The organism is Gemmobacter lanyuensis, assembly GCF_014652355.1.
Classification (GTDB): domain Bacteria; phylum Pseudomonadota; class Alphaproteobacteria; order Rhodobacterales; family Rhodobacteraceae; genus Gemmobacter; species Gemmobacter lanyuensis.
Map to the genome: position 1 here is coordinate 1 of NZ_BMYQ01000015.1, position 97,939 is coordinate 97,939.

Consider the following 97,939-nt stretch of genomic DNA (forward strand, 5'->3'; position numbering starts at 1 on the left):
CTGAAACGCCGACACCCGAAAAACCAAAAAACAGGGAATAACTGTCGAAGTCCGGATACAAATGTTTTTGATGATTCACAACTGTAAAATGCAGATGTAAATTTGGATTTGCATTTGTATTAGGTTAAGGTGAGTCGACGGCAGCAACCGGCCCTGTGGAGATGTGACATGACGATGGGTACCACCGAGGAAAGCGAAGCCTTCCTCACCGAGGTTTGCTGGCATTACTACGTGAACGAACTTACCCAGTCCGAGGTGGCGCGGGCGATGGGGGTCACACGGCTGCGGGTGAACCGGGCGCTGCAAGAGGCGCGGGCGGCGGGCATCGTGCGGGTCGAGATCACCTCACCCTTCCTGGCCCGGATCGAAATGCAGGAAGAGCTGCGCCAGAAGCTGAACCTGGATGAGGTGATCTGCGCCCCGGCCAATCCCGAGGCGCATGATTACCATATGCCCGCGGGCGCAGCGCTGGCCGCCTGGCTTGAACCCGGCCTGCGTGAGGGGCGCTGGCGGTCCATCGGCGTGTCCTGGGGGATGACGCTGAAAAACGCCTTCCTGCGGCTGCCCCGCATGACCTTGCCGGGGGTTGAGATCGTGTCGATGATCGGCGGCACCTCGCAGGGGGGCAGCTTCAACTCGTTCGGGATCGCCTCGGGGTTCGCGGACAAGCTGGGAGCCAGCTATTCGCTGTTCTCGGCGCCGATCTATCTTTCGCCTGGCACCGACAAGGCGGGGTTCCTGTCCGAGGGGGTCTTCAAGACGCATCTCAGGAAGCTGGAAAAACTGGATCTGGCGGTGCTGGTGGTCGGCGATGTGACCGACAAGTCCTTTCTGGTGTCGATGGGGCTGCCTTCGGGGATCACGGCTGACGACCTGCGCGCGGCTGGGGCGGTGGGTGACGTGCTGGGCCATTTCCTGACCGTCGACGGGGTCGAGGTCGATCATCCCATCAACCGCTGTGCGATCGGGCTTGATCTGGATTCGCTGTCGCAGGTGCCTCAATGCGTGCTGGCCGCCGCCGGGGCGCATAAGGTAGAGGCGATCATTGCCAGCTGTCGGCGTGGCGTGGTGGACACGCTGATCACCGACGACGTCACGGGCCATTTGATCCTGGATAAGCTGGGATGATCCGGCTGGTCATTTTCGATTTCGACGGCGTCATTGCCGACAGCGAATCCATCGCGCTGGAGGAGCTGGGTCGGATTTTGGCCGAACACGGACTGCTGATGGACCAGCCCACGCTGATGGACCGGTTCCTGGGTGCCTCGCTTGCCTCAATCGTCGCGGTGCTGCAGGCAGAAACCGGTCAAGTGGTGGGTGACGCGTTCCGCCGCACATGGCACGATCGGCTTTTTGCCCGCTACCGTCGCGAATTGCTGCCGGTGCCGGGGATCGTCGGGCTGCTTGATGCGCTGGATGCCGCAGGGATCGACTATTGTATCGCATCGGGCAGTTCGCCCGGTCGTTTGGCCTTGGCACTGGATTGTCTCGGCCTTGCGGCGCGCTTTGCCAGGCGAGCCTTCAGCGCCGAGGAAGTGCCCATGGGCAAGCCCGCACCGGACCTGATGTTCCATGCCGCAGCCCGACGTGGCGTGCCGCCTGCGGACTGCCTTGTGGTCGAAGATGCGGTGGCGGGCGTCCGTGCGGCGCGTGCGGCGGGCATGCGCGTGATCGGCTTTCTGGGGGGCAGCCATCTGGCGCAGTCGCAAGACCGACAGGGACGCGCGTTGATTGCCCATGGCGCCGAGGCGCTGGTCCTTTCGCATGCCGCGCTGGCCCTGAGGATCGGCCTGAGCGAGAGCGGCCAGAAAAAACTTAGCTGATCGGCAAAGTTTTCCTTGCCCGGCATCTCGGCCCGCGTATAGTTAGCTGTATGGCTAAGCATGAGCCCGATCTTTCGCTGATCTTTCACGCGCTCTCCGATCCGACGCGGCGCATGATGCTGGCGCGTCTGGCCCAGGGGCCGGCGCCTGTGACGGAACTTGCCGCGCCGACCGGCCTGCGCCTGCCCACCGTGCTGCGCCATCTTGCGGTGCTGGAAGAGGCGGGTCTGATCTCGACGGCAAAGGACGGTCGTGTCCGATCCTGCGTCATTATCCCCGAGGCATTGGCCCCGGTTCAGACATGGCTCGATGCGCAGCGTCACATTTGGGAGGTGCGCCTCGACCGCTTTGACGATTATGTCATGACCCTGATGAAGGAACGCGCCAATGATGACCCTTGATCTCGATCCTGAAACCGACCTGAGCTTTACCCGCCTGCTTGCCGTCCCGCGGGCGCTGGTCTGGGAATGCTGGACCCGTCCCGAACATATCCCGCATTTCTTTATCCCCGCGCCGAACAAGGTGACGGCGGTTGATCTGGACCTGCGGGTCGGTGGGCGCTTCAATACGGTCTTTGACGTGGACGGGCAGCAGATGGACAACCGCGGCGTCTACCTTGAGGTCGTGTCGCAGGAACGGCTTGTCTTTACCGATGCCTATACCGAGGGCTGGAAACCCGTGCCCGAGCCTTTCATGACGGCCATCCTTCTGCTGTCGGATGCGCCCGAAGGCGGTACCACCTATACTGCCATCGCCCGTCACCGGACCCCCGAGACGCGCAAGGCCCATGCCGACATGGGATTTTTTGAGGGTTGGGGTACGGTCGCAACCCAGCTTGAAAGCTATGCCAAGGGCTTGATCCGATGACCGCGTTTGCCACGCTGACCTTTGACCGCCAGATTGCGGCCCCGCCCGAAACGGTCTGGCAGGTCTGGACTGCGCCGGCCGCCCGTGCGGTCTGGGCCGCGCCCACAGCCGATACAGCTGTCGAGGTGCTGGAGACCGATCCCCGCCGGGGTGGCCGCGAAATCTCGCTCTGTCATGCGCCGGGGGGTGAAACCTATCGTTGCGAGGTGACATGGCTGGATCTGCAACCCGCCTTGCGCAGCAGCTGCGCCGAGGTGGTGTCGAGCGAGGGCCAGACCCTGTCCACCGCCCTTGTGACGGCAGAGCTGGCGCCCGCGCCAGCGGGCACCGACCTGCGGGTGACGGTGCAGCTTGCCTCGGTCGGTCAGGACATGCAGGCGGGCTATCGTGAGGGGTTCGAAGCAGGAGTGACAGGCTTGGCACAGGTTGCCGAGCGCAGCATGGTGATCCAGCGCCGCATCCGGGCACCGCGCCATCTGGTCTGGGGGGCCTGGGTCAATTCGGAACGGTTGCCGCAATGGTGGGGACCGGACGGGTTTTCCTGCCGGACAACGCGGATCGACCTGCGCAGCGGGGGCGAATGGGTTTTTGACATGATCGCACCCGATGGGACGGTCTTTCCCAATCACCACCGCTACTCCGAAATCTCTCCGCAGGATCGGATCTGTTATACCCTGCATTGGGGAGAGAACGGCCCCAAACATGCCGATGCCTGGGCGAGTTTCGAAGATACCGAGGACGGAACGCTTGTAACCCTCGGGATGGTGTTTTCGACTGCCGGGGAATACGCCGAGGCGCGGGGCTTTGGCGCGGTCGAGCTTGGCCTGCAGACGCTTGGCAAACTGGCGCGCGCCGCCGGGGCCGACTGAGCGGTCAGTTCAAAAGGTCGCGGCCGCGATCCTGCAGGGCCTGCGCCATCAGGGCATGCAGCCAGGCCGCGACCGACGACACCTGCGACAGCGGGCGCGGATGATCGAGCGCCAGCTGCAGCGCCGCTTCGACAAGGCGGTCGGCGGCATTGGCATCGGCCATCATCAGGCGGGCGGAAAGGCGCAGCCAGGGCAGCATCGCCTCGATCGTCAATTCGGCGCGGCCCAGTTCCTGCAGCACGACTTCCAGCGTCTCATTCCCCGCCACCGGTTTTTCCAGCCGATGCACATCAGCAAAGCGCAGGGGGATCTGTGACAGGTCCAGCGCGGAATAGAAGACGAACGGGACCCGCGACCGGCGCAGCTGATCGGCAAGATCGAAAACCTGCTCGCCCCGAAGATCGAGGCCCAGGATCGCCAGATCGGCCCCCGGTGCCTGCCGTTCGGCGGCCGCCAATGTCAGGCACGGACCCAGCACGATGGCCCTAGCGCTTCGGAAATGTTCTGCAAGCTGCTGCGCCGACAGAAGGTTGTCTTCGGCGATGAGAATACGCCGGCCAGCCAGTTGCTGCATCCGTCGTTCCTTTCCGTTCAAAGGGCGGGGCGCGGTCAACCTGCGGCCCCCGGTGAAGCAAATATCTTTGGGCAGATGGTGACGCTGGCAATATGGGCCGGTGGGGGTGAAACCACAACCTTTGGGTGATCCGGGCGGCTGGTTTCCGCGTATATGCGCTCTTCGTTTTCTGCGCCTGCGCTGTGGCGATGCTGCGGGAACAAAATGGCCGGTGGGCGATTACCTCTTTGTCGCAAAGGAGGCATCGCATGCAATCGCAGACTTCCCCTACCTTCTGTGTTCTACTCGCCGGTGGCCAAGGGTCGAGGTTGCATGAGCTGACCGCGATGGATTGCAAGCCGGCTGTTCCCTTTGCCGGGGCCCGGCTGGTGGATTTCACCATGGCCAATGCGGCGCGGTCGGGGCTTCGGCAGATGCTGGTCGCCCTACAGTATCGCCCCCAGCTTTTGGCCCGCCATCTGCGGGCGGTCTGGGGGCCGCAATTCCCCGCAGGGCTGGCGCTGTACGACGGGATGTCGGTGCAGCCGGGGGGCTATCGGGGCACTGCCGATGCCGTGCGGGCGCATCTGCCCGATCTGACCGCCAGCGGCGCGGATGAGGTTCTCGTCCTATCGGCTGATCATGTCTATCAGATGGATTACCGCGCCATGCTGCATCGCCACCGCGAAAGCGGCGCAAAGCTGACGGTCGCGGTGGATGAAATCCCCTTGGCGCAGGCCGGGCGTTTCGGCGTTTTGACCGCGGATGCGGCAGGGCGTGTCACGGCCTTTGACGAAAAGCCGCGCCATCCCCAGCCCATTGCCGACCGCCCCACCCATGCGCTGGTCAGCATGGGGATCTATGTGATCGACCGGCTCTGGCTGAGTGACCTGCTCCGTCGTACCGACATGGATGACTTCGGTCAGGACGTCCTGCCCGAGGCGGTGGCGCAGGGGGTGGTGCAGGTTCATCGCACCGGGGCCGACTTTTACTGGCGCGATGTGGGCACGCTGGACAGTTACCGACTGGCCCAGCTGGATTTTCTTGCGACCGGAACACCGCCCCTTCTTGTGCCCGCCTCTGCACATCTGCCGGGGCGCGAGGTGCGCCGTGCGGCCGGGCAGGGGAATGTCCTTTTGCCCGGGGCGCATCTGGGGCGGCGGGCACGGGTGCGTCAGACCATTCTGGCGCCCGGCGCGATGATCCCCGACGGGATGGTCATCGGTGAGGATCCCGACGAAGACCGCCGCTGGTTCCGTGTGACTCCTGGTGGAACAGTGCTGGTCACGCAGTCCATGTTGGCCCGGCGACGCGCCGAACAGCAGCGGCCCTGCCAGCTGCCTTTCTATCCGTTGTCCACGGCGCAAACGCAGGGAAGCTGAAATGGATGGCACCCATCTGCCCCGCAGCTTTGATCGGGCGCGCAGTTCCAACCATACCATCGGCGCAGAATACGACGGGGAGGGCACGAATTTCGCGCTCTTCTCCGATCATGCCGAACGGGTGGAGCTGGTGCTTTTTGATGACAGCGGCACCCATCAGACCTTTTCCGCCGATCTGCCGGATATGGCGGGCGGCATCTGGCATGGCTATCTGCGGGGAGTCGGGCCCGGAACGCGATACGGCTATCGCGTCCATGGTCCTTGGGCGCCGGAAGAGGGCCACCGCTTCAACCCGGCCAAGCTGCTGCTTGATCCCAATGCCCGCGAAATCAGCGGCGATCTGATCTGGGACGATGCTCTGTTCGGATATGTCATCGGGCAGGATGATCTGACGCGCGATGCCCGGGACAGTGCACCCTTCATGCCGAAATCGGTGGTCAGTGATCCGACCTTCGACTGGGAGGCCGACCGCGCCCTGTGCCACCCCTGGGAACAGACCGTGATCTACGAGGCGCATCTGCGCGGCCTGACCATGCTTCACCCCGATGTGCCCGAGGCTGCGCGCGGCACCTTTTCCGGACTGGGGTCCGATGCGGTGATTGCCCATCTGAAAGACCTTGGGGTCACGACGGTCGAGCTTTTGCCGGTTCATGCCTTTGTGCAGGATCGCCATCTGCTGCAAAAGGGGCTGCGGAATTATTGGGGCTATAATACGCTTTCCTTCTTTGCCCCGCATGCGGCCTATCTGAGAACGGGTCAGGTGCGCGAGATGAAGGCTGCGATCAAGCGGCTGCATGCTGCCGGAATCGAGGTGATCCTCGATGTGGTCTACAACCACACCGCCGAGGGCAATGAACAGGGGCCGACCCTATCGTTCCGGGGGATCGACAATGCCTCATACTATATGCTGATGCCGGAGCGGCGCTATTGCTATGATCCGACGGGCACGGGAAACGGCCTTGATCTTGCACATCCGATGGTCATGCGGATGGTGCTTGATAGTCTGCGTTACTGGGTGCAGGCCATGCATGTCGACGGATTCCGCTTTGATCTGGCCTCGACCCTCGGGCGGGGGCCGACAGGGTTCGACCAGCGCGCGGCCTTCTTCGCAACCGTCCTGCAAGACCCGGTGCTGAGCCGCGTCAAACTGATCGCGGAACCCTGGGATATCGGCACCGGCGGGTATCAGCTTGGGGGCTTTCCCTGGCCGTTCCGCGAATGGAACGACAAGTGCCGTGATGATCTGCGCAAGTTCTGGCGCGGGGACCAGGGCATGGTGCCCCGCCTGTCGCAGCGGCTGGCGGGGTCGCCGGTCCAATTCGACCATTCCCACCGCCCCGCGACCAGTTCCGTGAATTTCATCGCCGCCCATGACGGGTTCACCCTGTGGGATCTGCTGTCTTATGACGCGCCCCGCAATGCGGCCAATGGTGAAGATGGTGCCGATGGTCACGGGGCGAATTACTCCGACAGCATGGGGGTCGAAGGCGAAACCGACGATGCGGATCTGACTGCGCGTCGGCTGCGTCGGGCCAAGGCCATGCTGGCAACGCTGGTGCTGTCACAGGGGGTACCGATGGTGCAGGCAGGCGATGAATTCGGCCGCAGTCAGGATGGCAACAACAATGCCTACTGCCAGGATAACGACATCAGTTGGCTGCATTGGGACAGGATGCGCCATGAGCTTGTCGCCGCGCTGCGGGATCTGCTGGCCTTCCGGGCCGGGGCAGGCGAAAGCCTGGCGCATCCGCGCTTTGGCCGCGATGATGACGAAGGTCGCCCCAAGCTCCGCTGGCTTCATCCCAGAGGCGAGGGCATGTCCGAGGCCGACTGGCAGGACGAGGCGCTGCATCTTTTGGGGCTGGAGCTTGATCACCCGCAGCGCGGCCGCATCCTGATGCTGTTCAATGCGGCCGGCGATGCCGAATTTGCCCTGCCTGCGGGCGACTGGCAGCATGTGATCGACACGGCGGCCGATCCCGTGTCCTGTGATGCCACCTTTGCAGGAACCCTGTTCCTGCCGCGGCAAAGCGTTCAGGTCTTGCTGTCCCGGCTCTGATTGCGGTGGACAAACGGAAAGGGCGCATCCCGCAAGGGATGCGCCCTTTGCCTTACCTATCGGTCAGACGCGGTAGCTGAAGCCGGAATAAAACCGCCCCTGATCGCGGTGCCGCCCGCCCCGCACGGCGCCCGCGGTACTGGCCGCTGCCGCCGCAAGCGCCGCTGCCGTCAGGATGAACGCCGTAAGTATTGTGCCGATCCGCGCCGTTTCTGCCGCATCGCGGGCCTTCACCTCGGCCTCTTCGGCCTTGCGCTGCATGTCGCTGCGCAGGCTCTGGGCGGCGGTGATCGCTTCATTCGCGCGGGTTTCGGCCTCGGGCCTCGACAGACCGGTCAGTCGGCTGGTGGCGGCGACCAGCCACAGGCGGTCGGGTTCGGTGATCTGTCCTGTGGCTGCGGTCCGCGCAAGAATGGCTGCGCTTTGCCGGGCAAGCTCGCGCCGGTCGGTAGTCGCTGCAGGTTCGGTCGTGGGTGGCGTGTCTTGGGCCAGATCCGGGCGCAAAAGCTGATCGCTGATCCAGTCAATCGCCGCTTCGCCATCGTCGCCGTCCAGGGTGGCCGCTGCGCCCTGTGCCGCCGCGCCCAGTGCATTGCCCGCGGCCTCGACCACGCCGCTTGCCGCCCCGCCGACCGCCTGACCGGCCGTGGTGGCCGCAGTGCCCAGGGCCCCGGCAGCCATCCAGGCGGTGACAAGAATGCCCAGCCCCCAGACAACAAGGCCATTCACCCCGTCGCGGGCCATGATCTCGTCCGTCGAGGCGGTGTCACCCCGGCGGCGCATCCGTCCGGCGACATATCCGCCCACCAGATAGCTGGCCATGGTGCTGATCACCAGCCAGAGCCCCGTCAGGATGACACCCACATCGAACGATCCTTCCCCACGTTCGGCGGAAATGGCCGACAGCCCCAGCGCCGCACCAAAGGGCACGGCAAGACTTGCAAGCGCGGTTGCGATGACAGCCCCTGCCAGAATGGCCGCCCAATCCACGTAAGGGGCGGTTTGCGCCGAACCCGGCACGATTGTTTTGGTCACTGTTTCGCTGCGTTCCATCTGTCTTGCTCCTCAGCGGATGCCAAGGAAGGACAGAAGCGCAAGCACGACCACGACAAGGCCGACCAGATAAATGATGCTGTGCATGACGATCCTCCGGATATTGAAAGGGCCATGCTTCAGGGCACGACCACCCGGTTCAAACCGTGGTAACGCGGAATTGTTCCGGTGGAACAGATTGTTCCTTTCTGGGTTCAGGTCATTTGCGCGCCGGGGACGGCCCGGTCTGCGCACGCCCCCTTTCAGACAGGAACGACCATGGCCCGCATCGGTTATCATGCCTCGCAGGAACAGTTTTCGCCCCGCGATCTGCTTGAACTTCTTTGCCTGGCAGAGGAGGCAGGTTTTGAGGCCGCCAAATCTTCGGACCATTTTCATCCCTGGTCTGCGGCGCAGGGCCAGTCGGGCTTTGCCTGGAGCTGGATGGGCGCCGCATTGCAGGCCTGTCGTCTGCCCATGGGGCTGATCACCGCACCGGGCTGGCGCTATCACCCGGCCCTTGTGGCACAGGCCGCCGCCACGCTGGCCCAGATGTTTCCCGGACGTTTCTGGCTTGCGCTTGGCAGCGGCGAGGCGATCAACGAGGCCATCCTTGGCCGCTATTGGCCTGACAAGCCCGAACGCAATGCCCGGCTGCGGGAATGTGTCGCCATCATCCGCGCCCTGCTGGCCGGTGAGGAAGTGACCCACCGTGGCCGCGTCACCGTGGTCGAGGCGCGGCTCTGGACACTGCCGGACCAGCCGGTTCCGCTTTTTGGGGCTGCCGTGACGCCTGAAACGGCGGCCGAAGTCGGGGCTTGGGCGGACGGTTTGCTGACCGTGGGCGGGACGCCCGATCAGGTGGCCGCGGTGGTCGATGCCTTCCGGGAGGCGGGGGGGGCGGGCAAGCCCGTCCATATCCAGCACGCCCTGTCATGGGACCAGACAGAAGCCGCTGCCCTGTCGCAGGCCCGCGACCAATGGGCCCCTGTTCTGGCAGGGGGCGAGGTGAACTGGGACCTGCGCCGCCCGGCCGATTTCGATCGGCTGGGCGCATTGGTCAGCGACGATCACCTGCGCATGGCGCTTGCGATTTCCGCTGATCCGGGCTGGCACGCCGCACGGATCGCCGCATTGGCCGAAATCGGGGATGTCGTCCACCTGCATTGCGTCGGCCGCAATCAGCGGGCCTTTCTGGAGGTCTTCGGCCGCGCTGTCCTGCCGGATCTTCGGCTCCCGGCCTAGGGGCGGGGCCAGTCAGCCAGCACCTCGGCCGTGGTGGCCAGCTCGATCTGCGTGTCGAAGCGCCGGGCATAGAGCATCATCAACGCATCATGCGTTTCATCCGACGCGCTGCATAGCGCATCGCTGACAAGGATCACCCGAAAGCCGCGATCCACGGCGCCAAGGACCGTGGCCAGCACGCATTGATCTGTCTCTCCCCCGCTGACGATCAGGGTATCGACCCGGCCGCGTCCGATCATTCGATCCAGATCGGGCGCGAACCAGGGAGAGTAGACCATCTTGTCCACGATCCGCGCCGGGGGCACGAACGCATCAAGCGGCGGCGCGAGGTTCAGCGCCGCATCCGGCAGATGGCTGCGGGTGACCCGCTCCCACTTGCGGTAATAGCGCTGCCAGCTGCCCGGCAGGTCGCTGGCGGTCAGGGGCGGAATGAAGCGGGTAAAGATGGTCCGTGCCGGATCATGGCCCACAAGGGCCGTGACCGCGGGCAGGATCCGCTGGAACCAGGCCATGGACCAGGTGTATCCGGGGCCGAACAGGCGCTGCATGTCGACACAGAGATGCAGGCAGTCCGGACCCGGCGGGCCATGGCGCAGGCCGTGCAGCATCATCGGGCGTCAGCTTTTGATCACAAGGGTCCGGGTCCATTGCCGCAGCTTGCGGCAGGCCCGCAGAAAATCGCCCGCATTGGTGCCGTCGAGCGGGATCATCCCGTCATCGGCCCCAGTCTGAATGCCCTGCGACACCAGCAGAGGTGTGGCCCCCGGTGTAAAGCCCATGATCTTGCAATGGGCGAAAGCGTCGCTCACGAAATCGCGGGCGGGCAGACTTTTGGCCAGCATCGCCGCGCCATCGGCATCCAGCAGCAGCGCCACCGCATCAAAGAGAACCGACGGCGCGCCGTCGATCATGTGATGGGCCGGGATCATGGTCCCATCCGCCGCCCGCGCCCCGCCGACTTTGGGGGCGATGATTTCCACGACCGCGCCTTCCGCCTGAAATGTGGCCTGCAGATCGTGCAGGAGGGCCGTTTCGATCCCGTCGCAGACCAGCACGCCCAGCTTGCGCCCGGCAAAGTTCATCGGCCCATTGGCCAGAATGCTCAGCGCGGGCGACAGCGGCAGATCCTGTGCGGGCAGGGCGGCATCGGCCGGATGTGGCATGCTGTCGATGCCCAGCTTTTCTGCCACCATTTCGGCCATGGCACGGTCGATCTGCATCAGATGGGCCACCATCCTGATCCGGATCATGGGCATTTCGCATTTCGACAGCTCGAAGGTGAGGGCGTCGATGATATGGCGCTGTTCGATTGGCGTCTGGCTGCGGTAGAACTGTCGGGCCTGACTGTAGTGGTCGGCAAAGCTTTCGGGGCGCAGGCGTTGCTTCGGCCCGGTCGGCTCGGTCGCGTGGCTGCGGTGACCGCGCCTCGGGTCTTCGCGCGGGCCACGGCCCCAGGAATTGGGCTGGTAATTCACCCGACCCCGCGGGTTGTGCATCGCCATGTGGCCATCCTGCTGGAAATGCGCGAAGGGGCATTTCGGCGCATTGATGGGCAGATGCGTGAAATTGGGGCTGCCCAACCGTTTGAGCTGTGTGTCGAGATAGGAAAAGTTGCGCCCCTGCAGCAGCGGATCATCGGAAAAATCGATGCCGGGCGGCACATTCTGCGTCATGAAGGCGATCTGTTCGGTTTCCGCGAAAAAGTTGTCCGGCATCCGGTCCAGCACCATCCGCCCCACCGGGAGGGGGGGTAAGATCTCTTCCGGGATGAGCTTCGTGGGGTCCAGAACGTCGAAATCGAAGCTGTCGGCAAAGTCCTGATCAAAAAGCTGCATCTGCAGTTCCCATTCGGGGAAATTCCCGCTCTGGATTGCCGACCAAAGATCGCGGCGGTGGAAATCGGGGTCTGCGCCATTGATCTTGACGGCCTCATTCCACAGGACCGATTGCAGGCCCAGCTTGGGTTTCCACAGGAATTTCACGAAGGTCGACCGATCTTCGGCATCCACCAGCCGGAACGTGTGAACCCCGAAACCTTCCATGAAGCGGAAGGATCGCGGAATGGCTCGGTCGGACATGATCCACATGATCATATGCATCGATTCCGGCGTCAGCGAGATGAAATCCCAGAAATTGTCATGTGCCGATTGCGCCTGCGGGAAGGCGCGGTCGGGTTCAGGCTTTACCGCATGGACCATGTCGGGAAACTTGATCGCATCCTGGATAAAGAAAACCGGAATATTGTTGCCGACCAGATCCCAGTTTCCTTCACGCGTGTAAAATTTGACCGCAAAGCCCCGCACATCCCGCGCCAGATCAAATGAGCCTTTGGACCCCGCGACCGTTGAAAAGCGCACAAAGACCGGGGTGATTTCGCCCGACCGTTGGAAGATGTCCGCGCGGGTCAGATGCGAAAGGTTCTGGTACGTCTCAAAATAGCCATGCGCACCATAGCCGCGGGCATGGACCACCCGTTCAGGGATGCGTTCGTGGTCAAAGTGAAAAAGCTTTTCGCGAAAATGGAAATCCTCGATTAGCGCCGGGCCGCGGGCACCAACCTTCAGGCTGTTCTGGTCGTCGGCGACCGGGGTGCCCTGCGCCGTGGTCAGAACGTCCTGATCGGTGGCGGTCTGGTGCCATTCGCCCCCGGCCCCGCGCGTAAGTGTCTGGTCGTGGACCCGGGCCTCTTGCGACGTTGGCGTCAGCCGTCCGACCTCGGGGGCGGGGGGAATGCTGCCCGGCTGCTTGGTGTTGGTATCGGGGCGGTGATCCGGATCAATGCGGTGGCGCCCTGCCGGGTCGATCTGCTGCTGGCGCTGGTCGATCACACGGGGGGCCACTTGGCGCAGGTTCTCGGGGCTTTCAGTGTTGCTTGCATCGCTGTCACGTTCATATGCCATTTGCAGATCCGCCTTATGCTGGGGCCATCGGCGATGCCCGCCGGACTGCGGCCCTGTTCGCTCAACAGGATGCCAGCGCCGGGGACGGCGCTGGCAGGAACCCCCGGGCTGGGCCCGGCTTCGGGTCAGTTCTCGGCCGGGCTGGTTGCGGTGCCGAGGGTCGAGGGATCCTCGGCCGCATAGGTGGGAAGTGCCTCGAGCTGTTCGCGCGTCCAGGGCAGGTAAACCCGGGTTTCGCTGTCGCTGCGATAGATCTGCAGGTCGGCAATCGGCACGGCCACGCGGTGTTCGCCCATACCCAGGAAACCGCCGATATCAAGAACGGCATGGGTCGCGTTTCCGGCCGTTTCGGTGGTCGCCCCTTCGGTGACGCCCGTGGTGCCGGCGGTCATATCGGTTGACGTGCCAGCGGTTCCATCGGTGGTCGTGGTGGTATCGGCCCCCGGGACCGGGTCGCCCGCGCTATCGGTGCCGGTCGTGCCGGTCGCATCAGGGGTCTGGGCGGTGCTGTCGGTATCCATCGTGCCGGTGGCATTGTCGGTGCCGGTCGTTGCCGTGCCCTCTTGTGTCAGGGTGCCGTCGGCCGGGGCATCACCCGCAGTGCCGGTTGCCGTGTCGGTCGCAGTGCCGGTCGAGGTGTCCGACATGCTGCCTGTCGTCGCATCTGCGCCCGTTGCCGCGGGGGCGCTGCCGCCCGATACAGCCTTGTCGAGTACAAGGTCATGGACCGTGCCGATGGCATCCCCTGCGGTGTCATAGATGGTTGCACCCAGCAGGTCTTCGGCGGTCAGCGCCATGTCCTGCCGCTCAAACCCCTCGGGGGCGGTGATGGTCGGCGCGGTGGTCCCGTCCATGGTTGTGGTGCCCGTTTCCGCGGTTCCAGTTTCCGAGGTCCCGGTCTCGCTCGTCTGTGCAATCGCACCGGCCACGCCCAGTCCGGTGGCAAGAATGGTGGTCAAAAGCAAGTTTTTCATGACTTTGATCTCCGTTTCAGTGTCGTCTGTGGTGGCGACAAGGGATTTCCAAAAGCTGCCCCTAGCCCACCGCGCAGATCCTGCGGTGGAGGGGCCAGAATGGCGGCCAGATTTCAGGAAGCGTCGAGGGCCCCGGCCGCCTGACCCGAATGCCCCGGTCAGCGACCGGCGGGCAGATCGGCCGCATCGCGCGCAAGGAAGGCCCGCGTCGTTTCATCCATATGGTCGAACAGCCAGTCGGCCATGTTCTGTTCCTCGACCATGCTTTTCTCGAACAGGCTGACGGCGTCGGCATCACCCAGTTGGCGCGCCGTGGCGATCAGCACCTTGTAGGCGATGATCTCCATATGTTCGAAAGTGTAGCTGGCCATGCCACCCTTCACGACTTCGTCCTCGGCAAACATGCCGCTCAGGGCCTGGCCCGTGGCGGCCATCTTGCCCATCGCATCCATCACCATCGAGGTTCCGGCCGCGCGGCTGTCCAGAAGCCCGCGCAGCACCGCCGCCTGTTCCTGCGTTTCCGCGATATGCTGTTCGATGCGCGCGCTGAGGTCGGGATAATGCTCAAGCCGCGAAAGCATCCCTTTCATCATCGTAAGCGCTTGTTCCTCCATGGCATGGGCATCGCGCAGCCAAGCGATGTAGTGATTGCGGAGTTCGTCCATTGACTGTTCCTTCGGGCAAGCATCGCGCGGGGCGACAAGAAAGACGGGAAGCGGAGGGCAGGGGCGCAAAGCGCCGCTGCCCCCTTTTGCCCCCTCACCGGCGGCGGTTTTCCCAGCCGCGGCGCGAGGCCTCGGAATGACCTTCCGAGTCCCCGAACCAGCCGCCTTGGCCATGGTCGCGGCCATAATCATCGTCACGACCGCGCCCGCGCGACGACCGGCGGTCATCGTCCTCATACCGGCTGGACGACCGGCTACCCGACCCGCGATCATCGTCACGGCGGTTTTCCCAACCGCGGCGCGAGGCTTCGGAATGGCCTTCCGGATCGCCGAACCATCCGCCTTGACCATGATCGCGGCTATAATCGTCGCCCCGCCCGCGCGACGACCGGCGGTCATCATCGTCATAGCGGCTGGACGAACGCCCACCGGACCCGCGGTCATCCTCGCGGCGGTGTTCCCAGCCCCGGCGCGAAGCCTCGGAATGGCCTTCATAATCGCCGAACCATCCGCCTTGACCATGATCGCGGCTATAATCGTCGCCCCGCCCGCGCGACGACCGGCGGTCATCGTCATCGTAGCGGCCCATCGAACGGCTGCCGCGCCCGCGGTCTTCGTCCTCATAGCGCCCGCGCTGATCGCGGTCGTCATATCCCCCGCGGCCCGAGCGTCCGCGCCCGCCGCTGTCCTCATCGCTCATGAAGCGGCCGCGCGAATCCCGTTCGCGGTCGTTGCTGCCCGAGCTGCCACCGGACCGGCTGCTGCCGCGACGATCATCATCGCTGACAAAGCGACCGCGCGAGTCGCGTTCGGGCATGTCATTGTATCTGGGCATGTTTTCCTCCTCAGGAAATGGCGGTCTCAGAGGCGCCCGGGCCGAATGCCGGGGCCTTGCGGGTGGACCCTCTGGGCCCCGATGCGGGGCCAGGATCAGGGGTCCGTATGGGCATGCCGTCTGGGGCATGTGGTCGTTTCAACAGGCGGCGGGCGGGGATGTTCCGGGCTTTCTGCCGCATTTGCGACCGGTCGGCGGAAACTGCCGTGCGGTGGGCCTCAGCAGTCGTTGCCCTTGTCGATCCGGCCGGGGTGCTGGCGGTCTTCGCACATGGCGCTATCCGGGTTGCGCCCCCGTGGAATGGCGGGGCTGTCGGTCCCCTGGGCCGTGGCATGGCGCGCCACCTCGGCGGGGGTGACGCGCCGTTCTTCGCGCGTCGGCCCCGGTGCGGTTGGCCCGCGTTCGGCATCCTGTTCGGCGCGGCTGGTTGCTTCCCAGGCGCGGCTTCCGAAAAACCCCTCCTCGGCAGCGCCCTGCACATTTTCGGGGGGCTGCGGGTTTCCCTTGCGAAACTCGGCCGGTGTGTGGGGCGATCCTTCGTGATCGTCCTGCGCGTTCTGGCGCGGGGTCGACAGGGGGGCGCGTTTCTCGGCGGCGGGTTTGGGTTCGTTGGGCATGATGGCCTCCTGGGACATGGCTTTCAGCATCCAATCCGCCGATGGGGGGGAATGTTCCGCGCCAAGCGCGCTAGCGGGAACATTCGCCGCCGACGCGGCGTTTCCCCGGGTCCTTCCCAAAACCAGAGGTTGCCATGGAAACGGTCGTGCCCTTTGATCTGCAGCGCATGGTGCTGGGCGATCAGCCCCCCCTGTTTCTGGCCGAGATCCTGTTCCGAATTGCCGTGATCTGGCCCTGGACGATGCTCTTGTTGCGCTGGATCGGGGGGCGCAGCATCTCGCAGCTGTCGCTGGTCGAATTTTTGCTGGTCATCGCGCTGGGATCGGCGGTGGGGGACAGCCTGTTCTATCCGGACGTTCCTCTTGTGCATGCGATGCTGGTGATTTTCGTGATCATTGCCATCGACAAGCTGGTTGATCAGGCGATCCGCCTGTTCCGTCCGGCCAAGGGCATTTTTGATGGCCAGCCGGTCGAGGTGCTGCGCGACGGTGTCATCCACATGTCTGCGCGCGGCACACGCCAGATCGGCAATCTGGAGTTGATGGAACTTTTGCGGTTGAAAGGGGTCGAAAACCTTGGATCGGTCCGATGTGCCTATATGGAAACTTCGGGCGCGCTGTCGGTTTTTGCTGCTGATCCACCGCAGCCCGGCCTTCGCATCGTGCCGCCGGTCGAATGCGTGCCGGCCGATTGCAGCCCGGATCAGGCCCGTTGCTGTGTCAATTGCGGGCAAATGGATGACGCCGCGTCCCACTGTCCGAATTGCGGCACGGACGGTTGGGCCCCCGCGATCGCAGCCCCCAAATACCGCTGATACAAAGCCCTGCTGGCAGGAACATTCCGCCCCGCGACCGGGTTCATCCCGGTCAGAGGCAATGGATTGGATGTCGACATGATTCCCTGGCTTCGTGTGTTCCTGGTCGCGATCTGGGTCGCGTCCATCGCGGGCGCAGCCCTGATTTTCGGTCTGGCGATGGGGTTTTATTCCAGCACGACCTTTTTCTGGTCTGGGGTGGCAGGTCTGGTCATCGGCTTGCCCGCAGCCCTTGCTAACTGGGTATGGCTGCGCCCGCGTCGGGCCGGTCAGGCAGGTTGGAATGGTGGTCTGTTCCGCTGGTTGCGTGATCATTCCTATTGGCGCCGCGCCTGACGCCAAGATGCCCTAAAAAGCGATGCCATAAAAAAGGCCAGCCCCGCGGCTGGCCTTTTCCGATGTCCGCAGAGGCCGTGCCCTCTGGGCACGGCCTCTCGTCCTCACATCGGCGGCGGGGTCCGCAGGCGCGCCTGACGTTCGGTCAGCGCATCGTCATAGCGCCAGCCATCGCTTTCAAAGCGGCTACGCAGGTCGCCGAACCCGACCGACGCCACCTGATCAAGCGTCGCCGTAACCGTTGGGCGCAGCTCTTCGGGAAAGCGCACCGTCAGGGCCACATTGCCACGCCGCATAGCTTCGTCAAAGACCGGCGCATCTTCATCGCTGATGCCAAGGTCGGTCAGTGCCCCGATGGTGCCGCCAACCACGGCGCCCCCGACCGCCCCGACCGCCGTCGCAGCCAGCCAGCCCGCTGCGACCAGCGGGCCGATCCCCGGAATGGCGATCATGCCCAGACCCGCCAGAAGCCCGGCGCCGCCGCCAGCGACAGCCCCGACCCCGGCCCCGGTCGCCGCGCCGGATGTTTCGGCGTCGGTCGCATCCATCGTCGAATCGTAGGTGTCGTAATGGGAGCGGAGGCGTTCATCCCCCAGCATCCCCACCTCGATGCGCGGGTTGTTCAACGCCTGGAGCGCCGACCGCGCCCGAGCGGCTGCGGTAAAGTCTTCATATACGCGTGTGATGACAGCCATGTTCTGTTCCATCCTCAGTTCGTTGCGGGGGTGGTGACGACGTTGCCCTTGTAGTCGATGGCAACCGAGACGGCTTTGCCACCAACCATGCCGGTGCCGCGCCAGATGCCCTGGTCATCCTTGGTCAGCGCCGAAACATCCGTGACATTCCAGGCAATTGCGCGTTCCTGCGCCTGTTCTTCGGTGAAGCTGTTCGCCCCTTCGAAGGGCGCCCCGGCTTCAGGCGTGTCCTCGGCCCAGGCCGGGGCGTTGCAGAGCTGCAGGAACTGGTCACGATCCAGTCCGTCAGACCCGGCGGCGACCCCGTCCACCGAGGCGCGGGCATGGTCACGCGGGGATTCCGCCTCGCTCAGATAGCCGTTGGCATCGGCATCCAGCGTGGTGAATTCACCTTCGCAATCGGGGGCCGTGCCCGCCATTGTTGTGCTGTCTGCGGTCGCGGCATCCGGGGCTGCGGGCAGGGTGCTGTCTTGCGCCAAGACCGCGGAAGGGGCGGCCAGTGTCGCCAGAAGCAGGTAAGCCAAGCTCTTGTTCGGCATGTGTAATCTCCTGAACAGAAGGGGATGGGACGGCGGGTTCAACTGGCGTGCCGCGCAAATGTTCCGCTGCGGATGCATTGCCACGCGGCTTTTGGGGCGGGAACATTGCGGCCCAAGGTCGGTTTGACGGTCTGATCGCGGCATGGAGCTGCGGTCACCCGCAACGACAAGGAGAGTGTCATGGCGAACAGATCGGATGACCGGAACGAATATCCGCAGGGCCGCTGGTCATCGCGCCGCGGCGACGAGCCGCGCATGTCGGACCGTTACCGCGAGGACGATGACGAGCGCGACTATCGCTTCGGGGACCGTGGCCGCGACGAGCGGCGCATGTGGGATCAGGACGAAGATCGCGGTCGCGATTGGCAGAGCCGGGAAGGCCAAAGCCGTGACGGCCAAGGTGGCGACCGGCAGAACCGCGGCTGGCAGGGTGGCAGCCGTGAAATGGGCGATATGCGCCGTCGCGAATGGGACCCCGGCAATTACGGCGGTCTTGATCGCGAGCGTGGCCCCGGCCAGTCGGGAGGCGGTTCCTATGGGTATGGCATGTCGGGCGGCTTGCGTGGCAGCCAGTCGGCGGGGTCGTCTTATGGCGGTTGGGATGCTGATCCCTGGTCATCGGGCGGTCGCTTTGCGGGCGGGATGGGGCAGGGCGCAGGTTTGCAGCCGCAGCGCGAAGCCGGACCCCACCGCGGCAAGGGGCCAAAGGGCTATACCCGGTCGGATGACCGCATCCGCGAAGATGTGAGCGACCGTCTCAGCGACGACGACATGATCGACGCTTCCGAAATTTCCATCGAGGTTTCGGGCGGCGAGGTATCGCTGGAAGGTACGGTTTCCTCGCGGGAAGCCCGCCGGGCTGCGGAGGACTGTGTCGAACGCTGCTCGGGTGTGACCCATGTGCAGAACAATCTGCGGGTCCGCGATTCTGCGGGGACAGGCAGCACCGGCCAGTCGGGCCAGAACACTGCCCAGAAAGCCCGGACCAAAGAAAACTGAACGGTCGGCCGGGCTGCCCGCGCGGCCCGGCCCCACCCAATCACGCGAAAGAGGCTATGTTCCCGGGCGCTTGTCGCGTAAGATCGGATCTGTGACTTACAGATCTGGACCAAAGCGCATGAACAACTCGGTCATTCCTTTTCCCGAGGAACCCTCAGACCGAGCTTCGGAGGAGGAGGCCCGCCTTCGAGCGGCCGCGCAGGCCCTGCTGGATGCCGTGGCCGCAGAACCCGTCCCCGACCGCCTGCGCCACCTTGCGGCAGAGCTGGGTCGCGCGCTCGAGGAACAGCGGCGCGCGCAAACCGCGCCGAAGCCGACAGATGACGTCCCGGGCAGCGACAACTCGCCCATAGGGTGAAAAACCGGGAACCGTTTTTCTGCCCCACCGTTTTGTTTTGCAAACTTCGGCACCAGGGGGAGGGAGACCGGGCATGTCCACGGCGCATGAGAGTGACCCACAGCAACCTGCCAATACCACCGACGAACTGATCGAGATGATCCCCGCGCTGCGCATATATGCGCGCAATCTGATGCGGGGGACGGATGAGGTGGATGACCTTGTCCAGGAAACCTTGATGAAGGCTTTGGCAAATGTCTCGAGCTTTCAGCCGGGAACCAATTTGCGGGCCTGGCTTTTCACCATCATGCGGAATTCTTTCCTGACCCGCGTCGTCAAGCGCACGCGCGAACCCGTGGGCAATGCCGATTGCGTGTCGGGGACTCTCGTCTCTTTTCCCAAGCACGACGCCCATATCGCGGGCAACCGGGTCATGGCCGCAATCGAGCGTCTGCCCCCCCAATACCGCGAGGCGCTGATCCTCGTGTTTCTGATGGGGGAAAGCTATCAGGATGTGGCCGAGATCTGCGGCTGCGCCATCGGCACCGTAAAAAGCCGTATCAACCGGGCCCGCCATATGGTGATCGAGGATCTGGGTGCGACCCGCTTAGACGACCTCATCGCCGCAAACTACTGACGTAACTGCCGCAGGGGAACAAAGCGCGCGCCCGACGGTTTGCCTGTCATGCAACCAGAAGGATGATCCGATGTTCCGTTTCCTGAAGGCCCCTTGCGTGGCCTTTTCCCTATGTGCCGCTGGCGTCGCCACGGCCCAGGACAGCCCCGCCGCCCAAGCCAGCTTCCTTGACCTCAAGGGCCAGCCAATCGGGACGGCGAAAGTTGACAGCACCCAGGGCGGCGTTCTGATCGCGCTGGAGGTGACGGGCCTTCCCGCCAGCAGCTGGGTTGCTTTTCACGTCCATGAAAGCGGAACCTGCGATCCTGCCGCGCATTACGAAACCGCGGGTGGCCACTTCAACCCGTCCGGCACGGAACATGGTTTCCGCTCCACCACAGGTCCCCATGCCGGGGACATGCCGAATATCTGGGTAGATGCCGAAGGCCGGGCCAAGGCGGAGCTCTTCAATCCTTTCGTGGTCCTGACAGAGGGCGAGACCCTGATCCGCGGTCGGGCGCTGATGATCCACGCCGGGGCAGATGATCACGTGACCCAACCCAGTGGCGGTGCCGGGGACCGTCTGGCCTGCGCTGTGATCGAATGAGGCATGCGGCGCGATGTCCGATGTCACCCCGCCGTCGACATTACCAATTGGAGCAAGCTGATGCAGCACGATGACGACACTGTCCGCCTGCGGGCCTATGAAATCTGGGAACAGAGCGGTCGCCCCCACGGTCTGCATGAACACCACTGGTTGCAGGCCCAGTCCGAGCTTGTCGGGCTGATCCCGCCGACGCCGATGCTGCCCGACGTGATCCGCCCGCCCCTTGCCGCCGCGCGGCGGCGGACGCGGGCGAGCCTTTGATCAGACCGTGGCTGCACCCGGCCCCACAAGCTGGCCCTGCATGGCCAGCTTGTGCAATCGGGCGGCCTGGGTGTCTTCGACGGCATTGTCCCGCACCCACATGGCCAATTCGCCTAGCGAATTTTCGATCGGATGTTCGACGGTAAAGCCCAGATCACGTGCCGCCGCATCGGGCATGCCGACCAGATGCCGCGCCGCGCCCGTTTCGGTGACGCCGAGCGGGCGGGGATCGAGGTCATAGCGGAACGCGGCTGTAGTGATCAGCCGGGCGACCTCGTCGCTGCGCAGACCGCGCCCCGAGGCGATATTCAGGATCTGGGTCGGCGTCGTTTGATGTTCCACCGCCAGGCGAAGCGCCCGCGCCGCATCGCGCACATGCAGCCAGTCGCGGATCTGACCGCCATCTTCCGCCACGCTGGGGGGGCTGCCGGCGGCGACTTCGGCCATCATGCGTCCAATTGCGCCGGGCAGGGGGTGTGCGCTTTCATGGGGCGGGCCGAACAGCGCCCCCATCCGCAGAATGCGGATCTGCCGCCCCGGCGCCGAGGCCCAGTCCCGCACCATCGCCTCACGTGCGAGGGCGACTTGCCCGCGCCGTCCCGTCGGATCGGGGGCTGTGCTTTCGGGGGTGGGCAGGGGCAGCAGCGGCTGGCCGTCCTGCCCGGTCACCTCCCAGCGGCCCGCCTCCAGATCGGCGGCGCGACGGCGAGGCACCAGCATCCGGCCCGCGCCATCGGCATAAAGCCCTTCACCATAAACCTCGAGCGTGGATTCCAGCACGAGCCGGGCCGTCCCTGCCTCTGCCATGGCAGCCAGAAGTCGCGGGGTCAGAGGATCGGGCCGGTCGGGGCACAGCAGATGCACCACCACCTCGACCTCGGCCAGAACCGTCGTCAGCACGGCGGGGTCTTCCATCAGCCCCGGCACCAGCACCGCTGCCGCGGGCAGATAATCGGGGCGGTTTGGGGTGTCCTGTTCTTCGATCAGCACGCGATGGCCCATCAGCAGCAAGCTGTCGGCCAGATGTCGCCCCAGAAAGCCGCACCCTGCGGTCACAAACACGCCTGTCATGGAAAAGCTCCTTCTGTTGCGGAAAGAGGCGGGCCGGATGATCCGACCCGCCCCCAGGCCGGATCAGGCTGTTTGCAGCGCGTCACGATTAACCTGGCTGTCGGCAATCTCGGTCAGCATGACATCGGTCGCCTCCTCTTCTGACAGCGTGTTCTGAAGAATGGTGGCGGCCTCTTTCTGCCCGAGAAGCGCGGCCCAGTTCCGCAAGGTGCCGTAACGGGCGATCTCGTAATGCTCTACCGCCTGTGCGGCCGCCAGTAGACCCGCATCCAGCGCGGCCGAACCCTTGAAGGATTCCATCACCTCCTCGCCCTCTTCCACAATCCCGTCGATCGCCGGGCAGGTCTTGCCCCGGGCCGGGCGACCGATCAGGTCAAAGACCTGCTGCAGTCGTTCGACATGGATCTCGGTTTCATCCCGGTGACGCTCAAAGGCCGCCCGAAGATCGGGCGATTGTGCGCCGCGCGCCATTTTCGGTAAGGCTTTCAAGATCTTGCGTTCGGCGTAGTAAACATCCCGCAGCATGTCGAGAAACAGGTCTTCCAGCGTTTTCGTTTTCATGGCGTCACTCCGTGATATGTGATGTGCAGGTGCAACCACGGGCAGCGCCGTTTGTTTCCAGGCTGGTCAAGTTCGCGGTCCATTCGCCGTCAATGGCCCGCGGAACAAGCCTGACCCCTGCAGGTTCTTCTTCCGACCAGATCGGAGAAATACCCATGACACATTCAAATCCTGCGACCCAAGGGGCGACAATCATTGCGAATGCCCCCGGACATGATGATATTCCCGGAGCCGCCCGGCCCAGAACCTACCCGGAACCGCCGTTTCCGGAACAGCAGCAGGAATTGCCGGGAAGTTTCCTCAAGATGGATCCCCGACCAGATCACGGGGAAGAGGCCTGGCGCGGCGCTGGCCGCCTTGAGGGGATGGTGGCGCTTGTCACCGGAGGCGATAGCGGGATCGGCCGGGCCGTTGCCATCGCCTATGCGCGCGAGGGGGCGGATGTGGCGATTGCCTATCTGAATGAATCTGACGATGCCGAAGATACCGCGCGCCTGATCAAGGAGTCCGGTCGCCGCTGTCTGCGTCTGGCCGGCGACATCGCCGATGCCGACCTCTGCCGTCAGGTGGTCGCCCGGGTGGTCGAACATTTTGGGCGGATCGACATTCTGGTCAACAATGCCGCGCATCAGGCAAGCTTTGACACCCTGTCCGAGATCCCTGACGAAGAATGGCAGCGCACATTCGCAGTCAACATCCATGCCATGTTCTATCTGGTCAAGGTAGCTGTGCCGCATATGGGGCGGGGGGCCGCCATCATCAACACGGCATCCATCAATGCCGATATGCCGAACCCGCGCCTTCTGGCCTATGCCACCACCAAGGGGGCGATCCAGAATTTCACCGGCGGGCTGGCGCAGATGCTGGCTGAAAAGGGCATCCGGGTGAATTGCGTGGCACCCGGTCCTGTCTGGACCCCGCTGATCCCGGCAAGCATGCCGCCGCATGAGGTGGCAAATTTTGGCAAAAGCTATCCGATGAAGCGCCCCGCGCAGCCGGTAGAGCTCGCCTCGGCCTATGTGATGCTGGCCGAGCCGATGTCGAGCTATATTTCTGGCGCCACGCTTGCCGTGACCGGGGGAAAGCCGCTTCTCTAACCGGCCATGCCCGCAGCTGACGGGAACAAGTCGGGCGGTGCGGAGTTACATCGGATGACCCCAGACAAAGGAAATACCGATGTCCTCCCCCCGCACCAATCTAGAGCGCGAGAAACGGCGTCATATCGGACCCTTGATCGGCACCGCCGTGGTGACGATCTTTGCCGTCCTGCTGATCATCTACTGGCTGTTCGAAGAGGTCCAGGAGTCCGACCCCGCCGCCCCGATCGGCGAACAGGACATGCCCGTCTCCCCGCTGCCGCCCGACACGACAAGCCCCGCTCAGGCGACTGAGCCCGGACAGCAAACCGCCCCGATTGCCCCGCAACCGCAACCCCAAGGCACCCCCGGCGCGCCGTGATCGCTAGTGTTGTCAACAAGTTGGAATGTCGCTTTATCTGCAAAGTAGAAGTGTCGCTGGGGCTGCGCAGAGCGGTACTGGGCAGGGCGGAGACCTCCGACATCGCAGACCTGCCCGGTCCTGCGGGCAGGTTCATTCAGCGGCATGTCGCGTCCCTGCTGCCGCCTCGGCAGCACGACGGTCCGCACGTTTCTCAGCCCAGCCCTTGGGACCTGGAGGCTTGCGGCCGGTGGGGGTGTATTTGGTCCTCTGCTTGCCGATCTTCACCTCGTCCATCGCGAGGCGGGTATCCTGTATCTCCTTGGCGAGGGCCAGGGCTTCCCACAGCCGCTTGTTCTCGGGATCGCCGCATGGGTCACGTGCTGCTGGTCAGGGTCGAAGACCTTGTAGGGCAGGGAATAACCCCTCCAGCGCACGTCAAAGCGGCCATCCGGCCAGGCATAGGTGTCGACATATTTGCCCACCAGGCCGCGCGAGACCTCGGTCTCCTCCAGCATGATCCGCTTCCTTTCATGGGAAAACGTCAATTGCTAGCCGACATCGCGTTCGTCGCGCCAACACAGAATGCCGTTCAGCCGGTCCGGGCTTTCGGTCACCGCGCGGTGGAGGTTGTCAGGGCGGGCAGGGGTTCTTGCAAATTGCTGGTTGTGGCGCTGGGTACACCCCGGCAGCCAAGCATTCCCTGCCACCATGCCAGTCACGTCATCAAGCCGCATCTCCTTGACAAGACGGTCTTGCAGGGTGCGGTTCTTCCGCTCGACCCACCCCTTGGCCTGGCTCGAATTTAAACAGGGAATCTCGATATTTAGCTCCAAAAGCGCACGACCGAACTGCGTGGTGCCGTGACCTGTCCGCGCCTCGGACTTCGCGACACGGAACACCGAATGCTTGTCGGAAGGGAAGGCAACAGGTTTGCCATGAGCCCGCAGATAACCCGCCATTGTATCGACCCAGCGGAATCTGCGCAGGTTAAGCCGCTAATGCGAATGCCTCAGCGGGGGTTTTCATGTCCAGCGCCTGATGCGGGCGTCGGTTGTTGTAGAAGCTGATCCAGTCGCCGATGGCTCGCGTCGCGTGCTGGATGCTGTCGAAGCGCTGGCGATGGATGCACTGTTCTTTCAGTGTCCGGATCACACGCTCGACCATGCCATTCTGCTGCGGGCAATGCGGCGTGATGAACTCTTGTTCAGGCCGTAGCTTCGGACCAGCGCGGTGTAGCGGTGGCTGGTGAAGAGTGAGCCAACGCGGCGCCACCGGTCCGAGCCCGATGGCGAACGCCGTTGTCGGACCTCAGAAGGAACTCGCGCGTGACCTTTCCCAAGGTGCCGAACCGGCTGATCAGCGCATGCTCCAATGCGCTGGCGGGTTTGACCGTCGGTTGAGACGCGGCTTTCTCCTGCTCTTTCTTGATGTAGGCCAGCACGGCGCTGAGATGCTTGTTCTCCGTGATCGCTGCGTGGGTGACACGCTGTTGGTTCGGATCGAAGATGCTGCAGGGCAGGGCAACGCCTTTGGCACGCACCTGGATCAGCCCATCTCGCATCTCGTAGACATCGACGTATTTGCCGACCAAGCCGCGCGTCAGCTCGTTGACCTCCAGCCGGATGCGCTTGCGGTCATACTTCAGCGTCAAATCTTTGGTGACATAGCGTTTGTCGCGGAGACAAAAGACTTCTGTGAGGCGATCCGGCTCAATGTTCAGAGCGCGGTGCAGATTGTCAGGCTTGGCGGGTGCCTTTGTGAACTTCGCGTTATAGCGTTCAACGAAGCCCAGCAGGAATGCGCTGCCGTCTTCCATGTTGGTGATACCCGCAATGCGCAGCTCCTTGACCAACCTGTCCTGCAACGTCCGTTCGCGCGTTCGACCCGACCTTTGGCTTGGGATGAATTGGCACAGATGATCTCGATGTTCAGTTCAGCCAGGGCACGCCCGAATTGCGTCATCCCCGTCATGTGTTCATTGGGATTCGGATTGCGGAAGACACTGTGCTTATCGCTGTAAAATGCGACCGGACGATCGTGCTTAAGCAGATAGCTCTCCAAGGCTTCAAAGTAGCTGAACGTGTTCTCAGACGTCACGAACCGCAGTTCCATCAACGTGCTGGTCGCGTCGTCGATGAAGACGAGCAGGGTGCAGGGATCCCCCCGATCCTCGAACCATCGACGATCAGAACCGTCGATCTGGATCAATTCGCCGAAGCACTCCCGGCGTAGTCTGGGCTGATGGAATGTGCGTCGTTGTTTGCGGGATAACCAAATCCCATCCTCGACCATCCACTTGCGAACAGTCTCACGCGAAACCTTCAACCCGTGATGTTCAGCCAGCATCTCAGCAGCCAAAGTCGGCCCGAAATCTGCGTAATCCTCTTTGATGAGGTTCAGCGCATAGTCGCGCTTAGCTTTGTGGATACGGTTGTTCGGAGGTTTGCCGCGCGCCTTGTGCCGGATCGCTGATGCGCCGTCCCGACGATACCGCTGCAACAGACGGAAAATTTGACGACGCGTCAGGTCCAACATGCTCGCCGCATTGTCGATGCTCAGCCGACTATCCTCGACCTGCGCCACAACCTCCACACGGTTCAGCTCGCGCTCGCTCATAATCACCCATCCCATGTCTGCTCACCCTCAATGATTTTTGAGGGCAGAGTGACATTCCTGAATTGCTCACGGGTGACATTTTAGCTTTGCCGCTACACACAGCAAAAACGGAGAATGATAATTATGTAACCTTAATCCACCCCCGCACCGTCGACGATCATCATCGGGCAGCCGCGGGAGCAGTTTTCGACGCGGGTGTCGAGGCCGTAGAGTTGGCGGATCAGTTGGGGCGTCAGCACTTCGAGTGTGGGCCCGACGGCGCGGATGCGGCCTTCGGCCACGGCGATGGTGGTGGTGCAGTTCCGCATGACCTGATTGAGGTCATGGAGCGCGAGCACCGCCACGGCGCCGGTTTCGGCGACATAGCGGCGCAGCTCCTCCAGCACCTCATACTGCCGATAGAGATCGAGCGCCGAGGTCGGTTCATCCATCAGCAGCACCTTGGGCCGCGACACGAGGGTCTGTGCGATGGAGACCAGCTGCCGCTGCCCGCCCGAAAGCTCGGACAGCTGGCGGTTGGCGAGGTTCCCGATCCGCAGCCGTGCGAGGGTGGCATCCACCGCCGCAAGCTCGGGCGCCGAGAGCCGCCAGCCCCCGCGGCCCTGTTTCAGGGCGAGGATGATCGATTCATAGACGCTGAGCGCCGCAGTCATGCCGGTGTCCTGCGGCATGTAGCGCAAATCGCCGGGCGTAGCGCCCTGGAGGCGGACGTCGCCCGCCCCGGCCAGCTGACCCGCGATCCGGCGGAACAGCGTGGATTTGCCCGCCGCATTGGGGCCGATCAGGGCGGTCAGTCGGCCTCCCGGAACAACCGGGGTGGTTGCATCCTGATAGATGATCTTGCGGCCATAGCGGGCCTCGACCCCTGTCAGTTGAAGCGTCACCATGCCCGTCTCCCGTGGGTGAAAATGAGGGTGGCGAAGAACGGCACCCCGACCAATGCCGTAATGATCCCGATGGGCAGCACCGCGCCCGGCAGGATGGCCTTCGACAGCACCGACGTGGCCGACAGGATCAGCGCCCCGGCGAGGATTGATCCGGGCAGAAAGAAGCGCTGATCCTCACCCAGAAGCAACCGGGCGATATGGGGGCCGACGATGCCGATGAAGCCGATTGTCCCCACGAAGGACACCGGCACCGCCGCGAGCAGCGCCACCAGAAGCAACGTTTCAAGCCGAAGGCGGCGGACCGGCACGCCCATGGCCGCCGCGCGGGTTTCGCCCAGGCGGATTGCGGTCAGCGCCCAAGCCCTGCGCGCAAAAAGCGGCGTGCAGATGAGAAGGACGGCCGCCGTGACGGCAACTTTGGTCCAGTTTGCCTTGGTCAGGCTGCCCATGGTCCAGAAGACTACCGCGGCCAGTGCCTGTTCCGACGCGAAGTATTGCAGCAGGGCCAGCAAGGCGTTGAACGTAAAGACCAGTGCGATGCCCAGAAGCACGATGGTTTCCACCGTGACCCCCCGCATGCCCGACAGGAAGAAGATCAGCAGCGCCGCCCCCATCGCCATGACAAAGGCGTTGACCGGCACCATCAGCGCCAGCGCGGCAGGAAAGAGCGCGACGCCCAGCACCATCGCCAGCGCCGCCCCGAAGCTTGCCGCGGCAGAGAGGCCAAGGGTAAAAGGGCTGGCCAGCGGATTGGCAAGGATCGTCTGCATCTGCGCCCCGGCAAGCGACAGGCAGCCCCCCACGGTCACGGCCATCAGCGCCATGGGCAAGCGGATGTCCCATATCACCACCTGCATCTGCATCGGCGCCACTTTCGGCAAAAGCAGCGTCCGCGCCACATCGGCCAGCGGATAACGCGCCGGGCCAAGCGACACATCGACCGCCACCGACAGGCACAAAAGCAGCGTCAGCCCCAGCACCACCACCAGCCGCCGCGCGACAAGGCGGTGATAGGGGTGCGGGGCAGCTTGGACCGGGATCTCGGCCGGGTCGGTGAGGCTGGTCATGGCGCGGCTTTCCAGTAAGGGGACATGCGGGCCGGGGGCAGAACACCCCCGGCCCCGTCAATCAGTTCAGCGACACCCAGTAGCCGGGGCGATACTCCACCGGCAGGAAACGGGCATGCAGCTCTTTCAGCGTGGCTTCGGGGTCGAGATCGGCAAACAGATCCGGATGCAGCCATTTGGCGATCTGCTGCACCGCAACAAAGCTGTAGGGATTGTTGTAGAACTGGTGCCAGATTGCGTGGACGTTCCCGGTTTCGACGGCCTTCACCCCGGTGAAGGCGGGTCGTTTCATCAGACCGCCAAGCTTTTCGCGCGCGGCGGCCATATCGGCGCCGGGCGCCACACCCACCCAGGTGCCACCGGGGACATAGGCCTCCCAGTTGCCGCCGGTGACGATGATGGTGTCGGGGTTCGAGGCGATGATCTGTTCACCGTTCACCGTGCCGAAGGTGCCGGGGATGAAGGGGGTCGCCATATTGGCGCCGCCTGCAACCTCGACCATCTGGCCGAAATTCGCTGCGCCAAAGGACATGCAGCAATCTTCGGTATAGCCGCCCGCCCGTTCGACAAAGACCAACGGGCGTTTCAGATCGGTCTGGGCGGCGATCACGCGGGTGACCTTGGCCATCTCCTGCTGGAAGAAGGCGTTGAATTCGGCGGCGCGTGCCTCTTCGCCGTAAAGCTGTCCGATGATCTCCATCGAGCGGGCGTTGTGTTCAAAGGGGTTTTCGCGGAAATCGACATAGACGATCGGGATGCCCACCTTGGCGAGCTTTTCCTCATAGCCCGCCTCATCCGTGGCGGCCTTGGCCTCAAGGTTCAGGATCATCACATCGGGTTTCAGTGAAACCGCCTGTTCGATGTCGAACGTGCCTTCCTTGAACCCGCCAAAGGTGGGCAGCGCGTTCATCTGCGGGAACTTTTCGGCATAGGCGGCATAGCTGTCGGGGTCAGCCTGTTTGAAGTCATCCCGCCAGCCCACGACGCGGGCAAACGGGTTTTCGGTGTCCAGCACCGCCGTGAAGAAGGCCTGCCGTCCCTCACCCAGAATGACGCGCTGCACCGGGGTTTCGACGGCGACCTCGCGGCCGGTGATGTCGGTGATGGTGACCTTGTCGGCGAGCGCGGGGCTGGCTGCGAGAACGCCAAGCGCAGCAGCGCCCAGCAGGGAACGGACGGGGTTCATCGGGACCTCTCAGATAGAACGGGATGAGGGGTAGGTTGGCCGATAAAATTTGTCAACAATAGAATCTGACTTGTTTTGTCAGATTTATTCACCTACCCCAACGGGGCCAATTGCTGCCCTGCGGATGCCCAGCCATGACCCAGATCCAAAGCCTTCGAACGAACCGCGACCTGCGCGATGATATCCGTGAGTATTGGTCTGACCGGGCCGCAGGGTTTGATTTGGACCCGGGTCACAAGATTGCCGACGGCGCCGAACGGCAGGCGTGGGCCGCGCTATTGCGCCGCCATCTGGGCCCGGCTGGGGAGCGGCAGCTTTTGGACCTCGCCTCGGGCACGGGGGAAATTTCTCTGCTTTGCCATGAACTTGGGTTCAAGGTCACCGGGTTGGACTGGGCCGAGCCGATGTTGGACCACGCCCGCGCCAAGGCCCGGGCGGCGGGGGCAGACTGCACCTTTCTGCAGGCCGATGCCGAACGGACCATGCTGCCGGGCGGCAGTCAGGATGTGATCGTGACGCGGCATCTGGTCTGGACGCTGGTCGATCCGGCCGCGGCCTTTGCCGAATGGGCGCGCGTTCTGGCGTCGGGCGGGCAGATCCTGATCGTCGATGGCGACTTCGTGTCGCGCGGCTGGCTGGGGCGGGTTCTGGCCCGTTGGATTGGCGGTTCACATGCCCGTCAAAGCAGTGAAATGGCACAGCGCCATGCCGAAATCCTCGCGCGGGTGCATTTCTCGAACGGTGCGCGGGCCGAGGCGGTGGCCGCCTTGCTGGCGGCGGCCGGGTTTGTCGATCTCCGCATCGATACGGGCTTTGGCGCCATCCACCGCGCACAGGCGCGCGCTTTCGGCTGGCGCAAATCGCTTCTGCGCCGCAGTGTACACCGCTACGCGATCAGCGCGCGGAAACCCTGATCCGGGGGCTGATCGTCCAACGTCAGCTGCAGAAAGGCCAGATCCAGCCAGCGGCCGAATTTGGTGCCGACCTGGCGCAGGTGGCCCACCTGTTCAAAGCCCAGCGTCTCGTGCAGCCGGATCGAGGCGCCGTTGCTGGCATCGACCGCCGCAACCATCACATGCTTGCCCGCCGCACGGGCGCGGGAGATCAGCGCCTGCATCAGCGCGCGGCCAAGCCCTGCCCCGCGCTGATCGGCCCGAACATAAACCGAATGTTCAACCGTGTGTCGAAACCCCTCAAAGGGCCGCCAATCCCCAAAAGAGGCATAGCCCAGCAACTGCCCCTCTTCGGAAACCGCGACAAGGACCGGGAACCCGGCCCTTTGCCGCGCGGCAAGCCAGTCGCTGCGGTTGGCCCGGTCGGCCTGGGTGTCGTTCCAGATCGCGGTCGTGTTCAGCACCGCATCGTTGTAGATCGCCGTGATCGCCTCGATGTCGGCTTCGGTTGCGTCGCGGATCTGCATCTGGCTTCAGCCCTGCTGGCGCTTGCGTCGCACGGGCGCCGCCGCATCCGGGTAGCGCCGGGCGAGTTGTTCGGGAAATTCGGTTGCAAGCCACCCGCTGAGCTTGTCGAGCATCCGGCGGAATTCGGACCGCTCGCCCTCAGTCAGCGCCGACAGGATCAGCGCCTCCATCTCAAGGCTCAGCGGATCGGCCTTGGAACGCAGCGCGACCCCCGCCTCGGTCACGAACAGGCGGAAATGGCGGGCGTCATCCTCGTCAATCTCGCGCCGCACAAGCTTGGCCTTGATCAGCCGGGACAGGATGCGCGAAGTCGCCGAGCGTTCGAATTTCGTCTGCTTGGCAAGGCTCGTGAAAGTGACACCGGGCTGATCGTCGATCAGTCGCAGGACGCGCAGGTCATGCACGTTCAGGCCAAAGCGCAATTCGAACAGCCGTGCAGGCGGCCTGACGGCATCCTCGGCAATCGAGGCAAGTTGATAGGTGAAACTCTGGCGCAGCATGGTGCCCTCACTTTCCATGCAACCTATCCTCTGTCGCTCGTTTGCGGAACTCCTACTTTCAATGAGAAATAGTTGCAATATAAAATTACTTGCGACAGACTGCATCAAAGTTCCCCGCCCGCCCCGGCCCGTGCAGAAAAAGGCAGCACCGACATGAAGCTTGTCCCGGAAATCCAATCCTATGCGGCAGATTTGACGGCGATTCGTCGTGACCTGCACGCCCATCCCGAAATCGGATTTGAAGAACACCGCACCGCCGACCGGGTCGCGGAACTGCTGGAAAGCTGGGGCGTCACCGTCCATCGTGCCATCGGCACGACCGGGGTGGTCGGGGTGATCAACGGCGTCAAACCGGGCCGCACCATCGGTCTGCGGGCGGATATGGATGCCCTGCCGATGACCGAGGCAACAGGCGCCGCCCATGCATCGACCCGGCCGGGGGTGTTTCATGGCTGCGGGCACGATGGACATACGACCATGCTGCTGGGGGCGGCGCGCTACCTGGCCCAGCAGCCCCGGCTCGCGGGTCGCGTTGTGCTGATCTTCCAGCCGGCAGAAGAGGGACTGGGCGGCGCCGCGCGCATGATTGAAGAGGGCCTGTTCGACCGCTTCCCCTGCGACGAAATCTATGCCCTGCACAACTGGCCCAATGCCCCGCTCGGCCAGATCAGCCTGAAACCCGGTGTGGCCATGGCCGCCGCCGACAGTTTCGATGTGGTGATTTCGGGGCGTGGCGCACATGGGGCGCAACCGCAGAATGCTGTCGACCCGGTGGTGGTGGCCGCAGCCCTGACCCAGGCGCTGCAGACCATTGTCAGCCGCAACGTCGATCCGCTGCGCGCGGCCATTCTGTCGGTGACGCAGATCCATGCGGGATCGGCCTATAACGTCATTCCCGATACCGCCCGGCTGAGCGGTACCATCCGGACCTTTGCCGCTGAAACCCGCAATCTGGTGCTGCAACAGTTGGAGGCGCTGTCCACAGGCATTGCATCGGCCTTCGGCGCCGCGGCCAGCGTTCAGATCGACCCCCGCTTTTCCGTTTTGCACAATAGTCCCGCCGAAACGCTTGCCGCGTTGGAGATTGCGCGCGATCTGGTCGGGCCGGATCTGACGGTGGTGGACGCAGATCCACAAAGCGGATCAGAGGATTTTGCCGAGATGCTGGCCCATGTGCCGGGGGCCTATCTGCTGGTGGGTCAGGGCACCGGCCCTGCGCTGCACAATCCGGCCTATGACTTCAATGACGACATCCTCCCGATCGGAGCCTCGCTTCTGGCACGTCTGGCCGAGGTTCGGGGCGCCGCGCAGCTGTGGTGCCGACGGGCCGGCTAAGACCGCCGCCGCATCAGGGCGGGCCGCGCCACGAGCAAAAGCACCGTCGCCGCCAGATAGGCGACGGGTGCTGCCGTCACCACTTTCACCCCGATCAGGTGGTGCAGCGCCGCCAAAAGCACTGCCGGATAGGTCAGCCAGTGCAGCTGACGCCAGCGCAGCGCACCGAGCCGCCGCAGTGACATATTGTTCGAGGTCAGTGCCAGCGGCAGCAGCAACAAAAGCGCCGCCATGCCGATCATCACGAAAGGGCGCTTGGACAGATCCGCAAGGATCTGATCCCAGCGCAGCGCAAGGTCGAGCAGCAACCAGACCAGAAAATGCGCAGCGGCAAAGAAAAAGGCGGTCAACCCGATGGCGCGTCGATACCGTAGCAAGTTCAGCCCGATGGTCTTTCGCAGCACCGAGATGGTCAGCCCTGCAATCAACATCTGTAGCGCCAGCGTGCCGCTGTCCGCCGTCAAACGGTCAACCGGGTCGGGGCCGAGTTGCCCTGTCACCGCCAGCCAGAACCGCCAGGCCGCATAGGCCGCGGCGATGGCATAGATCGGCCAGGCTGGCACCCGCCGCAGCACGCTGTTCAGACGATCCATGCCCGGCATCAATAATTTTGCCGCAGGTCCATCCCTGCGTATAGCCCGGCAACCTCGGTCTCATAGCCATTGAACGGCAGCGTATCCTGCCGCCCGCCGAACAGGCCGGACCCGACGACCCGCTCGCTTGCCTGTGACCAGCGGGGGTGATCCACCGCAGGGTTCACATTGGCGTAGAACCCGTATTCTTCCGGCGCCATCTGGTTCCAGGTCGTGGGCGGCTGATCCGCAGTCAGGGTGATGCGGACGATGGATTTGATCGACTTGAAGCCATATTTCCACGGCACGACCAGCCGCAGTGGTGCGCCGTTCTGGGGTGGCAGGCTTTCGCCATAAAGGCCCGTCGCCAGCAGGGTCAGCGGGTGCTGGGCCTCATCCAGACGCAAGCCTTCACGATAGGGCCAGTCAAGGATCGGGCTCGCCTGCCCCGGCATCTCTTCGGGGCGATACAGTGTTTCAAAGGCCACGTAGCGCGCACCCTTGGCAATGCCCACCTTTTCAAGCACGGCGGCCAGCGGCACCCCGTTCCAGGGCACGACCATGGCCCAGGCCTCGACGCAACGGAAGCGGTAGATGCGTTCTTCAACCGTCAGCCCGGTAAGAAGATCGGCCAAAGCATAGGTGCCGGGACGTTCCACCAGACCGCCAACCTCGACGCTCCAGGGCGACAGTGTCAAGGATCCGGCATTGCGGGCGGGATCTTCCTTGTCGGTGCCGAATTCATAGAAATTGTTGTAACTCGTGACAGCATCTTTCGGTGTGGGGGTCAGATCGGCAGCCGCTCGTGCGGGGGAAAACCCCGCCAGACCCAGACCCGCCCCTGCGCCCGCGGCCGCAAGAAAGCGCCGGCGGTTCAGAAACAGATCTTTCGGTGTCACATCCCAGTGGCCCAAGGTCATCTGCACATCCCCTCTCGAAAAATCCCCGCCCGAAAATCCGCGCGGGGACATGGTTTGGCCGGGGACGCCTGCCCCCGGCCGTTTGTATATCAGGACGCAGGCAGAAGGACGGTATCGATCACGTGAATGACACCGTTCGATTGCTTCACATCTGCGATAGTGACGGTCGCCACATTGCCCTGACCATCCTTGATCTGGATCTTGTCGCCATCCTTCATCGCGGTGAATTCGCAGCCGCCCACGGTCTTGACCGGGTGGGCGCCCTTGTCGTCATCGATCATCTTGCTGATCGCATCCGACATCGCATTGGCTGCGACGACGTGGCAGGTCAGGATCTTGGTCAGCTGATCCTTGTTTTCGGGCTTCAGCAGGGTATCAACGGTGCCGGCCGGCAGTTTCGCGAAGGCGTCATTGGTCGGGGCAAAGACGGTGAAGGGGCCGGCGCCCTGAAGCGTTTCCACCAAGCCCGCAGCCTGAACGGCGGCAACCAGCGTGGTGTGATCTTTGGAATTCACGGCGTTTTCGACGATGTTTTTCGTGTCATACATCGGCGCGCCGCCGACCATCGGGTTTTCGGCCAGGGCCGAAGTCGCGGTCAGAGCAAGAATGGCGGTGGCGATACGGATCGATTTCATCGTTTTCTCCCTAAAACGCGGCGGGGCCATCCCCGCCGTCGCTGAGAGTTACGAAGGCTTTTTCAGGCAAGTTTCAGGCTCACGGCCTCGTGATCACTTTGTGTCAGAGCGTGATCTCGGCCGCAGCAACCACCGGGCCGGTCGGCACACCGCCCGGCCCGCCACCTTCGGGTTCCAGGGTGACCGCCAGCGTCCACCCCTTTGGCAGGGCCGGATATTCCACGCTCAGGCCCTGATCTCCGATCAGGCCGAGCGAGACAGGCTTGGCTTCGGGCGCGATGATCCACAGCTCATGGCTGCGGCCTGCGGGCGGCGGGGCGCCTGCGATGCGGCCCACATGCAGCTGGGCACCATCATATTGCGCCTCAAAGCGTAGCGCATCGGTTTCGGCCCCCAGCACGGCCACGACAGTGGCCTGCGGCGCGAAAAGCGGCGGCAGGAACAGCGCGGCCGCCAGAACCGCGGCGGCAAGCCCCAGCCCGCCAAGCCAGAGCCGCAGGCCAAACCCTGCGCGCGGCGGCGCGGGGAAGAGCCGGGCCTCGATCCGGTCCAGCATGTCCGGCGGCGGCGCGGCCTCGGGGAAGTCAGCGTTCAAATCGGCCAGACGGGTTTCCCAATCGCGCACCAGACCCTGCAGGGTCGGATCGCCCGCAAGGCGTTTGGCAAAGGCCAGCCGTTCAGCATGGGGCAAAGTGCCCAGCACATATTCCGCGGCGAGGGTGTCATCGATGCTCATGTCGGCTGTCCGTCCATGCAGCTGCGGAGCGCCTGCAGCCCACGCCGCAGCCAGGTCCGCATCGTGTTCAGGGGCACGGCGTGGCGGTCGGCCAGATCCGCATAGCTCAGCCCGTCAAGATAGGCGCCGCGCAGGGCTTTGGCCCGGTCGGGTTCCAGCGTGCCAAAACATTCGGCAATGCGGCGCGCCTCGCCCAGGGCCACCAGCCGCGATTCCGCGCGGGGACCGGGGTCGGCGACAGCATCGAAATGATCGTCACTGTCAGCCTGGGTTTCTTCGGGACGTGCGCGCAGACGGTCGATGGCGAGATTGCGCGCCACCGTGATGATCCAGGTCATACCCCGGCCCCGGGCGGCATCAAAGCGATGCGCCCGCAACCAGATGCGCGTATAGACCTCTTGCAAGGCATCCTCCGCTTCCGCCCGTTCCCTCAACAAACGGAGGAGAACACCCATGAGTTTCGCACTCGTGGAGGAATATAACGCACGGAAGGCGGCCCGATCCTGCGCCGCGCAGCGGTGCAGAAGATCGGCGATCGGGTCATCCATCTGAAAATGCACAGGTTTTGGGGCCAGATCGGCCGGTGGACGGGCAAGCAGTATCTTACGTTACATGCCCGATATACCTTTGACCAGCCCCGCCCCCCCTCAGCGCTTGCGCGGCATGGGCCAGGTGTCGGCTACCTTGTATCCGCCCGGCCAAGGGTCCGAGGGGTCAAGCATGTGCTGATGCGTCCCCGTCACCCAGGCGCGGCCACTGATCTGCGGGCGGATGGCCGGCAGATCCCCCACGGTGGTGGTGCCAAGGATCTGGCCATGGAATTCCGATCCGATGATCGACACGCCGGTGAAGCGGTCCCCCACCGCCATTTCGCCCCGCGCATGCAGCAATGCCATCCGCGCCGACACCGCCGTGCCGGTCGGCGAGCGGTCAAGCTTGCCGGGCTGGATCGACACCACCGATTTCGCGCGCAGCCCTGCCGCATCGCGCTGCCAAGCACCCGCGAAAAGGCAGAAGGAATGGTGACGCCAATCCGGCCGGTCGGGGTGGTGAAAGCCAAGCTGCGCGTTGGCGGCATTGGTGATCTGCACGCCCAGCACCGCCAGATCACGCGCCTCATCGGTTTCCAGCGCAAGGCCAAGCGCCGGAGCATCGACCACGACAAAGCTGTCACCACCAAAGGCGGTATCCACGGTCAGGGTGCCCAGACCCTCCACCTCAAGCGGGACAGACATCTTGCCCGCGAAGGAGGGCAGGTTTTCCACCGTGATCCGTTCGGCCTTGCCATTGGCGCAATCAGCGCGGACGCGGACCAACCCCCCCGGGGCCTCCAGCAGCATTTCTGTCACCGGCTCTTGCATGGGGATGATCCCGGTATCGAGCAGCACGGTCGAGACGCAGATCGAGTTCGACCCCGACATTGGCGGGGTGTCCTCGGGCTCCATGATGATCCAAGCGGCCTGCGCCTCGGGGTGCTTTGGCGGCACCAGCAGGTTCACATGGCGAAAGACGCCGCCGCGGGGTTCGTTCAGCACAAAGTTCCGCAGCGTCTGATCCTGGGCGATCCAGCTGCGCTGATCCCAGATCGTGGCGCCGGGGGGCGGGGCGACGCCGCCCACGATGACATCGCCCACCTCGCCCTCGGCGTGGCAGGACACCACATGAATCACCTTCGTGCTGCGCATCTTGGCCTCGTTTGCAATTAGCTGCGTTATCGTCTATCGTATACGATATATTATCAAGATCAACCCGCGATTTGATTTCACAGGGGCGCTCGGCTATGCCCGCGGCCTGGATCGCCAGCACGAGGAGAGGCGCCATGTCCCTTGCCTTCACGGACGCCCCTGATCTGGGGGCCGCGCCCACCGCTTCGGATGTGATTGCCCGGCATATTCGCGCGGCGATCATGTCGGGGGCGCTGGATGAAGGCGCACCGATCCGACAGGACGACGTGGCCAAACAGTTCAATGTCAGCAAGATCCCCGTGCGCGAGGCGCTGAAACAGCTTGAAGCCGAAGGTTTCGTGACCTTTCAGCGCAACAAGGGCGTGGTGGTGGCAAGCCTAACCGGGCCCGAGATTGCCGAGATTTTCGAGGTCCGCGCCATTCTGGAATCCAATGCCCTGCGGCGGGCCGTGCCGCTTTTGACCGAGGCAAGCCTAGCCCGCGCAGCGGCGGCCTGTACGGCTTTCGGGCAGGAAACCGACGTGTCGAAATGGGCCGCATTGAACTGGACGTTTCATTCCAGTCTTTATGCCGACGCGGGCCGCCCCTACCTGCTGCGGATGATCCGGTCGGTCAATGACCGGGTCGAGCGGTATTTGCGGGTGCAACTGACGGTCTCGGGCGGGCACGCGCTGGCCGACCGGGAACATCAGGCGATCCTGGCCGCCTGTCAGCGCCGCGATGCCGAGGCGGCGGCGCAACTGGTTTACGACCATATCATGCAGGCCTGCACTTCGCTGCACAGCCACCTGCCCGGCAGTGAGCGCCCCTAAGCAAAAGGCCCCCCGAAACCGGGGGGCCTTCGGTTTTGGATCACCCGGCCAGCAGGGCCGCGTTGCCGCCCGCTGCAGTCGTATCCACGCAGAGGTGGCGTTCATGCGCCACATGGGCCACGTCGGGCTGGGCGGTGATCAGCTGGACAATCTCGCCCTCGCGCGCCGCAAGGGCCTGGGCATAGGCGCGCGCAGCCTCGGCATCGCCCCACCACAGCGCGGCGGAAATCCCGGCCAGACCGGTCAGCGCCTGCGGCGAAACCTCGCCCCCGACCACCACGGCCTGCCCGCCAAGTGCCGTAACGGCCTTGGCCTGCGCCTCGGCCAGCGCGGCACCGGGGCCCAAGCACAGGACCGGCGGACGCGAGAAGAGCGACAGGCGGTTCAGCTCGCCCGTCGGGCCGGGCATGTGGCGTTCGCTGATCCGGGTCGAGGGTTTGGCCGCAGCCTCGGCCGCAATCGCCGCCAGATCAGCCTTCGCCGCCCAAAGCCCGTTGGCCGCAGGTGCCGCCGCCGGTTTGAAGAAGCGCGTCAGGTAGTTCGGACCACCCGCCTTCGGACCCGTGCCCGACAGCCCTTCGCCGCCGAAGGGCTGGCTGCCCACGACCGCGCCGATCTGGTTGCGGTTCACATAGATATTGCCGACATGGATCGCCTCGGACACTTCCTGCACGCGGGCATCGATCCGGGTGTGCAGACCGAAGGTCAGGCCAAAGCCTTTGGCGTTGATCGCCTCGACCACGCGGCCCAGATCTTCGCCGCGGAAGGTCGCGACATGCAGCACCGGGCCAAAAATTTCGCGGTCCAGATCCTCGATCCCGTTCACCTTCAGCATGGTGGGCGGAATGAAGGTGCCCTGCGCGGGCACGGCCAGCTGATGCAGGATGCGGCTGCGGTTCTGGGCGATGTAATCCGCGATCCCGGTCTGGGCGCGGGTGTCGATCACCGGGCCGACGTCGGTGGTCAGGAACCACGGATCGCCCACCACCAGCTCATTCATCGCGCCCTTGATCATCTCGATCACATGGGGGGCGATGTCTTCCTGCACATAGAGGCAGCGCAGCGCCGAGCAGCGCTGACCCGCCGACCGGAAGGACGAGGCCACGATATCGCGCACCGCCTGTTCCGGCAGGGCGGTGGAATCGACGATCATCGCGTTCAGACCGCCGGTTTCCGCAATCAGCGGCGTGCCGGGGGCGAGGTTCGTCGCCATGTTGCGCGCGATGGTCTGGGCCGTCGCGGTCGAGCCGGTAAAGACCATGCCCGCAATCCGCGCGTCCGAGGCCAGCGCCGTCCCCACGACCGACCCACGACCGGGCAGCAGCTGCAGCGCCGACTTCGGCACGCCGGCCTCATGCAGCAGGCGCACGCCGATGGTGGCGATCATGGGCGTCGGTTCCGCCGGCTTGGCGATGACGGCATTCCCCGCCATCAGTGCCGCCGCGATCTGGCCCGAGAAGATGGCCAGCGGGAAGTTCCAAGGGCTGATCGCGCCAAAGATGCCGCGGGGGGCGCCGCTGGCGAATTCGCCCTCGGTCGCGTAATAGCGTAGGAAATCAACGGCTTCACGCAGTTCGCCCACAGCGTCGGGCAGGGATTTCCCGGCTTCGCGCGCAAGGGTTGCAAAGATCGCGCCGAAGTTCTCTTCGTAAAGATCCGCGGCGCGGCGCAGCACGGCGGCCCGTTCGGCCGGGGGGGCATCCCAGACATGTGCGTCTTCGATGGCGCGCGTCACGGTGGCGGCGTCGACGTGGATCACCTCACCGATCTTTTCGCCCGTGGCGGGGTTGGTGATCGGCTGCATCTCGCCGGTGGCGGGGCGCACGGTCAGAGCCTCGGCCACGACATGGGCCGAAGTGCGCGCCGCTTCGATCCGGGCCAGCGTGCCCTCATCGCTCAGGTCAAAGCCGACCGAGTTGCGACGACCCGCGCCGAACAGATCGGCCGGGGCCACCAGCGAGGCCGGAGCCTTGGCCGTGGCCAGCGCGGTGAAGGGGTCGCGGGCCACATCCTCGGGCGAGATCGATTCATCGACGATCTGATGCACGAAGGACGAATTCGCGCCGTTTTCCAGCAGACGACGCACCAGATAGGCCAGCAGGTCGCGGTGCGCACCGACGGGTGCATAAATGCGGCAGCGGCCCTTGGTTTCCGCCAGGGCGATGTCATGCAGGCGTTCGCCCATGCCGTGCAGGCGCTGGAATTCAAAGGCAATGCCGCCCGCCATTTCCAGAATGGCCGCCACGGTCTGAGCGTTGTGGGTGGCAAATTGCGGATAGATCCGGTCGGCATACCCGATGAGCTTTTTCGCATTGGCGATATAGCTCACGTCCGTGGCGGTCTTGGTGGTGAAGAGCGGGAAGCCCGGCAGGCTTTCGACCTGCGCGCGCTTGATTTCGCTGTCCCAATAGGCGCCCTTCACCAGACGGACCATGATCTTGCGATCCAGCCGCTTGGCGGTTGCATAAAGCCAGTCGATGATGCCGCCCGCGCGCTTGCCATAGGCCTGCACGACGATGCCGAACCCGTCCCAACCCGCCAGCGACGGGTCGGCCAGAACTGCCTCGATCACCTTCATCGACAGGACCAGACGGTCCTGCTCCTCGGCGTCGATGTTCATGCCCATGCCCGCGGCCTTGGCGGCCTGGGCAAGCTTCAGCACGACCGGCACCAGCTCGGCCATGACGCGGGCCTCTTGCGCAACTTCGTAGCGGGGGTGCAGCGCCGAAAGCTTGATCGAAATCCCGGGGTTGGTTTCGACCGAACCCTTGGTGCAGGCGCGGGCAATCGCGCTGATCGCATTGGCATATTCGCGGGCATAGCGCGCCGCGTCGGCGGTGGTCATCGCCGCCTCGCCAAGCATGTCATAGCTGTAGGTGAAGCCCTGTGCCTCGCGCTTTTGCGCGCGGTCAAGGGCGGCGTCGATTGTCTGGCCCAGCACGAACTGGCGGCCCATCTCTTTCATCGCGCGGCCCACGGCGGTGCGGATCACCGGCTCACCCAGACGCTTGACCAGACCGCGCAGCGTGCCGGCGATGCCGGGTTGGTCGGCGTCCAGCACCTTGCCCGTCAGCATCAGCGCCCAGGTCGAGGCGTTCACAAGGCTCGACGACGCCTCGCCAAGGTGCTTGCCCCAGTCAGAGGGCGCGATCTTGTCTTCGATCAGCGCATCGATGGTCAGCTTGTCGGGCACGCGCAGCATGGCTTCAGCCAGACACATCAGGGCCACGCCCTCACGGGTCGAAAGACCGTATTCCGACAGGAAATGTTCCATCAGCGTGGGCTTGGCCTCGCCGCGGATGCGGCGCACCAGATCGGCACCCTTGGCCGAAATCCGGGCGCGCAGCTCGTCGCTCAGCGCGGCCTCGGCGACCAGACGCTCCAGCAGCGCGGACTCGGATTGGAATTTGGCGTTCAGGTCGAATGCGGTCAGATCGTGGGCAGCCATGGGAACCTCCTGCGGGTGACCCTGAATAGCCGATTGCCGATGGACGATGCGACCAATCGGGGGCATTATCGTAGGCGAAACGACTATTTCCGGGGCGAAAACTTTACAGATGGTCAATCCTGACGATCCGATCAACCGCAAGATCCTGGCCGAGCTGGTCGCCAATGCCCGCATCCCCATGAGCGAGCTTGCCGAACGTGTGGGCCTGTCCAAGACGCCGGTGGCCCAAAGGGTCCGCCAGATGGAGGAGATCGGCCTCATCACCGGCTATCGCGCGATCCTGTCGCCGCTGAAACTGGGCCTCACCCATGTCACCTATGTCGAGGTGAAGATGAGCGATACCCGCCAGTCGGCGCTGGACCGCTTCAACGCCGGGGTCCGGCTGATCCATGAAGTTGAGGAATGCTACATGATTGCCGGGGGGTTTGACTACCTGCTGAAAGTGCGGTCGCGCGACATGGTCCATTTCCGCCAGATCATGGCCGAAAGGATTTCGGCCCTGCCGTTTATCCACGCGACAAGCAGCTATGTCTCGATGGAGGCGGTGGTCGAACAGAACTGGCTACTCGACCCTTCGAGCTGACCGCCCTGATCAGCCCATGGCCGATAGGCGCTCGGTGATGCGGTCGCGCAGGCGCCGATATTCATCCGCCGTGGCCAAGGCACTGACCAGCACCTCCGAGGGCACGGCGCCGGGGTCTTCCTGACCGTCGCGCGGAATAGAGCGATCCTCCAGCCAGCCCAGCAGGGCCGCGCGCAGATCGGGTGCCGACAGACGGATGATCTCTGCCAGAAGGGCGCGATGGGCCAGCAGGCGGGCCTCTTGTGCTGGATCATAGGCCGAGCGTTGTTCCATGACAGTCCCTTTCCTGATGTGCGCGGCAGCTTGCCGGGCCCGCCCAGCATAACGCCGAACTGCCCGGCAGGTTCATGAAAACCTGCCGTCGCCCAGCGTTTCGGCATGGCTTTTGCAGATCCCGCTGCGCGAGAAATCTGCGCGTTGAGGGGGTCGGAATGGATATTGCAACACTGATCGGTCTGGCAGGTGCGGTCCTGATGATCATCGGGTCGATGGTCTATGCCGGCGGTGTGATGCCGTTTGTCGATGTGCCCTCGGTCATCATCGTGTTCGGCGGAACCCTGTTCGTCGTGATGGCCATGAAGCCGATGCCGGTTTTTATCGGGCACTTCCGGGCCATGATGAAAGCCTTTCGTCCCGATACCTTCGACACGGCCGCGCTGATCGACCTGATGGTGGAGCTGTCGAACATCGCCCGCAAGGACGGGATCATGGCGCTGGAAGGCAAGGCGACCTCGGACCCGTTTCTGGAAAAGGGGCTGCAGCTGCTGGTTGATGGCGTTGACGAGCAAAAGATGGTCAAGCAGCTGAAATATGAAATCAAGGCGCTGAAGGCCCGGCATGAGGCCTATCAGGGGGCAATCAAGGCCTGGATCGACATCGGCCCCGCCATGGGTATGGTCGGCACGCTGATCGGCCTTGTGCTGATGTTGGGGAACATGTCCGATCCGAAATCCATCGGCCCGGCGATGGCCGTGGCGCTTTTGACCACGCTTTACGGGGCGCTGATCGCCAATGTCATTTTCGGCCCGATCCTGAACAAGCTTGAGGGCTTTTCCAGCGACGAGGTCACCTGGCGCGAACTGGTGATCGAAGGCCTGCGCGGCATTGCGCGCGGGGAATCCCCCCGCGCGATCGAGGATCAGCTGATCTGCGCGCTTGAAATGAAGGAACAGCAGAAACGCAAGGCCGCGTAAGGGGGGATGTCCACATGGCAAAGGCAAAAGTCGTTCCCTTTCAGCCCCCCGTCCCTGACGATGACGACGACGATCACGAATGCCCGAAATGCCCCCCCGTGGGGGCGCCGGCCTGGCTTGCGACCTTCGCGGATATCGCCACAAACCTGATGGCGTTCTTCGTGCTGATCCTTGGCTTCGCCCAGTTCGACGAACCTTCGTTCCAGAAAATGGCGGGGGCAATGCGCGAGCGCTTTGGTGTGCAGGTGGTACCGGGATCATCGGGCGAGTCGGTCATCGACCTGCAACCCAGCCCGACAACCGAAGAGGGCACGGAACCCGGCTCCACCCCCGAGGAGGAGAGCGGGAAGGCGGATGGCCAGACCACCGCCGAGGCCGTGGCGAAGGCGCTCGGCGCTGCGCTGGAAAACGGCAAGATCGAGGTCCAGTCCGGCGAGAACCGGGTCGTCGTCAACCTGCCCAAGGCGGCGGGGCCAGAGGCCGCCGACGCCCTCGCCCAAGCCCTTGCCAAAGCTGCCCGGACCAAAGCGGAACCCGAGCCGCTGCCAGAGCCTGAAACGGCCCCCCATCAGGCCACCAATCCCGAAACCGCAGGTCAGGGCGAAGACAAGGGCCAAAAGACACAGATGGCCGGCAATGATCAGCCGGTTGATGGCGATGGCGGTAAGGCCACGCGGGGCCAATCCGGATCGACCGCCGGGGTGGACGCGGGGGGGGATGGCGCGGGTCGCGCCATGGCCGTGCGCGCCGAGGTGGACAGCCTGAAGCTTCAGCACCGCCTGCAGCCGGAAATCGGTGAGGGGTTGGTCAAGGTCGAACAGCGCGACGGCAAAATCTTCCTCACCGTGGGGGCGGGCGGCTCTTTTGCCTCGGGATCGGCCGATCTGACAGAAGAGGCGCGCGCGATCATGGCAGAAATCGCAGAGATGACCGAATTTCCCGGCCGGACCATCACGATCACGGGACATACCGACAATGTGCCGATCTCGGGTGGTCGCTATGAGGACAACGTGGCACTGGCGGCGGCGCGGGCGTCCAGTGTCATGCGTGAACTGATTGCAAGCGGAACCGTGGACCCGTCCAAGGTTTCGGCAATCAGCAAGGGTGAATTCGCTCCGGTGGCCGATAATGAGACCGCCGAAGGCCGTGCACAGAACCGCAGGATCGAAATCGAAATCAACTATGCCGAATGAGGCGGGCGCCGCGCGCTCAGGACGGGATGCGGCGGCGCCCCGGTCAGCGCGGGGCGCAAGGCCACCAGAAACGCGATCCAGCCACCGCCCCAGACCCAGCTGGCAGCCAGCGGCATCGCCATCAACCGCAACAGGGCCGCAAGGCAGATCAGCCCGACAGCCGACCGCAGCATCCCGCGCGGCCGGAGGCCCAGGGGCGTCCGCGCCATCGCGGCACGGCCCGCCAATGCCAGCACCATGGTCCCCATGCCCCCCACCGACAGCGCATGGATCGCAACCGACGGTGCCAATCCGAGATCGACCAGCGAAAGGCCCACCAGCACCAGCCCTCCTCCGTGCCACAGCCAGCCGAGACGCAGCATGGTCAGTGCCGGGCGATCCCAGTGTTGCAGGGGCAGCCAGAATGCAAGGCGCAGCACTTGCACGCCCCCGACCGTCACCAGCAGCGCCGCCGCAATCGGCAAGGCGGTCCCCCGCAGTGCCACGGCGGTCAGAATGCCCGCAGGCGGGACAAGGTTCCAGATCCGCGACCGGGAGACGCGCCCCCCGGCGGCAAACAAAAACCCAGGCACCGCGGCGCCACCAATCAACGCAATCAGCGCCGTGACCACCAAGACCTGCCCGGCGGGATCCAGCAGAAAGGGCAGCGCCCCAAGCCCCCAGGGGGCAAGAGCGATCACGCGCCGCCCCGCCGCCATCGGCCCCCGCAAGGCCAGTCCAAGCCCCGCACAAAAGACCAGATGCACGAAACGCGCCGCCCCGTCGGGCAGCGCAAAGGCCGCAACACCGGCGGCACCTCCCAGGAAGGCAAGCAACGGCAACCGGGCGCCACACAAAGGCGGGCGCCCGGTCCAATGCGGTGCCGCAGTCAGCAGATATCCAGCCGCGGCAAACCCGACCCAGACCTGCAGAAACGCACGGGCATGCAGGCCGACCGGATCATCCGTAGCACCCGGAAACGCCCAAGGCAGCGCCCCGGCCACCGCAGCGATCCCTGCGAGAAGGAAGAACGGCCGGAAGGGTGCCTGCCACAGATCGGTCATGCGACCGGGGCGAAGGCCGGGAAAAGCACATCGTTTTCCAGAATCATATGTTCCTTGAGGTCGGAGACGAGCTTTTCGATCCCTGCATAAAGCCCGCGCCACGATCCGCAGGCCCCGGCGGGCGGGGTGAAATCACGGGTCAACAGGCGCAGCTTTTCGGTCAGCGCCTCGGCCTCGGCATGGTCCTGACGCATCACCGCGATGGGCTGGGCGATCATCGGATGCCCGCCCTGGCGCATCAGCGGAAACAGCACCTGTTCCTCTTTCGCCATATGCTGTTCCAGATCGGTGGCCAGCGCGGTCAGCAGATCGGTCACGCCAAGGGGGGCCTCATCCTGATCGCCATGCACGGTTTCCACCTTGCGGGCGAGCGGCAGAAGCGCCGCCAGATCGGCGCGATGTTCGGCGTGATAGCGTTGAAGGATATGGTCAATCAAAGCCAGAGGCGATTTGGCGGGATCATGGGCCATGGTCTTGTCCTTTCGGTGGGGTCCAGGGAGTGGCCTGCGCCGGGGCAAGGCGCAGCAGATCGACGGCACGGGCGGCGATCTGGTCTGCGGCCTCGGCTAGGGTGGCAGGGCAGAGGTAAAAGGCAGGCACCGGCGGCAGGATGATGGCGCCGCATTCGGTGGCGGCGGTCATGTTCCGCAGATGGGCAAGGGTTAGCGGCGCCTCGCGCGCCAGCAGGATCAGCGGCCTGCGTTCCTTCAGCTGCACACCCGCAGCGCGGGTCAGCAGATTATCATCCAGCCCGTGCGCGATGGCGGCAAGGCTCCGCATCGAACAGGGGGCCACAATCATGCCCGCCACCGCGAAAGACCCCGAGGCGATCTGCGCCCCCAGATCCTGCGGATCATGCAGGCGATGGGCCAACCCGATCAGCTCGGGCGCGGCGTCGGGGCCAAGTTCAAGCTCCAGCGTGCGGCGCGCCATCGGCGACAGGACCAGATGCAGCTCGGCCCCCAACCGCCGCAGATGTCGCGCGGCGGCAAGCGCGAGCATCGCGCCAGAGGCCCCCGATACGCCCAGAACCACCCGCATCATGCCCCCCATCCCGCGGCGCGCAACACCGCTTCGGCACGGGCCGCATGGGCGGGGTCCGGGCGGATGATCTCGGCCCAGCCCCGGCCGGTCTCGGCCCCGATCTTGGTCGTCGCATCCAGCCCGATCTTCCCGGCAAGCCCCATGCGCGGGGCGGAAAAATCCAGGTGGTCCATGGGTGTGCCATCCATCAGCAGCGTATCGCGCGCCGGGTCGAACCGCGTCGACAGTGCCCAGGCGATGTCATCCCAGTTGCGGGGATTGATATCCTCATCCACCACCACGATCATCTTGGTATAGCTGAACTGCGCCAGCATCCCCCAAAGTGCCATCATCACCCGCCGCGCCTGCCCTGGATAGCGCTTGGCGATCTGCACCACCGCCATGCGATAGGAACAGGCCGCAGGCGGCAGCCAGAGGTCGCGCAGCTCGGGGATCTGGGCACGCATGCTGGGCAGGGCAAGCTGGTTGAAGACGCCGCCGATCACCGAAGGCTCATCCGGCGGGCGGCCCGTGACGGTGGTCAGGTAAAGCGGATCGCGCCGATGGGTGATGCGCGTGACCTGCAGGACGGGATAGGCCTCGGCGGGGTTATTATAGCCGGTATGGTCGCCAAAGGGGCCTTCCATCGCGGTGTCACCTGGGTGAACAAAGCCTTCGATCAGGATCTCGGCTGTGGCGGGGGCCAGCATCGGCACGGTCTGCGCGGGCGTGATCTGCGGGCGGGCACCGCGCAGCACGCCGGAAAAGGCAAGCTCGGACACCGTTTCCGGCAAGGGCAACGCGGCTGAAAGCAAGAGTGCCGGGTCCGCCCCCAGTGCGACCACAACGGGCATCGGCTCAGCCGCGGCGGCCCAACTGCGGGCATGGGCCGCCCCGCCCCGCTGTGACAGCCAGCGCAGGATCATCCGATCCGGCCCGATGACCTGCGCGCGGTAGACCCCAAGGTTGTAGCGCGCGGTGTCCCTGGCCTCGCTGCCATGAGGGCGGGTGATGACCACGGGCCAGGTGATCAGCGGCCCCGCATCGCCGGGCCAGGGGATCTGCACCGGCAGCCGAGTCAGATCGGTCGGCGCGGTTTCCTGCTGCGCGGGCGCGTGTTTCACCAACGCCGGGCGGCTTTGCAGCGCCGCGCGCAGCACGGGCCAGCGCGACAGCGCATCGCGCCAGCCATCAACGGGCGCCGGGGTTCGCAGGGCTGCCAGAAAGGCACCCAGATCGGCAATCCCTTCGGGGCGCACACCCAGACCGGCCGCAACCCGCGCTTCAGTTCCGAACAGATTGCCGATCACCGGCATGGTCGCAGGCTGCCCGTCCAGATGCGCGCAGTTGAAGCGCAGCACTGGCCCGCCTGCCCGTAGCGCCGCCTGCTGAAAGGCGGTCATTTCATGGCGCAGGTCCACCCGATCGGGCAGCACGGCAAGATTCTTTTCCGCGGCGGTCCAGCTCAGGAAGGCGCGCAGGTCGGGGAAGACGGGAAGGGAGCGAAAGGCATCTGACATGCCCTTATCGCTATCAGTCAGGAAATTTTCGTTACTTGATATTTATCAAGTTGCGATGCGCCGAGTCACGCTATCCCTTGTTTGCGTCCCGGAGGAACACATGCCTCTAACCTTCCCTCAAGCGGTGCGGAACCTACCCGCACCGCCTCTTTTTCCGCTGACCTTCCTGCTTGGCCGCCTGATGCGGCGGGTGGCGGCGCGGCATCCTGCGATCCTCACGCGGCTCGGTCCCCATGCCGGGGCCCGCATCCTGATTGATGCCCAGGAAGGGCCGGTCCTGTTCCTGATGGAACCTGCCGCCCGACGGTTGACCGCGCATGACCGCAGCCATGTGCCGCCCCACGATGCCTGCATCACCGGCCCGATGGCAGATTTCCTGTCGATGCTGCACGGGTTGGAAGACGGGGACACGCTGTTCTTTTCCGGCCGTCTGACCATCAGCGGCGATACCTCGGCGGTGCTGGCCCTGCGCAATGCGCTGGATGATGCCGAACTGGATCTGACCGAGGAAATCATAGCAACCCTCGCCGCGGGCGATGCTGCCGCGCGGCTGATGCGATGGGGCCTGCGGCGCGCGGGTGCGCTGGCCGGGGTTTCCCTGCACCGCCAACCCGAGGACCGATGATGGAACTTGTCTGCCCCGCCGGAACCCCTGCCGCCCTGCGCGCCGCGCTCGAGGCCGGGGCCGATGCCGTCTATTGCGGCTTTGCCGATGAAACCAATGCGCGCAACTTTCCCGGCCTGAACTTCAGCCGACCGGAACTTGCCGCCGCCATCGATCTGGCCCATGCGCGCGGCAAAAAGGTGCTGGTCGCGATCAATACCTTTCCCCGCGCGGGGGCCGAGCCGATGTGGCACCGCGCCATTGCCGATGCCGCGCGCTTTGGCGCCGATGCCATCATCCTGGCCGATCCGGGGCTCCTCGCCCATGCCGCAGACCGCCACCCAGACCAGCGGCTGCATCTGTCGGTACAGGCCGCCGCGGCCAATGCCGATGCGATCAACCTTTATGCGCGCGAATTCGGGGTGCGCCGCGTGGTGCTGCCGCGCGTGCTGTCGGTGGAGGAAATCGCCGCCATCACCCCGGAAATCAGCGTCGAGACTGAGGCCTTCGTCTTTGGCGGCCTGTGCGTCATGGCTGAGGGGCGCTGTTCGCTGTCGTCCTATGCGACCGGGCAGTCACCCAATATGAACGGCGTCTGTTCCCCCGCCAGCCATGTCGCCTATGACAGTGCCGGGGGGCAGCAATCCGCGCGGCTGGGGGGCTATCTGATCCACCAGCGGCCGCAGGGGGCGACCATGCCCTATCCGACGCTCTGCAAGGGCTGTTTCACCTCGCGCGGAGAAACCGGGCATATCTTTGAAGACCCGGTCAGCCTTGATGCCTCACGCCTTGTACCCGCCCTGGCGCGGGCCGGGGTGACGGCCCTGAAGATCGAGGGGCGACAACGATCCCGTGCCTATGTGGCCGAAGTGGTGCGCGCCTTCCGTGCCGTCGTGGCCGCCATCGGATCGGACACGCCACCGCCCGCTGCCGCGCTGGCGCGTCTGGCCGAAGGTCAGGCTGCCACCACCGGCGCCTATGCCAAGACCTGGAGATGACCATGGATTTGACAGTTGGCCCCAATGCGTTCTTCTGGCCGGCCGAAACGGTGCGCGCCTTCTATGCCGCTTTGGCGGACGCCCCTGTTGCGCGCGTGGTGATCGGGGAATGGGTCTGTTCGAAACGCCTGCCCTTCTGGCAGGATGAAATCCCGGTTGCGGTGGACACACTCTTGGGCGCGGACAAAGAGGTGGCGCTGTCTTCCCTTGCCCTCATCACCCTGCGGCGGGAACGCAAACTTGCCGCCGATCTGGTGCGCGTGGGCCTTCCTGTTGAAATCAATGATCTTTCCGCACTGATCCATCTAGAGGAAGGCACCCCTTTCTGGGTCGGGCCGATGGTGAATGTCTATAACGAAGGCACCTTGCGCTGGCTGGCGGCGCGGGGCGCGACCCGGGTCTGCCTGCCGCCCGAGCTGCCGCTGACCTCGGTCCGGGTGCTGGCGGAAACCGGGCAGGGCCTGGGCGTCGCGATCGAAGTCTGGGGCCATGGCCGCGCGCCGCTGGCGATTTCAGGGCGCTGCTATCACGCGCGCCTGCATGGGCGGGCCAAGGATTCCTGTCAGTTTGTCTGCGGCGATGATCCCGACGGGCGTGAGGTCGAAACGATGGAAGGCCAGCCCTTCCTGCGGGTGAACGGGGTGCAGACCCTGGGCCATCACACCCAGACCGCCCTGCCCCAACTGGCCGATCTGCGCGCGGCGGGGGTGTCATCCCTGCGCATCTCGCCGCAGATCAGCGATTTCCCGGCGATCTGCGCGCATTATGACCGCGCGCTGAAGGGTGGGTCCACCGCGCCGCCCGATCTGGCGGGGATGGATTGGGCCAACGGCTTTCTGGCGGGGCGGCCGGGAGTGGATTGGGCCGTCACGCAGAATTGATATAAATCAATGCGCTCGCGCCCGCTTGAGGTGATACCCCGCTGAATGATCTTCAGCGCGGAGCCCGGCCATGAAACCCCAGCATCTCGACCTTGCCCGCAATTCGATGCTGCTGGCCGATGCCCCCGATGATGTGGTGCGTGCTGTGCTGGCCACGGCGCGGCTGCGTCAGTTCGACCGCGGCGCCACGATCTTTCTGCAAGGGGAACGGGCCGAAGCGATCTATATCGTGGTCGATGGCTGGGTGAAGCTTTACCGCATCGCACCCAGCGGCGCTGAGGCGGTGGTGGGGGTCTTTACCCGCGGTCGCAGCTTTGGCGAAGCCGTGGCCCTGCGCCACGCCGCCTATCCCGTCGCAGCCGAGGCGGTAACGGATTGCACCCTGATCCGCATCGATGCCGATACCTTCATGCGCCAGATCCGCGAAAGCCCCGAGATTGCGATTTCCATGCTCTCCTCGACCTTTGTGCATTTACAGGGGCTTGTCGCGCAGGTCGAGGCACTGAAGGCGCAAAGCGGCGCGCAACGGGTGGCGGAATTCCTGCTGGAACTGGCCGAATGCGAACAGGGCGCCTGCGAGGTGTTGCTGCCCTATGACAAGGTGCTGATCGCGGGGCGCCTTGGCATGAAACCCGAAAGCCTGAGCCGCGCCTTCGCCAAGCTGCGCGAACAGGGCGTGACGATCCGGCAGAACGTGGCGGTCATCGCCAATATTGCCCAGCTGCGTGACTTTGCCGAGGAAGACCCTGCGCTGGCCTGGTCGCGCGGCTAACCGGCCAGCGCCAGCACGGCAAACAGCACCATCACCCCCGCAAGCCCGCGCCGGGCGCCCAGAAACCAGCCCGGCGCCTGCCGCAGTTCCAGATACTCACCTAAAATCAGTCGCGCCTTGCCATAGGCAAGGATCAGCGCGCCGGGCACCAGCACCGCCCGCGGCGGCGCGAGTTCTGCGAGCAGGACCGTGGCCCCGGTCAGCAAAAGAAGCCCGATCCAGACCTGCGTGATGCGCGTCATAGCAGATAGACCACCGGCAAAAGCAGCACCCAGATCAGATCGACCATATGCCAGAAGGCGGTCGCAACCTCGACCCCCGCAGGCTGGGCGGACCACGCGACCCCGATCAGCAGCAAGATCCCCGCCGCCACATGCGCCGCATGAAAGCCGGTCAGGAGGAAAAAGAAGGTGAAGAAGGGATGGCTTTCCATGCCGATCCCCTGATCGGCCAGCGCCGCGTAATCATGCGCCTTCAGGATCAGGAACCCGCAGCCCAGCAAAGCCGCGGCCAGAAGGCTGATCCGGCAGCGCGCGGCCGCCCCTGACCGTGCCGCGGCAAGCCCCCGCGCCGCCAACCAGCCCGAGGTGATCAGCAGCGCCGTATTTGCCGCCGCAACCGGCTGATCCAGCCGCACCTGCGCCGCGGCAAAGCCCGGGGGATCGGTCAGCCGCAGGCCAAGCAGAACCGCAAAGCCCGCGCCAAAGACCAGCAGCTCTGACAGGATCAGCACCCACATTAACAGCTCACCCGGCAGGGTGTCGGGCTGGGGGCGGGCGGCGACGGTCATCCCTGCACCAGATGGCGATAGATCGCCGGCAGGGCCACGGTCAGCTTTTCCGCCTGCGGGATCAGGGCAAAGCCACCCTGCCCGAAGATGCGCGGGAACCAGCTTTTCGCCTCGCGGTCCACGGTGATGCCAAAGACCGCCTGGCCTGCACGGCGGGCCTCGCGCACGGCCATTCGGCTGTCCTCGATCCCGTGGCGGCCCTCATAGTGATCGAGGTCATTCGGCTTGCCATCCGTCAGCACGATCAGCAGCCGCCGCTGCCGCGCCTGCGTTGCCAGATCGGCCGAAACATGGCGGATCGCGGCACCGAGACGCGTGTAATGGCCGGGGCGCAGGGCGGCGATGCGGCCCTCAACTTCATCCGACATGGGTTCGGCAAAGGTCTTGGCGCATTGCACGAAAACACGCTGTCGCTTGAGCGAGGAGAAGGCATGGATGGCGAAATCATCGCCGCAGGCCTGAAGCCCCCAGGACAGCGCGGCCAGCGCCTCGCGCTCCACCTCGATCACGCTGCGCCCGCCATGGCCGTGGCCGGGGATCACGCTTTCGGTTGATCGCGACACATCCAGCAGGATCGACACGGCAAGGCTGCGGTTTTCCGTGCAGGTCTGGCGCCAGATCCGGTCGGTGCCTTCGCCGCAGGCCCGCAGATCGACCTGCGCGCGCACGGCGCGGTCGGTATCCAGCTCATCCCCGTCGGGGTGGCCGGGGGTCGAGATGCGGGCGGGGCGCAGGGCCTCGAACTGGCGGCGGACGGCGCGGATGCGCGCGGCGGCGGCCGGATCGCTGCGGAAGGCAGGTGTCGCCTCGGTCGCGGTCAGGGGCGCATGCAGCACCCGCGCATGGGCGGGCAGATAGGCGCCGGTCCGCATATCCCATTCGGGGTAGAGCGATTGGCCCGACAGCGCCTCGCGGTCCACATCCTCGGGCGCGAGGTCGAGGTGCAGCTTCAGCCGCGTGGCGGGCGCCTTGCTGATCTGGCCCAGACCGATTTCATCATGGTCATCAGCAGCCTTCTTGGCATCGTCCTGATCGTCGTCTTCAACCCGGCGGTTGAGGTTGAGGAATTCGGCCCAGCTGAGGATCGCTTCGAATTTATGCAGGATGAAACTGTCATTGCGGTTGGCCTGATCGGCCTTCCGGCGGCGGGCGCGATGGGTGCGGTTGCCCTCGCCCTCTTCGGGCGTGCCTTCGGTGGCGCGGGCCTCGACCGCCGTCGCCTCGGACCGCCCCTGCGCCCGCAGATCGGGCCAGAGCGTGATGGGGCGGAAAGGCCGATAGCCCCGGGGCGCGCGGGCGGCATCCGGTGCCAGCAACAGCCTTTGGGCCAGCGGCGGCAGGGGGGCGGGATCGCCCAGTTCCGCGCGGATCAGCGCCTCGACCGCGGCTTCGGTGCCGGGCAGATGGGGCGTGCGGCGCAGGGTCAGCGTCGCGCGGGCGAGATCGGCGTAAAGCGCGCGCAGGCCCGGCGCATCCCGCAGGGTGGCCGCCACCGTGGCACGGGCGGCGGCAAGTCGCGCCAGATCGGCCTGTAGCGGATCTTCGGGCAGCTCCCCTCCGGCGGCATGGGCGGCCGAGGCCGCAAGCCAAAGGTAAAGCGCGGCATTCGCCTCGCGCAGCGGAAAGACGGCAAGGCTTTCGGGCAGGCGCAGCGTGGCGCCATCGAAACTAGCCCGCGGGGCGCTTTCGGCCCAAGTACCCAGCCGCCGCATCAGCGACAGCCGGTGATGCGAGGTTTCCTCGCCCGCGGCCTTCACCTCGACGGCAGGATCACCGCCGAGGCCGCGGAACAGGACTGCCAACCGTCCGCCCACCTCTGACAGGGGGACACGGGCTCCTTCGTGGACGGGATCAGCGTCCAGACGGCTGGCAAAGGCGTGCCACAGTTTCCCGACGGTTTCTTCGGGTTCCCATGGCTCGAATTCGATCCGTGACATGGCCGGCCTCACCCGAAAACGGCTGTCACAAGATCGCGGAGCCCGGCCTTCACATCCGGGTCATCGGTCAGGGGTTCGATCATGGCGGTGCGGATGGCCCGCTCGACGCCCATTCCCCCGGCAATCAAGGTGGCGGCATAGACCACGAGGCGCGTGGAGATGCCCTCTTCCAGATCCTGCCCTTTCATCGCGCGCAGCTTGCCTGCCAGACGCACCAGCGGCGCCACGCGATCTTCGGCCAGCCCGCTTTCGCGCGCCACGACCGGAATTTCATGTTCGGCCCGCGGAAAGCCGAATTCGAGACTGACAAACCGCTGCCGGGTGGAAGGTTTCAGCGTTTTCAGGATGTTCTGGTAACCGGGGTTGTAGCTGGCCACCAGCAGAAAGCCGGGCGCGGCCTCAAGCTCTTCCCCGGTGCGGTCGATGGGCAGGATGCGGCGGTCATCGGTCAGCGGGTGCAGCACCACGGTCACGTCCTTGCGGGCCTCGACCACTTCATCCAGATAGCAGATCGCACCTTCGCGCACCGCGCGCGTCAGGGGGCCATCGACCCAGACGGTTTCGCCCCCCTTCAACAGGTAGCGCCCGATCAGATCGGCGGCGGAAAGGTCATCATGGCAGGCGACGGTGTAAAGTGGCCGCCCCAGACGCGCCGCCATATGGGCGACGAAGCGGGTCTTGCCGCAGCCCGTCGGCCCCTTCAGCAGCACCGGCAGATCATGGGCGGCGGCGGCGGCGAAGACCTCGCATTCATCGCCCTGGGGGAGGTAGAAGGGGGCGTCGGCCCCCCTCGGCAGGTTTCCATCCATGGTCATCACTCCGCAGGCTGGTTGTAGCCGGGTTCGATCACTTCACGGCGCGGGAAGGCCATCGCGTAGATGAACAGCACCGCCCCCAGCACCACCGCCACGCCCGAGCCAAAGCGCATCGCGTAGAAGAGCCAGAGCTGATCCTGCACATCCATATAAGCCTCGCCGTTCACGCGCTGCAGGTGGGTTTGCACCGTTCCCGCAAAGGTCAGTGTGAAGGTCATGAAGACCACGCCCGCCGACATCAGCCAGAAGGCCGCCATGTTCAGCACCTGGTTGTAGGGGTCACGCCCCCGCAGATGCGGCATGGCATAGCTGATGATCGCAAGGTTGAGGCAGACATAGGCGCCATAGAAGGCAAGGTGGCCGTGGGCTGCGGTGATCTGCGTGCCGTGGGTATAGTAGTTCACCCCATGCAGCGTGTGCAGGAAACCCCAGACCCCGGCGCCGAAGAAGGCAAGCGTCGCGCAGCCCAGGCTCCACAACAGGGCGGCCTTGTTCGGGTGATCGCGGCGGCCTTTCCAGACCATGACGAAGGCGAAGGCCATCATCCCGAAGAAGGGCACGACTTCGAGGCTGGAGAAGATCGAACCGATCCATTGCCAGTACCCGGGCGTCCCGATCCAGTAGTAATGGTGCCCCGTGCCCAGAATGCCCGAGAAGAGCGCGGTGGCGACGATGACATAAAGCCATTTCTCGATCACCTCGCGGTCAACCCCCGTCAGCTTGAGCATGAGGAAGGCGAGGATCGAGGCCATCACCAGTTCCCAGGTCCCTTCGACCCAGAGGTGGACGACATACCACCAGTACATCTTGTCGAGCCCGAGGTTCGACGGGTTGTAGAAGGCAAAGAGGAACAGCAGCGCCAGCCCCCAAAGCCCCAGCAGCAGGATATTGGTGATCGCGGTCTTCTTGCCCGCCAGCACCGTCATGCTGATGTTGTAAAGGAAGATGAGCGCGGCCACGACGATGCCGACCTTGACCCAGAGCGGCTGCTCCAGAAATTCGCGCCCGCCATTCCCCATCAGGAAATTGCCGTCAAAGAGGTTGAACAGATAGGTCACCACCACCCCGGCCGTGCCGATGACGAAGATCGCCAGCTGCAAAAGGGCCAGTTTGGGGGAATGGATCTCACGCTCGGATTCTTCGGGCACCAGGTAATAGGCCGCGCCGAAAAAGCCCAATAGCAGCCAGACGATCAGGCTGTTGGTATGCAGCATCCGCCCGATGTTGAAGGGCAGAACCTCGGACAGGAAGTTGGGGCTGACATAGATCCAGCCCAGCACCAGCCCCAGCGTCACCTGCACCGCGAACAGCGCAAGGGCGACGGCGAAATAGGCCAGCGCAATCTTTTGCGATTGGTATTTCATGATGGTTCTCCTCAGCCCGCGTCATTCGGGGGCCAGTCCTGCGCGCGGATCGTGTTGGTCCACATCAGGAAGTCGGTCAGCTGGTGCAGCTCTTCGTCAGTCAGGTTGAATTGCGGCATCTGGCGGCGGCCCTCGATGCCGGTGGGCTGGGCCTCCATCCAGCCTTTGAAGGCGTCAAAGGCGGCGGCGGGGTCGTCTTGCACGCCCCAGCGGGTCATCACATTGCCCAGTTCGGGGGCGAAATAGGCGCCCTCGCCCAGGATCGAATGGCAGTTCACGCAGGAATGTTTTTCCCACAGGTGTTTGCCCGCGGCGACGCTGTCGGTCAGCGTGGCGGTATTGGTCGAGGTGGTGACGATGTAGCGATGCGACTGCAACGTCAGCCCCACGAAGATGAGGATGAAGAACAAAGACCCGCCGTAAAAGATGTTGCGGGCCATGCTCTTGGTCATTACTTCGCGCATGGCGCGGATCCTTCCCTGAGCGGTTTATGGCCCTTTATCCCTGCCCTGTCGGGCGGGGCCGATCCTTAACAAAAGTCAATTTGGCAGGAATGTTCTGTCAAAAGGCCGGGCCAGTTCCAGTCGCGCGCCGTGGAAGGCCGAAACGGCGCGGTCGATCCCGTCGCGGGGCAGCAGGCAGCACGCGGTCGAGAGCGCATCGGCCACTGCCGCCTGCGGGGCGGAGATGGACACGGTCTCCCACCGCGGCGCCTCGCCTTTTGGCCCAAGGATATGAGGACCCCCTGCCCCACCCAGCGGGCTGCCAAAGGGGGCGCTGGTGGCCAGGGCGCGGTCGGAGAGCGCCGCCGTGCCGATCTGTTCGCCGCCGGGGGTAGCGATTCCCGCCTGCCAGGCGCGGCCATCGGGGCGGCGGCCCAGGGCTGCGATTTCGCCCATGTCGATCAGCACATCCTGAAAGCCCGCGGCGCGGACCAGGGCTGCGATGCGATCCGCCGCCCAGCCCTGAACGATACCATTCAGTGTCAGCGCCATGCCGGGGCCAAGCCGGACCTCTTCGGGTCCGATCTCTACCCGGTCCCAGCCGATCCGTGCGCGGGCGGGGGCGGGATCATCCCCTTCCGCCAAGGCGCGCCAAAGGGGCTGCACCGTCGGGTCGAACAGCCCGCCGGTGGCCTGATGCACGGCACCGGCAAGGGCCAGAACCTGGAACATCTCGGGCGTGGGGTGGGCAAGGCGGCCGTCGCGATTCAGTCGCGTCAGGGCGGAATCACGGTGCAGGGAAAACAGGCTTTCGATCCGCTCCACCTCGGCCTCGACCCGGCGGAAAAGGCGCGGGCCTTGTGCCGGGTCTGCCCCCACCAGCCGCAGCGACAGCGCCCCGCCAAGCCCCCGCCCCTGCCAATCCAGCACGGTGGCCGCCCGGCCGGGAGTGGCCAGTGCGGCCGCGGCCAGCAGCATCATTTGCCGCCGGGCGATCATGCTGCACCCCCCCGCGCCAGACGCGGGGCCAGAAACACCGGCCAAAGCGCGAGAAGATAAAGCCCGAAGGCCAGCACCCAGATCCCGCCCGCCAGCAGCACGGTCACATCATGCAGGTCGGGCAGAACAGCGCCCAGAACCCGCAGCGCCGCCGCCAGCGGGATCAGACCATAGGCCACCACCACCGGGCGTGGGGCCACCAGCGCCCGCCCGGTATGCCCCAGCGTCGCGCGCGACATGATGGCCAGCGTCATGCCCCCGGCCCCACCGATGCCCAGCAGATGCAGGCCTGCAAGCTCTGACCCGACGCCCGCCCAGGCAAGTCCCGTCAATGCAAGCCCAAGCGCCGTCAGGCCATAGCCGAGATGCAGCGCCCAAAGGATCGGCTTGCCTGCCGTCCATCCGCCGCGCCAGAAGGCCAGCCGGATCAGCCCGACCACCCCCGCCAGCACCGCCAGCCCCCCGGCAACCCAATCGGGCAGGCCCGCAAGCAGCGCCACCGACACCGCCACCGCGGCCCCACCGGCCAGCAGCGCCAGGGCGGGCGGGTTCCACGGCAGACGCGATTCGCGCCCCGATTGCACCATGGCATTGCGGGTAAAGCCGGGCGTCACGCGCCCGCCCAGAATGATGATCATGGCGGCCAGCACCGCCAGCCCCGCGCGCAGCCCCGCCCAGCCGGTCTCGGCAAGGCCCAACCACTCCAAATGGCAGGCCAGATCCGCCGCCCAGAACAGCGTGAGCGTCAGTAGGAACACCATCTGTTGCGGTTTCGGGCGGTGCAGAAGCTGCGTCAGGATCTTGGCGGCCAGCACCGGCACGAAGGCCAGATCCAGCACCGCCACCAGAAGCGGCGGCAAGACCCCCGCCGCCGCCATGGCGATCCGCCCGGCCAGCCAGATCAGCGCCACCCCGGTGATAAAGAGATGCGGCGCCGCGCGCGCGCCGGTCCAGTTCGGCACGGCCGTCAGGAAAAATCCGCCCAAGGCTGCCGCGCCATAGCCGAAGATCATCTCATGCGCGTGCCACAGCTGCGGCGCAGGGCCGAGGGGGAGCGCCCCGCCCCCGCCCGCGAATTGCCAGCCCAGCCAGCCGGACCAGATCGTCATTCCCAGAACGGCAAACAGCCCCGCCGCAAGAAAGAACACGCGGAACCCTTCGGAAAACAGGCGTTTCAGGGCAGACATTTCAGGCTCCTTCCGTGCTGCGGGCACGGCGTTTCAGGATCGGGCATTGCGTGGCGTCCTGCATCACCACCTGACAGCGCAGACACAGCACACATTCATTGGCATTGATGCGTCCCAGCGGGTCGATGGCGCCCACGGTGCATTTCGTTTCACAAAGCCGACACTCACGGCCGCATTGGGGCCGCCGTTTCAGCCAGTCAAAAACCTTGAGCTTGGCGGGAATCGCCAGCCCCGCCCCCAGCGGGCAAAGGTAGCGGCAATAAAACCGCTCGATGAACAGCCCGGCGATCAGGATGGCGCCGACAAAGGCCAGGAAGGGCCAGGCGCGCAGGAACCGCAGGCTGATGGCCGTCTTGAAGGGTTCAACCTCGGCCAGCAGCAGGGCCTTGTGCATCGACTGGAAGGACAGGCCCAGCACCGCCACGAAGAGCGTGTATTTGATGACCCAAAGCCGTTCGTGCAAGGCCGCGGGCACGGCGATTTGCCGCAGTCCCAGCCGTTGCGCGGCCGCATTGGTCAGTTCTTGCAACGCCCCGAAGGGGCAAAGCCAGCCGCAATAGACCCCGCGCCCCCAGAACAGCAGCCCCAGCGCGACAAAGCACCAAAGCAGGAAGATCACCGGATCAATCAGGAAGGTTTCCCAGCGGAAGCCGGTCAGCAGCGAATGGACAAAGGCCACCACCTGCACGACGGAAAGCTGCCCGTTCAGCCCAAGGCCAAGGCCGAGGAAACTGACCGTCAGAAAAGCCAGCCGCCCGCGCCGCCACAGCAAAGGGCGGCGCACGATCCAGTCTTGCGCGAACAGGATCACCGTCAACACCGCCAGAATGGCGACCACCACCCCTGCCTGCACCCGCTTGGCCTGCCAGATCGTCTGCCAGAGCGGCAGCGCCTCGGGCGCGGCGGGGCGGAAGGCGGAGGGCAGCGCATAGGGCAGCGCGATGGTCACCTGCACCGGCCGGGTAGCGGTTTCGCGGCGGGCAGTCACCTCGATGCGGAAGGGTCGCGTCGGGTCAATCGCGGCGGGCAGGGCGAAAAAGCTGATCTCCTTCATCGCCGGGGCTTCGGGCAGCGCGAGGCTACGGATGATGCGGTATCGGTCGGCGGTGGGCTGCCAGCGCGTCGCGCCCTGCACGATCATCAGGCGGTCAAAGATCCCGGTCTGGTGCCAGTCCGTCCCGCGATGCGATTGCAACCCGGAAGAGAGGATCAAAAGCCCGGCATCCCCCGGCCCCAGCGCCCCGATGGCGCGGGTAAATTCCTGTTGACCCAACAGGTTCTGGCCAATCGTCGGCGGATCGATCAGCGCAGCCCAAAGGTGCAGGAAATTGCCCTGTCCCTGCGGAAGTGGCACCTTGGCCCCCGGCAGGGCAGCCGCGGCTTCGGTCAGGGACAGGCGCGTTTCAGCGACCGCCCCTTGCGCCAGCAGATCGGCCCAGCCCGCCTTGGCATAGCTGTGCCGATCGAGCGCGCTGCCCTGCAGCAGCCCGCGTGCGGTGGCAAGGGTGCGCGCGGTCCGCAGGATGCCATCGCGGATCACCCCGCTGGAGACTGTGGCGCGGCTGAGGATATCAGGCACCTCACCCGCCGCCGGATGGGCAAGGTCCAACCCGCGAAAACCTGCGACATAGGCGCTGATCTGGGCATCCGAGAGGCCCAGCGTCAGCACCGGTTCTTCATGCCGGATCAGCCGGGCGCCGGTGATCCGCGCCTGCAGATCCAAGGCCACCAGCACATCCAGCGGGCGCCCGGAATAGCCGACCGTCCCTGCGATTTCCCAGCTGGAGCCGATCTGCCCGATCACGCGGCCCTCTTGCACCACGGCCCAGCCGGGGACGCCCGTCTCGTCGCGTCGGACCTGCACCGGGCCTGCCACACCCAGCAGCGCCGCGGCCTCGGTCCCCGTCACATCCGTCCCCGTCCGTTCGGCCGCCGCGACCGGGCGGGCAAGAAACACCGCAAGCGCGATCAGGATCAGGGGCAAAAATCTGGGCATCGGAAGGGGCGGTCCGGCTGGGGTTTGGGGTCCGGGAAACCCTGATCTCATCCACAGGTTTTCACCTTAACAAAAGTCAAGGAATGCAAGGGCCTTGTCGCCCAAGGTCGTCTCCAGCCTCACCAGCTTATCGGAGACCCCTCCATGATCCCCCGAGCCTCAACTGCCAGGTCCATGCTTCTGGGCAGCGCCACGCTGGCGCTCACGATTCTCGCCGCGCCGCTGGCCGCCGAAGAAAAGCCCAAGTCGCATGCCGATGGCCCCGCCGCCGCCTATGAACCGTCGATGACGACGCTCAGCCAGCTCAAGGTCGAAATCCCCGGCATGAAACCGGATGATCCGGTGATGACCGGCGAGGAATATCAGGAAGCGAACACCATCTATTTCGAACGCTGCGCCGGTTGCCACGGCGTGCTGCGCAAAGGGGCCACCGGCAAGCCGCTGACCACCGACATCACCCGCGAAAACGGGTTCGAATATCTGCGCGATTTCATCACCTATGGCTCGCCCGCCGGGATGCCGAACTGGGGCACCTCGGGGCAGCTGGATGAAAAGCAGGTCGAGATGATGGCCAAATACCTGCTGCTCGAACCTTCGGCCCCGCCGGAATGGGGCATGCCCGAGATGAAGAACAGCTGGAAGGTGCTGATCAAGCCTGAGGACCGGCCCAAGCAGAAGGAAAACGATATCGACATCGACAACCTGATGTCGGTCACGCTGCGCGATGCCGGGCAGGTCGCCCTGATCGACGGCGGCACCTATGAAATCAAATCGGTGATCGACACGGGCTATGCGGTGCATATCAGCCGCATCTCGGCCTCGGGGCGCTATCTTTTCGTCATCGGCCGCGATGGTCTGGTCAATATGATCGACCTCTGGATGAAGGAACCCGCGACCGTCGCCCAGATCAAGATCGGCATGGAAGCCCGCTCGATCGAAACCTCGAAATTCGAGGGCTGGGAGGACAAGTTCGCCATCGCCGGTGCCTATTGGCCGCCCCAGTATGTCATCATGGATGGCGACACGCTGGAGCCGCTGAAGATCGTCTCGACCCGCGGCAATGTCTATGACGAACAGACCTACCACCCGGAACCGCGCGTGGCCTCGATCCTGGCCAGCCACTACAAGCCCGAATTCATCGTCAACGTGAAAGAGACCGGGAAAATCCTTCTGGTGGATTACTCCGATCTCAAGAACCTGAAAACCACCGAGATCGAGGCCGAACGATTCCTGCATGACGGCGGTCTGGACAGCACGCACCGCTATTTCATGGTGGCGGCAAACCAGCGCGGCAAGATCGCCGTGGTGGATACCAAGGAAGGCAAGCTGACGGCACTGGTGGAAACCGGCGGCCAGACACCGCACCCGGGCCGGGGCGCGAACTTTACTCACCCGACGCTTGGCCCGGTTTGGGCGACCTCGCACCTTGGGGATGAAACGGTCACGCTGATCGGCACCGACCCCGAGAAGCACCCCGATCAGGCCTGGAAGGTCGTGGACAAGTTCTTCGCACTTGGCGGCGGCTCGCTCTTCATCAAGACGCATCCGACCTCGGACCATCTTTATGTTGATGCGCCGCTGAACCCGGATGCCGAAACCTCGGCCAGTGTGGCGGTGTTCGACATTTCGAAAATGCCCGCCGACACCGAAAAAGACCCCGAATTCAAGACCCTGCCGATCGGGGAATGGGCCGGGATCGCGGATGGCCAACCGCGCGTGGTGCAGCCCGAGTTCAACAAGGACGGCAGCGAGGTCTGGTTCTCGGTCTGGAACTCGAAAGAGACGGAAAGCGCCATCGTCGTGGTCGATGACAAGACGCTGGAGTTGAAGAAAGTGATCAAGGACCCGCGCCTGATCACCCCGACCGGCAAGTTCAACGTCCTGAACACCCGCGACGACGTCTACTGACGCCTTCGCCGCCCCCGGCCTGTCCGGGGGCGGTTCCTTCCGCCAGTTTTCAAGCGAGCCAGAAGATGAAAGACCAGAGTTCCCGCAGCGGCCATGTGCATCTGATCGGTGCCGGCCCCGGTGCCGCCGATCTGCTGACGATCCGCGCCGCGCAGCTGATTGCGGGGGCCGAGGTCGTGGTCTTTGACCGACTGGTCAGCGCCGAAATCCTTGAACTCGTGCCCGCGACCGCCCGCCGGATCGACGTGGGCAAGCTGCCGGGTTATCACAAGGTTCCGCAGGACGACATCAACGCCCTTCTGGTGCGCCTCGCGCAATCGGGGGCCGAGGTCGTGCGCCTGAAGGGCGGCGATCCCTTCATCTTTGGCCGCGGATCGGAAGAGGCCGCAGCCTGCCGTGCGGCGGGCATTCCGGTCAGCGTCGTGCCGGGCATCACTGCGGCGCAGGGCGCCGCCGCCGCGACGGGGGTGCCGCTGACGCATCGGGGCCTAGCAACCGGCCTGCGCTATGTGACCGGCCATCGCGCGCGCGATCTGGCGCTCGATCTCGATTGGCAATCGTTGGCTGATCCGCAAACGACGCTGGTCGTCTATATGGGCGTGGCCACCATTGCCGATATTGCCGCGCGGCTGATTGCGCGCGGCCTGCCCGCCGATCTGCCGGTGCTGGCCGTCGCCGGGGCGACCACCGCCGCGGAACGGCGCGTGCTTTCGACCCTGGGGGGCGTTGGGCAGGACGCCACCTGCCTGCCGCCCGAAGTTCCGGCCCTGTTCATCATCGGCCGCGTGGTGACGCTTTACCCCGCCGATCTGGATCTGATGATCCGCGCAGAGGCCGCACCAGACCGGGTGGCCCATGCTTAGGGTGCTGCCCCTTCTGCTGCTGGCGGCGCCCGCTTTGGCAGAAGTGGCCCCTGACCGTGCCGCCGCCCTGCGCCATATGGTGACGCAGGATTGCGGGTCTTGCCACGGGCTGCGCCTGACCGGGGGCCTTGGCCGCCCCATCACCCCCGCCGCGCTGAACCAGACCCCGCCCGAGGTACTGGCCGAGGTCATCCTCGACGGTATCCCCGGCACCGCGATGCCGCCCTGGCGCCCGCTGCTGACCGAAGACGAGGCGCGCTGGATTGCCGACTATCTGAAGGACCCCACACCATGAAAGCCCTTACCCTTTGCCTTGCGCTGATCCTGGCGCCACCGGCCTTTGCCGACGCAACGGCCACGGGCGATCTGGGGCTGGTGATCGAACGTGCGACCGGCAGCCTTGTGCTGATCGACCGGTCGGACCATGCGGCACTGGGGCGGATCGAGGGGTTGGGCGATCTATCCCATGCCTCGCTGACCTATAGCCCGGACGAACGGTTTGCCTATGTCTTTGGCCGCGATGGCGGGCTGACCAAGGTCGATCTGCTGACCCGCTCCATCGCGGCGCGCGTCGTGCAGGCGGGCAATTCCATCGGCGGGGCGATTTCCGATGACGGGCGCCTGGTCGCCGTGTCGAATTACGAACCGGGGGGCATCCGGGTGTTTGACGCTGACACCCTGGCCCCAGTGGCCGATATTCCGACGCAGGGTAAGACCGTCGGTCTGGTCGATGTGCCCGGCCGCCGCTTTGCCTGGGCCGTCTGGGAGACGGGTGAGGTGTTTCTGGGCGATTTCTCGGCCCCGACGCCCAAGATCACCCCGCTGGGCATCGCGGGCGCCAACCCCTTTGATGCCGTGCTGACCGACGATGCCCATACCTATCTGGTGGGCCTTTTCGGCGAAAAGGGTGTTGCCGCCTTTGACCTTTGGGATGAAACCGCCCCGCCCCGCCATTTCCTGACCGATTACGGCAAGACCGGCACCGATATGCCGGTCTACAAGATGCCGCACCTGCAAAGCTGGGCCTTTACCGAGGGGCAATATGCCTTGCCCGCCGTCGGCCGGCATGAAGTGCTGTGGGTCGATCGTCAGAACCAGGCACAAACCGCCAGCACCCCGGTGCATGGCCAGCCGGTCTTCATCATCGCGCAACCGGCATCGCCCTTCGTCTGGGTGAATTTCGCCACACCGCTGAATGATGTGGTGCAGGTGATCGACAGCCGCAGCCACGCGGTCGTCGCCACGCTGACACCGGGCAAGGCGATCCTCCATATGGAATTCGCGCCCCGCGGGGCCGAGGTCTGGATCAGCGCTCGCGATGACGACAAGGTGCTGGTCTATGATACCCACCGCCGCGAAAAGATTGCCGAGGTTCCGGCGGCGGCCCCCTCGGGCATCTTCTTCACCGCCCGCGCGCATCAGCCGGGGTTGTGATCATGGATGCACTGGACCTTCGGCTGCTGGATGAATTCCAGCGCGATTTCCCGCTGACCGGGCGGCCCTTTGCCCGCGTCGCCACAGCGCTTTCCCTGTCAGAGCCCAAAGTGCTGGCCCGCCTGCAACACCTGACGGAAACCGGCGCCCTGGCCCGCGTGGGGGCGACGGTGCGCCCGCATACGGCGGGCGCCTCGACCCTTGCGGCCCTTGCCGTGCCAGAGGCGCAGCTGGAGGAGGTGGCGACCCTTGTCGGCGCCGAGCGGGGCGTGAACCATTCCTATCAACGCGAAGACCTCTGGAACCTGTGGTTTGTGGCGACTGCGCCGGATGCCCCGGCGCTTGCGGCCAGCCTGTCGCGGATCGGGCAGGCCACCGGCCTGAAGGTGCTGAACCTGCCGCTGGTGCGGGCCTTCAATATCGACCTCGGCTTTCGTCTGACCGGTGCGCGCGCGGCGATGCCCGCCGACAGGGGGGCGGCCACAACCCACCTGCAGGGCGCCGACCGTGCCATCCTGCAGGCTCTGAGCGACGGTCTGCCCCTGCTGCCCCGGCCCTATGCTGCGCTTGCCGCAAGGCTCGGGCTGACCGAGGGGCATCTGCATCAACGCATCGCCGCATTGATTGCCGGTGGGGTCATCACCCGGTTAGGTCTGATCGTGCGGCACCGCGCGCTGGGATATGCCGCCAATGCCATGGTTGCCTGGGCCTTGCCCGAAGGCCAGATCCCTGATGCAGGCCGGGCGCTGGCCACACTGCCGGGGGTGACGCTTTGCTATGAACGGCGGCCGGTGCCGGGGCTGTGGGAGCATCCGCTTTTCTGCATGATCCACGCCCGCACCCGCCCCGAGGCGCTGGCCGTGCTGGACCGCGCGGCCCGCCTGCCGGAACTGGCCGGGGCCGCGCCACGCATCCTTTTCTCCACCCGCTGTTTCAAGCAGCGGGGCGCCCTGATCGCGGAGGCCGCATGAGACGCACCCCCCTTCCCCCCGAGGCGCTCGATGCCACCGACCGCGCCGCGCTGAATGCCCTGCAGGACCCCCTGCCGTTGGTGCCCCGTCCCTTTGCCGCGCTGGCCGACCGGCTGGGCCTGACAGAAGCCGCCCTGATCGCCCGTCTGGCGCATCTGCGTGAAATCGGCGCCATCACGCGCTTTGGCCCGTTTCTGGATGCCGCCGCCATGGGCGGGGCCTTCTGTCTCTGCGCGATGGAGGTGCCCGGTCCCCGATTTGATGAGGTCGTGACTTTGGTCAATGCCCATCCGCAGGTGGCGCATAATTATGAACGGGCGCACCGGCTCAATCTCTGGTTCGTTCTGGCCTGCGAAGACCCGAAGGATATCAGCCGACTGGCCGCGCAAATCACCGCGGAAACGGGTCTGCCCGTTCTCTGCTTTCCCAAGGAACGCGAGTTCTTTATCGGCTTCAGGGTGCAGGCATGATCCCGGATGCAACAGACCGCCGCCTTCTGGCCGCCACCGCCAGCGGCCTGCCGCTGACGCCCGCGCCCTTTGCCGAAATTGCGGGCTGGCTGGGTCTGTCCGAGGATGAGGTGATCGCCCGCCTGCGCGGCTTGCAAGAGGCCGGGATCATCCGCCGCATCGCCGCCGCGCCCAACCATTACGCCCTTGGCATGACCGCAAATGGCATGAGCGTTTGGGACGTCGCCGATGAGGCGGTCGACCGGCTGGGCGAAAGGGTCGGTGCGCTGCCCTTTGTCAGCCACTGCTACCGCAGACCCCGCGCCCTGCCCGGCTGGCCTTATAACCTTTTTGCCATGATCCACGGCTCCTCTCGCGATGAAGTGCAGCAGAAACGCACCGAGATTGCGGCGCTTCTGGGCGATGCCTGCCGGGGGCATGACATTCTCTATTCCACCCGCATCCTGAAAAAGACCGGGATGCGCCTTGCCGAAGGGGGCTGAGGGATGTTCCGTCTGACCCAATACATGCGCGAGCTGACCGCGCCCACCCTGCCCCGGCGCCGGGGTGCGGGCGGTCCGGTAAAACCCGTGGTGATCTGGAACCTGACGCGGCGCTGCAATCTGCGCTGCCGCCACTGCTATACCACCTCGGCCGATGTCGAATTCCCCGGTGAGCTGACCCATCCCGAGGCCATGGCCGTGCTGGAGGATCTGCATGCCTTCGGCATCCCCGGTTTGATCCTGTCGGGGGGGGAGCCGCTGAGCCGGTTCGACTTCTTCCCGCTGGCGGAGCGGGCGCGGGATCTGGGGTTCCGGCATCTGGCGCTTTCGACCAATGGCACCCGCGTGGCCGAACATGCCGACCGGATTGCCGATCTGGGGTTTGATTATGTGGGCATCTCGCTTGATGGCACCGGCGCGATGAATGATTGGTTCCGCGGCGTGCCGGGGGCTTATGATGCGGCGCTGGCCGGGGTGCGGGCCTGCAAGGCGCGGGGCGTGAAGGTGGGCCTGCGCTTCACCATCACCGAAGACACGGCCGGTTTCCTGCCGGAAATGCTGGATCTTTGCGATGCAGAAGGGGTGGACAAGTTCTATCTCAGCCATCTCGTCTATGCCGGGCGGGGCGACAAGCACCGGGGCGAGGATGCGGCCCACGCCCGCACGCGCCGCGCGATGGATCAGCTGATCGACCGGGCCTGGGTCGCCGTGGCCGAGGATCAGCCGCTGGAGATCGTGACCGGCAACAATGATGCCGATGCCGTCTATTTCCTCCGGTGGGCCGCCAAGCATTTTGAACCCGACCGGGTGGATCATCTGCGCGCGCATCTTGAGGCCTGGGGCGGCAATTCAAGCGGCCTTGGCGTGGCCAATATCGACCCGCAGGGCCGCGTTCACCCCGATACCTACTGGTCGGATTACACCGTGGGCAATGTGCGGCAAACGCCGTTCAGCACGCTCTGGACCGGGGATGACCCGATGCTCGCCACCCTGCGGCAACGCCCACGCCCGCTGAAAGGGCGCTGCGGCGATTGCGCCTTCAAGGCCGTTTGCGGGGGCAATACGCGCATCCGCGCCCTGCAGCTGACAGGCGATCCGTGGGCCGAAGATCCGGCCTGTTACCTGACCAACCGCGAAATCGGGGCCGCAGATGCCGCGCGTCTGGAAATCGCACCCTTCCGGGGAAAGAGCCATGATCCCGCGCATCGGTTTTTGTAATCTCGCTCTGCTGGGTCTTCTCGCCGGGACCGCGCTGCAGGCCGCCCCCGATGGCGCGATGATCTATGCCGATCAATGCGCCGCCTGCCACGGTGCGGGGCGGCTTGGGGGCACGGGGCCCGCGCTGCTGCCCGAAAGCCTCGGCCGTCTGACCGGCGAGAAGCTGACCGCGCTGATCGCCGCGGGGCGGCCGATGACGCAGATGCCCGCCTTCAAGGACACGCTCTCCGCCGCCGAGATTGCAGCGGTTGCCGCGCATGTCTCGGCCCCGCTGCCCGAAGTTCCGGTCTGGGGCGTGGCCGAGATCACCGCCAGCCGCGCGCCCGACCCCGGGTATCATCCGGCCACGAAACCCGTCTTTACCGCCGATCCGATGAATGTGACGCTGGTCGTGGAAACCGGCGACCATCATGTCAGCGTGCTGGATGGCGACAGTTTCGCCGTGCTCGACCGTTTTTCCACGCCCTTTGCCGTGCATGGCGGGCCGAAGTTCACCCCCGACGGGCGCTATGTATTCATCATGTCGCGCGATGGCTGGGTACAGAAATACGACCTCTGGTCCCTGCATGAGGTGGGCCGGGTGCGCGCGGGGCTGAACAGCCGCAACATCGCGCTCAGCCCCGATGGGCAATGGCTGGCTGTCGCCAATTACCTGCCGAATACGCTGACCATCCTGTCGGCGGCGGACCTGTCGGTCGCCCGTGTCATGCCGGTCGCGGGGCGCGATGGCACACCCAGCCGGGTCTCGGCCGTCTATCAGGCGCCAGACCGGGGATCTTTCCTGCTGGCGCTGAAGGATGTCCCCGAGATTTGGGAGATCGCCACCACCCCCGACGGCGGCCCCTTTCATGACGGTTTCGTCCATAGCCACGAAGCCGGCATGGAAGAGGCGCTGGCCACCGAACAAGGCCTTTTCGCCCGGCGGCGGATTGCGGTCAGTGCGCCGCTGGATGATTTCTTCTTTGACCCCGGCTATCGCAACCTGATCGGCGCAAACCGCGGCGCGGGGACCGGGGTGGTCGTGAACCTTGATGTCGGGCGCGAGATTGCGACCCTGCCCCTGCCCGGCATGCCACATCTGGGATCGGGAATCAGCTGGGTTCGCGACGGGCGGCGCCTGATGGCGGTCCCGCATCTTGAGGAAGGCCGGATCAGCATCATCGACATGCAGGAATGGCAGGTGATCAAGGTCATCGAAACCTCGGGGCCCGGGTTCTTCCTGCGAAGCCATGATGGCAACCCCTATATCTGGGCCGATGTCTTCACCGGGCCGAACAAGGGCCAGATGCACCTGATCGACAAAGAGACGCTTGAGGTGGTCAAGGTGCTGACGCCCGCACCGGGCAAGACGGTCGCCCATACCGAATTCACCCGCGACGGCAGCCGCGCGCTGGTGTCGATCTGGGAACAGGACGGGGCGGTCATCGTCTATGACACCGCCACCCTGACCGAAATCACGCGGCTGCCGATGCGGAAACCCTCCGGGAAATACAATGTCTGGAACAAGATCACCTTCGAGGACGGAACCTCACACTGAGGGGCGTGACCCCTCGCTCTGGCGGCTGGGACTGCTGCTTTGGCCCTTTGCCACCGGGGCGGTGGCGATCAATCTCTTTCTGCTGGGGCTGATCGGGGTTGCGATCGGTCTGCCCGCACTGCCGCCGGTCACGGCGCTGGTCTGGTCGCTGCCCCTTGGGCTGCCCGCGACCTGGGCCGCGGCCCGCTGGGTGCGGCATCTGATCCGGCAAGGCGGGGGGCTGTGATCCTGCGAATGGTTGCCAGCGCGGGCGGCGGGCCTTAGTCCTTGGGGGGACGCAAAGGACCGACCCCATGACCGATACCCCTGCCCCGCCCCTTCCCGAACGCAAGCGCGGTTCCGGCGTGAAGATGGTTTACGATCTGCTGCGGGATGAGATCCTCAATCTGGCGCTGCCCCCCGGCAGCCCTTTGGACGAGGTGGCCCTGGCGGAACGCTTTGCCATGTCGCGCACCCCCATCCGCGAGGCGCTGGCCCGGCTGGCGACGGAAGGCCTGATCGATACGCTGCCCAACCGGTCGACCATGGTGTCGAACATCGATTTCGCCAATCTGCATACGTTCTTTGAGGCGATCACGCTGATGTATCGCGTGACGACCCGGCTCGCCGCGCAATATCACCGCCCCGAGGATCTGGACATCTTTCGCGCCCATCAGGCCGAATTTGCCGCCGCCGTGGCGCGGCGTGATGCGCTGGGAATGATCGCCACCAACCGCAATTTTCACGCCGCCATCGCAGAGGCCGGGCGCAACCCCTATTACACCGGGCTTTTCGTGCGGCTGCTGGATGAGGGGCGGCGGTTGTTGCGGCTGTACTATCAATCCTTCGATGACAGCCCGCCCCCGGCCGTGGTCGCAGAACATGAAGAGATGATCGCCGCCATCGCCGCGCGCGACATTGCGACGTCGGACCGATTGGCAAAGGCACACGCCGATCAGATCGTGCATCAGATCCAGCAAATGCTGTCGCGCGACGAACGTCAGGACATTGAATTGTAAGCTGCGCCTGCCGTCCCGATGGGACGGACAGGCGCAGCGCGGGGTCCGGGGCCGCAGGGAAGGCACGGCCCCGGGGCAGGCAGGTGAAACCGGAGGAGCGATCCCGCCGCCTGCTACTCGGGCGGCTCAGGCCACCGCGTCCAGACCCTGCGCCGTCAGCCGGTCCAACCCGGCAATCTCGGCCGCAGTCAGTGTAACACCCTGGCTTTCCGAAATCTTCCGCGCGGCAAAGCGCCGCTGCGAGGGCAGCCGCGCGCCCTGCCCCACGATGGCCTCGAACAGCACTTCGGCCCGCGCCAGCGGATTGCCGGGGCGCCCGGCGGCAAAGCGTGCGGGGTCAAAGGCCAGAATCAGCTCGCCATGGAAGGGCGCAAGCGTGGTGGTGCCGAGATAATCCAGCACTTCGGGGCTGGTCAGATCGCCGATCATGATGGCGGCCAGCAGTTCGATCATGGTGCCGATGGCCGCCCCCTTGTGCCCGCCGAAAGGCAGCATGGCGCCCTCAAGCGCGGCCTCGGGGTCGGTCGTGGGGTTGCCATCGGCATCAATGGCCCAGCCTTCCGGCAGGGGCTTGCCCGCGCGGCGGTGCAGTTCGATCTCGCCCCGTGCGGCGACCGAGGTGGCAAAGTCAAAGACATAAGGCGGCGCATCGGCGCGCGGCCAGCCGAAGGCGAAGGGGTTGGTGCCCAGAAGGGGCTTGTTCCCACCCGTGGGGGCGACGGTGGCATAGCTGGGGCACATGACCATGGCCGACAGGCCCTGGGCGGTCACGGCCTCCACCTCGGGCCAAAGCGCCGAAAAATGCGTGCAATCATTGATCACCAGCGCGGCAAGACCCAGCTCGCGCGCCCGTGCCGCCAGCACCGGCAGACCCAGCTCGAACGCCGGATTGGCGAAACCGCCCTTGGCATCGACCCGCACGATGGCGGTGCCTTCGCCCGCGTCCAGCACAGGTTCGGCCAGCGGATTGACCTTGCCCGCCTTTACCGTCCTAAGCGCACCTTCGATGCGATAGATCCCGTGCGATTTGCAAGCATCACGTTCGCCCGCGACAATGACCGAGGTCAGCGCACGGGTCTGCGCGGCGTTCATGCCGGCGCGGCGGAAAATCGTTTCGACCCGGGCCGTCAGATCAGCAAGGGAAAGGGTCACGGTATCGGTCATGGCGGGCCTGCAGCTGGTGGAGGGACAAAAGCGCAGGCCGGGGCGGGGCCGGAACCTGCGGCAAAGGGTGCGTCATGTATACGTCTTGTATTTAATGATTGCCAGTCCGAACTTGACGGAGGATATTGGCGCGGAAATGATACCGCCGGTGCGGAGGGAATCTTGCAGCTTTCACAACAACAGGACGGACCGGCCGATGTGCTGGTGATCGGCGCGGGCGTGGTCGGGCTTTCGGCGGCGCTGGCGGTGCAGGCGCGGGGGTTGCGCGTGGCGGTGGTGGACCGCGAAGGGCCGGCTGCGGGGGCCAGCGCGGGGAACGCGGGGGCCTTTGCCTTTACCGATATCCTGCCGCTCGCCTCGCCGGGGATTTTGCGGAAGGCGCCGAAGTGGCTGCTCGATCCGCTGGGCCCGCTGACGGTGCCGCCCGCCTATGCGCTGAAGATCGCGCCCTGGATGTTCCGCTTCTGGCGGGCCTGTTCGCCCGCGGCGGTGGCACGGTCCACCGTGGCGCAAACCGGCCTCATGGATCTGTCCAAGGCCGAGCTGGAACCCTTCCTGCGCCTGACCGGGACCGAAGGCATGCTGCGCCGCGACGGGAACCTGCAGGTCTATGAAGGCACGGCCGAATTCAAGGCCTCGCTGCCCGGCTGGCAAGCGCGCACCGATCACGGGATCGAATTCCACCACATGACCCCGGCCGAGATGGCCGATCTGCAACCGGGTCTTTCGTCGCGCTTCACACATGGCACCTTTACGCCCGGCTGGTATTCCATCGCCGACCCCAAACTCTACACCCTGGCGCTGGCGGATCGGTTCCGCGCCCAAGGCGGCCAGATCCTCACGGCCGAGGTTGCGTCGCTGGAACCGGGTGAGGCGGCGGTGACGCTGCGCCTCAAGGGCGGCGCCAGACTGACGGCTGCACAAGTCGTGCTGGCGGCAGGGGCGTTTTCGCATCGCATCGCGCGCAGCATCGGTGAAAAGATCCCGCTGGAAACCGAGCGCGGCTACAACACCACCCTGCCCGCCGATGCCTTCGACCTGAGGACGCAGATCACCTTTGGCGGCCACGGCTTTGTCATCAGCCGCCTGTCGACCGGCATCCGCGTCGGCGGCGCGGTGGAGCTGGGTGGGCTGGAGCTTGCGCCGAACTACAAGCGGTCCGAGGCGATGCTGAAAAAAGCGCAGGCCTTCCTGCCGGGGCTGCGCCCGACGGGCGGGGTGCAATGGATGGGCTTCCGCCCCTCACTGCCCGACAGCCTGCCCGCCATCGGCCCTGCCCGCGCCACGCCCCGCGTGATCCATGCTTTTGGGCATGGCCATCTGGGCCTGACGCAAAGCGCAGGCACCGCCCGCATCGTCGCCGATCTTCTGACCGGACAGCGCCCCGCGCTGGACCTGACCCCCTTCTCACCACAAAGGTTCTGACCCATGGCCAGCCATACGTTTTCCTGCATCGACGGGCATACCTGCGGCAACCCCGTCCGCCTCGTCTCGGGCGGTGGCCCGCGTCTTGAAGGCGCAACCATGCTGGAGCGCCGCGCCCATTTTCTGCGCGAGTTCGACTGGGTCCGCACCGGCCTGATGTTTGAGCCGCGCGGCCATGACATGATGTCGGGCGCGATCCTCTATCCGCCGACCCGGCCGGATTGCGATGTGGCCGTGCTGTTCATTGAAACTTCGGGCTGCCTGCCCATGTGCGGCCATGGCACGATCGGCACCATCACCATGGCCATCGAAAACGGCCTGATCACGCCGCGCGAACCCGGCAAGCTGTCGATCGACGCACCGGCAGGCAAGGTGGACATCACCTATCGCCAGGAAGGCCGCTATGTCGAAGAGGTGCGCCTGACCAACGTCCCGGGTTTCCTCTATGCCGAGGGCCTGACCGCCGAGGTCGAAGGTCTGGGCGAGATCGTGGTGGATGTGGCCTATGGCGGCAACTTCTATGCGATCGTCGAACCGCAGAAGAATTTCCGCGACATGGCCGATTTTACCGCAACGCAGCTTGTGGGCTTTTCACCCAAGCTGCGCGCTGCGCTGAATGCCAAATATGAATTCATCCACCCCGAACATCCGACGATCAACGGGCTGAGCCATATTCTCTGGACCGGTCAGCCCACGGTCGAAGGCGCCCATGCCCGCAATGCGGTGTTCTACGGCGACAAGGCCATCGACCGCAGCCCCTGCGGCACCGGCACCTCGGCCCGCATGGCGCAGCTGGCGGCACGGGGCAAGCTGAAGGTCGGCGATGAATTCTGGCATGAATCGATCATCGGTTCGATCTTCAAGGGCCGGGTCGAGGCGGCGGTCGACGTGGCAGGCCGCCCGGCGATCATCCCATCGGTCGCAGGCTGGGCGCGCATGACCGGCTACAACACCATCTTCATCGACGACCGCGATCCCTTTGCCCACGGTTTCGTGGTGAAGTGACGGTTACGGCTGGCGCGACCCGTCGCGCCGCCATTCCGACGGGGTCAGCCCGAACATGGCCTTGAACAGGCGCGAAAACTGCGCCTGATCGGAAAAGCCGAAGCGATAGGCGATCTCGGCCATCGCAAGGCCGCGCGCGGCGGCAATCGTGTCGCGCGCGGCAATCAGCCGTTCCTCGCGGATGAATTGCGACACGGTCTTGTTGGTTTCGCTGAACAGCTCATGCAGGTAGCGTTTCGAAATCCCGCAGACCTCGGCGATCATCTCGGGCGAAAGGTTGGCATTCGACAGGTTCTGCCGCACCACCTGTTCGGCGCGCCGCAGATGCCCCTGCCGCACCGCGCTGCGGACGCCATCATCCTTGTCCATGCGTTCGTCCAGCGCCAGCGCCAGCACTTCGACGATCTGCCGCCCCAGCACCTGCGCCGCATGGCCATCGGCCGGGGGCAGCGCCTGCAATTGCGACATCATCAGCGTGAACAGCTCGGCCACCCCGCTGCGCGCATCGACCACTTTGGCGCAAAAACGGTCGGGGTCGCGAATCTTTTCGGCCAGCGCCCGCTTTGACACCTTCAGCACGCTCAGTTCGTTCGCGGTGTCATAGGAAAAGCGGTAGGGTTCATCGCCCCGCTCAAGGATGAAGCCGCCGGGGTCGCAGCGCACCTCACGGCCCAGCTGGCGGAATTCGACCGGGCTCAGCCGTGGGACGGTGATCAGATATTCCTCTTCGCGCACCCCGGCCAGATGATCGGGGCGGCGTTCGTACTGCAGCGGCTCGGTCTTCATCCGCGAGAGCGACACCTGCCCCATCTGCCGCCGCTCCAGCGCGCCGGTGAAATGTGCCGCGTCTCGAAAGGTCAGGTGCAGGGGGAAATAGGTCTCGGCAATGACACGGCCCCATTGCGCCGCGCGCTGAGCGGCGGGCGTCAGATCCGTGCTGTGCGAGGTGACCTCCATCCCGTTTCTCCGTTCCCGATGCAAGAATCGGTAATCGGGACACGGCATCCGATCAAGAAAATTTCATGACAACCGGCCCCGATTGCACGGATCGCCAAACAGTCTTGCGCCCGCTGACAAATCCGCCGCGCCCTGTGCACGGATTGCCAAGCGAAAGCGCATCCATCTGCAAGATCGCCGCCCCCTTTCGCGGCACCCTGAGTCCCATATCGAGAGGCCCGCGAAACGGCCCGCAGAACAGGGAAATCACCACAGCGCCGTTGCCGTGCCCCGGTCCTGTCATGCCGTTTCGCCCCAGGAAGGACCGACAGGGAATGACAAAACGCAAGGTAGATCCGATCACGCTCTCCGTGGTGCGGGGGGTGCTGGAAACGACCCAGCGCGAAATGACGCTGACGCTGGAACAGACCGCGCGCAGCTCGGTGTTCAATCTGGCGCATGACTATTCGACCGCGCTGTTCAACCATACGCCCGAGATGATCCTGCAGGGCCAGGATATCCCGATCCACCTCGGCTCGCTCATCCCGGCGATGAAATCGGTCGCGCGCTTCTTCGAAGGTGACATCCACGAAGGCGACCTGATCCTGCACAATGACCCGGCCTATGGCGGCAGCCATATCATCGACACCTGCATGTATTACCCGGTGTTCTATGAAGGCGAGCTGGTGTTCTGGACCGTCTGCAAGGGCCATCTGACCGATATCGGCGGCCCGGTACCCGCAGGCTACAACCCCAATGCCACAGAAATCTTCGCCGAAGGCCTGCGGATCCCGCCGGTCAAGCTCTGGGACAAGGGCAAGCCGCGCCACGACGTGATGAACCTGCTGCTCACCAACATGCGCGCCCGCCGCGATCAGGAAGGTGACTTCAACGCGCTGATCGGCGCCTGCCAGGTGGGGGCACGCAACCTCATCAACCTGATGAAGAAATACGGCAAGGACGTGGTGCAGGACTGCATCGCCGAACTGCTCGACATGGCCGAGGCGCATATGCGCAAGCTGATCGCGGGCGTGCCCGACGGCACCTATACCGGCACCGCGATCCTGGAAGACGCAGGCCACGGCTATGGCGATTTCGAAATCAAGGCGACCGTCACCATCACCGGCGACAGCTGCCATATCGAAATCAGCTCGCCCCCGCAGATCCCCTATTTCATCAACAGCTACGAAGGGAACAGCCATTCGGGCGTCTATCTGGGCCTGATGATGTTCGCCCAGCTGCCCCCGCCCTATAACGAAGGCCTCTATCGCTGCGTCTCGACCGACATGGGGCCAAAGGGCACGCTCTGCAACGCGAAATCCCCCGCGCCGCACATGAACTGCACCACTACGCCGATGGAAACCCTGACCGATGCGGTGCGCCTCGCCTTTGAACAGGCCGCCCCGTCCAAGGTCTCGGCCAGCTGGGGCCATGCCAATGGCTGCAATATTGCCGGCTGGGACAAGCGCCATGACGAGGAATACGTGACCATGGTCCTCGCCTCCATCATCTCGGGCGCGGGCGCCACCGCAAGCCAGGATGGCTGGCATGCCTGCGGCCCCGAATGCTGCTTCGGCGCACTCACGTCGGGCGATATCGAGATGCTGGAACACAGCTACCCGATCATCATCCACCGCTATGGCCTGATGGAAGACAGCGGCGGCGCCGGGCGCAACCGCGGCGGCTCCGGCACCTGCTGGGAGGTCGAGCCCCTCGACAGCCCGATGACCCTGATCACCTTCGGAGAAGGCCGCCGCATCCCCGCCATGGGCGCCGCCGGGGCGAAATCCGCCCTGGTTCAGCCCAAGGTCGGACGGCTCGAAGTCACGCGGAACGGCGAAACCCGCATCATCACCGAAAACGTGATCGAAACCATCCAGCCCGGTGAACGCGCCGCCAACAAGAACCCGGGCGGCGGCGGCTACGGCAACCCCTTCGAACGCGACATCCAGAAGGTCGTCGAAGATGTCCGCAACGGCCTCGTCTCGCTCGAAGGCGCCCGACTCGACTACGGCGTCGTCATCACCGACCGCGACAGCCTCACCGTCGATCAAGCCGCCACCGCCCGCCTGCGCGCCGCCGCCTGATCCTATTTTCTGTCCCGAAATATCCCCGGGGGGCGGGCCGCAGGCCCATGGGGGGCAGGCAGCCCCCCACCCCCGCCGACCCATCCCAAAGGACCGCATCCCATGCAGAACCAATATCGTCTCGGCATCGACGCCGGCGGCACCTTCACCGACTTCATCCTTGCCGATCGCAAGGGCGGCGTCCGGATCTTCAAGGCGCTCTCCACCCCGAATGATCCGACCCGCGCGATCCGCAATGGCCTGGCCCTCATCCAGGAAGAAACCGGCCTTTCGCCCGAAACCATCGTCTCCAACGCCGATCTCTGCATCAACGGCACAACCGTGGGGCTGAACGCGCTGATCACCCATAACGGCGCCAAGACCGGCCTCATTGCCACCAAGGGCCATGAAGACAGCATCGAAATCCGTCTGGGCCACAAGGAAGACGGCTATCGCTACGACCCGGAATATCCCCCGGCCACCATGCTCGTGCCGCGCTACCTGCGCCGCGGGGTGTCCGAACGCGTGATCTCGACCGGCGCCGTCCACACCCCCCTGAACGAAGACGACGTGCGCGAGGCCTGCCGTCATTTCCTGCGCGAAGGCGTGGAATCGGTCGCGATCAGCTTCGTCTGGTCGGTGCTGCATCCCGAACATGAACTCCGCGCGGCCGAGATCGTGCGCGAGATGATGCCCGATGTGCGTCTGACCGTGGGCAGCCAGCTTTACCCGCAGGTGCGCGAATATACCCGCACCTCCACCGCCATCGTGAACGCCTATCTGGCCCCCATCCTGCAGCGCTATGTCGAAAAGGTGGATGCCTATTTCCAGTCGCTCGGCGCGCGGCACCCGGTGCGGTATTTCCAGTCGAATGGCGGTCTGGCGCTTGGTCGCGTGGTGACCGACCAGTCGGTCTATGCCATCAACTCCGGCCCCGCCTCCGCCCCGCAGGCGGCCCTCTGGCTGGGTGAGCCCTGGGGGATGAAAGACATCATCACCGTCGATATGGGCGGCACCTCGTTTGACATCACGCTGACCCGCGACGGGCGGGCCAATGTCTCCAAGAACATCGATTTCCTGCGGTATCGCATCGGCATCCCGATGATTCAGGTGGAAACGCTGGGCGCAGGCGGCGGCTCGATCGGCTGGATCGACAGCATGGGTCTCATGCAGATGGGGCCGCAATCGGCGGGCTCGGAACCCGGCCCGGCCTGCTATGATCAGGGCGGCGAAAAGCCCACCACCACGGATGCGAACCTCGTGCTGGGCTATCTCAATCCCGATGGTCTGGTGGGGGGGCGCCTGCCGCTGAATGTCGAAAAGGCCCGCCGCGCGATCCAAACCCATCTGGCCGATCCGCTGGGCATTTCGGTCGAAAAAGCCGCCTATGGCATGTTCACCATCGTCAACAACAACATGGTCAACGCCATCCGCCGCGTCTCGGTCGAACGGGGCTATGACCCGCGCGACTTCGTGCTGAACTGTGCCGGGGGCGCCACCGCGGCCCATATCACGGCGCTGGCGCGCGAAATGGGCATCCGCAAGGTGCTGATCTCCAAACTTGCCTCGGGGCTCTGCGCTTTCGGGCAGATCATCTCGGATGTGAAATACAACTACATGGCCCCCGCCGCCGCCCGTCTGGAAGGGGCCGAGGCGGCCGCCAAGCTCGATACGCTGTTCAACGGGCTTGAAGCCCGCGGCCGCGACGATCTGAAGGCCGATGGCTTCACCGAGGATCGCATCTCGATCCGCCGCAGCCTGGACATGCGCTATGTGGGGCAGGTGCATGAATGCACCGTGGACGTGGACCCCTTCCCCGTGACCGAAGCCGCGCTGGAACGGCTGAAGGCCGCCTTCCACGCCCGCCACGAAGAGCTTTACACCTATGCCGAGCCGAACAGCGCGGTCGAGGTCGTGAACGTCGAAAGCGCGATCACCGGCAGCGTGGACAAGCCCGGTCGCATGTCGGTGGCCCCCGGCAAGGGCGCCCATGCCGCGCTGAAAGGCACGCGCGAGATGATCTTCAACGCCGAAGGTCTGGCCCATGAAACGCCGGTCTATGACGGGGCGCTTCTGGGGGCGGGCGACCGCATCACCGGCCCCGCCGTGATCCAGGAGGTGACAACCACCATCGTCATCGAACCGGGTTGGCTGGCCGAACTCGATGCGACAGGCGTCTATGTCGTGACGCTGGGCCTGCCCGCCGAACAGACCATCCGCGCCGCTGCCGTGACCGAGGATGCCTGAGATGGCCCTAGCGCTGGAAAATGTGGGGGTCGCCTTTGGCGGCTTCCGCGCCCTGAGCGAGGTGAGCCTGTCGATCGCACCGGGGCAGGTGATCGGGCTGATCGGCCCGAATGGTGCAGGCAAAACCACCTGCGTCAATACGCTGACAGGGTTTCAGGCGCCCGGCACCGGGCGGGTGATGCTGGGGGGGCGCGATGTCTCGCGCCTTTCCGCCCACGGGTTTCGCCGCGCGGGCGTGGCGCGCACCTTTCAGGCGGGGCGGCTGTTCACGGGGCTGGATGTACTGGACAACCTGGCCTGTACGAGCGTCGGCCTCGGCCAGCGCCGCGCCGCGGCCGAACATGAGGCGGAAGACCTGCTGCACTGGATGGGCATCGCCGATCTGCAAAGCCGCCCGGCTGCCGGTCTGCCCTATACCGATGAACGCCGCGTGGCGATTGCCCGCGCGCTGATGGGGCATCCCGATTTCCTGCTGCTGGATGAACCCGCCGCAGGCATGTCGGAAAAAGAGGCCGCCGATCTCGCCGCGCTGATCCATCGCATCGCGCGCGAAAAGGGCATCGGCTGCCTGCTCATTGAACACAATGTCGGGCTTGTCCTGTCGGTCTGCGCGCATGTCGTGGTGCTGGACGGTGGCCGGGTCATCGAACAGGGCGACCGCGCCGCCATTCTGGGCAGCCGCGCCGTGCGCGAGGCCTATCTCGGCGCTAATGTGGAGGCCGCATGATGGCCAAGCTGGGTGTGCATGATCTTTCGGTCCGCTACGGCAAGCTGACGGCCATTTCGGACCTGTCCTTCACCGTGGCCGAGGGGGAGCGGTTGTTCATTTCCGGGCCGAACGGCGCGGGCAAATCCTCGCTGCTTGGGGCGATTTCGGGGGCGGTGCGCGCGGCCCACGGGCGGATCGAGATGGATGGCGACATCCTCTCGGGCCTTTCGCCCGAGGGCATCGCGCGGCGGGGCCTGTCGATGGTGCCGGAAGGGCGGCGCATCTTCCGCGGGCTGACAGTGCAGGAAAACCTGCTGGTCGGAACCGGCCTGCGACGTGACCGCGCAGCGGTGGGCGATGATCTGGAGACGGTCTATCAGGCCTTCCCTATCCTGCGTGAACGCGCCCATGCCAATGCGGGCGCCCTGTCGGGTGGGCAGCAGCAGATGCTGGCCATTTCGCGGGCGCTGATGACCAACCCCAAGCTGATGCTGGTGGATGAACCCTCGCTCGGCCTCGCACCCAAGGTGGTGGACGAGGTCTATGACCACCTCTGCGCCCTGCAGGCCCTGCGCGGGCTGACGCTCGTGATCGTTGAGCAATCCTCGGCCCGGGCCGCGCGGGTGGGCGGGCGCATGATCCTGATGCGCGGCGGCCGGATCGTCGCCGATGGCGATGCCGCCACCTTTGCCGCCGACGACCTGCTGTCCGAGGCCTATTTCGGAGATCCGGCATGAGCCTGCAACTTGTATTCGACGCGCTGAGCCTGGGCGGCATCTATGCCATCGCCGCGCTTGGCATCGCGCTGATCTTCGGGGTCATGAAGCTGGTGAATTTCGCCCATGGGCAGTTCATCGCCTGCGCGGTCTTTGCCCTGATCCTGCCCACGGCCGATGCCGTGGCGGTGCTGGGGCTGGGGGCGCTGCCTGCGGTGCTGCTGATCCCGGCAATCATCGGTTTTGGCGCGGGTCTGGCCGTTCTGGCCGAGGCGCTGGTCTTCCGGCCGCTGCGCCATGCCTCGCCCGTAGCGCTGATGGTGGGCAGTTTCGCGCTTGGCGTCGCGCTACAGAACCTGCTGCTGGTGCTTTATGGCGGGCGTCCCAAGGCGATCAGCCTTTGGCCCGATCTGGGCCAGCCTGTCCAGATCGGTGCGGCGCAGGTGCCCCTCTTGCAGCTGATCGTCATCGGTGCGGTCGCGCTGATCCTCGGGGCGCTGGCGCTGATGCTGAAACGCAGCCGTCTGGGTCTTGAGATGCGCGCCGCCGCCGAAGATTTCGGCATGGCCCGCCTGCTGGGCGTGCGTGCAAACCGCGTGATTTCGGGCGCCTTCGCGCTGTCCGGGGCGCTGGCGGCGGTGGTGGCCCTGGTGCTGGTGGCCCAGACCGGCGTCGCCGATGTGCGGATGGGCGGCCAGATCATGCTGGTGGCCTTCATCGCCACGGTCGTCGGCGGCATGGGCAGCCTGCCGGGCGCGGTCGCGGCAGGCATGGCGCTGGGGGCGGCCTCTGCCCTGCTGCAGGCCTTTCTGCCCGATGCCGCGCGGCCCTTCCGCGATGCGTTCCTCTACGCCCTTGTCATCCTTGTCCTCCTCTTCCGCCCGCAGGGGATTTTCGCCTCTGCCAGCGCCAAACCGAGGGTCTGAGCCATGCTGACCTCCCATCAGATCCGCCGCCGCATGGCGGCAACCACCCCGGTGCTTCTGGCGCTGCTGCTCTTGGCCTTTGTGCTGATGGCCGTCACCTTGGGCGACCGCGCCGCGGCGCGCATGGCCTCGGAAACGCTGATCCGGGTCACGCTGGTCGTGGGCTTCTGGATCTTCGCGGGCAATTCCGGCGTCATCAGCTTTGGCCACGCGGCCTTTGCCTGTGTCGGGGCCTATGTCTCGGCCTGGACGACGCTGCAACCGGGGATGAAGGCCACCCTGCTGCCCGGCCTGCCCGAAGCCATTGCCGATGCCCATTGGCCGGTGCTGGCGGGGGCGGGTCTTGCCGGGACCATCGCCGCCGCTCTGGCGCTCGTCACGGGGGCGGCCATCCTTCGGCTCTCGGGGATCGCAGCCTCGATCGCGACCTTCGCCTTCCTCGCCATGATCAACACCATCTGGTCGAACTGGACACCGATTACAGGCGGCACCTCGTCCGTCGTCGGGCTTGAGCGTTACGTGACCCCCTGGGTCGCGCTGGGATGGGCCGTGGCGGCCCTGATCGCGGCCAGCGTCTATGGCGCCTCGGCCTCGGGACTTGCCCTGCGCGCCAGCCGCGAGGATGAGGTCGCCGCCGCGGCCTCGGGGATCGACCGCTACCGACACCGTCTGCTCGCCTTCACGCTGTCCGCCTTTTTCTGCGGGGTAGGCGGCGCGCTGATGGGCCATTTCATCGGCGTCATCAACCCCGACGGCTTCTACCTCAGCCTCACCTTCCTCATGCTGGCCATGCTGGTGGTGGGGGGGATAGGCTCGCTCTCGGGCGCGGTGATCGGGGTGCTGGCGGTTTCGGTCACGGTCGAGCTGCTGGTGCGGCTGGAAAAGGGCGTCACTTTCGGCGCCACCACCTTCGCGCTGCCCCCCGGCAGCCAAGAGATCCTCATCGCCATCGCGATGATCCTTGTTCTGGTCTTTCGCCCGGCCGGTCTGCTGGCCGGACGCGAGATCATGCTGCCCGCCCGCTGGGTCACCGGGCGCAGCATCCCCAAAGAATGACCCGTTCAACAGGAGCACCCATGAAACACGCATTAACCGCGCTGGCGCTGATCGCGCTTGCGCTGCCCGCCCGGGCCGAGGACCTGACCATCGGTTTCGCCATCGCGAAATCCGGCTGGATGGAGGCCTATGACACCCCCGCCGCCACCGCCGCCAAGATCCGCATCGAAGAGATCAACGCCGCGGGCGGCCTTTTGGGCCGTCAGATCAAGGTGGTGGAATCCGACACCCGCACCGACCGCGCCGAAGCCGCCAAGGCCGGCCTTGACGTGCTGGACCAGGGTGCCGAGATGATGGTCGTGTCCTGCGACTATGACTTTGGCGCCCCCGCCGCGCTGGTCGCGGAAGGCGAAGGCATGAACAGCTTTTTCCTTTGTGCCGAGGATGTGAAGGCCGGAATCCAGGGCGTTGGCCCCAACAGCTTCTCGTCATCGGTCCTCGCGCCGGTGCAGGGCGCGACCATGGCCGAATGGGCCCATGCCAAGCGCGAGGCCCGCACGGCCTTCGTGCTGGAGGATACCTTCATCGAGTACAACAAGGGCATCTGCACCGGGTTCAACTGGATGTTCCCGCAGCTGGAAGGCGCCGAGATCGTCGGCAATGACACTTTCAAGAACGACGATGCCTCGATCGCCAGCCAGATCACGCGGATCAAGTCGCTGCCGGCCGAACCCGATGTCATCATGCTCTGTTCCGTGATGCCGGGCGCTGCGGCGGCGGTTCGGCAGATCCGCGCGGCGGGGATCAATTCGCTGATCCTGAACGGGTCGGCGGTCGATGGGTCCTACTGGCTTGATGCGACGCCGGATCTGTCGGGCTTTGTCCTGCCGGTGCAGGGCTCGATCCACGGCGATGATCCGCGCCCCGAGGTCGAGGCCTTCAACAAGGCCTATGAGGCCAAGACCGGCGCCCGCCCGGCCAGCCAATATGCCTATCCGGGCTATGTGCTGATCGATCTCTGGGCCAAGGCGGTGGAACGTGCAGGCACGGTCGAAGGCGCCGCCGTCACAGCCGAGCTGGAAAAGATGCGCGATGAACCCACGGCCTTTGGTCCGCGCAGCTTCTCCAACGAACTGCACCACCAGAACACTGCGCTGATGCAGATTGTGGAAATCACCGGGGGCAAGCCCGCCCGCGTCGATGAATGGCGCATCTCGCAGCCGGTGCCGCTGGATGTGCTGATGGGCAAGTGAACCGGGGGCGGGGCGCTTTTTCCCGCCCCGCCGCTTACAGATAGGGCGGTGTGCAGGCTGAAACCACCACCGCCTCACGGTCGCCGATGTTGCGGAAACGGTGGGGCAGCGTGCTGTCGAACAGATAGCTGTCCCCCGCCTTCAACACGGCACAGTGATCGCCGACGGTCACCTCCACCTCACCGGCGATCACGACCCCCCCTTCATGCGAGGCGTGTTCCAGCATCTGCTCGCCAGTATCGGCGCCGGGTTCGTAGCGTTCGTAGAGGATCTGCAGGTTATGCGCCCGCGCATCCCCCACCTGTTGCAGGGTCATCTTGCCCCGCGGATCATCCAGCGTGGTGTACAGCCGGGTCGTCAGATCGCGCAGCTCATGCGGTTTGAAGAACACAGCCTGGGTACTGGGGGCATCGGGTTCAAAGAATTCCGACATGGTGACGCCCAGCCCGCCCAAAATCTTGCGCAGCGAGGCCACCGAGGGGCTGGAACGGTTGGTTTCGATCATCGAGATCTGCCCATGCGGCACGCCCGAGGCCTCGGCCAGCTGGCGCTGGGACTGGCCCGCCGCCTGACGCATCTGCCGCAGCCGCGCACCCACGTCGAAATCCTGCATTTCTAACCCCGATCCCGGTTTGCGCCTGTCTTTCGCAGAATAGGCACCTCGATGGATGCAGGCAATCATAACGTCAAGCGCAGATGCATCTGCCCAAAGATTCCGTCTATTCAGTACAATATATGCTCAATATACTGAGCATCAATTCCCGAATCAACCAGAGGCTCCGATGACCCAATCCGCCACTCTCGCCGCCCGCAAGGCCGATGCCGTCGCCCGCGGTGTCGCCACCCGCGGCATCTATGCCACCCGCGCCGAAAACGCCGAACTGTGGGATGCCGAAGGCCGCCGCTTTATCGATTTCGCGGCCGGGATCGCGGTGAACAACACCGGCCACCGTCATCCCAAGGTCATGGCCGCCGTTGCGGATCAGGCGCAGGCCTTCACGCACACCTGCTTTCATGTGGCGCCCTATGAAGGCTATATCGCGCTGGCGGAACGCCTGAATGCCGCAACGCCGGGCAATTTCGCCAAGAAAACCATGCTTGTCACCACGGGTGCCGAAGCGGTGGAGAATGCGATCAAGATGGCCCGCGCCTACACCGGCCGTTCGGGCGTCATCGCTTTTTCCGGCGCCTTCCACGGTCGCACGCTGCTGGGCATGGCCCTGACCGGCAAGGTCGCGCCCTACAAGAAGGGCTTTGGCGCCATGCCGCCCGAAATCATCCACGCCCCCTTCCCGAACCCGCTGCATGGCGTGTCCGAGGCCGAGGCGCTGGGTCAGCTGGAACGGCTTTTCGCCTCGTCGGTGGACCCGGAACGCGTGGCCGCCATCATCATCGAACCCGTGCAGGGTGAAGGCGGTTTCACCATTGCACCGTTCAGCTTCCTGCGCAGCCTGCGCGAAATCTGCGATCAGTATGGTATTGTCCTGATCGCCGATGAGGTTCAGGCAGGCATGGCCCGCACCGGGCGCATGTTCGGCTTTGAACATGCGGGCGTGGTGCCGGATCTGGTGACCATGGCCAAGGGTCTGGCCGGCGGCTTCCCGCTCTCGGCGGTGACGGGTCGCGCCGAGATCGTCGATGCGCCGAACCCCGGTGGCGTGGGCGGCACCTATGCGGGCAACCCGCTGGCCGTGGCCGCCAGCCACGCCGTACTGGACGTGATCGCCGAGGAAAACCTCTGCGCCCGCGCCGATGAGATCGGCGAAGTGATCCGGGGTCGTCTGACCGCGCTTGCCGCCCGTCAGGGCATGGAATGCATCGGCGAGGTGCGCGGCCTGGGCGCGATGAACGCGTTCGAGCTTGTGACCGATCGCAACACCAATGCGCCCGATGCCGCCCTGACCACCCGCATCGTGGCCGAGGCCGAGAAGCGTGGGCTGATCCTGCTGTCCTGCGGCACGCGCTATAACGTGATCCGCCTGCTGCCGCCGCTGACCATCCCGATAGATCATCTGGCCGAGGCGATGGACATCCTCGAAGCCTCGATCGAAGCGGCCACCATGGCGGCCGCCGCCTGACCCCCGGCTGCAGCCCTGGTGCTGCAGCCCACCTGCCGCGCCCTGCCCCCGTGCCCCGGGGCAGCGGCGCGGCCCCTTGCAGGAGCCCGCGCATGGCCGACACGCATCTGAATTACATCGCCGGAACCTGGGTGCCGGGCGAACATCTGACCGAAAACCGTAATCCCTCGGACATTTCCGACCTGATCGGCCTTTATGCCGCGGGCAGCGCGGGCGATGTGGATCGCGCTGCCGCCGCCGCAGCCGAGGCGCAGCCCGCGTGGTTCGCCGCCGGGCCGCAGGCGCGCGCCGACCTGCTTGATCGCGTGGCCAGCGCGATCGAGGCGCGCGCCACCGACATCGGCACGCTTCTGGCGCGCGAGGAAGGCAAGATCCTGCCCGAAGCCATTGCCGAAACCCGCCGCGCGGCGCAGATCTTCCGCTTTTTCGCAGGTGAGGCGCTGCGGACCCCCGGTGAAGCGCTGGCTTCGGTCCGCCCTCGTGTGGATATCGAAGTCACGCGCGAACCGATCGGTGTGGTGGGCCTGATCACGCCCTGGAACTTCCCCATTGCCATCCCCGCCTGGAAGATCGCGCCCGCGCTGGCCTATGGCAATACCGTGGTGCTGAAACCGGCCGAGCTGGTGCCCGCCTCGGCCCATGCCCTCACGCAGATCCTGCATGATGCGGGCTGCCCGGCCGGGGTCTTCAACTTGGTCATGGGGCCTGGGTCCGTCGTGGGCCGGGCCATGATCGAAAACCCGCATATCGCGGGCATTTCCTTCACCGGATCGGTGCCCACCGGCCAGATGATCGCGCGTGAATGTGGCGCGCGCCTCAAGAAGGTGCAGCTGGAGATGGGCGGCAAAAACCCGATGGTGGTGATGGCGGATGCCGATCTGCCCACGGCCGTTGCCGCCTGCCTGAACGGCGCCTTCTTTTCGACCGGGCAGCGTTGCACGGCCTCATCCCGGCTGATTGTCGAAGACGGCATCCATGATGCCTTCGTCGAGGCGCTTGCGCGCCAGATGCAGGCGCTGCGCGTCGGCCCGGCACTCGCAGCAGACAGCCAGATCGGCCCGGTGGCAAGCCTCGCGCAGCTGTCCTCGAACCTCGGCTATGTTGATCTCGCTTCGGCCGAGGGGTGTGAGGTGATCGGCGGCGCGCGGATTGACGGTCCGACCGAGGGCTTTTTCCAGCGCCCGGCCCTGTTCCTGGGCGCGACCAATGCCATGCGCGTGGCGCGGGAAGAAATCTTTGGTCCCTGCGCCACGGTGATCCGCGCGACCGACTTTGACGAGGCCGTGGCGCTGGCCAATGACAGCCCCTTTGGCCTTTCTGCCGGAATTTGCACCAGCGGGCTGCGCCATGCGCGCGAATTCCGCCGCCGGGCGCGCGCCGGGATGGTGATGGTCAACCTGCCGACCGCAGGGGTCGATTACCACGTGCCCTTCGGTGGAACCAAGGGCAGCTCTTACGGCAGCCGCGAACAGGGGCGCCATGCGGTCGAATTCTACACCACCGTCAAAACAGCCTACAGTTTTGCGGGTTGAACCAAGCCCCCCCGGTGCGTCCCGGGGGGGGGCCGTCAGGGCGCGGCCCCCCTTTGCGTGGCCTTCAACAACGGGACCATTAGCGCGAACAGTTCAGCCTGCGAGGTGAGGCCGCATTTTGCGTAAAGCTGTTTGCGAAAGACCTTGATCGTCTGCGGCGACAGGTTCAACCGCAGCCCGATCGACTGGGTCGAATGGCCGCGCAAGATCAGCAGCGCGACCTCGGCTTGGCGCCGTGACAGGCGGATGCCATGCCGGTCGCCCAATGTGGCAATCAGTGCCGCCGTCACATCGGCCGGGGCGCCACCCGGATCAGCGAGATGGGCCCAATGGCTTTCCCCCAGCGCCGCCACGACCGGCGCCAGACGTTGTGCCGTTTCAAGATCGCGTGGCCCGAAGGGCTGACCCGAGGTCGCATCCCGACCGAGGCAGATATTCAACGAGATATCCGGATGCGGGTAGGCCACAAAGGTAATTTCATCGACCAGCGTGGTCTGCTGGTAATAATCGATGAAATAGCGGCTGCGATGAAAGGCATCCGGTGCCACATCCCGCAGCCGATAAGCCCCCGCAGTGACGCGGTTCAAGTGCATGTCGTGAAAGGGATCAAGCAGATAGGCCCCTGCCAGATAGTGGGCTTTCAACTGGGAAAAGACCTGGGGCTGGTCTGACTGGGTGAACAGGATCTGCGGCGCCAGCGCGTCACGATAGGCCAGGATCAGGATGTTGTCTGGTGCAAGACAACGGCGCAGCCAGTCGTGCAGGGCGCTTTCAAACCCCGCAGCGCCCAGATGGCGGATGGTTTCGGCCAGCCGAAGTTCAGCAAGGTTGGGCAGCGGATGCATCATACCTCTCTGGGGGTATATACCCCTCGCTTTTGTCGAACATAAGCTTCTTGCAAATACCGAGGGGTATAGACCGCATGTCAACAGCAATCGACGTTCGCTCTGTCGTCAAGCACTACGGCACCATGACGGCGCTGCATCAGGTGTCGATGGCGATCCGGGACAATGAGTTTTTCACGCTGCTTGGCCCCTCGGGGTGTGGCAAGACCACGCTGCTGCGCTGCATCGCGGGGTTTGAATCCGTCAGCGGCGGCGATATCCTGCTTTATGGCCGCGACATCGCCACGCTGGAGCCGAACTACCGCCCCGTGAACACGGTGTTTCAGCAATATGCGCTGTTTCCGCATATGAGCGTGCTGGACAACGTGGCCTTCGGGCTGAAGATGAAAGGCGTAGGTCTGGCCGAGCGCCGTGCGCGGGCGGGCAAGATGCTGGAAATGGTGCATCTGTCGGCCTTTGCCGACCGGATGCCGTCGCAGCTTTCGGGCGGGCAGCAGCAGCGCGTGGCGCTGGCCCGCGCCCTTGCCCCCGAACCCAAAGTGCTTTTGCTGGATGAACCGCTGTCGGCGCTCGACCTCAAGCTGCGGCAGGCCATGCGGGTTGAGCTGAAGACACTGCAGGAACAGACCGGCATTACCTTCATCTTCGTCACGCATGATCAGGAAGAGGCGCTGACCATGTCAGACCGGATCGCGGTCATGTCGCAGGGCCGCGTCCAGCAGATCGGCACCGCGCGTGAGATTTATGAGGCGCCCAACAACCGCTTCGTGGCCGATTTCATCGGTGAGACGAACCTGCTGGAGGTCGAGGTCGTCACCGCATCGGGCGGCATGGCCGAGGTCGTGCTGCCCGGCGGCCACCGGCTGCGCTGCGCCGCGGCCGACACCACGCCGGGGCGGCATCACCTGTCGATCCGGCCCGAACGGTTATCGATTGCTGCCGAAGGCCCGCTGACCGGCACGGTCGAGCGCGTGGTCTATCTGGGCACCGACCTGCAGCTGCTGACCCGCCTGCCCGATGGCGCGCCCTTTACGCTGCGCCTGCAAAACTCGGCCCGGACACAGGTGCCCGAACCGGGCAGCACCGTGTCCCTTCAGCTCGAGGACGGCGCTGCGCGCCTTTTGGTGGACTGATGGCGGGCGGCGTGCTTCCCCCACCTTCGAACAGGGGCGGCACGGGCTGGGGCCCGCTGCGGGTGCCGCTTTTGATCCCGACTTGGGTGATGATCGGGATCTTCCTGTTGCTGCCCGTGCTATTGATGGCGGTCTATTCCTTTCTGACCAAGGAATTCCGCGGCGGCGTGATCTGGGATTTCACGTTGGCGGCCTATGACCAGTTCTTCTTTGACCGCGGCCTGTTCGGGGATGAACCGCCAGTCATCGAATGGACCTATATCTCGATCTTCTGGCGGTCGATCTGGCAGGCGGGGGTGGCGACGCTGGCCTGCCTTCTGGTAGGCTTCCCCACCGCTTGGTTCATCGCCACGCGGGCGCCCGCGCAGCGGACGGTCTGGCTGTTCCTGATCACCATTCCCTATTGGGTGAACCTGCTGATCCGCACGGTCAGCCTGAAGTTCCTAATCCGCGACAATGGCCCGTTGAATGAGGCCCTGATCGGGCTGGGGCTGTTGGATCATCCCCTGCCTTTGGTGAACACCAATCTCGCGGTGCAGCTGGGGCTGTTTTACAGCTACCTGCCCTTCATGGTGCTGCCGATCTATGCCGCGGTAGAGCGCTACAACTTTGCCCTCTCCGAGGCCGCCTCCGATCTTTATGCCGGGCGCTGGACCATCCTGCGGGAAATTGTGCTGCCGATGGTGCGGCCGGGGATCGTGGCGGGCTGCATTCTGGTCTTTGTCCCGTCGCTGGGGGCCTTTCTGGCGCCCGATCTTCTGGGCGGAGCCAAGACCTACATGATCGGCAGCCTGATCGACGAACAGTTCAAGGGCAGCCAGGGCAACTGGCCCTTCGGCGCGGCGATTGCGGTGATCCTGATGACCATGGTGCTTATGGTGCTGATGGCCCAGGCCCGCGCCGCCCTGAAAGGAGAGCGCAAATGAAAGGCGTGCGCCATTATCCAGGGTTTCTGATCCTGACGCTGGGCTGTCTGCTGGTGCTCTATGCGCCGCTGGTGGTGGTGACGATCTACAGCTTCAACGATTCAAGCTCGATCACCAGCTGGGGCGGGTTTTCGCTGCGCTGGTATGTCGATGTCCTGACAGGGCCGGAATCCGCGCGCTTTGCCGCCGCCGCCTGGAATTCGATCACCATCGCCGTTCTGGCGGCTACGGCCTCGACCGCCATCGCGGTGGCGGCGGCGCTGGCCATGATCCGCTCGGGGCGCTTTCGCGGGAAATCGGCAACCTACGCGCTGATCAACCTGCCGCTTCTGGTGCCGGAAATCGTGACGGCGGTTGCCACGCTGATCTTCTTTTCGGTGATCGGGCTGACCACGGGGTATCTCACCATCCTGATTGCCCATGTCACCTTCTGCATCCCCTTTGCCTATCTGCCCATCGCGGCCCGGCTTTCAGGGATTGAAGAGGTCTATGAGCAGGCGGCGCGGGATCTATATGCCACCCGGACGCAAGCCTTCTGGCTGATCCTTCTGCCGCTGATGATGCCGGGGGTCGTGTCGGGCTATCTGCTGGCCTTCATCATCAGCCTTGATGACTTCATCATCACGAATTTCGTCAAGGGCGCGGGCATGGAAACCCTGCCCACGGCGATTTTCGGATCGGTCAAGCAGGGGATCAAGCCCAATATCATGGCCATTTCCACCGTGATGCTCGCCGTTTCGGTGCTGTTCGTTTCGCTTTCCTACCTTGTCAACCGCATCGGGCAGAAGACCCGAACCTGACCCAACGGGAGTTCGCAGATGAAGACCTACCTGACAACCGCCGCCGCACTGGCGCTGATGGCCGGCACGGCGCAAGCCGAGGGGAAGCTCTCGGTCTACCACTGGTTCGAATACATGCCGCAAGAGCTTGTGGACAAGTTCGAGGCCGAGACGGGCATCGAGGTCACGATCGACACCTATGACAGCAATGAGGCGATGCTCGCCGCGCTGAAGGCAGGCAAGATCGGCCAGTATGATGTGGCGGTGCCGGGTGACTATATGGTCGCCATCATGGGGCATGAGGGGCTTTTGGGCAGCTTCACCCCGGAAGAACTGCCGAATTTCGCCAAGATCGACCCGAAATGGGTGGATGTGCCCTTTGATCCGGCCCGGAAGCACTCGATCCCTTATCAGTGGGGTTCGACCGCGTTTTCGGTGAACCGCGATGTCTATCAGGGCGATATCAACACGCTGGCGATGATCTTCGATCCGCCGGACGAGCTGAAGGGCAAGATCAACGTGCTGGACAGCCAGGGCGAGGTTCTGGCGCTCGGCTCGCTCTACCTGGGCATTCCGCAATGTTCGACCGACAAGGCGCAACTGAAGGCGCTGAACGACATGCTGCTGAACGCCAAGCAATATTGGGCCTCGTTCGGGTCGGATACCGCGAAAGAGGTGCTGGTTTCGGGCGATGCCGCGGCGGGTATGATCTACAACGGCTTCTCGGCCAAGGCCCGCGCCGAAGGGGCCAAGGTGGAATATGCCTATCCGAAAGAGGGCTACGTCCTGTGGATGGACAACATGGTTCTGCTGAAAGATGCGCCGAACCGTGAAAACGCGTTGAAATTCATGAACTTCCTGCTCGAACCCGAAAACGCGGCGGCGGTGACGAACTACGCCGCCTATACCGCGGGGGTCATGGGGGTAGAGCCCTTCCTGGATGAGGCGATCAAGACCAGCCCGGAAAACAACCCGCCCGCCGACGGTCCGACCGGCGTTTTCATCGAGGCCTGCGATGAGGCGACGCAGAAATACTACGACGCGATCTGGACCAACCTGAAAAAGTAATCCCGCCGGGGCCGGGACACCGGCCCCCCAAAGCCCGCAAAGGACCGGCCTTTCGGCCAGATCGGAGGCGTCATGCCATTTTCCATCGCCCTCTGGCAGGGCATTGCCCGCACCGACGATGTCGCCACCGCGCTGGCCGATCTGCGCGCAGGGGTGACCGCTGCCGCCGCCATGGGTGCCCGATTTCTGGTCGCGCCAGAACTGTTCCTGCCGGGCTACAACTCGGCCCGCATAACCGAACTTGCCCAACCGCGCGGCGGGGACTGGCATCAGGCACTCGCTGCGCTCTGCCGCGCGGCGGGCTGCGGGCTGGTGCTGGGCTATGCCGAACGCGCGGGCGACACGGTCTACAATTCCGCCGTAGCCTTTGATGCGGCGGGGCAAGAGGTGGCCCATTACCGCAAGACCCAGCTTTTCGGCCCGCGCGAAAAGGCGATCTTCGCCCCCGGCGACAGCCTGTGCATCTTTGAGGCCGAAGGCCGACGCGCGGCGATCCTGATCTGCTACGACGTTGAATTTGCGCCGCTGCTGCGTGAACTTGCCCTGCAGGGGGTGCAGCTTTTGCTGGTGCCGACCGCCAACCCTGAACCCAATATCCATGTCAGCCGTCTGGTCGTGCCTGCCCATGCGATCAACCACGGACTGACCATCTGCTACGCCAATTACGCCGGTCGCGAGGGTGATCTCGCCTATTGCGGCGGATCGACGATCGTCGCCCCCGACGGCGCCATTCTGGCCTTTTCCGGCCCCGCCCCTGCCCTGCTGATCGCCGATCTGTCGTATCAGCCTGACCCGGCCCTGCTGCAAACCCAGCTGGCCGATTACCGCCGCGTGAGATGACACGATGCCCAAAGACACCCGCCCCAGCCACTACGACATCCTGTTCGAACCCGTCCGCATCGGGCCGAAACTGGCCAAGAACCGCTTCTATCAGGTCCCCCATTGCAATGGCGGGGGCTATCGCGACCCCTCGGCCGTGGCCGAGATGCGCCGCACCAAGGCCGAGGGCGGCTGGGGTGTGATCTTCACCGAACAGACGGAAATCCACCCGTCCTCGGAAATCACCCCCTTCATCGAACAGCATCTGTGGGAGGACAAGGACATCCCCGCCCTTGCCGCCATGGCCGAGGCGATGAAATCCCACGGCGCGCTGGCGGGCATCCAGCTTGCCTATTCCGGGATCAATGGCCCCAATCTTTACAGCCGCGAGGTGCCGCTGGCGGTGACGGGCGGTCCGATCCTGACCTTCACATCCGACCCGGTTCAAGCCCGCACCATGGACCGTGAGGATATCCGCGACCTGCGCCGCTGGTTCCGCAATGCCTTTCGCCGGTCGCAGGCGGCGGGGTTCGACCTGATCTGCCTTTACGGCGCGCATGGCTTTGGCATTCTGCAACACTTCCTGTCGCGCGCCACCAACCACCGCAGCGACGAATATGGCGGCAGCCTCGAAAACCGGTCCCGCTTTCTGCGCGAAATCGTGGAAGAAGCGCGTGAGGAAACCAAGGGCGAACTGGCCCTGACCCTGCGCCTGTCGTTGCATGAAGGCGGGGCATTCGGTTTTTCCAATGCGGAACTGCGCGATTTCATCGAAATGCACGGTGATCTTCCCGATCTCTGGGATCTGGCGCAGGGAACTTGGGAGGCCTGTTCCGGTACCTCGCGCTTTGTGCAGGAAGGGGCGCAAGAGGATCTGGTTCGCGGGATCAAGGCGCTGACGTCCAAGCCTGTGGTGGGTGTCGGGCGGTTCACCAGCGCCGATGCGATGGTCCGGCAGGTGCGCTCGGGCGTGCTGGATTTCATCGGGGCGGCCCGCCCTTCCATTGCCGATCCCTTCCTGCCGAAGAAAATCGAGGAGGGGCGGTTTGACGACATCCGCGAATGTATCGGCTGCAATATCTGCGTCTCGGGTGACATGACCGGGGGCATCAGCCGCTGCACCCAGAACACCGCCTTCATGGAGGAATGGCGCAAAGGATGGCACCCCGAACGGGTCCGGCCCAAGGGGCCTTCGTCCTCGGTGCTGGTGGTGGGCGCGGGGCCTGCCGGGCTGGAGGCTGCATTGCAAGCCGCCCGGCGCGGCTATGCCGTGACGCTGGCCGAGGCGACCGATACGCTGGGCGGCCGCATCGCGCGGGAACGGACCCTGCCGGGTCTTTCGGCCTGGGGCCGGGTCGCCGATTACCGCACCGGGCAGCTTGCCCCGCTGGTCAATGCCGAAATCTACCGCGACAGCCGCCTGACCGCCGATGACGTGCTGGCCATGGGCGCCGAACATGTGGCGCTGGCCACCGGCGCCAGCTGGCGGCGCGACGCGGTGGCGAGGTTCCACCTGCACCCCATTCCGACCGATCCGGCCATGCCCATCTTCACCCCGGATGACATCATGGCGGGCCTTGGTCCGACCGTCGGCCGCGTCACGCTTTATGATGACGATCATTTCTACATGGGTTCGGTCATTGCCGAGGTGCTGGTGGCCCGGGGCTGCAGTGTGGATTTCGTGACCCCTGCCACCAAGGTGGCGGAATGGACGGAAAACACGCTGGAGCAAGGCACGATCATGCGGCGCCTGCTGTCGCTTGGCGTGCGCGTCCATACCTGCAAGGCCCCCGAAAGCATCGGGGTGGGTGAGGTGACGCTGGCCTGCACCTGGACCGGCGCCGCCAGCCCCCTGCCCGCCGAGGCGGTGGTGATGGTGACGGCCCGCCTGCCGCATGACAGCCTCTGGCACGATCTGCGCGCCCGTCAGGCAGAATGGGAGGGCGCGGAGGTCCGTTCGGTCCGCCTGATCGGGGATGCTGCCGCCCCCGGCCCGATCGCTTGGGCCACCTATGCCGGGCGCCGCTTTGCCGAGGATCTGGATCAGCCCGATGACCGGGGCGATACGCCCCCCTTCCGGCGCGAGGTGGCGAGGCTTGAACCCGGCCCCTCCCGCCTGCCCCCGCACTAAGGAGACGCGCATGACCACCCCGACCACCCATGCCGAATGGCAGGCCGCAGCCGCCCGCCTGCGCTTTCGCGATCAGCTCTGGATTGACGGCAAGCCGGTGCCTGCCGCCGATGGCCGCCGCTTTCCCAGCGTGAACCCGGCCAATGGCCGCATTCTGGCCGAGGTCGCGCGCGGTGCCGCCGCAGATATCGACCGCGCGGTGGCCGCCGCGCGCCGCGCCTTTGACAATGGCCGTTGGAGCCGCCGCGCCCCTGCCGACCGCAAGGAGGTTCTGCTGCGCCTTGCCGCGCTGATCCGGCAGAACGTGGTCGAACTTGCGCTGCTCGACAGTCTCGACATGGGCAAGCTGGTGACGGATGCCGTGACCATTGATGCCCCCGGATCGGCGCATTTCTTTCAATGGCATGCCGAGGCGATCGACAAGCTTTATGACGAAATCGCCCCCACCGGGCCGGGCGATCTGGCGATGATCCGACGGGTACCGCTGGGGGTGATCGGCGCGGTGGTGCCGTGGAACTTCCCGCTCGATATGGCGACATGGAAGCTGGCCCCGGCGCTTGCGGCGGGCAATTCAGTGGTGCTGAAACCGGCCGAACAATCCCCTCTGTCGGCGCTGCGACTGGCCGAGCTGGCGGCCGAGGCGGGCCTGCCGGATGGGGTTCTGAATGTGGTGCCGGGCTTTGGCGAAGAGGCGGGCATGGCCCTTGGGCTGCATCCGGATGTGGATGCGCTGGCTTTCACCGGCTCGACCGCTGTGGGCAAGCTGTTTCAGCGCTATGCGGGCGACAGCAACATGAAACAGGTCTGGCTGGAAACCGGGGGAAAATCGCCCAACCTGATCTTCCCCGATGCCGATCTGGATGCCGCCGCCGACAAGGCCGCTATCGGGATCTTCTTCAATCAGGGTGAGGTCTGTTCCGCCAACTCACGGATGCTGGTGCATGAAAGCATCGCGGATGAGATGGCCGCGCGTATGGTCGCGCGTGCGGCGGCCTATCAGCCGGGCGATCCGCTGGATCCGGCTTCGCGCATGGGGCCGCTGGTCACGCGCGGCCATGCCGATACGGTGATGGGCTTCATCGACGCCGGGCGGCAGGAGGCGCAGCTGCTTTGCGGGGGCGAGCGGTTGACGCTGGGCGGGTCCGATGCCTATGTGCAGCCCACGGTCTTTCTGGGAGCTGACCCCACGGCGCGGATCGTCCGTGAGGAAATCTTCGGCCCCGTGCTGTCGATCCAGACCTTCCGCACCGAGGAAGAGGCCATCGCCCTTGCCAATGACACGCCTTACGGGCTTGCCGCCTCGCTCTGGACTCGGGATCTGAACCGGGCACTGCGCCTGTCGGACCGGCTGGTCGCGGGGACGGTTTCGGTCAATACCGTCGATGCGCTCTCGGCCATGACGCCGTTCGGCGGGCTGAAGCAATCGGGCTTTGGCCGTGACTTGTCGCTGCACAGCTTTGACAAATACACCGCACTGAAAACCGTCTGGGTCAAATACGGCTAAGACCCACCCCGGCACAACCTTCGAGGGTGCGGCCATGGCCGCGCCCCTTGTCACCTGCCAGCACCACGGCCCATCCGATCGCCCTTGTGGGCCCGACCCATCGGGATAGGAAATGTTATTATTTAACAAATGTGCATTTCAACGATGATCTGGCCCCGCGTCTCGATGCGGTGGCGCAGGCTAACACGATCTAACTGATGACCAGCCTTGCGGCAGAACGTGAAATTGCAATCCCGCCTATCAGTCACGGTCAGACCATGCTGAAGGCGGAGTGCGGTCAGGCTCTGGCGCCACAGCCCTTGTCTCGCCCCGGAAAATGGGCCGAGACGGCCGCCGGGCAAGTCCTCGGCGGCCGCGTTTTTTGTGGGGCGGACCTGTGGTCCCCCGTTCCATGCGCCTGTGTGCGGGCGCGCTGCGGTCACAGTTTCCCAGTGAGTTCCGGGACGGCGGCGAAGAGGTCTGCGACGAGGCCGTAGTCTGCGACCTGGAAGATGGGGGCCTCTTCGTCCTTGTTGATGGCGACGATGACCTTGCTGTCCTT

99 protein-coding genes and 3 pseudogenes are annotated in these 97,939 nt (G+C 65.0%); 56 read left to right on the forward strand and 46 right to left on the reverse strand.

The genetic code is table 11. The features are described 5' to 3' along the window. Positions 1–168: 168 nt before the first annotated feature. Genes IE101_RS16985 through IE101_RS17005 form a run of 5 tightly spaced genes read left to right on the forward strand, consistent with a single transcriptional unit; the run spans position 169 to position 3,559 of the window. Positions 169–1,128, forward strand: coding sequence for a sugar-binding transcriptional regulator (locus tag IE101_RS16985; protein ID WP_229804267.1), 960 nt, complete (start codon positions 169–171; stop codon positions 1,126–1,128). Further along, entirely contained in the window at positions 1,125–1,823 is a 699-nt protein-coding gene (locus IE101_RS16990; protein ID WP_189635047.1) for an HAD family hydrolase, read from the forward strand. The genes IE101_RS16985 and IE101_RS16990 overlap by 4 nt, the downstream gene beginning before the upstream one ends. A 50-nt stretch (positions 1,824–1,873) precedes the next feature. After that, a complete protein-coding gene (locus IE101_RS16995) occupies positions 1,874–2,224 on the forward strand; it encodes an ArsR/SmtB family transcription factor (protein WP_189635048.1) in 351 nt (116 codons plus the stop codon). Further along, complete coding sequence (locus tag IE101_RS17000; RefSeq protein ID WP_189635139.1) at positions 2,214–2,690, forward strand: SRPBCC family protein; 477 nt, start codon at positions 2,214–2,216, stop codon at positions 2,688–2,690. The genes IE101_RS16995 and IE101_RS17000 overlap by 11 nt, the downstream gene beginning before the upstream one ends. Then, a complete protein-coding gene (locus IE101_RS17005; protein WP_189635049.1) occupies positions 2,687–3,559 on the forward strand; it encodes an SRPBCC domain-containing protein in 873 nt (290 codons plus the stop codon). Before IE101_RS17000 ends, IE101_RS17005 begins: the two co-directional genes overlap by 4 nt. Before the next feature lie 4 nt (positions 3,560–3,563). Here the strand turns inward: IE101_RS17005 and IE101_RS17010 are convergent, their stop codons facing one another. Beyond that, complete coding sequence (locus tag IE101_RS17010; protein WP_189635050.1) at positions 3,564–4,133, reverse strand: response regulator; 570 nt, start codon at positions 4,131–4,133, stop codon at positions 3,564–3,566. Between the two features lie 248 nt (positions 4,134–4,381). On the opposite strand from IE101_RS17010, the gene IE101_RS17015 reads away from it, so the two are divergent. Both IE101_RS17015 and glgX read left to right on the forward strand, forming a co-directional pair. Next, on the forward strand, positions 4,382–5,494 hold the full coding sequence (locus IE101_RS17015; RefSeq protein WP_189635051.1) for a sugar phosphate nucleotidyltransferase: 1,113 nt from the start codon (positions 4,382–4,384) through the stop codon (positions 5,492–5,494). Position 5,495: 1 nt separating this feature from the next. Next, on the forward strand, positions 5,496–7,553 hold the full coding sequence (gene glgX / locus IE101_RS17020; RefSeq protein WP_189635052.1) for a glycogen debranching protein GlgX: 2,058 nt from the start codon (positions 5,496–5,498) through the stop codon (positions 7,551–7,553). A gap of 63 nt (positions 7,554–7,616) precedes the next feature. Here glgX and IE101_RS17025 read toward each other — a convergent pair whose 3' ends face one another. Beyond that, positions 7,617–8,606 carry a hypothetical protein gene (locus tag IE101_RS17025; protein WP_189635053.1) on the reverse strand — a complete coding sequence of 330 codons (990 nt, stop codon included), beginning with the start codon at positions 8,604–8,606 and terminating at the stop codon, positions 7,617–7,619. 258 nt (positions 8,607–8,864) lie between these two features. Here IE101_RS17025 and IE101_RS17030 point away from each other — a divergent pair, with 258 nt between their 5' ends. Beyond that, on the forward strand, positions 8,865–9,830 hold the full coding sequence (locus IE101_RS17030) for a TIGR03885 family FMN-dependent LLM class oxidoreductase (protein ID WP_189635054.1): 966 nt from the start codon (positions 8,865–8,867) through the stop codon (positions 9,828–9,830). Here the strand turns inward: IE101_RS17030 and IE101_RS17035 are convergent. From IE101_RS17035 to IE101_RS17060, 6 genes are all read right to left on the reverse strand, one after another. Then, positions 9,827–10,441: a cysteine hydrolase family protein gene (locus IE101_RS17035; RefSeq protein WP_229804270.1), complete on the reverse strand. Its 615-nt coding sequence runs from the start codon at positions 10,439–10,441 to the stop codon at positions 9,827–9,829. The two genes, IE101_RS17030 and IE101_RS17035, sit on opposite strands and share 4 nt — an antisense overlap. Positions 10,442–10,447: 6 nt before the next feature. After that, positions 10,448–12,730: a catalase gene (katE, locus tag IE101_RS17040; protein ID WP_189635055.1), complete on the reverse strand. Its 2,283-nt coding sequence runs from the start codon at positions 12,728–12,730 to the stop codon at positions 10,448–10,450. Between the two features lie 125 nt (positions 12,731–12,855). Beyond that, the gene (locus IE101_RS17045) at positions 12,856–13,704 is read right to left on the reverse strand and encodes a PRC-barrel domain-containing protein (protein WP_189635056.1); all 849 of its coding nucleotides are present in this window, start codon (positions 13,702–13,704) and stop codon (positions 12,856–12,858) included. Between the two features lie 158 nt (positions 13,705–13,862). Next, positions 13,863–14,369: a ferritin-like domain-containing protein gene (locus tag IE101_RS17050; RefSeq protein ID WP_189635057.1), complete on the reverse strand. Its 507-nt coding sequence runs from the start codon at positions 14,367–14,369 to the stop codon at positions 13,863–13,865. Between the two features lie 94 nt (positions 14,370–14,463). Further along, on the reverse strand, positions 14,464–15,204 hold the full coding sequence (locus tag IE101_RS17055) for a hypothetical protein (protein ID WP_189635058.1): 741 nt from the start codon (positions 15,202–15,204) through the stop codon (positions 14,464–14,466). A 218-nt stretch (positions 15,205–15,422) separates the two neighbouring features. Next, positions 15,423–15,821 carry a hypothetical protein gene (locus IE101_RS17060; protein ID WP_189635059.1) on the reverse strand — a complete coding sequence of 133 codons (399 nt, stop codon included), beginning with the start codon at positions 15,819–15,821 and terminating at the stop codon, positions 15,423–15,425. Positions 15,822–15,955: 134 nt separating this feature from the next. On the opposite strand from IE101_RS17060, the gene IE101_RS17065 reads away from it, so the two are divergent. Together IE101_RS17065 and IE101_RS17070 are read left to right on the forward strand one after the other, a co-directional pair. Then, complete coding sequence (locus IE101_RS17065; RefSeq protein ID WP_189635060.1) at positions 15,956–16,636, forward strand: DUF421 domain-containing protein; 681 nt, start codon at positions 15,956–15,958, stop codon at positions 16,634–16,636. A gap of 66 nt (positions 16,637–16,702) precedes the next feature. Continuing rightward, positions 16,703–16,972: a hypothetical protein gene (locus IE101_RS17070; protein ID WP_189635061.1), complete on the forward strand. Its 270-nt coding sequence runs from the start codon at positions 16,703–16,705 to the stop codon at positions 16,970–16,972. Positions 16,973–17,076: 104 nt separating this feature from the next. Here the strand turns inward: IE101_RS17070 and IE101_RS17075 are convergent, their stop codons facing one another. Together IE101_RS17075 and IE101_RS17080 are read right to left on the reverse strand one after the other, a co-directional pair. Continuing rightward, entirely contained in the window at positions 17,077–17,667 is a 591-nt protein-coding gene (locus IE101_RS17075; protein ID WP_189635062.1) for a hypothetical protein, read from the reverse strand. Between the two features lie 14 nt (positions 17,668–17,681). Further along, entirely contained in the window at positions 17,682–18,206 is a 525-nt protein-coding gene (locus IE101_RS17080; protein ID WP_189635063.1) for a hypothetical protein, read from the reverse strand. 180 nt (positions 18,207–18,386) lie between these two features. Between IE101_RS17080 and IE101_RS17085 the strand changes: the two genes are divergently transcribed. From IE101_RS17085 to IE101_RS17105, 5 genes are all read left to right on the forward strand, one after another. Further along, positions 18,387–19,205 (forward strand): BON domain-containing protein, encoded by an 819-nt coding sequence (locus IE101_RS17085; protein WP_229804271.1) that lies wholly within the window; start codon positions 18,387–18,389, stop codon positions 19,203–19,205. A gap of 118 nt (positions 19,206–19,323) precedes the next feature. Further along, complete coding sequence (locus IE101_RS17090) at positions 19,324–19,563, forward strand: hypothetical protein (protein WP_189635064.1); 240 nt, start codon at positions 19,324–19,326, stop codon at positions 19,561–19,563. Between the two features lie 73 nt (positions 19,564–19,636). Next, positions 19,637–20,179 (forward strand): sigma-70 family RNA polymerase sigma factor, encoded by a 543-nt coding sequence (locus IE101_RS17095; protein WP_189635065.1) that lies wholly within the window; start codon positions 19,637–19,639, stop codon positions 20,177–20,179. Between the two features lie 70 nt (positions 20,180–20,249). Then, positions 20,250–20,765, forward strand: a complete 516-nt coding sequence (locus IE101_RS17100; RefSeq protein ID WP_229804272.1) for a superoxide dismutase family protein — start codon at positions 20,250–20,252, stop codon at positions 20,763–20,765. 60 nt (positions 20,766–20,825) lie between these two features. Then, entirely contained in the window at positions 20,826–21,026 is a 201-nt protein-coding gene (locus tag IE101_RS17105; RefSeq protein WP_189635066.1) for a DUF2934 domain-containing protein, read from the forward strand. Here the strand turns inward: IE101_RS17105 and IE101_RS17110 are convergent, their stop codons facing one another. Further along, positions 21,027–22,097 carry an NAD-dependent epimerase/dehydratase family protein gene (locus IE101_RS17110; RefSeq protein WP_189635067.1) on the reverse strand — a complete coding sequence of 357 codons (1,071 nt, stop codon included), beginning with the start codon at positions 22,095–22,097 and terminating at the stop codon, positions 21,027–21,029. It abuts the gene before it with no gap. A 63-nt stretch (positions 22,098–22,160) separates the two neighbouring features. Continuing rightward, complete coding sequence (locus tag IE101_RS17115; protein ID WP_189635068.1) at positions 22,161–22,658, reverse strand: YciE/YciF ferroxidase family protein; 498 nt, start codon at positions 22,656–22,658, stop codon at positions 22,161–22,163. Positions 22,659–22,963: 305 nt separating this feature from the next. Here IE101_RS17115 and IE101_RS17120 point away from each other — a divergent pair, with 305 nt between their 5' ends. Together IE101_RS17120 and IE101_RS17125 are read left to right on the forward strand one after the other, a co-directional pair. Then, a complete protein-coding gene (locus IE101_RS17120) occupies positions 22,964–23,755 on the forward strand; it encodes a glucose 1-dehydrogenase (protein ID WP_229804273.1) in 792 nt (263 codons plus the stop codon). Positions 23,756–23,834: 79 nt separating this feature from the next. Continuing rightward, the gene (locus tag IE101_RS17125; RefSeq protein ID WP_189635070.1) at positions 23,835–24,116 is read left to right on the forward strand and encodes a hypothetical protein; all 282 of its coding nucleotides are present in this window, start codon (positions 23,835–23,837) and stop codon (positions 24,114–24,116) included. Between the two features lie 132 nt (positions 24,117–24,248). On the opposite strand, the pseudogene IE101_RS19855 reads toward IE101_RS17125, so the two are convergent. The 6 genes and pseudogenes from IE101_RS19855 to IE101_RS17160 all read right to left on the reverse strand — a co-directional run. Next, positions 24,249–25,075: pseudogene (locus tag IE101_RS19855) on the reverse strand (transposase family protein); the annotation flags it as partial. Between the two features lie 10 nt (positions 25,076–25,085). Then, positions 25,086–25,370 carry an integrase core domain-containing protein gene (locus IE101_RS20115; protein ID WP_268247287.1) on the reverse strand — a complete coding sequence of 95 codons (285 nt, stop codon included), beginning with the start codon at positions 25,368–25,370 and terminating at the stop codon, positions 25,086–25,088. Between the two features lie 103 nt (positions 25,371–25,473). Beyond that, positions 25,474–26,729: pseudogene (locus IE101_RS17145) on the reverse strand (ISNCY family transposase); the annotation flags it as partial. A 116-nt stretch (positions 26,730–26,845) separates the two neighbouring features. Next, entirely contained in the window at positions 26,846–27,601 is a 756-nt protein-coding gene (locus IE101_RS17150) for an ABC transporter ATP-binding protein (RefSeq protein WP_189635073.1), read from the reverse strand. Further along, positions 27,595–28,668 carry a FecCD family ABC transporter permease gene (locus tag IE101_RS17155; protein WP_189635074.1) on the reverse strand — a complete coding sequence of 358 codons (1,074 nt, stop codon included), beginning with the start codon at positions 28,666–28,668 and terminating at the stop codon, positions 27,595–27,597. Before IE101_RS17155 ends, IE101_RS17150 begins: the two co-directional genes overlap by 7 nt. Positions 28,669–28,729: 61 nt before the next feature. Beyond that, a complete protein-coding gene (locus IE101_RS17160) occupies positions 28,730–29,854 on the reverse strand; it encodes an ABC transporter substrate-binding protein (protein WP_189635075.1) in 1,125 nt (374 codons plus the stop codon). 134 nt (positions 29,855–29,988) lie between these two features. Here IE101_RS17160 and IE101_RS17165 point away from each other — a divergent pair, with 134 nt between their 5' ends. Next, positions 29,989–30,768 carry a class I SAM-dependent methyltransferase gene (locus tag IE101_RS17165; protein WP_189635076.1) on the forward strand — a complete coding sequence of 260 codons (780 nt, stop codon included), beginning with the start codon at positions 29,989–29,991 and terminating at the stop codon, positions 30,766–30,768. Here the strand turns inward: IE101_RS17165 and IE101_RS17170 are convergent. Together IE101_RS17170 and IE101_RS17175 are read right to left on the reverse strand one after the other, a co-directional pair. Then, positions 30,741–31,274, reverse strand: coding sequence for a GNAT family N-acetyltransferase (locus IE101_RS17170; protein ID WP_189635077.1), 534 nt, complete (start codon positions 31,272–31,274; stop codon positions 30,741–30,743). The two genes, IE101_RS17165 and IE101_RS17170, sit on opposite strands and share 28 nt — an antisense overlap. Before the next feature lie 6 nt (positions 31,275–31,280). Then, positions 31,281–31,793, reverse strand: a complete 513-nt coding sequence (locus tag IE101_RS17175) for a MarR family winged helix-turn-helix transcriptional regulator (RefSeq protein ID WP_189635078.1) — start codon at positions 31,791–31,793, stop codon at positions 31,281–31,283. Positions 31,794–31,928: 135 nt separating this feature from the next. Between IE101_RS17175 and IE101_RS17180 the strand changes: the two genes are divergently transcribed. Further along, positions 31,929–33,110 (forward strand): M20 aminoacylase family protein, encoded by a 1,182-nt coding sequence (locus IE101_RS17180; RefSeq protein WP_189635079.1) that lies wholly within the window; start codon positions 31,929–31,931, stop codon positions 33,108–33,110. Here IE101_RS17180 and msrQ read toward each other — a convergent pair. From msrQ to IE101_RS17210, 6 genes are all read right to left on the reverse strand, one after another. Beyond that, the gene (gene msrQ / locus IE101_RS17185; RefSeq protein ID WP_189635080.1) at positions 33,107–33,703 is read right to left on the reverse strand and encodes a protein-methionine-sulfoxide reductase heme-binding subunit MsrQ; all 597 of its coding nucleotides are present in this window, start codon (positions 33,701–33,703) and stop codon (positions 33,107–33,109) included. The two genes, IE101_RS17180 and msrQ, sit on opposite strands and share 4 nt — an antisense overlap. Before the next feature lie 8 nt (positions 33,704–33,711). After that, positions 33,712–34,602, reverse strand: a complete 891-nt coding sequence (msrP, locus tag IE101_RS17190) for a protein-methionine-sulfoxide reductase catalytic subunit MsrP (RefSeq protein ID WP_189635081.1) — start codon at positions 34,600–34,602, stop codon at positions 33,712–33,714. Between the two features lie 89 nt (positions 34,603–34,691). Then, a complete protein-coding gene (locus IE101_RS17195) occupies positions 34,692–35,237 on the reverse strand; it encodes a fasciclin domain-containing protein (protein WP_189635082.1) in 546 nt (181 codons plus the stop codon). Positions 35,238–35,340: 103 nt separating this feature from the next. Then, complete coding sequence (locus tag IE101_RS17200; RefSeq protein WP_189635083.1) at positions 35,341–35,973, reverse strand: anti-sigma factor; 633 nt, start codon at positions 35,971–35,973, stop codon at positions 35,341–35,343. Then, positions 35,970–36,521 carry a sigma-70 family RNA polymerase sigma factor gene (locus IE101_RS17205; RefSeq protein ID WP_189635084.1) on the reverse strand — a complete coding sequence of 184 codons (552 nt, stop codon included), beginning with the start codon at positions 36,519–36,521 and terminating at the stop codon, positions 35,970–35,972. The genes IE101_RS17200 and IE101_RS17205 overlap by 4 nt, the downstream gene beginning before the upstream one ends. 99 nt (positions 36,522–36,620) lie before the next feature. After that, positions 36,621–37,658, reverse strand: a complete 1,038-nt coding sequence (locus IE101_RS17210) for a trans-3-hydroxy-L-proline dehydratase (protein ID WP_189635085.1) — start codon at positions 37,656–37,658, stop codon at positions 36,621–36,623. A 134-nt stretch (positions 37,659–37,792) separates the two neighbouring features. Between IE101_RS17210 and IE101_RS17215 the strand changes: the two genes are divergently transcribed. After that, positions 37,793–38,470: a GntR family transcriptional regulator gene (locus tag IE101_RS17215; protein ID WP_189635086.1), complete on the forward strand. Its 678-nt coding sequence runs from the start codon at positions 37,793–37,795 to the stop codon at positions 38,468–38,470. Positions 38,471–38,510: 40 nt separating this feature from the next. Here the strand turns inward: IE101_RS17215 and putA are convergent, their stop codons facing one another. After that, positions 38,511–41,918 carry a bifunctional proline dehydrogenase/L-glutamate gamma-semialdehyde dehydrogenase PutA gene (putA, locus tag IE101_RS17220; protein ID WP_189635087.1) on the reverse strand — a complete coding sequence of 1,136 codons (3,408 nt, stop codon included), beginning with the start codon at positions 41,916–41,918 and terminating at the stop codon, positions 38,511–38,513. A 109-nt stretch (positions 41,919–42,027) separates the two neighbouring features. Here putA and IE101_RS17225 point away from each other — a divergent pair, with 109 nt between their 5' ends. Further along, positions 42,028–42,501, forward strand: coding sequence for an Lrp/AsnC family transcriptional regulator (locus tag IE101_RS17225; RefSeq protein ID WP_189635088.1), 474 nt, complete (start codon positions 42,028–42,030; stop codon positions 42,499–42,501). Between the two features lie 9 nt (positions 42,502–42,510). On the opposite strand, the gene IE101_RS17230 is transcribed toward IE101_RS17225, so the two are convergent. Beyond that, on the reverse strand, positions 42,511–42,774 hold the full coding sequence (locus IE101_RS17230) for a hypothetical protein (protein WP_189635089.1): 264 nt from the start codon (positions 42,772–42,774) through the stop codon (positions 42,511–42,513). A gap of 158 nt (positions 42,775–42,932) precedes the next feature. Between IE101_RS17230 and IE101_RS17235 the strand changes: the two genes are divergently transcribed. Then, on the forward strand, positions 42,933–43,694 hold the full coding sequence (locus IE101_RS17235) for a motility protein A (protein WP_189635090.1): 762 nt from the start codon (positions 42,933–42,935) through the stop codon (positions 43,692–43,694). Positions 43,695–43,708: 14 nt separating this feature from the next. Next, positions 43,709–44,887, forward strand: a complete 1,179-nt coding sequence (locus IE101_RS17240) for an OmpA family protein (protein ID WP_189635091.1) — start codon at positions 43,709–43,711, stop codon at positions 44,885–44,887. Here the strand turns inward: IE101_RS17240 and IE101_RS17245 are convergent. From IE101_RS17245 to IE101_RS17260, 4 genes are read right to left on the reverse strand one after another with little or no spacing between them, the layout of a single operon-like run. After that, positions 44,875–45,930: an NnrS family protein gene (locus IE101_RS17245; protein ID WP_189635092.1), complete on the reverse strand. Its 1,056-nt coding sequence runs from the start codon at positions 45,928–45,930 to the stop codon at positions 44,875–44,877. The two genes, IE101_RS17240 and IE101_RS17245, sit on opposite strands and share 13 nt — an antisense overlap. After that, the gene (locus IE101_RS17250) at positions 45,927–46,400 is read right to left on the reverse strand and encodes a hemerythrin domain-containing protein (protein ID WP_189635093.1); all 474 of its coding nucleotides are present in this window, start codon (positions 46,398–46,400) and stop codon (positions 45,927–45,929) included. Before IE101_RS17250 ends, IE101_RS17245 begins: the two co-directional genes overlap by 4 nt. After that, complete coding sequence (locus tag IE101_RS17255; protein ID WP_189635143.1) at positions 46,390–46,971, reverse strand: UbiX family flavin prenyltransferase; 582 nt, start codon at positions 46,969–46,971, stop codon at positions 46,390–46,392. Before IE101_RS17255 ends, IE101_RS17250 begins: the two co-directional genes overlap by 11 nt. Beyond that, a complete protein-coding gene (locus tag IE101_RS17260; protein WP_189635094.1) occupies positions 46,971–48,473 on the reverse strand; it encodes a UbiD family decarboxylase in 1,503 nt (500 codons plus the stop codon). The genes IE101_RS17255 and IE101_RS17260 overlap by 1 nt, the downstream gene beginning before the upstream one ends. A gap of 100 nt (positions 48,474–48,573) precedes the next feature. On the opposite strand from IE101_RS17260, the gene ubiT reads away from it, so the two are divergent. From ubiT to IE101_RS17280, 4 genes are all read left to right on the forward strand, one after another. Next, the gene (gene ubiT, locus IE101_RS17265; RefSeq protein WP_189635095.1) at positions 48,574–49,098 is read left to right on the forward strand and encodes a ubiquinone anaerobic biosynthesis accessory factor UbiT; all 525 of its coding nucleotides are present in this window, start codon (positions 48,574–48,576) and stop codon (positions 49,096–49,098) included. Continuing rightward, complete coding sequence (ubiU, locus tag IE101_RS17270; protein ID WP_189635096.1) at positions 49,098–50,075, forward strand: ubiquinone anaerobic biosynthesis protein UbiU; 978 nt, start codon at positions 49,098–49,100, stop codon at positions 50,073–50,075. Before ubiT ends, ubiU begins: the two co-directional genes overlap by 1 nt. A 2-nt stretch (positions 50,076–50,077) precedes the next feature. Beyond that, positions 50,078–50,956: a ubiquinone anaerobic biosynthesis protein UbiV gene (gene ubiV, locus IE101_RS17275; RefSeq protein ID WP_189635097.1), complete on the forward strand. Its 879-nt coding sequence runs from the start codon at positions 50,078–50,080 to the stop codon at positions 50,954–50,956. Positions 50,957–51,026: 70 nt separating this feature from the next. Then, positions 51,027–51,728, forward strand: coding sequence for a Crp/Fnr family transcriptional regulator (locus IE101_RS17280; RefSeq protein WP_189635098.1), 702 nt, complete (start codon positions 51,027–51,029; stop codon positions 51,726–51,728). Here IE101_RS17280 and IE101_RS17285 read toward each other — a convergent pair. From IE101_RS17285 to IE101_RS17325, 9 genes are all read right to left on the reverse strand, one after another. After that, complete coding sequence (locus IE101_RS17285) at positions 51,725–51,970, reverse strand: cytochrome C oxidase subunit IV family protein (protein ID WP_189635099.1); 246 nt, start codon at positions 51,968–51,970, stop codon at positions 51,725–51,727. The genes IE101_RS17280 and IE101_RS17285 overlap by 4 nt on opposite strands. Beyond that, positions 51,967–52,518, reverse strand: coding sequence for a cytochrome c oxidase subunit 3 (locus IE101_RS17290; RefSeq protein ID WP_229804275.1), 552 nt, complete (start codon positions 52,516–52,518; stop codon positions 51,967–51,969). The genes IE101_RS17285 and IE101_RS17290 overlap by 4 nt, the downstream gene beginning before the upstream one ends. After that, a complete protein-coding gene (locus IE101_RS17295) occupies positions 52,515–54,455 on the reverse strand; it encodes a nitric oxide reductase activation protein NorD (protein ID WP_189635100.1) in 1,941 nt (646 codons plus the stop codon). The genes IE101_RS17290 and IE101_RS17295 overlap by 4 nt, the downstream gene beginning before the upstream one ends. Before the next feature lie 8 nt (positions 54,456–54,463). Next, positions 54,464–55,264 carry a CbbQ/NirQ/NorQ/GpvN family protein gene (locus IE101_RS17300; protein WP_189635101.1) on the reverse strand — a complete coding sequence of 267 codons (801 nt, stop codon included), beginning with the start codon at positions 55,262–55,264 and terminating at the stop codon, positions 54,464–54,466. Between the two features lie 5 nt (positions 55,265–55,269). Next, positions 55,270–56,634, reverse strand: a complete 1,365-nt coding sequence (locus tag IE101_RS17305; RefSeq protein WP_189635102.1) for a cbb3-type cytochrome c oxidase subunit I — start codon at positions 56,632–56,634, stop codon at positions 55,270–55,272. Between the two features lie 11 nt (positions 56,635–56,645). Beyond that, entirely contained in the window at positions 56,646–57,098 is a 453-nt protein-coding gene (locus IE101_RS17310) for a c-type cytochrome (RefSeq protein ID WP_189635103.1), read from the reverse strand. A 75-nt stretch (positions 57,099–57,173) separates the two neighbouring features. Further along, complete coding sequence (locus IE101_RS17315) at positions 57,174–58,076, reverse strand: FAD:protein FMN transferase (protein WP_229804281.1); 903 nt, start codon at positions 58,074–58,076, stop codon at positions 57,174–57,176. Then, a complete protein-coding gene (locus IE101_RS17320; protein WP_189635104.1) occupies positions 58,073–59,263 on the reverse strand; it encodes an NnrS family protein in 1,191 nt (396 codons plus the stop codon). The genes IE101_RS17315 and IE101_RS17320 overlap by 4 nt, the downstream gene beginning before the upstream one ends. A gap of 1 nt (position 59,264) precedes the next feature. Further along, positions 59,265–61,259, reverse strand: coding sequence for a NosR/NirI family protein (locus tag IE101_RS17325; protein ID WP_189635105.1), 1,995 nt, complete (start codon positions 61,257–61,259; stop codon positions 59,265–59,267). A 144-nt stretch (positions 61,260–61,403) separates the two neighbouring features. Here IE101_RS17325 and IE101_RS17330 point away from each other — a divergent pair, with 144 nt between their 5' ends. The 11 genes from IE101_RS17330 to IE101_RS17380 all read left to right on the forward strand — a co-directional run bounded on the left by IE101_RS17330 (position 61,404) and on the right by IE101_RS17380 (position 71,140). Beyond that, positions 61,404–63,167, forward strand: a complete 1,764-nt coding sequence (locus IE101_RS17330; RefSeq protein WP_189635106.1) for a cytochrome D1 domain-containing protein — start codon at positions 61,404–61,406, stop codon at positions 63,165–63,167. A 65-nt stretch (positions 63,168–63,232) separates the two neighbouring features. Further along, positions 63,233–64,030, forward strand: a complete 798-nt coding sequence (gene cobA / locus IE101_RS17335; protein ID WP_189635107.1) for a uroporphyrinogen-III C-methyltransferase — start codon at positions 63,233–63,235, stop codon at positions 64,028–64,030. Next, entirely contained in the window at positions 64,023–64,325 is a 303-nt protein-coding gene (locus tag IE101_RS17340; protein WP_189635108.1) for a c-type cytochrome, read from the forward strand. Before cobA ends, IE101_RS17340 begins: the two co-directional genes overlap by 8 nt. Beyond that, complete coding sequence (locus IE101_RS17345) at positions 64,322–65,464, forward strand: cytochrome D1 domain-containing protein (protein ID WP_189635109.1); 1,143 nt, start codon at positions 64,322–64,324, stop codon at positions 65,462–65,464. Before IE101_RS17340 ends, IE101_RS17345 begins: the two co-directional genes overlap by 4 nt. A gap of 2 nt (positions 65,465–65,466) precedes the next feature. After that, on the forward strand, positions 65,467–66,435 hold the full coding sequence (ahbB, locus tag IE101_RS17350) for a siroheme decarboxylase subunit beta (protein WP_189635110.1): 969 nt from the start codon (positions 65,467–65,469) through the stop codon (positions 66,433–66,435). After that, a complete protein-coding gene (locus tag IE101_RS17355) occupies positions 66,432–66,905 on the forward strand; it encodes an AsnC family transcriptional regulator (RefSeq protein ID WP_189635111.1) in 474 nt (157 codons plus the stop codon). Before ahbB (IE101_RS17350) ends, IE101_RS17355 begins: the two co-directional genes overlap by 4 nt. Next, a complete protein-coding gene (gene ahbB, locus IE101_RS17360; RefSeq protein WP_189635112.1) occupies positions 66,902–67,387 on the forward strand; it encodes a siroheme decarboxylase subunit beta in 486 nt (161 codons plus the stop codon). Before IE101_RS17355 ends, ahbB (IE101_RS17360) begins: the two co-directional genes overlap by 4 nt. A 3-nt stretch (positions 67,388–67,390) precedes the next feature. Then, positions 67,391–68,605: a heme d1 biosynthesis radical SAM protein NirJ gene (gene nirJ / locus IE101_RS17365; RefSeq protein ID WP_189635113.1), complete on the forward strand. Its 1,215-nt coding sequence runs from the start codon at positions 67,391–67,393 to the stop codon at positions 68,603–68,605. Beyond that, positions 68,580–70,142 carry a nitrite reductase gene (locus tag IE101_RS17370; protein WP_189635114.1) on the forward strand — a complete coding sequence of 521 codons (1,563 nt, stop codon included), beginning with the start codon at positions 68,580–68,582 and terminating at the stop codon, positions 70,140–70,142. Before nirJ ends, IE101_RS17370 begins: the two co-directional genes overlap by 26 nt. Next, positions 70,099–70,368 (forward strand): hypothetical protein, encoded by a 270-nt coding sequence (locus IE101_RS17375; RefSeq protein WP_189635115.1) that lies wholly within the window; start codon positions 70,099–70,101, stop codon positions 70,366–70,368. The genes IE101_RS17370 and IE101_RS17375 overlap by 44 nt, the downstream gene beginning before the upstream one ends. A 67-nt stretch (positions 70,369–70,435) precedes the next feature. Next, complete coding sequence (locus tag IE101_RS17380) at positions 70,436–71,140, forward strand: GntR family transcriptional regulator (protein ID WP_189635116.1); 705 nt, start codon at positions 70,436–70,438, stop codon at positions 71,138–71,140. Between the two features lie 126 nt (positions 71,141–71,266). On the opposite strand, the gene IE101_RS17385 is transcribed toward IE101_RS17380, so the two are convergent. Then, positions 71,267–72,304, reverse strand: coding sequence for an Ldh family oxidoreductase (locus IE101_RS17385; RefSeq protein ID WP_189635117.1), 1,038 nt, complete (start codon positions 72,302–72,304; stop codon positions 71,267–71,269). A gap of 162 nt (positions 72,305–72,466) precedes the next feature. Between IE101_RS17385 and IE101_RS17390 the strand changes: the two genes are divergently transcribed. After that, positions 72,467–73,729 (forward strand): NAD(P)/FAD-dependent oxidoreductase, encoded by a 1,263-nt coding sequence (locus IE101_RS17390; protein ID WP_189635118.1) that lies wholly within the window; start codon positions 72,467–72,469, stop codon positions 73,727–73,729. A 3-nt stretch (positions 73,730–73,732) separates the two neighbouring features. Beyond that, on the forward strand, positions 73,733–74,734 hold the full coding sequence (locus tag IE101_RS17395; protein WP_189635119.1) for a 4-hydroxyproline epimerase: 1,002 nt from the start codon (positions 73,733–73,735) through the stop codon (positions 74,732–74,734). A gap of 3 nt (positions 74,735–74,737) precedes the next feature. On the opposite strand, the gene IE101_RS17400 is transcribed toward IE101_RS17395, so the two are convergent. Next, positions 74,738–75,691: an AraC-like ligand-binding domain-containing protein gene (locus IE101_RS17400; RefSeq protein WP_189635120.1), complete on the reverse strand. Its 954-nt coding sequence runs from the start codon at positions 75,689–75,691 to the stop codon at positions 74,738–74,740. A gap of 314 nt (positions 75,692–76,005) precedes the next feature. Here IE101_RS17400 and capB point away from each other — a divergent pair, with 314 nt between their 5' ends. The 7 genes from capB (at position 76,006) to IE101_RS17435 (ending at position 84,583) form a co-directional block, all read left to right on the forward strand. Next, positions 76,006–77,757, forward strand: coding sequence for a caprolactamase subunit beta (gene capB / locus IE101_RS17405; RefSeq protein ID WP_189635121.1), 1,752 nt, complete (start codon positions 76,006–76,008; stop codon positions 77,755–77,757). A gap of 102 nt (positions 77,758–77,859) precedes the next feature. After that, complete coding sequence (gene capA / locus IE101_RS17410) at positions 77,860–79,983, forward strand: caprolactamase subunit alpha (RefSeq protein WP_189635122.1); 2,124 nt, start codon at positions 77,860–77,862, stop codon at positions 79,981–79,983. 1 nt (position 79,984) lies between these two features. Beyond that, positions 79,985–80,710, forward strand: coding sequence for an ABC transporter ATP-binding protein (locus IE101_RS17415; RefSeq protein ID WP_189635123.1), 726 nt, complete (start codon positions 79,985–79,987; stop codon positions 80,708–80,710). After that, positions 80,707–81,429, forward strand: a complete 723-nt coding sequence (locus IE101_RS17420; RefSeq protein WP_229804283.1) for an ABC transporter ATP-binding protein — start codon at positions 80,707–80,709, stop codon at positions 81,427–81,429. The genes IE101_RS17415 and IE101_RS17420 overlap by 4 nt, the downstream gene beginning before the upstream one ends. Beyond that, positions 81,426–82,334, forward strand: coding sequence for a branched-chain amino acid ABC transporter permease (locus IE101_RS17425; RefSeq protein WP_189635124.1), 909 nt, complete (start codon positions 81,426–81,428; stop codon positions 82,332–82,334). Before IE101_RS17420 ends, IE101_RS17425 begins: the two co-directional genes overlap by 4 nt. Positions 82,335–82,337: 3 nt before the next feature. Further along, positions 82,338–83,390, forward strand: a complete 1,053-nt coding sequence (locus IE101_RS17430) for a branched-chain amino acid ABC transporter permease (RefSeq protein WP_189635125.1) — start codon at positions 82,338–82,340, stop codon at positions 83,388–83,390. Between the two features lie 20 nt (positions 83,391–83,410). Continuing rightward, positions 83,411–84,583, forward strand: a complete 1,173-nt coding sequence (locus tag IE101_RS17435) for an ABC transporter substrate-binding protein (protein ID WP_189635126.1) — start codon at positions 83,411–83,413, stop codon at positions 84,581–84,583. 34 nt (positions 84,584–84,617) lie between these two features. Here IE101_RS17435 and IE101_RS17440 read toward each other — a convergent pair whose 3' ends face one another. Next, a complete protein-coding gene (locus IE101_RS17440; RefSeq protein WP_189635127.1) occupies positions 84,618–85,196 on the reverse strand; it encodes a cupin domain-containing protein in 579 nt (192 codons plus the stop codon). A gap of 169 nt (positions 85,197–85,365) precedes the next feature. On the opposite strand from IE101_RS17440, the gene gabT reads away from it, so the two are divergent. Next, positions 85,366–86,661, forward strand: a complete 1,296-nt coding sequence (gabT, locus tag IE101_RS17445; protein WP_189635128.1) for a 4-aminobutyrate--2-oxoglutarate transaminase — start codon at positions 85,366–85,368, stop codon at positions 86,659–86,661. A gap of 92 nt (positions 86,662–86,753) precedes the next feature. Then, positions 86,754–88,193, forward strand: a complete 1,440-nt coding sequence (locus IE101_RS17450; RefSeq protein ID WP_189635129.1) for an aldehyde dehydrogenase family protein — start codon at positions 86,754–86,756, stop codon at positions 88,191–88,193. 35 nt (positions 88,194–88,228) lie between these two features. On the opposite strand, the gene IE101_RS17455 is transcribed toward IE101_RS17450, so the two are convergent. Beyond that, positions 88,229–89,038, reverse strand: a complete 810-nt coding sequence (locus IE101_RS17455; protein WP_189635130.1) for a helix-turn-helix transcriptional regulator — start codon at positions 89,036–89,038, stop codon at positions 88,229–88,231. A gap of 77 nt (positions 89,039–89,115) precedes the next feature. Here IE101_RS17455 and IE101_RS17460 point away from each other — a divergent pair, with 77 nt between their 5' ends. The 7 genes from IE101_RS17460 to IE101_RS17490 all read left to right on the forward strand — a co-directional run bounded on the left by IE101_RS17460 (position 89,116) and on the right by IE101_RS17490 (position 97,398). Continuing rightward, positions 89,116–90,171 carry an ABC transporter ATP-binding protein gene (locus IE101_RS17460; RefSeq protein WP_189635131.1) on the forward strand — a complete coding sequence of 352 codons (1,056 nt, stop codon included), beginning with the start codon at positions 89,116–89,118 and terminating at the stop codon, positions 90,169–90,171. After that, positions 90,171–91,097, forward strand: a complete 927-nt coding sequence (locus IE101_RS17465; protein WP_189635132.1) for an ABC transporter permease — start codon at positions 90,171–90,173, stop codon at positions 91,095–91,097. The genes IE101_RS17460 and IE101_RS17465 overlap by 1 nt, the downstream gene beginning before the upstream one ends. Continuing rightward, positions 91,094–91,897: an ABC transporter permease gene (locus IE101_RS17470; RefSeq protein WP_189635133.1), complete on the forward strand. Its 804-nt coding sequence runs from the start codon at positions 91,094–91,096 to the stop codon at positions 91,895–91,897. The genes IE101_RS17465 and IE101_RS17470 overlap by 4 nt, the downstream gene beginning before the upstream one ends. Positions 91,898–91,915: 18 nt before the next feature. After that, on the forward strand, positions 91,916–92,944 hold the full coding sequence (locus tag IE101_RS17475) for an extracellular solute-binding protein (protein WP_189635134.1): 1,029 nt from the start codon (positions 91,916–91,918) through the stop codon (positions 92,942–92,944). A 72-nt stretch (positions 92,945–93,016) separates the two neighbouring features. Then, on the forward strand, positions 93,017–93,784 hold the full coding sequence (locus tag IE101_RS17480) for a carbon-nitrogen hydrolase family protein (RefSeq protein WP_189635135.1): 768 nt from the start codon (positions 93,017–93,019) through the stop codon (positions 93,782–93,784). Positions 93,785–93,788: 4 nt separating this feature from the next. Beyond that, the gene (locus IE101_RS17485; RefSeq protein ID WP_189635136.1) at positions 93,789–95,894 is read left to right on the forward strand and encodes an oxidoreductase; all 2,106 of its coding nucleotides are present in this window, start codon (positions 93,789–93,791) and stop codon (positions 95,892–95,894) included. 10 nt (positions 95,895–95,904) lie between these two features. Continuing rightward, positions 95,905–97,398 carry an aldehyde dehydrogenase gene (locus tag IE101_RS17490; RefSeq protein ID WP_189635137.1) on the forward strand — a complete coding sequence of 498 codons (1,494 nt, stop codon included), beginning with the start codon at positions 95,905–95,907 and terminating at the stop codon, positions 97,396–97,398. 418 nt (positions 97,399–97,816) lie between these two features. Here the strand turns inward: IE101_RS17490 and IE101_RS17495 are convergent. Next, positions 97,817–97,939 (reverse strand): annotated as a pseudogene (locus tag IE101_RS17495) (electron transfer flavoprotein subunit alpha/FixB family protein); the annotation flags it as partial.

Bases quoted from the DNA above. Each gene is read 5' to 3' on its own strand.
- IE101_RS17075 (WP_189635062.1), bottom strand. From the start codon at position 17,667: ATGGCTGTCATCACACGCGTATATGAAGACTTTACCGCAGCCGCTCGG.
- IE101_RS17115 (WP_189635068.1), bottom strand. From the start codon at position 22,658: ATGAAAACGAAAACGCTGGAAGACCTGTTTCTCGACATGCTGCGGGAT.
- IE101_RS17375 (WP_189635115.1), top strand. From the start codon at position 70,099: ATGTCTGGAACAAGATCACCTTCGAGGACGGAACCTCACACTGAGGGG.
- IE101_RS17450 (WP_189635129.1), top strand. From the start codon at position 86,754: ATGGCCGACACGCATCTGAATTACATCGCCGGAACCTGGGTGCCGGGC.
- IE101_RS17295 (WP_189635100.1), bottom strand. From the start codon at position 54,455: ATGTCACGGATCGAATTCGAGCCATGGGAACCCGAAGAAACCGTCGGG.
- IE101_RS17380 (WP_189635116.1), top strand. From the start codon at position 70,436: ATGACCGATACCCCTGCCCCGCCCCTTCCCGAACGCAAGCGCGGTTCC.
- IE101_RS17100 (WP_229804272.1), top strand. From the start codon at position 20,250: ATGTTCCGTTTCCTGAAGGCCCCTTGCGTGGCCTTTTCCCTATGTGCC.
- IE101_RS17310 (WP_189635103.1), bottom strand. From the start codon at position 57,098: ATGCGCGAAGTAATGACCAAGAGCATGGCCCGCAACATCTTTTACGGC.
- IE101_RS16985 (WP_229804267.1), top strand. From the start codon at position 169: ATGACGATGGGTACCACCGAGGAAAGCGAAGCCTTCCTCACCGAGGTT.
- IE101_RS17400 (WP_189635120.1), bottom strand. From the start codon at position 75,691: ATGGAGGTCACCTCGCACAGCACGGATCTGACGCCCGCCGCTCAGCGC.
- IE101_RS17110 (WP_189635067.1), bottom strand. From the start codon at position 22,097: ATGACAGGCGTGTTTGTGACCGCAGGGTGCGGCTTTCTGGGGCGACAT.
- IE101_RS17200 (WP_189635083.1), bottom strand. From the start codon at position 35,973: ATGAGCATCGATGACACCCTCGCCGCGGAATATGTGCTGGGCACTTTG.
- IE101_RS17215 (WP_189635086.1), top strand. From the start codon at position 37,793: ATGTCCCTTGCCTTCACGGACGCCCCTGATCTGGGGGCCGCGCCCACC.
- IE101_RS17055 (WP_189635058.1), bottom strand. From the start codon at position 15,204: ATGCCCAGATACAATGACATGCCCGAACGCGACTCGCGCGGTCGCTTT.
- IE101_RS16990 (WP_189635047.1), top strand. From the start codon at position 1,125: ATGATCCGGCTGGTCATTTTCGATTTCGACGGCGTCATTGCCGACAGC.
- IE101_RS17025 (WP_189635053.1), bottom strand. From the start codon at position 8,606: ATGGAACGCAGCGAAACAGTGACCAAAACAATCGTGCCGGGTTCGGCG.
- IE101_RS17305 (WP_189635102.1), bottom strand. From the start codon at position 56,634: ATGAAATACCAATCGCAAAAGATTGCGCTGGCCTATTTCGCCGTCGCC.
- IE101_RS17420 (WP_229804283.1), top strand. From the start codon at position 80,707: ATGATGGCCAAGCTGGGTGTGCATGATCTTTCGGTCCGCTACGGCAAG.
- IE101_RS17485 (WP_189635136.1), top strand. From the start codon at position 93,789: ATGCCCAAAGACACCCGCCCCAGCCACTACGACATCCTGTTCGAACCC.
- IE101_RS17475 (WP_189635134.1), top strand. From the start codon at position 91,916: ATGAAGACCTACCTGACAACCGCCGCCGCACTGGCGCTGATGGCCGGC.
- msrQ (WP_189635080.1), bottom strand. From the start codon at position 33,703: ATGGATCGTCTGAACAGCGTGCTGCGGCGGGTGCCAGCCTGGCCGATC.
- IE101_RS17300 (WP_189635101.1), bottom strand. From the start codon at position 55,264: ATGGATGGAAACCTGCCGAGGGGGGCCGACGCCCCCTTCTACCTCCCC.
- IE101_RS17245 (WP_189635092.1), bottom strand. From the start codon at position 45,930: ATGACCGATCTGTGGCAGGCACCCTTCCGGCCGTTCTTCCTTCTCGCA.
- ubiU (WP_189635096.1), top strand. From the start codon at position 49,098: ATGGAACTTGTCTGCCCCGCCGGAACCCCTGCCGCCCTGCGCGCCGCG.
- ahbB (WP_189635112.1), top strand. From the start codon at position 66,902: ATGATCCCGGATGCAACAGACCGCCGCCTTCTGGCCGCCACCGCCAGC.
- IE101_RS17385 (WP_189635117.1), bottom strand. From the start codon at position 72,304: ATGACCGATACCGTGACCCTTTCCCTTGCTGATCTGACGGCCCGGGTC.
- gabT (WP_189635128.1), top strand. From the start codon at position 85,366: ATGACCCAATCCGCCACTCTCGCCGCCCGCAAGGCCGATGCCGTCGCC.
- IE101_RS17065 (WP_189635060.1), top strand. From the start codon at position 15,956: ATGGAAACGGTCGTGCCCTTTGATCTGCAGCGCATGGTGCTGGGCGAT.
- capA (WP_189635122.1), top strand. From the start codon at position 77,860: ATGCAGAACCAATATCGTCTCGGCATCGACGCCGGCGGCACCTTCACC.
- IE101_RS17015 (WP_189635051.1), top strand. From the start codon at position 4,382: ATGCAATCGCAGACTTCCCCTACCTTCTGTGTTCTACTCGCCGGTGGC.
- IE101_RS17165 (WP_189635076.1), top strand. From the start codon at position 29,989: ATGACCCAGATCCAAAGCCTTCGAACGAACCGCGACCTGCGCGATGAT.
- cobA (WP_189635107.1), top strand. From the start codon at position 63,233: ATGAAAGACCAGAGTTCCCGCAGCGGCCATGTGCATCTGATCGGTGCC.
- IE101_RS17260 (WP_189635094.1), bottom strand. From the start codon at position 48,473: ATGTCAGATGCCTTTCGCTCCCTTCCCGTCTTCCCCGACCTGCGCGCC.
- IE101_RS16995 (WP_189635048.1), top strand. From the start codon at position 1,874: ATGGCTAAGCATGAGCCCGATCTTTCGCTGATCTTTCACGCGCTCTCC.
- IE101_RS17180 (WP_189635079.1), top strand. From the start codon at position 31,929: ATGAAGCTTGTCCCGGAAATCCAATCCTATGCGGCAGATTTGACGGCG.
- IE101_RS17050 (WP_189635057.1), bottom strand. From the start codon at position 14,369: ATGGACGAACTCCGCAATCACTACATCGCTTGGCTGCGCGATGCCCAT.
- glgX (WP_189635052.1), top strand. From the start codon at position 5,496: ATGGATGGCACCCATCTGCCCCGCAGCTTTGATCGGGCGCGCAGTTCC.
- putA (WP_189635087.1), bottom strand. From the start codon at position 41,918: ATGGCTGCCCACGATCTGACCGCATTCGACCTGAACGCCAAATTCCAA.
- IE101_RS17000 (WP_189635139.1), top strand. From the start codon at position 2,214: ATGACCCTTGATCTCGATCCTGAAACCGACCTGAGCTTTACCCGCCTG.
- IE101_RS17225 (WP_189635088.1), top strand. From the start codon at position 42,028: ATGGTCAATCCTGACGATCCGATCAACCGCAAGATCCTGGCCGAGCTG.
- IE101_RS17045 (WP_189635056.1), bottom strand. From the start codon at position 13,704: ATGAAAAACTTGCTTTTGACCACCATTCTTGCCACCGGACTGGGCGTG.
- IE101_RS17125 (WP_189635070.1), top strand. From the start codon at position 23,835: ATGTCCTCCCCCCGCACCAATCTAGAGCGCGAGAAACGGCGTCATATC.
- IE101_RS17280 (WP_189635098.1), top strand. From the start codon at position 51,027: ATGAAACCCCAGCATCTCGACCTTGCCCGCAATTCGATGCTGCTGGCC.
- IE101_RS17150 (WP_189635073.1), bottom strand. From the start codon at position 27,601: ATGGTGACGCTTCAACTGACAGGGGTCGAGGCCCGCTATGGCCGCAAG.
- IE101_RS17010 (WP_189635050.1), bottom strand. From the start codon at position 4,133: ATGCAGCAACTGGCTGGCCGGCGTATTCTCATCGCCGAAGACAACCTT.
- nirJ (WP_189635113.1), top strand. From the start codon at position 67,391: ATGTTCCGTCTGACCCAATACATGCGCGAGCTGACCGCGCCCACCCTG.
- IE101_RS17120 (WP_229804273.1), top strand. From the start codon at position 22,964: ATGGATCCCCGACCAGATCACGGGGAAGAGGCCTGGCGCGGCGCTGGC.
- IE101_RS17395 (WP_189635119.1), top strand. From the start codon at position 73,733: ATGGCCAGCCATACGTTTTCCTGCATCGACGGGCATACCTGCGGCAAC.
- IE101_RS17355 (WP_189635111.1), top strand. From the start codon at position 66,432: ATGAGACGCACCCCCCTTCCCCCCGAGGCGCTCGATGCCACCGACCGC.
- IE101_RS17080 (WP_189635063.1), bottom strand. From the start codon at position 18,206: ATGCCGAACAAGAGCTTGGCTTACCTGCTTCTGGCGACACTGGCCGCC.
- IE101_RS17415 (WP_189635123.1), top strand. From the start codon at position 79,985: ATGGCCCTAGCGCTGGAAAATGTGGGGGTCGCCTTTGGCGGCTTCCGC.
- ubiT (WP_189635095.1), top strand. From the start codon at position 48,574: ATGCCTCTAACCTTCCCTCAAGCGGTGCGGAACCTACCCGCACCGCCT.
- IE101_RS17340 (WP_189635108.1), top strand. From the start codon at position 64,023: ATGCTTAGGGTGCTGCCCCTTCTGCTGCTGGCGGCGCCCGCTTTGGCA.
- IE101_RS17285 (WP_189635099.1), bottom strand. From the start codon at position 51,970: ATGACGCGCATCACGCAGGTCTGGATCGGGCTTCTTTTGCTGACCGGG.
- IE101_RS17290 (WP_229804275.1), bottom strand. From the start codon at position 52,518: ATGACCGTCGCCGCCCGCCCCCAGCCCGACACCCTGCCGGGTGAGCTG.
- IE101_RS17460 (WP_189635131.1), top strand. From the start codon at position 89,116: ATGTCAACAGCAATCGACGTTCGCTCTGTCGTCAAGCACTACGGCACC.
- IE101_RS17240 (WP_189635091.1), top strand. From the start codon at position 43,709: ATGGCAAAGGCAAAAGTCGTTCCCTTTCAGCCCCCCGTCCCTGACGAT.
- IE101_RS17155 (WP_189635074.1), bottom strand. From the start codon at position 28,668: ATGACCAGCCTCACCGACCCGGCCGAGATCCCGGTCCAAGCTGCCCCG.
- IE101_RS17105 (WP_189635066.1), top strand. From the start codon at position 20,826: ATGCAGCACGATGACGACACTGTCCGCCTGCGGGCCTATGAAATCTGG.
- IE101_RS17430 (WP_189635125.1), top strand. From the start codon at position 82,338: ATGCTGACCTCCCATCAGATCCGCCGCCGCATGGCGGCAACCACCCCG.
- IE101_RS17195 (WP_189635082.1), bottom strand. From the start codon at position 35,237: ATGAAATCGATCCGTATCGCCACCGCCATTCTTGCTCTGACCGCGACT.
- IE101_RS17470 (WP_189635133.1), top strand. From the start codon at position 91,094: ATGAAAGGCGTGCGCCATTATCCAGGGTTTCTGATCCTGACGCTGGGC.
- IE101_RS17345 (WP_189635109.1), top strand. From the start codon at position 64,322: ATGAAAGCCCTTACCCTTTGCCTTGCGCTGATCCTGGCGCCACCGGCC.
- IE101_RS17455 (WP_189635130.1), bottom strand. From the start codon at position 89,038: ATGCATCCGCTGCCCAACCTTGCTGAACTTCGGCTGGCCGAAACCATC.
- IE101_RS17085 (WP_229804271.1), top strand. From the start codon at position 18,387: ATGGCGAACAGATCGGATGACCGGAACGAATATCCGCAGGGCCGCTGG.
- msrP (WP_189635081.1), bottom strand. From the start codon at position 34,602: ATGACCTTGGGCCACTGGGATGTGACACCGAAAGATCTGTTTCTGAAC.
- IE101_RS17250 (WP_189635093.1), bottom strand. From the start codon at position 46,400: ATGGCCCATGATCCCGCCAAATCGCCTCTGGCTTTGATTGACCATATC.
- IE101_RS17170 (WP_189635077.1), bottom strand. From the start codon at position 31,274: ATGCAGATCCGCGACGCAACCGAAGCCGACATCGAGGCGATCACGGCG.
- IE101_RS17035 (WP_229804270.1), bottom strand. From the start codon at position 10,441: ATGATGCTGCACGGCCTGCGCCATGGCCCGCCGGGTCCGGACTGCCTG.
- ahbB (WP_189635110.1), top strand. From the start codon at position 65,467: ATGGATGCACTGGACCTTCGGCTGCTGGATGAATTCCAGCGCGATTTC.
- IE101_RS17205 (WP_189635084.1), bottom strand. From the start codon at position 36,521: ATGGATGACCCGATCGCCGATCTTCTGCACCGCTGCGCGGCGCAGGAT.
- capB (WP_189635121.1), top strand. From the start codon at position 76,006: ATGACAAAACGCAAGGTAGATCCGATCACGCTCTCCGTGGTGCGGGGG.
- IE101_RS17060 (WP_189635059.1), bottom strand. From the start codon at position 15,821: ATGCCCAACGAACCCAAACCCGCCGCCGAGAAACGCGCCCCCCTGTCG.
- IE101_RS17235 (WP_189635090.1), top strand. From the start codon at position 42,933: ATGGATATTGCAACACTGATCGGTCTGGCAGGTGCGGTCCTGATGATC.
- IE101_RS17490 (WP_189635137.1), top strand. From the start codon at position 95,905: ATGACCACCCCGACCACCCATGCCGAATGGCAGGCCGCAGCCGCCCGC.
- IE101_RS17480 (WP_189635135.1), top strand. From the start codon at position 93,017: ATGCCATTTTCCATCGCCCTCTGGCAGGGCATTGCCCGCACCGACGAT.
- IE101_RS17425 (WP_189635124.1), top strand. From the start codon at position 81,426: ATGAGCCTGCAACTTGTATTCGACGCGCTGAGCCTGGGCGGCATCTAT.
- IE101_RS17230 (WP_189635089.1), bottom strand. From the start codon at position 42,774: ATGGAACAACGCTCGGCCTATGATCCAGCACAAGAGGCCCGCCTGCTG.
- IE101_RS17330 (WP_189635106.1), top strand. From the start codon at position 61,404: ATGATCCCCCGAGCCTCAACTGCCAGGTCCATGCTTCTGGGCAGCGCC.
- IE101_RS17090 (WP_189635064.1), top strand. From the start codon at position 19,324: ATGAACAACTCGGTCATTCCTTTTCCCGAGGAACCCTCAGACCGAGCT.
- IE101_RS17320 (WP_189635104.1), bottom strand. From the start codon at position 59,263: ATGTCTGCCCTGAAACGCCTGTTTTCCGAAGGGTTCCGCGTGTTCTTT.
- IE101_RS17315 (WP_229804281.1), bottom strand. From the start codon at position 58,076: ATGATCGCCCGGCGGCAAATGATGCTGCTGGCCGCGGCCGCACTGGCC.
- IE101_RS17255 (WP_189635143.1), bottom strand. From the start codon at position 46,971: ATGCGGGTGGTTCTGGGCGTATCGGGGGCCTCTGGCGCGATGCTCGCG.
- IE101_RS17030 (WP_189635054.1), top strand. From the start codon at position 8,865: ATGGCCCGCATCGGTTATCATGCCTCGCAGGAACAGTTTTCGCCCCGC.
- IE101_RS17325 (WP_189635105.1), bottom strand. From the start codon at position 61,259: ATGCCCAGATTTTTGCCCCTGATCCTGATCGCGCTTGCGGTGTTTCTT.
- IE101_RS17370 (WP_189635114.1), top strand. From the start codon at position 68,580: ATGATCCCGCGCATCGGTTTTTGTAATCTCGCTCTGCTGGGTCTTCTC.
- IE101_RS17440 (WP_189635127.1), bottom strand. From the start codon at position 85,196: ATGCAGGATTTCGACGTGGGTGCGCGGCTGCGGCAGATGCGTCAGGCG.
- IE101_RS17175 (WP_189635078.1), bottom strand. From the start codon at position 31,793: ATGGAAAGTGAGGGCACCATGCTGCGCCAGAGTTTCACCTATCAACTT.
- IE101_RS17005 (WP_189635049.1), top strand. From the start codon at position 2,687: ATGACCGCGTTTGCCACGCTGACCTTTGACCGCCAGATTGCGGCCCCG.
- katE (WP_189635055.1), bottom strand. From the start codon at position 12,730: ATGGCATATGAACGTGACAGCGATGCAAGCAACACTGAAAGCCCCGAG.
- ubiV (WP_189635097.1), top strand. From the start codon at position 50,078: ATGGATTTGACAGTTGGCCCCAATGCGTTCTTCTGGCCGGCCGAAACG.
- IE101_RS17465 (WP_189635132.1), top strand. From the start codon at position 90,171: ATGGCGGGCGGCGTGCTTCCCCCACCTTCGAACAGGGGCGGCACGGGC.
- IE101_RS17210 (WP_189635085.1), bottom strand. From the start codon at position 37,658: ATGCGCAGCACGAAGGTGATTCATGTGGTGTCCTGCCACGCCGAGGGC.
- IE101_RS17095 (WP_189635065.1), top strand. From the start codon at position 19,637: ATGTCCACGGCGCATGAGAGTGACCCACAGCAACCTGCCAATACCACC.
- IE101_RS17435 (WP_189635126.1), top strand. From the start codon at position 83,411: ATGAAACACGCATTAACCGCGCTGGCGCTGATCGCGCTTGCGCTGCCC.
- IE101_RS17160 (WP_189635075.1), bottom strand. From the start codon at position 29,854: ATGAACCCCGTCCGTTCCCTGCTGGGCGCTGCTGCGCTTGGCGTTCTC.